The sequence below is a fragment of the Nocardiopsis sp. NPDC055551 genome (genome assembly GCF_053619415.1).
In genome coordinates, this window is record NZ_JBSHJJ010000003.1 from 170737 (window position 1) to 282324 (window position 111588).

111 protein-coding genes and 1 tRNA gene (2 of these 112 cut by a window edge) are annotated in these 111588 nt (G+C 69.0%); 63 read left to right on the forward strand and 49 right to left on the reverse strand.

What is annotated here, in order from left to right; genetic code table 11:
- Both purF and ACWGSK_RS07115 read right to left on the reverse strand, forming a co-directional pair.
- Positions 1-1197, reverse strand: the 5' portion of a protein-coding gene (purF, locus tag ACWGSK_RS07110; RefSeq protein WP_452455429.1) for an amidophosphoribosyltransferase. It extends 300 nt beyond the left edge of the window; the window shows 1197 of its 1497 coding nt (coding positions 1-1197); it begins with the start codon at positions 1195-1197; its stop codon lies off the left edge, out of view.
- Positions 1198-1251: 54 nt separating this feature from the next.
- Positions 1252-1695, reverse strand: a complete 444-nt coding sequence (locus ACWGSK_RS07115) for a sterol carrier family protein (RefSeq protein WP_358503708.1) — start codon at positions 1693-1695, stop codon at positions 1252-1254.
- A gap of 432 nt (positions 1696-2127) precedes the next feature.
- Here ACWGSK_RS07115 and ACWGSK_RS07120 point away from each other — a divergent pair, with 432 nt between their 5' ends.
- On the forward strand, positions 2128-2745 hold the full coding sequence (locus ACWGSK_RS07120) for a DUF47 domain-containing protein (protein WP_067600200.1): 618 nt from the start codon (positions 2128-2130) through the stop codon (positions 2743-2745).
- 83 nt (positions 2746-2828) lie between these two features.
- Here ACWGSK_RS07120 and ACWGSK_RS07125 read toward each other — a convergent pair whose 3' ends face one another.
- Positions 2829-4391 carry a PucR family transcriptional regulator gene (locus ACWGSK_RS07125; RefSeq protein WP_452455430.1) on the reverse strand — a complete coding sequence of 521 codons (1563 nt, stop codon included), beginning with the start codon at positions 4389-4391 and terminating at the stop codon, positions 2829-2831.
- Between the two features lie 143 nt (positions 4392-4534).
- On the opposite strand from ACWGSK_RS07125, the gene ACWGSK_RS07130 reads away from it, so the two are divergent.
- Both ACWGSK_RS07130 and ACWGSK_RS07135 read left to right on the forward strand, forming a co-directional pair.
- On the forward strand, positions 4535-5803 hold the full coding sequence (locus ACWGSK_RS07130; protein WP_358503701.1) for an NAD(P)/FAD-dependent oxidoreductase: 1269 nt from the start codon (positions 4535-4537) through the stop codon (positions 5801-5803).
- A 75-nt stretch (positions 5804-5878) separates the two neighbouring features.
- Positions 5879-6328, forward strand: coding sequence for a GreA/GreB family elongation factor (locus ACWGSK_RS07135; RefSeq protein WP_358503698.1), 450 nt, complete (start codon positions 5879-5881; stop codon positions 6326-6328).
- A 78-nt stretch (positions 6329-6406) separates the two neighbouring features.
- Here the strand turns inward: ACWGSK_RS07135 and ACWGSK_RS07140 are convergent, their stop codons facing one another.
- The 8 genes from ACWGSK_RS07140 to ACWGSK_RS07175 all read right to left on the reverse strand — a co-directional run bounded on the left by ACWGSK_RS07140 (position 6407) and on the right by ACWGSK_RS07175 (position 14764).
- Entirely contained in the window at positions 6407-7405 is a 999-nt protein-coding gene (locus ACWGSK_RS07140; protein ID WP_452455431.1) for a hypothetical protein, read from the reverse strand.
- A 114-nt stretch (positions 7406-7519) separates the two neighbouring features.
- On the reverse strand, positions 7520-8485 hold the full coding sequence (locus ACWGSK_RS07145; RefSeq protein ID WP_358503693.1) for a nucleoside hydrolase: 966 nt from the start codon (positions 8483-8485) through the stop codon (positions 7520-7522).
- Between the two features lie 31 nt (positions 8486-8516).
- On the reverse strand, positions 8517-9296 hold the full coding sequence (gene pstB, locus ACWGSK_RS07150; protein WP_452455432.1) for a phosphate ABC transporter ATP-binding protein PstB: 780 nt from the start codon (positions 9294-9296) through the stop codon (positions 8517-8519).
- A 15-nt stretch (positions 9297-9311) separates the two neighbouring features.
- On the reverse strand, positions 9312-10394 hold the full coding sequence (gene pstA / locus ACWGSK_RS07155) for a phosphate ABC transporter permease PstA (RefSeq protein WP_452455433.1): 1083 nt from the start codon (positions 10392-10394) through the stop codon (positions 9312-9314).
- Entirely contained in the window at positions 10391-11356 is a 966-nt protein-coding gene (gene pstC / locus ACWGSK_RS07160) for a phosphate ABC transporter permease subunit PstC (RefSeq protein ID WP_358503684.1), read from the reverse strand. The genes pstA and pstC overlap by 4 nt, the downstream gene beginning before the upstream one ends.
- A gap of 268 nt (positions 11357-11624) precedes the next feature.
- Positions 11625-12608 (reverse strand): mycothiol synthase, encoded by a 984-nt coding sequence (gene mshD / locus ACWGSK_RS07165; RefSeq protein ID WP_452455434.1) that lies wholly within the window; start codon positions 12606-12608, stop codon positions 11625-11627.
- Positions 12609-12689: 81 nt separating this feature from the next.
- Entirely contained in the window at positions 12690-13724 is a 1035-nt protein-coding gene (locus tag ACWGSK_RS07170) for a hypothetical protein (RefSeq protein ID WP_452455435.1), read from the reverse strand.
- 257 nt (positions 13725-13981) lie between these two features.
- Positions 13982-14764 carry a winged helix-turn-helix transcriptional regulator gene (locus ACWGSK_RS07175; protein ID WP_452455436.1) on the reverse strand — a complete coding sequence of 261 codons (783 nt, stop codon included), beginning with the start codon at positions 14762-14764 and terminating at the stop codon, positions 13982-13984.
- 109 nt (positions 14765-14873) lie between these two features.
- Between ACWGSK_RS07175 and ACWGSK_RS07180 the strand changes: the two genes are divergently transcribed.
- The 8 genes from ACWGSK_RS07180 (at position 14874) to ACWGSK_RS07215 (ending at position 22818) form a co-directional block, all read left to right on the forward strand.
- Entirely contained in the window at positions 14874-15131 is a 258-nt protein-coding gene (locus ACWGSK_RS07180) for a MoaD/ThiS family protein (RefSeq protein WP_358504068.1), read from the forward strand.
- A gap of 46 nt (positions 15132-15177) precedes the next feature.
- Positions 15178-15444, forward strand: coding sequence for a glutaredoxin family protein (locus tag ACWGSK_RS07185; RefSeq protein ID WP_358503673.1), 267 nt, complete (start codon positions 15178-15180; stop codon positions 15442-15444).
- Between the two features lie 390 nt (positions 15445-15834).
- Positions 15835-16530, forward strand: coding sequence for a redox-sensing transcriptional repressor Rex (locus ACWGSK_RS07190; RefSeq protein ID WP_358503670.1), 696 nt, complete (start codon positions 15835-15837; stop codon positions 16528-16530).
- Positions 16531-16672: 142 nt separating this feature from the next.
- Positions 16673-18184 (forward strand): glutamyl-tRNA reductase, encoded by a 1512-nt coding sequence (locus tag ACWGSK_RS07195; protein WP_358503667.1) that lies wholly within the window; start codon positions 16673-16675, stop codon positions 18182-18184.
- Positions 18181-19137, forward strand: a complete 957-nt coding sequence (gene hemC, locus ACWGSK_RS07200; RefSeq protein WP_358503664.1) for a hydroxymethylbilane synthase — start codon at positions 18181-18183, stop codon at positions 19135-19137. The genes ACWGSK_RS07195 and hemC overlap by 4 nt, the downstream gene beginning before the upstream one ends.
- A 193-nt stretch (positions 19138-19330) precedes the next feature.
- Positions 19331-21022: a bifunctional uroporphyrinogen-III C-methyltransferase/uroporphyrinogen-III synthase gene (locus ACWGSK_RS07205; RefSeq protein WP_358503661.1), complete on the forward strand. Its 1692-nt coding sequence runs from the start codon at positions 19331-19333 to the stop codon at positions 21020-21022.
- Between the two features lie 51 nt (positions 21023-21073).
- The gene (gene hemB / locus ACWGSK_RS07210) at positions 21074-22072 is read left to right on the forward strand and encodes a porphobilinogen synthase (RefSeq protein ID WP_358503658.1); all 999 of its coding nucleotides are present in this window, start codon (positions 21074-21076) and stop codon (positions 22070-22072) included.
- Between the two features lie 92 nt (positions 22073-22164).
- Positions 22165-22818, forward strand: a complete 654-nt coding sequence (locus ACWGSK_RS07215; RefSeq protein WP_358503655.1) for a bifunctional DNA primase/polymerase — start codon at positions 22165-22167, stop codon at positions 22816-22818.
- Positions 22819-22824: 6 nt separating this feature from the next.
- Here ACWGSK_RS07215 and ACWGSK_RS07220 read toward each other — a convergent pair whose 3' ends face one another.
- Together ACWGSK_RS07220 and ACWGSK_RS07225 are read right to left on the reverse strand one after the other, a co-directional pair.
- Complete coding sequence (locus ACWGSK_RS07220; protein ID WP_358503652.1) at positions 22825-23472, reverse strand: response regulator transcription factor; 648 nt, start codon at positions 23470-23472, stop codon at positions 22825-22827.
- On the reverse strand, positions 23469-24755 hold the full coding sequence (locus ACWGSK_RS07225) for a sensor histidine kinase (RefSeq protein ID WP_358503649.1): 1287 nt from the start codon (positions 24753-24755) through the stop codon (positions 23469-23471). The genes ACWGSK_RS07220 and ACWGSK_RS07225 overlap by 4 nt, the downstream gene beginning before the upstream one ends.
- A gap of 255 nt (positions 24756-25010) precedes the next feature.
- Between ACWGSK_RS07225 and ACWGSK_RS07230 the strand changes: the two genes are divergently transcribed.
- From ACWGSK_RS07230 to ACWGSK_RS07240, 3 genes are read left to right on the forward strand one after another with little or no spacing between them, the layout of a single operon-like run.
- A complete protein-coding gene (locus ACWGSK_RS07230) occupies positions 25011-25673 on the forward strand; it encodes a hypothetical protein (protein ID WP_358503646.1) in 663 nt (220 codons plus the stop codon).
- Positions 25670-26569, forward strand: coding sequence for an ABC transporter ATP-binding protein (locus ACWGSK_RS07235; RefSeq protein ID WP_358503643.1), 900 nt, complete (start codon positions 25670-25672; stop codon positions 26567-26569). The genes ACWGSK_RS07230 and ACWGSK_RS07235 overlap by 4 nt, the downstream gene beginning before the upstream one ends.
- On the forward strand, positions 26566-27333 hold the full coding sequence (locus ACWGSK_RS07240; RefSeq protein ID WP_358503640.1) for an ABC transporter: 768 nt from the start codon (positions 26566-26568) through the stop codon (positions 27331-27333). The genes ACWGSK_RS07235 and ACWGSK_RS07240 overlap by 4 nt, the downstream gene beginning before the upstream one ends.
- A 63-nt stretch (positions 27334-27396) precedes the next feature.
- Here the strand turns inward: ACWGSK_RS07240 and rraA are convergent, their stop codons facing one another.
- Positions 27397-27879, reverse strand: a complete 483-nt coding sequence (rraA, locus tag ACWGSK_RS07245; protein WP_358503637.1) for a ribonuclease E activity regulator RraA — start codon at positions 27877-27879, stop codon at positions 27397-27399.
- 274 nt (positions 27880-28153) lie between these two features.
- Between rraA and ACWGSK_RS07250 the strand changes: the two genes are divergently transcribed.
- The 5 genes from ACWGSK_RS07250 to ACWGSK_RS07270 all read left to right on the forward strand — a co-directional run bounded on the left by ACWGSK_RS07250 (position 28154) and on the right by ACWGSK_RS07270 (position 32545).
- Positions 28154-28816, forward strand: coding sequence for a phosphatase PAP2 family protein (locus ACWGSK_RS07250; RefSeq protein ID WP_358503634.1), 663 nt, complete (start codon positions 28154-28156; stop codon positions 28814-28816).
- A 198-nt stretch (positions 28817-29014) separates the two neighbouring features.
- Complete coding sequence (gene hemL, locus ACWGSK_RS07255) at positions 29015-30310, forward strand: glutamate-1-semialdehyde 2,1-aminomutase (RefSeq protein WP_452455437.1); 1296 nt, start codon at positions 29015-29017, stop codon at positions 30308-30310.
- Positions 30311-30344: 34 nt separating this feature from the next.
- Positions 30345-30980: a histidine phosphatase family protein gene (locus tag ACWGSK_RS07260; RefSeq protein WP_358503628.1), complete on the forward strand. Its 636-nt coding sequence runs from the start codon at positions 30345-30347 to the stop codon at positions 30978-30980.
- 295 nt (positions 30981-31275) lie between these two features.
- Positions 31276-31374: a 30S ribosomal protein bS22 gene (locus ACWGSK_RS07265; protein WP_013155353.1), complete on the forward strand. Its 99-nt coding sequence runs from the start codon at positions 31276-31278 to the stop codon at positions 31372-31374.
- Positions 31375-31597: 223 nt separating this feature from the next.
- Entirely contained in the window at positions 31598-32545 is a 948-nt protein-coding gene (locus ACWGSK_RS07270) for an NAD-dependent epimerase/dehydratase family protein (RefSeq protein WP_358503625.1), read from the forward strand.
- Between the two features lie 40 nt (positions 32546-32585).
- Here ACWGSK_RS07270 and ACWGSK_RS07275 read toward each other — a convergent pair whose 3' ends face one another.
- Positions 32586-33071 (reverse strand): MarR family winged helix-turn-helix transcriptional regulator, encoded by a 486-nt coding sequence (locus ACWGSK_RS07275; RefSeq protein ID WP_358503622.1) that lies wholly within the window; start codon positions 33069-33071, stop codon positions 32586-32588.
- A 123-nt stretch (positions 33072-33194) separates the two neighbouring features.
- Between ACWGSK_RS07275 and ACWGSK_RS07280 the strand changes: the two genes are divergently transcribed.
- Positions 33195-33875: a hypothetical protein gene (locus ACWGSK_RS07280; RefSeq protein ID WP_358503619.1), complete on the forward strand. Its 681-nt coding sequence runs from the start codon at positions 33195-33197 to the stop codon at positions 33873-33875.
- Between the two features lie 99 nt (positions 33876-33974).
- Here ACWGSK_RS07280 and ACWGSK_RS07285 read toward each other — a convergent pair whose 3' ends face one another.
- Positions 33975-34781, reverse strand: a complete 807-nt coding sequence (locus tag ACWGSK_RS07285; protein ID WP_452455438.1) for an HAD family hydrolase — start codon at positions 34779-34781, stop codon at positions 33975-33977.
- A 247-nt stretch (positions 34782-35028) separates the two neighbouring features.
- Between ACWGSK_RS07285 and ACWGSK_RS07290 the strand changes: the two genes are divergently transcribed.
- The 6 genes from ACWGSK_RS07290 (at position 35029) to ACWGSK_RS07315 (ending at position 39316) form a co-directional block, all read left to right on the forward strand.
- Complete coding sequence (locus ACWGSK_RS07290) at positions 35029-36177, forward strand: putative quinol monooxygenase (protein ID WP_358503616.1); 1149 nt, start codon at positions 35029-35031, stop codon at positions 36175-36177.
- 335 nt (positions 36178-36512) lie between these two features.
- Positions 36513-37211 (forward strand): LmeA family phospholipid-binding protein, encoded by a 699-nt coding sequence (locus ACWGSK_RS07295; RefSeq protein WP_452455439.1) that lies wholly within the window; start codon positions 36513-36515, stop codon positions 37209-37211.
- Entirely contained in the window at positions 37211-37534 is a 324-nt protein-coding gene (locus tag ACWGSK_RS07300) for a TlpA family protein disulfide reductase (protein WP_358503610.1), read from the forward strand. Before ACWGSK_RS07295 ends, ACWGSK_RS07300 begins: the two co-directional genes overlap by 1 nt.
- Before the next feature lie 165 nt (positions 37535-37699).
- Positions 37700-37786, forward strand: a complete 87-nt coding sequence (locus tag ACWGSK_RS07305) for a putative leader peptide (protein ID WP_355267795.1) — start codon at positions 37700-37702, stop codon at positions 37784-37786.
- Between the two features lie 382 nt (positions 37787-38168).
- Positions 38169-39014: a sulfurtransferase gene (locus tag ACWGSK_RS07310; protein ID WP_358503604.1), complete on the forward strand. Its 846-nt coding sequence runs from the start codon at positions 38169-38171 to the stop codon at positions 39012-39014.
- The gene (locus ACWGSK_RS07315; RefSeq protein WP_067600299.1) at positions 39011-39316 is read left to right on the forward strand and encodes a DUF1416 domain-containing protein; all 306 of its coding nucleotides are present in this window, start codon (positions 39011-39013) and stop codon (positions 39314-39316) included. Before ACWGSK_RS07310 ends, ACWGSK_RS07315 begins: the two co-directional genes overlap by 4 nt.
- Positions 39317-39392: 76 nt before the next feature.
- On the opposite strand, the gene ACWGSK_RS07320 is transcribed toward ACWGSK_RS07315, so the two are convergent.
- Positions 39393-39863 carry a hypothetical protein gene (locus ACWGSK_RS07320; protein ID WP_358503600.1) on the reverse strand — a complete coding sequence of 157 codons (471 nt, stop codon included), beginning with the start codon at positions 39861-39863 and terminating at the stop codon, positions 39393-39395.
- 413 nt (positions 39864-40276) lie between these two features.
- Here ACWGSK_RS07320 and ACWGSK_RS07325 point away from each other — a divergent pair, with 413 nt between their 5' ends.
- The 4 genes from ACWGSK_RS07325 to ACWGSK_RS07340 all read left to right on the forward strand — a co-directional run bounded on the left by ACWGSK_RS07325 (position 40277) and on the right by ACWGSK_RS07340 (position 45711).
- A complete protein-coding gene (locus tag ACWGSK_RS07325; RefSeq protein WP_452455440.1) occupies positions 40277-42460 on the forward strand; it encodes a hypothetical protein in 2184 nt (727 codons plus the stop codon).
- A gap of 86 nt (positions 42461-42546) precedes the next feature.
- A complete protein-coding gene (locus ACWGSK_RS07330) occupies positions 42547-43803 on the forward strand; it encodes a MurT ligase domain-containing protein (protein ID WP_358503597.1) in 1257 nt (418 codons plus the stop codon).
- An 11-nt stretch (positions 43804-43814) separates the two neighbouring features.
- Positions 43815-44528: a type 1 glutamine amidotransferase gene (locus ACWGSK_RS07335; protein WP_358503595.1), complete on the forward strand. Its 714-nt coding sequence runs from the start codon at positions 43815-43817 to the stop codon at positions 44526-44528.
- Positions 44529-45006: 478 nt separating this feature from the next.
- On the forward strand, positions 45007-45711 hold the full coding sequence (locus ACWGSK_RS07340; protein ID WP_358503593.1) for a DUF4352 domain-containing protein: 705 nt from the start codon (positions 45007-45009) through the stop codon (positions 45709-45711).
- 4 nt (positions 45712-45715) lie between these two features.
- Here ACWGSK_RS07340 and ygfZ read toward each other — a convergent pair whose 3' ends face one another.
- Together ygfZ and ACWGSK_RS07350 are read right to left on the reverse strand one after the other, a co-directional pair.
- Positions 45716-46732 (reverse strand): CAF17-like 4Fe-4S cluster assembly/insertion protein YgfZ, encoded by a 1017-nt coding sequence (gene ygfZ, locus ACWGSK_RS07345; protein ID WP_358503590.1) that lies wholly within the window; start codon positions 46730-46732, stop codon positions 45716-45718.
- A 320-nt stretch (positions 46733-47052) separates the two neighbouring features.
- Positions 47053-47616: a nitrobindin family protein gene (locus tag ACWGSK_RS07350; protein ID WP_358503586.1), complete on the reverse strand. Its 564-nt coding sequence runs from the start codon at positions 47614-47616 to the stop codon at positions 47053-47055.
- 225 nt (positions 47617-47841) lie between these two features.
- On the opposite strand from ACWGSK_RS07350, the gene ACWGSK_RS07355 reads away from it, so the two are divergent.
- Together ACWGSK_RS07355 and ACWGSK_RS07360 are read left to right on the forward strand one after the other, a co-directional pair.
- A complete protein-coding gene (locus ACWGSK_RS07355) occupies positions 47842-48624 on the forward strand; it encodes a hypothetical protein (RefSeq protein ID WP_358503583.1) in 783 nt (260 codons plus the stop codon).
- Positions 48625-48629: 5 nt separating this feature from the next.
- A complete protein-coding gene (locus ACWGSK_RS07360; protein ID WP_452455441.1) occupies positions 48630-48992 on the forward strand; it encodes a DsrE family protein in 363 nt (120 codons plus the stop codon).
- 69 nt (positions 48993-49061) lie between these two features.
- On the opposite strand, the gene ACWGSK_RS07365 is transcribed toward ACWGSK_RS07360, so the two are convergent.
- From ACWGSK_RS07365 to ACWGSK_RS07385, 5 genes are all read right to left on the reverse strand, one after another.
- On the reverse strand, positions 49062-49808 hold the full coding sequence (locus ACWGSK_RS07365) for a phosphoglyceromutase (protein ID WP_358503577.1): 747 nt from the start codon (positions 49806-49808) through the stop codon (positions 49062-49064).
- Positions 49809-49818: 10 nt separating this feature from the next.
- Positions 49819-50379 (reverse strand): YbjN domain-containing protein, encoded by a 561-nt coding sequence (locus ACWGSK_RS07370; protein WP_452455442.1) that lies wholly within the window; start codon positions 50377-50379, stop codon positions 49819-49821.
- On the reverse strand, positions 50370-51674 hold the full coding sequence (gene mshA / locus ACWGSK_RS07375; RefSeq protein WP_358504060.1) for a D-inositol-3-phosphate glycosyltransferase: 1305 nt from the start codon (positions 51672-51674) through the stop codon (positions 50370-50372). The genes ACWGSK_RS07370 and mshA overlap by 10 nt, the downstream gene beginning before the upstream one ends.
- A gap of 110 nt (positions 51675-51784) precedes the next feature.
- Complete coding sequence (locus tag ACWGSK_RS07380; RefSeq protein ID WP_358503571.1) at positions 51785-52780, reverse strand: alpha/beta hydrolase; 996 nt, start codon at positions 52778-52780, stop codon at positions 51785-51787.
- A 159-nt stretch (positions 52781-52939) separates the two neighbouring features.
- Positions 52940-53899, reverse strand: a complete 960-nt coding sequence (locus ACWGSK_RS07385) for a YbgA family protein (protein WP_358503568.1) — start codon at positions 53897-53899, stop codon at positions 52940-52942.
- Between the two features lie 86 nt (positions 53900-53985).
- Here ACWGSK_RS07385 and ACWGSK_RS07390 point away from each other — a divergent pair, with 86 nt between their 5' ends.
- Positions 53986-55305 (forward strand): cryptochrome/photolyase family protein, encoded by a 1320-nt coding sequence (locus tag ACWGSK_RS07390; RefSeq protein ID WP_358503565.1) that lies wholly within the window; start codon positions 53986-53988, stop codon positions 55303-55305.
- Between the two features lie 24 nt (positions 55306-55329).
- Here the strand turns inward: ACWGSK_RS07390 and ACWGSK_RS07395 are convergent, their stop codons facing one another.
- Both ACWGSK_RS07395 and ACWGSK_RS07400 read right to left on the reverse strand, forming a co-directional pair.
- A complete protein-coding gene (locus tag ACWGSK_RS07395) occupies positions 55330-55437 on the reverse strand; it encodes a zinc-ribbon domain-containing protein (RefSeq protein ID WP_358503562.1) in 108 nt (35 codons plus the stop codon).
- Between the two features lie 33 nt (positions 55438-55470).
- Positions 55471-55902 carry a hypothetical protein gene (locus ACWGSK_RS07400; protein ID WP_452455443.1) on the reverse strand — a complete coding sequence of 144 codons (432 nt, stop codon included), beginning with the start codon at positions 55900-55902 and terminating at the stop codon, positions 55471-55473.
- Between the two features lie 194 nt (positions 55903-56096).
- Here ACWGSK_RS07400 and ACWGSK_RS07405 point away from each other — a divergent pair, with 194 nt between their 5' ends.
- From ACWGSK_RS07405 to ACWGSK_RS07415, 3 genes are all read left to right on the forward strand, one after another.
- Positions 56097-56459, forward strand: coding sequence for a BlaI/MecI/CopY family transcriptional regulator (locus tag ACWGSK_RS07405; RefSeq protein ID WP_084392335.1), 363 nt, complete (start codon positions 56097-56099; stop codon positions 56457-56459).
- 5 nt (positions 56460-56464) lie between these two features.
- A complete protein-coding gene (locus ACWGSK_RS07410; RefSeq protein ID WP_358503555.1) occupies positions 56465-57409 on the forward strand; it encodes a M56 family metallopeptidase in 945 nt (314 codons plus the stop codon).
- An 88-nt stretch (positions 57410-57497) separates the two neighbouring features.
- Positions 57498-57797: a DUF2516 family protein gene (locus ACWGSK_RS07415; protein ID WP_358503552.1), complete on the forward strand. Its 300-nt coding sequence runs from the start codon at positions 57498-57500 to the stop codon at positions 57795-57797.
- On the opposite strand, the gene ACWGSK_RS07420 is transcribed toward ACWGSK_RS07415, so the two are convergent.
- From ACWGSK_RS07420 to ACWGSK_RS07430, 3 genes are all read right to left on the reverse strand, one after another.
- A complete protein-coding gene (locus ACWGSK_RS07420) occupies positions 57782-60187 on the reverse strand; it encodes a hypothetical protein (RefSeq protein WP_452455444.1) in 2406 nt (801 codons plus the stop codon). The genes ACWGSK_RS07415 and ACWGSK_RS07420 overlap by 16 nt on opposite strands.
- A gap of 112 nt (positions 60188-60299) precedes the next feature.
- Entirely contained in the window at positions 60300-61253 is a 954-nt protein-coding gene (locus ACWGSK_RS07425; RefSeq protein WP_358504057.1) for a neutral zinc metallopeptidase, read from the reverse strand.
- 59 nt (positions 61254-61312) lie between these two features.
- Positions 61313-62272: a neutral zinc metallopeptidase gene (locus ACWGSK_RS07430; RefSeq protein WP_358503547.1), complete on the reverse strand. Its 960-nt coding sequence runs from the start codon at positions 62270-62272 to the stop codon at positions 61313-61315.
- Between the two features lie 108 nt (positions 62273-62380).
- Here ACWGSK_RS07430 and ACWGSK_RS07435 point away from each other — a divergent pair, with 108 nt between their 5' ends.
- Both ACWGSK_RS07435 and dtd read left to right on the forward strand, forming a co-directional pair.
- Positions 62381-64228, forward strand: coding sequence for a DUF2207 family protein (locus ACWGSK_RS07435; protein ID WP_358503544.1), 1848 nt, complete (start codon positions 62381-62383; stop codon positions 64226-64228).
- Between the two features lie 52 nt (positions 64229-64280).
- Positions 64281-64706: a D-aminoacyl-tRNA deacylase gene (gene dtd / locus ACWGSK_RS07440; protein WP_358503541.1), complete on the forward strand. Its 426-nt coding sequence runs from the start codon at positions 64281-64283 to the stop codon at positions 64704-64706.
- Here dtd and ACWGSK_RS07445 read toward each other — a convergent pair.
- Positions 64684-65382 carry a pyridoxamine 5'-phosphate oxidase family protein gene (locus ACWGSK_RS07445; RefSeq protein ID WP_358503538.1) on the reverse strand — a complete coding sequence of 233 codons (699 nt, stop codon included), beginning with the start codon at positions 65380-65382 and terminating at the stop codon, positions 64684-64686. The genes dtd and ACWGSK_RS07445 overlap by 23 nt on opposite strands.
- A 68-nt stretch (positions 65383-65450) precedes the next feature.
- Between ACWGSK_RS07445 and pdxR the strand changes: the two genes are divergently transcribed.
- Entirely contained in the window at positions 65451-66863 is a 1413-nt protein-coding gene (pdxR, locus tag ACWGSK_RS07450; RefSeq protein WP_452455445.1) for a MocR-like pyridoxine biosynthesis transcription factor PdxR, read from the forward strand.
- Between the two features lie 86 nt (positions 66864-66949).
- On the opposite strand, the gene ACWGSK_RS07455 is transcribed toward pdxR, so the two are convergent.
- Both ACWGSK_RS07455 and ACWGSK_RS07460 read right to left on the reverse strand, forming a co-directional pair.
- The gene (locus ACWGSK_RS07455) at positions 66950-67648 is read right to left on the reverse strand and encodes a response regulator transcription factor (RefSeq protein WP_067600365.1); all 699 of its coding nucleotides are present in this window, start codon (positions 67646-67648) and stop codon (positions 66950-66952) included.
- Positions 67645-68835: a sensor histidine kinase gene (locus ACWGSK_RS07460; protein WP_358503532.1), complete on the reverse strand. Its 1191-nt coding sequence runs from the start codon at positions 68833-68835 to the stop codon at positions 67645-67647. The genes ACWGSK_RS07455 and ACWGSK_RS07460 overlap by 4 nt, the downstream gene beginning before the upstream one ends.
- Before the next feature lie 124 nt (positions 68836-68959).
- On the opposite strand from ACWGSK_RS07460, the gene phoU reads away from it, so the two are divergent.
- From phoU to ispF, 3 genes are all read left to right on the forward strand, one after another.
- Entirely contained in the window at positions 68960-69622 is a 663-nt protein-coding gene (gene phoU / locus ACWGSK_RS07465; RefSeq protein WP_358503529.1) for a phosphate signaling complex protein PhoU, read from the forward strand.
- A 463-nt stretch (positions 69623-70085) separates the two neighbouring features.
- Positions 70086-70568: a CarD family transcriptional regulator gene (locus ACWGSK_RS07470; RefSeq protein WP_067600369.1), complete on the forward strand. Its 483-nt coding sequence runs from the start codon at positions 70086-70088 to the stop codon at positions 70566-70568.
- A gap of 31 nt (positions 70569-70599) precedes the next feature.
- Positions 70600-71070, forward strand: a complete 471-nt coding sequence (ispF, locus tag ACWGSK_RS07475) for a 2-C-methyl-D-erythritol 2,4-cyclodiphosphate synthase (RefSeq protein ID WP_358504054.1) — start codon at positions 70600-70602, stop codon at positions 71068-71070.
- Between the two features lie 1462 nt (positions 71071-72532).
- Here the strand turns inward: ispF and ACWGSK_RS07480 are convergent.
- Positions 72533-73900 carry a DUF222 domain-containing protein gene (locus ACWGSK_RS07480; RefSeq protein ID WP_452455446.1) on the reverse strand — a complete coding sequence of 456 codons (1368 nt, stop codon included), beginning with the start codon at positions 73898-73900 and terminating at the stop codon, positions 72533-72535.
- A gap of 1158 nt (positions 73901-75058) precedes the next feature.
- Positions 75059-76852, reverse strand: coding sequence for a DUF2637 domain-containing protein (locus ACWGSK_RS07485; protein WP_452455533.1), 1794 nt, complete (start codon positions 76850-76852; stop codon positions 75059-75061).
- A gap of 293 nt (positions 76853-77145) precedes the next feature.
- Here ACWGSK_RS07485 and cysS point away from each other — a divergent pair, with 293 nt between their 5' ends.
- From cysS to fxlM, 4 genes are all read left to right on the forward strand, one after another.
- Positions 77146-78546 (forward strand): cysteine--tRNA ligase, encoded by a 1401-nt coding sequence (gene cysS / locus ACWGSK_RS07490; RefSeq protein WP_452455447.1) that lies wholly within the window; start codon positions 77146-77148, stop codon positions 78544-78546.
- 142 nt (positions 78547-78688) lie between these two features.
- Complete coding sequence (gene rlmB / locus ACWGSK_RS07495; RefSeq protein ID WP_358515540.1) at positions 78689-79657, forward strand: 23S rRNA (guanosine(2251)-2'-O)-methyltransferase RlmB; 969 nt, start codon at positions 78689-78691, stop codon at positions 79655-79657.
- 99 nt (positions 79658-79756) lie between these two features.
- Positions 79757-79829 (forward strand) — tRNA-Thr (locus tag ACWGSK_RS07500).
- 102 nt (positions 79830-79931) lie between these two features.
- Positions 79932-81155 (forward strand): methyltransferase, FxLD system, encoded by a 1224-nt coding sequence (gene fxlM / locus ACWGSK_RS07505; RefSeq protein WP_452455448.1) that lies wholly within the window; start codon positions 79932-79934, stop codon positions 81153-81155.
- A gap of 34 nt (positions 81156-81189) precedes the next feature.
- On the opposite strand, the gene ACWGSK_RS07510 is transcribed toward fxlM, so the two are convergent.
- Genes ACWGSK_RS07510 through ACWGSK_RS07520 form a run of 3 tightly spaced genes read right to left on the reverse strand, consistent with a single transcriptional unit; the run spans position 81190 to position 82460 of the window.
- Positions 81190-81351 (reverse strand): DUF397 domain-containing protein, encoded by a 162-nt coding sequence (locus tag ACWGSK_RS07510; protein WP_452455449.1) that lies wholly within the window; start codon positions 81349-81351, stop codon positions 81190-81192.
- A gap of 55 nt (positions 81352-81406) precedes the next feature.
- Positions 81407-81595 (reverse strand): DUF397 domain-containing protein, encoded by a 189-nt coding sequence (locus tag ACWGSK_RS07515; protein ID WP_452455450.1) that lies wholly within the window; start codon positions 81593-81595, stop codon positions 81407-81409.
- Positions 81596-81620: 25 nt separating this feature from the next.
- Complete coding sequence (locus tag ACWGSK_RS07520) at positions 81621-82460, reverse strand: helix-turn-helix domain-containing protein (protein WP_452455451.1); 840 nt, start codon at positions 82458-82460, stop codon at positions 81621-81623.
- 314 nt (positions 82461-82774) lie between these two features.
- Between ACWGSK_RS07520 and ACWGSK_RS07525 the strand changes: the two genes are divergently transcribed.
- The 3 genes from ACWGSK_RS07525 (at position 82775) to ACWGSK_RS07535 (ending at position 84774) form a co-directional block, all read left to right on the forward strand.
- Positions 82775-83206 carry an ATP-binding protein gene (locus tag ACWGSK_RS07525; protein ID WP_452455452.1) on the forward strand — a complete coding sequence of 144 codons (432 nt, stop codon included), beginning with the start codon at positions 82775-82777 and terminating at the stop codon, positions 83204-83206.
- Positions 83207-83294: 88 nt separating this feature from the next.
- On the forward strand, positions 83295-83693 hold the full coding sequence (locus ACWGSK_RS07530) for a hypothetical protein (protein WP_452455453.1): 399 nt from the start codon (positions 83295-83297) through the stop codon (positions 83691-83693).
- 160 nt (positions 83694-83853) lie between these two features.
- A complete protein-coding gene (locus tag ACWGSK_RS07535; RefSeq protein WP_452455454.1) occupies positions 83854-84774 on the forward strand; it encodes an alpha/beta fold hydrolase in 921 nt (306 codons plus the stop codon).
- 22 nt (positions 84775-84796) lie between these two features.
- Here the strand turns inward: ACWGSK_RS07535 and ACWGSK_RS07540 are convergent, their stop codons facing one another.
- Positions 84797-86023 carry an FAD-dependent oxidoreductase gene (locus ACWGSK_RS07540; protein WP_452455455.1) on the reverse strand — a complete coding sequence of 409 codons (1227 nt, stop codon included), beginning with the start codon at positions 86021-86023 and terminating at the stop codon, positions 84797-84799.
- A gap of 123 nt (positions 86024-86146) precedes the next feature.
- On the opposite strand from ACWGSK_RS07540, the gene ACWGSK_RS07545 reads away from it, so the two are divergent.
- The 8 genes from ACWGSK_RS07545 to ACWGSK_RS07580 all read left to right on the forward strand — a co-directional run bounded on the left by ACWGSK_RS07545 (position 86147) and on the right by ACWGSK_RS07580 (position 93433).
- A complete protein-coding gene (locus ACWGSK_RS07545; RefSeq protein ID WP_358515517.1) occupies positions 86147-86671 on the forward strand; it encodes an NUDIX hydrolase in 525 nt (174 codons plus the stop codon).
- Positions 86672-86721: 50 nt separating this feature from the next.
- Positions 86722-87555 carry a class I SAM-dependent methyltransferase gene (locus ACWGSK_RS07550; protein WP_358515514.1) on the forward strand — a complete coding sequence of 278 codons (834 nt, stop codon included), beginning with the start codon at positions 86722-86724 and terminating at the stop codon, positions 87553-87555.
- Between the two features lie 502 nt (positions 87556-88057).
- Positions 88058-89548 (forward strand): ATP-binding protein, encoded by a 1491-nt coding sequence (locus ACWGSK_RS07555; protein ID WP_452455456.1) that lies wholly within the window; start codon positions 88058-88060, stop codon positions 89546-89548.
- Complete coding sequence (locus ACWGSK_RS07560; protein ID WP_358516045.1) at positions 89548-89958, forward strand: roadblock/LC7 domain-containing protein; 411 nt, start codon at positions 89548-89550, stop codon at positions 89956-89958. Before ACWGSK_RS07555 ends, ACWGSK_RS07560 begins: the two co-directional genes overlap by 1 nt.
- Positions 89958-90323, forward strand: coding sequence for a DUF742 domain-containing protein (locus ACWGSK_RS07565; RefSeq protein WP_358516049.1), 366 nt, complete (start codon positions 89958-89960; stop codon positions 90321-90323). Before ACWGSK_RS07560 ends, ACWGSK_RS07565 begins: the two co-directional genes overlap by 1 nt.
- Entirely contained in the window at positions 90295-90903 is a 609-nt protein-coding gene (locus tag ACWGSK_RS07570; protein WP_358516043.1) for a GTP-binding protein, read from the forward strand. Before ACWGSK_RS07565 ends, ACWGSK_RS07570 begins: the two co-directional genes overlap by 29 nt.
- Positions 90900-92198, forward strand: a complete 1299-nt coding sequence (locus tag ACWGSK_RS07575; RefSeq protein ID WP_358516041.1) for a cytochrome P450 family protein — start codon at positions 90900-90902, stop codon at positions 92196-92198. Before ACWGSK_RS07570 ends, ACWGSK_RS07575 begins: the two co-directional genes overlap by 4 nt.
- A complete protein-coding gene (locus tag ACWGSK_RS07580; RefSeq protein ID WP_358516039.1) occupies positions 92189-93433 on the forward strand; it encodes a cytochrome P450 in 1245 nt (414 codons plus the stop codon). The genes ACWGSK_RS07575 and ACWGSK_RS07580 overlap by 10 nt, the downstream gene beginning before the upstream one ends.
- Positions 93434-93527: 94 nt before the next feature.
- On the opposite strand, the gene ACWGSK_RS07585 is transcribed toward ACWGSK_RS07580, so the two are convergent.
- On the reverse strand, positions 93528-93722 hold the full coding sequence (locus ACWGSK_RS07585; RefSeq protein ID WP_358516037.1) for a DUF1918 domain-containing protein: 195 nt from the start codon (positions 93720-93722) through the stop codon (positions 93528-93530).
- Positions 93723-93767: 45 nt separating this feature from the next.
- Between ACWGSK_RS07585 and ACWGSK_RS07590 the strand changes: the two genes are divergently transcribed.
- The gene (locus ACWGSK_RS07590; protein WP_358516035.1) at positions 93768-93968 is read left to right on the forward strand and encodes a hypothetical protein; all 201 of its coding nucleotides are present in this window, start codon (positions 93768-93770) and stop codon (positions 93966-93968) included.
- A 25-nt stretch (positions 93969-93993) separates the two neighbouring features.
- Here the strand turns inward: ACWGSK_RS07590 and fdhA are convergent, their stop codons facing one another.
- A complete protein-coding gene (fdhA, locus tag ACWGSK_RS07595) occupies positions 93994-95214 on the reverse strand; it encodes a formaldehyde dehydrogenase, glutathione-independent (RefSeq protein ID WP_452455457.1) in 1221 nt (406 codons plus the stop codon).
- A gap of 166 nt (positions 95215-95380) precedes the next feature.
- Between fdhA and ACWGSK_RS07600 the strand changes: the two genes are divergently transcribed.
- From ACWGSK_RS07600 to ACWGSK_RS07615, 4 genes are all read left to right on the forward strand, one after another.
- Positions 95381-95959, forward strand: coding sequence for an acyl-CoA-like ligand-binding transcription factor (locus ACWGSK_RS07600; protein ID WP_358516029.1), 579 nt, complete (start codon positions 95381-95383; stop codon positions 95957-95959).
- A gap of 502 nt (positions 95960-96461) precedes the next feature.
- Complete coding sequence (leuE, locus tag ACWGSK_RS07605) at positions 96462-97124, forward strand: leucine efflux protein LeuE (protein ID WP_452455458.1); 663 nt, start codon at positions 96462-96464, stop codon at positions 97122-97124.
- Positions 97125-97225: 101 nt separating this feature from the next.
- Complete coding sequence (locus ACWGSK_RS07610; protein ID WP_358516024.1) at positions 97226-98146, forward strand: ATP-binding cassette domain-containing protein; 921 nt, start codon at positions 97226-97228, stop codon at positions 98144-98146.
- Positions 98143-98964, forward strand: a complete 822-nt coding sequence (locus tag ACWGSK_RS07615; RefSeq protein ID WP_452455459.1) for an ABC transporter permease — start codon at positions 98143-98145, stop codon at positions 98962-98964. Before ACWGSK_RS07610 ends, ACWGSK_RS07615 begins: the two co-directional genes overlap by 4 nt.
- Positions 98965-99009: 45 nt before the next feature.
- On the opposite strand, the gene ACWGSK_RS07620 is transcribed toward ACWGSK_RS07615, so the two are convergent.
- From ACWGSK_RS07620 to ACWGSK_RS07635, 4 genes are all read right to left on the reverse strand, one after another.
- Positions 99010-100269 carry an alpha/beta hydrolase family protein gene (locus tag ACWGSK_RS07620; RefSeq protein WP_358515258.1) on the reverse strand — a complete coding sequence of 420 codons (1260 nt, stop codon included), beginning with the start codon at positions 100267-100269 and terminating at the stop codon, positions 99010-99012.
- 106 nt (positions 100270-100375) lie between these two features.
- Positions 100376-101062, reverse strand: coding sequence for a response regulator (locus tag ACWGSK_RS07625; RefSeq protein WP_452455460.1), 687 nt, complete (start codon positions 101060-101062; stop codon positions 100376-100378).
- A 19-nt stretch (positions 101063-101081) separates the two neighbouring features.
- Positions 101082-102701, reverse strand: coding sequence for a sensor histidine kinase (locus ACWGSK_RS07630; protein ID WP_452455461.1), 1620 nt, complete (start codon positions 102699-102701; stop codon positions 101082-101084).
- Positions 102702-102757: 56 nt separating this feature from the next.
- Positions 102758-103342: a TetR/AcrR family transcriptional regulator gene (locus ACWGSK_RS07635; protein WP_358515249.1), complete on the reverse strand. Its 585-nt coding sequence runs from the start codon at positions 103340-103342 to the stop codon at positions 102758-102760.
- 81 nt (positions 103343-103423) lie between these two features.
- Between ACWGSK_RS07635 and ACWGSK_RS07640 the strand changes: the two genes are divergently transcribed.
- Positions 103424-104296 (forward strand): oxidoreductase, encoded by an 873-nt coding sequence (locus ACWGSK_RS07640; RefSeq protein WP_358515246.1) that lies wholly within the window; start codon positions 103424-103426, stop codon positions 104294-104296.
- A gap of 54 nt (positions 104297-104350) precedes the next feature.
- Here the strand turns inward: ACWGSK_RS07640 and ACWGSK_RS07645 are convergent, their stop codons facing one another.
- From ACWGSK_RS07645 to ACWGSK_RS07665, 5 genes are all read right to left on the reverse strand, one after another.
- Entirely contained in the window at positions 104351-106873 is a 2523-nt protein-coding gene (locus ACWGSK_RS07645) for a penicillin acylase family protein (protein ID WP_452455462.1), read from the reverse strand.
- A gap of 56 nt (positions 106874-106929) precedes the next feature.
- Positions 106930-108126, reverse strand: coding sequence for an MFS transporter (locus ACWGSK_RS07650; RefSeq protein WP_358515241.1), 1197 nt, complete (start codon positions 108124-108126; stop codon positions 106930-106932).
- 77 nt (positions 108127-108203) lie between these two features.
- Positions 108204-109229: a hypothetical protein gene (locus ACWGSK_RS07655; RefSeq protein ID WP_452455463.1), complete on the reverse strand. Its 1026-nt coding sequence runs from the start codon at positions 109227-109229 to the stop codon at positions 108204-108206.
- 68 nt (positions 109230-109297) lie between these two features.
- Positions 109298-110341, reverse strand: a complete 1044-nt coding sequence (locus ACWGSK_RS07660; RefSeq protein ID WP_358515261.1) for a nitronate monooxygenase — start codon at positions 110339-110341, stop codon at positions 109298-109300.
- Between the two features lie 68 nt (positions 110342-110409).
- Positions 110410-111588, reverse strand: the 3' portion of a protein-coding gene (locus ACWGSK_RS07665) for an MFS transporter (RefSeq protein WP_452455464.1). The gene runs 75 nt beyond the window's last position; the window shows 1179 of its 1254 coding nt (coding positions 76-1254); its start codon lies off the right edge, out of view; the stop codon is at positions 110410-110412.

Consider the following 111588-nt stretch of genomic DNA (forward strand, 5'->3'; position numbering starts at 1 on the left):
GATGCGCACGTGCACCTCGGCGGCCCCCGCGTCGCGCAGCATCCGCACCAGGGCACGCTGGGTGTTGCCGCGCACGATCGAGTCGTCCACGACCACCAGACGACGGCCCTCGATGACCTCGCGCAGCGGGTTGAGCTTGAGCCGGATGCCCAACTGGCGCAGGGTCTGGCTGGGCTGGATGAAGGTGCGCCCCACGTAGGAGTTCTTCACCAGCCCCTGGGCGAAGGGGATACCGCTGGCCTCGGCGTAACCGACGGCCGCCGGGGTTCCGGATTCGGGGACCGGGATCACCAGGTCGGCGTCGACCGGGTGCTCCCTGGCGAGCCGGCGACCGACCTCCACCCGGGTGGAGTTGACGTTGCGCCCGGTGATGCTGGTGTCGGGACGGGCCAGGTAGACGTACTCGAAGAGGCAGCCCTTGCGTTGGACCGGGGCGAACCGGCGGGAACGGACCCCTTCGCCGTTGATGATCAGGAGCTCGCCGGGGTCGATCTCCCGGACGAACTCGGCACCGACGATGTCCAGCGCGGCGGTCTCACTGGCCACGACCCAGCCGCCCGCACCGGAGGTCTCGCCCAGACGACCCAGTACGAACGGACGGATGCCCTGGGGATCGCGCGCGGCGTACAGGTTGTTCTCGTCCATGAACACCAGGGAGTAGGCGCCCTTGACCTGGGGGAGCAGATCCATGGCCGCGTCGTCCGGCGACTGGCCGTCCTTGGCCCGGGCCGCCAACAGGTTGGTGAGGATCTCGGTGTCCGTGGTGGCGCCACGACGCTGGTCGGGCAGCATCGCCGCCAGCTCCGCCGTGTTGATCAGATTGCCGTTGTGACCGAGGGCCAGACCTCCCTCGCGTGCCGTGTAGAACGTCGGCTGCGCGTTCTCCCACACCGGCGACCCGGTGGTGGAGTACCGGCAATGACCGATCGCGAGGTGGCCTCTGAGTGAGTCGAGCGTCGCCTCGTTGAAGACCTGGGAGACCAGTCCCATGTCCTTGTAGACGACGATCCGCTCTCCATCGCTGGTGGCGATGCCCGCGGATTCCTGGCCGCGGTGTTGGAGCGCGTAGAGACCGAAGTAGGTGAGTTTGCTGACTTCTTCGCCGGGTGCCCAGACCCCGAAAACGCCGCAGGCGTCCTGCGGGCCGCGTTCGAGCGGATCGAGGTCCATGGAGAGCCGGCCGTCGGAGTACGACACACGCACAGCTTAACGGCTGGTCGACCGTGGCCGATCAACCGGGGTCGAACGTCCCTATTCGTCCGTCCATAGGGGCAGGTGTCCGGACAGGTCGGAACGTACTCCGCCGGCGCGCACGTCGTGACCGTCGACCGCACCCTCCCAATCGACCCGGCCCAGGGCCAACCGCAGCCAGGTGAGCGGGTCGGTCTCGACCACGCCGGGCGGGGTGCCACGGGTGTGCCTGGGGCCCTGGATCACCTGCACGGCCCCGTAGGGCGGCACCCGCACCTCCAGGCTGTGCCCCGGGATTCGGTCGGCCAACACCGCCAGGCTGCACCGTACGGCGGCTTTGAGCAGCGCCCTCGGCGGATCCTCCAGCCGTAGGGCCAACCGCGCGGACGTGGCCACGGCCTCCTCGTCCGAACCGGGGAAGGCGGGTTCGCCCAGGACGGCGAGTTGTTCGTCCAAGGTGGCGCGCAGGCGCCGCACGGAACTCGGGGTGAGCGCGGAAGGCATGCCCGAAGCCTACGGGGGTAAGGACCGATATTCGGATCGCTCGCTCATCGCCCCGGTGAACCAGGGGGGCACTTGTCATGTCGAGGGGTTGCCTCCAAGGTGGACATCGAAGGCGAAGGGGGAGGGATGTGGTCCCATCTCCACATTTCCAGGTGATTCCTGTCTCAACGCACGGCTGGCCGGCGGGAGCCTGGACGCGGTAGCGTCCCGATGCGTCCCGGTGTCGTTGAGATTGGGAGGATTGCGAAGGAACCCATGTCCCATGGCGTTCCTCGCACCGACACAGGCAGATGAACGAGGGGTGACCCGAGCCGGACCCGCCTCCCCCATATAGGGTCCAGCCCGGACGAGTCCCACGCTGTCGCGCTGAAGTAGCTGATCAGCGCACTTAACATCCACCAAGGAAGACCACCGCACCATCGGGAGAACGACGTGCGCCTGCGCTTGCGCCCGCGTGATGACAGTTACTACGAGATGTTCACCGACTCGGCGAACAACCTGGTCATCGGGGCCCGCCTGCTGGTGGAACTGATGAGCGACGGGGCCGACCGGGAAGCCATCACCGAGAAGATGCGTGCCTGTGAGCACGCCGGCGATGACGCCACCCACGCCATCATGCGACGGCTCAACAAGAGTTCGGCACCTCCGCTCCACCGCGAGGACATCTACCGACTCGCCTCCAACCTCGATGACGTCATGGACTCGATGGAGGCCGCCGTCGACCTCATCGGGCTCTACGGCCTCGAACGCCTCCCCAAGGGCATCATCGACCAGATCGAGGTGCTCGAACGAGCCGCCGAACTCACCGCCGAGGCGATGCCGCGGCTGCGGACGATGAAGGACCTGACCCGTTACTGGATCGAGATCAACCAGCTGGAGAACCAGGCCGATCGGATCTACCGCAAGCTCCTCGCCAAGCTCTTCAGCGGTGAGTACGACGCCCTCACCGTGCTCAAGCTCAAGGACGTGATCGAGGAGTTGGAGACCGCCGCCGACGCTTTCGAGCACGTCGCCAACACAGTGGAGACCATCGTCGTCAAGAACGGCTGATCGTATTCTTCGGCTCCTCCGGAGCGTGTTCGGGCGCCCCGAGAAGCAGGACATGACGGCGCCCGAACGGGAACCCCCGGCGCTCAGGTGGGAGGTTCCGTGTAGGCCTCAAGGGTGATGGCCAGCGCCAACCGGGCGCGGGGGCTGTCCAGGGCCAACGAGGCGACCCCCGCCATCCTGCGCATCCGGTGCCGGACCGTGTTCGGGTGCACCCCGAGTTCCCCGGCGGCCTCGTTCGGGTCGCCCAAGGCGCCCAACCAGGCGCGCAACGTCTCCGTGTACCGGGTGCCGTGCTCGGCGTCGTGCGCGACGAGATCGGCGACCGGACCGTCGGCGGGTCGGCGCCCGGACAACGACGCCATGCGCAGCCGGTGCACCAGGACCTCGTCCCAGGACTCGTCGTAGGCCGGTACCGGGCGATCCACGTCGGCGGGCCGGGAGGCGTGCAGTGCGAGGCTCTCGTCGGCCTCACGACGGCTGGACGGCAACCTCGCCAGATCCGCCGGGCCACCGATGCCGGCGTTCACCGTCACGTGTGAGGGCAAGCCTCTCGTGGTCGAGTTCAGCCACTCACGGGCGGTTGCCGGATCGGGTCCGCACGGCAACACGGTGTACACGGTGCTGCCGAACACCGTGCTCCGACCGGGACGGGACCAGCCGAACCCGGTGGTGGCCCGCTCGAACGTCATCAGGGTGGCGGAGTGGCGCTCTTCGGGGGTGTGCGCCTGTAACGCCACCACCCGATGCGCCGTCGCGGCCAAACCCAGCCTTCCCGCCGCCTCCGTGGGATCCATGGCGCCTTCCAGCAGACGGCTCACCAGATCGGACTCCACCTGCCGTTCCAGATCCGCGCTCACCCTGGTGCGCAGCATGTGCAGGGCCACGGTCCGGGCCCCCTCGGCCAGCAGCGCCGAGCGTTCCTCCCCCAGTGGTCGATCGCACACGACCCACAGGGAGCCGAGGAACTCGCGACCCACACGAACGGCCACCGTGGTCCGTCCACCCAGGCCCAGAGCCGGTTCCGGGGGCAGGTGGAGCGGCTCGGAGGAGGACACCAGGTGCGCGGTCACCCCCGTGCGTTCCATGTGGCGTTGGAGCTCGTCCGGCACCCGCCGCCCCAGGATGGTGTCCAACCGGGCCCGGTCCGCGTCCGTCTGCCGCTGCGAGTAGGCCAGGAGGCGATAACGCGGGTCCTCGATGGTCACCGGCCCGTCCACCCGCTCCGAGATGGTGTCCGCGAGCGCGGGCAGGTCCGCCGGTCCGCGCCCCGCCTCGGTCTCGCCGCCCTCCAACACCAGCCCGTAGACCACGCCGGCCACCTGTCCCCAGGACACCGACGAGTCCACGACCAACAGGGCCACGCCCCGCTCGCGGGCGTTCGCGGCGGCCTCGGCCCTTCCGTGGTCCTCGACGGACTCAGAGGGGCGCACCAGCACCGCCACGGCACCGGCGCGCTCGGCCAGCTCCACCGCGAGCGAGGGGTCGTCCACGCCCACCGCCAAGAGGATGTCCCCCTCCTCTCGGCCGGGTGAACCGGGGTCATGCAGGGCCACCCCGCGTAGAACAGTGCCCGGGGTGGGGCGCGACCCGACCAACCTGGTTCCATAGGTGCCGAGGATGGTGACCAACCGGTCCAAAAGGACCACAGCGCCCCCTCCGTTGTTCCGAACTGACTTCAGCGTAGGTCGAGATTGTGCGTGTCGGACAAAGGGCGGCTCAAGGTTCCAGGGCACACTTTGGTAACAGAGGGCGAACCGCGCCCTCTTGTCGTCGTGCACAGGGAGAGACCATGGCCGGGAAGGGCGCGGATGTTCCGCGTACCGTCATCGTCGTCGGCGCTGGGATCGTGGGCCTGTCGACCGCTTGGTTCCTCCAGCGGTACGGGGTCGGGGTCACGGTGGTCGAGCGAGATACGGTCTCTTCCGGTGCCTCGTGGGGGAACGCCGGCTGGATCGCGCCCGGTCTGACCATTCCGCTGAACGACCCGTCGGTCTTCGGCCACGGGGTGCGCGCGGTCCTGGACCCGAAGTCCCCGCTGTCCATCCCGCCGACCACCGACACCGGGCTGCTCGGCTTCCTGGCCTCCTTCGCGTTCAACAGCCGCCGCTCCACCTGGGAGCGGGCGCTGACCGGCAACGCCCCGCTCAGCTCCGTGAGCCTGGACGCCTTCACCGAACTCGTCGAGGCGGGCGTGGGCATGCAGGACGGGCCCAAGGTCGAGGACGCGCCGGTCACCGCGCTGTTCAGTAGCGAGAGGCAAGCCGTCCACCTCCTCATGGAGCTGGACCAGATGCGGGCCTCGGGGCTCCCCTTGTCCTACACGGCGCTGGACCAGGAGGCCGTCCGGGCACAGAGCCCGTTCGTCTCGAACAGTGTCCGCGCCGGCGTCCGGATCAACGACCAACGGCACGTTCACCCGGGTCTGTTCACCCACGCGCTCGCCGACGCCGTGCGCTCCCGCGGGGGCAGCATCGTCGAGGGGTTCCGGGTCACCGGGGTGGAGACGAGCCGGGACGGTTTCCGTCTCCGCTCCGCCCATGGCGAGACCGAGACGGCGGACGCCGTGGTGGTCGCCACCGGCGCCTGGCTCGGCCGTCAGGGCCGCCCCTGGGGCGTCACCGTCCCACTGCGGGCCGGTCGCGGATACAGCTTCACCGTGCCGACCGACACACCGGTGCCCGGGCCGCTCTACCTGCCGGAGGCCAGAGTCGCCTGTACGCCACTGGCGGAGGGACTCAGGGTCGCCGGAACCATGGAGTTCCGCGACATCGAGGCCCCGATGTCGGAGGGACGCATCTCGGCGATCGCCTCATCGGCGGAACCATACCTGGCCGGGGTCGACCTGGCCGGTCGCACCGACGAATGGGTGGGGTCGCGCCCGGTCACCGCGGACGGTCTCCCGATCATCGGTGAGACGCGTATCCCCGGCCTGTACGTGGCCGGCGGACACGGCATGTGGGGATTCACCCAGGGCCCGGCCACCGGCCGCATGTTGGCCCGAGCGGTCGCCACGGGCAATCCGCCCGAGGCACTACGCCCCTTCGATCCACTCCGGTGAACGACCATCACGTCCACCGGGCGCCCCGCCGAATCGTCGGCCGGGCGCCCTTCCTCTTCCAAAGGGAGAAACACGATGTCCAACGACAGTCGCGTCTGGATCACTCCGGACGCCCACCGTCGGCTCACCGTGGAGCTGGCGGTCCTCCAAGGCACGGCGGAACCCGCCGAGGCCGAGAGCTTGGGGATCCACCTCGTGGAGGGCCCCGACGCCCGTGAGTCGCGCATCCACAAGATCGAGGAGCTCATCCGGGACGCCGTCATCGGTCAGGCCCCGCCGGACGACGGTGTCGCCGAGCCCGGCATGGTCCTGACCATCCGTTACGCGGACGACCCCGACACGGAGACCTTCCTGCTCGGCGCCCGCGAGGGTGTGTCCGGGGAGGCGATGAGCGTCTACTCGCCGAGCTCACCCCTGGGCCAGGCCCTGATGGGCGCCGCCCGCGGGGAGCAGCGCTCCTACAAGGTCCCCAGCGGCAAGACCGTGAGCGTCACCCTCGTCGAGGCCGTTCCCTACAGCGCCTGACCCGATAGGGCCGCCCGCCGAGGGCGGCCCGACGGAGACCGCCTCCATTCCTTCACCCGGGTCGGTCCGTGCGCTTCCTCAATCCACCCGGCCCTCGAAGATCAGGGGAGGGTAGAGACTCCGGCCCTGTTCGTCGATGAACTCCAGGGTCCACTGGAGTGTCGGGTCGTCCTCGTCGGCCCAGCAGTCCTCGTCCCAGCTCCCGGTCTCGTCCGTGGACAGGACCATGGGCGGTTCGAGGGCCGCGCCGAGAAGAGGTGCGGAGGACTCCGTCAGCGGGCTTCCCACCGAACAGCTCGTGAGGACCGAGCCGGTGTGCCGGTCCTCCCCGGTTCCGTTGGTGATCTCCACGCTCCAGGCGTAGTAGTCATCGCCCTCTTCCTCGGATTCCTCCTCCGTGGGCTCTTCGTCCACGGGTTCCTCGCTGATCGGCTCGTCGGTCTCCTCAGCCGTCTCCTCAACCGTCTCCTCGTCCACCGGATCGTCGGTGGGTTCCTCCCCGAGGAGTTCTTCCTCGGACTCTTCGTTCTCCACGGTCGGTTCGTCGGCGGGTGCCTCGGTGGGTTCCTCTTCGGGGGCCTCCTCCAAGGCGTCGTCCTCGGTCGTTTCCTCAACGGGATCCTCGTCGAGAGGTTCATCCTCTGAGGGGACGTCGTCGGCGGAGGTATCGGAGCGATCCGGCGCCGGTTCGGTCAGACGCTCCACCGAACTCATGGTCACCGTGAAACCGTCCTCGAAGCGGTGGCTCGCTCCGAGCGCCAACATGACGGGTCCATCGGTCGACTCGCCCTCGCCTTCGTCCTCCTGCGGGGGGTCGATCTCCTCCTCGGCGGAGGGTTCCCCAGGCTGACCACCTCGGCCTCCGTCGCCTCCGGAACCGCCCGAGCCGCCGTCTCCCCCCGAACCTCCGGAGCCCCCGCCGGCCCCGCTGCCGTCTCCGCCTCCGGGGTCTTCCTCGCCGGGGGACTCCGTGGTCCGTTGCTCGTCACCGGAGGTCGTGGCGGGTTCCGAGCCGCAGGCACCTACGGAGACGGTGAGCAGGACCGCTGCCGCAGGGGCCATCGTGGCGATTCGCATGTGAACCCCTCCCTTCAGTGAAGGGGACACTAGGCTTTAAAGCACCATAAACGGGTCAAATGGCCAGGTCTGGACGAAAGACGTCGGCCGAGCAACCGAATCAGCTCGGCTGGATCACAGGCCCCGGATCGGACGATTCGGTTCGGTGGGGTGGGACAACAACGCGACCAGGTACTCGTAGAAGGCCTCGGGGTCGATGTCCTCGACGACCCGGGCGTTGGGCTCCAGCCCGTGCACGCCCCAGGACATCGCCGAGTAGCCGCGGGTCAGCTCCCCGGCGGTCTCCACGTCGACGTGGTAGGGCGAGACCTTCCGGACCAGTTCGGGATGCAGCAGGAGCGCCGCGGTCAGGGAGTCGGGGTGCGTGGTGCCCTCGATGCCCACCGTGCGGTCGAACTCCAGGGTGGCCGCGCACACCCGGGTGAAGAAGGACGCGAGTGGGGTGCCCAGGGCGGCGATCCGATCCAACCGCTCCTGGTCGAACACCGCCCGACGCAGGGTCAGCGGGTCCCAGGGCACCACGGTGACGTCGAATCCCGCGGAGAACACGGACTTGGCCGCCTCGGGATCCACGTAGAAGTTGAACTCGGCGGCGGCCGTGATGTTACCCCGACCGTTGTTGGAACCACCCATGACGTACAACGACTTCACGTTGTCGACGAAGGAGGGGTCCTTCACCAACGCCATGGCGATGTTGGTGAGCGGACCGATCGCCACGATCGACAGCTCACCGGGGTTCTCCGCCGCCATCCGGACCAGGGTGTCCACGGCGTGCTCGGACTCGGTGACCAGACCGGAGACGTCCATGTCCAGCCCACCGGACCCGTCACCGTGCACGTTCTCCGCGCTCACCCACTCGCGCACCAGCGGCCCACGGCACCCCAGGTACACGGGCACCTCGCCGAGTCGCCCGGCCACGTCCAAGGTCAAGAACGCGTTGCGCACCTGCCGTTCGAACCCGACGTTCCCGGCGACCATGGTGATCGCCCGCAGATCCGCCTCGGGGTCGAGCAGCCCGACCAACAACGCCACACAGTCGTCCTGCGCGGTGTCGGTGTCGATGATCAACGGAGTGGCCATGGGGGTCCTTCCACGGGTCGGGCCGGTCCCGCTAGCCGAAGCGACCGGTGATGTAGTTCTCGGTGTCCTTCTTCTCGGGACGGGTGAAGATCTGGTTGGTCTCGCCCATCTCGATCAGCTTGCCGGGCTTGCCGGGCGCCGTGAGGTTGAAGAAGGCGGTCTGGTCGGACACACGCGCGGCCTGCTGCATGTTATGGGTGACGATCACGATCGTGTAATCCTCCTTCATGTTGTGAATGAGGTCCTCGATCGCCAGCGTCGAGATCGGGTCCAGGGCCGAGCACGGCTCGTCCATCAGCAGCACGGACGGCTTGACGGCCGTGGCGCGCGCGATGCACAGGCGCTGCTGCTGACCGCCGGAGAGACCGGCGCCGGGCTTGTCCAGCCGGTCCTTGACCTCCTTCCAGAGGTTGGCGCCGCGCAGCGACTCCTCCACCAGGTCGTCCGCCTCGGACTTGCTCATCCGCTTGTTGTTCAGGCGGGCCCCGGCGATCACGTTGTCGTAGATCGACATAGTGGGGAAGGGGTTGGCCTTCTGGAACACCATGCCGATCTCGCTGCGGACCAACACCGGGTCCACGTCGGGCCCGTAGATGTCCATGTCGTCCAGGAGCACCTTGCCCTCGGCGCGGGCGCCGGGGGTGACCTCGTGCATCCGGTTGAGTGTACGCAGGAAGGTCGACTTGCCACAGCCGGAGGAGCCGATGAAGGCCGTCACCGATCGCGGCTCGATGGTCATGGACACGTCCTCGACCGCGAGGAAGTCGCCGTAGTAGACGTGTAGTCCGGAGACGTCGATTCGTTTCGCCACAGGATGTTCCTCGTGTTAGCGGGTCTTGGGTGAGAAGAGGCGGCCGATCACGCGGGCCAGGATGAACAGCAGCATGACGATCAGAACGAGTGTCAGCGCCGCGGCCCAGGCCCTCTCGTAGTTGACGGCCCCACCCATGCGGAACTGGGAGTAGATGAACACGGGCAGGTTCATCATCTGTCCGTCGAACAGGTTCCAGTTGATGGAGACCGCCGACGAGCCCGCGGTGAGGACCAAGGGCGCGGTCTCACCGATAACGCGCGCGATGGCCAGCATGATTCCGGTGGTCAGTCCGGCGGCGGAGGTGGGGAGCACGATCTTGGTGATCGTGCGCCACTTGGGCACGCCCAGGGCGTAGGAGGCCTCACGCAGGTCCCGGGAGACCAGCCGCAGCATCTCCTCGCTGGATCGGACCACGACCGGGATCATCAGCACGGTCAGCGATAGCGCGCCCGCCGCGCCGTTGGTGTGACCCGGGCCGAAGAGCATCATCCACAGCGCCACCACGAACAGACCGGCGACGATCGAGGGGATACCGGTCATGACGTCCACGAAGAACGTGATGACCTTCTTGATCCGGCCCTGGGCGTACTCGACCAGGTAGACGGCGGTGAGCACACCGATCGGCACGGACAGCAGGGTGGCCATGCCGGTGATGGCCAGGGTGCCGACGATGGCGTGATAGACACCGCCCGCGTCCATGCTCGGCAGGACGCCGTTCATCGACACGGTCAGGAAGTACGGACTGAAACGGTCCAGGCCGTATCCGACGACGGTGTACAGCAGTGACACCAGCGGCGCCATGGCCAGCAGGAAGCAGCCGTAGACGATGGACGTGACCATGCGGTCCTTGGCCTTGCGACCGCCCTCCACACGGTTGGAGGCGGTCACGATGATGACCGAGTAGGCCACCGCGGTGAGCAACGCCCAGGTGATCAGACCGAAGGACGAGAACGCGGCCAGGACACCGGCGACCACCACGCCACAGCCGACCAGCAGACCGAGCGGGAAGTGGCGGGGCAGGGTGCCCGCGCGAAGGTCGGACTTGGCGCCGGACTCGGGTCCGGGGGCGTGAGGCTGCGTGGTCGTCGTGCTCATGCGGACTCCTTGTTGCCCCGTGCCACGACGTAGCGGGCGCCCATGTTGACTGCGAGAGTGATGGCGAACAGCACCAGACCGGCGGCGATCAGCGCGGAGACCCCGTAACCGGTGGCCTCGGGGTACTGGAGCGCGATGTGCGCGGCGATGGTCTGGTTGCCGCTCTGCAGCAGGTTGAAGGAGATCGCCAGGGCCGGGGAGAGGATCATGGCGACGGCCATGGTCTCGCCCAGCGCCCGGCCCAGGCCGAGCATGGCGCCACCGACGATGCCGGACTTGCCGAAGGGCAGCACGGCCAGGCGGATCATCTCCCACCGGGTGGCGCCCATGGCGAGCGCGGCCTCACGGTGGCCCTGTGGGACCTGGTGGAACACGTCGCGGGACATCGCCGTGATGATCGGCAGGATCATGACCGCGAGGACGACGCTCGCGGTGAGCAGGGTGCGGCCGGAGGTGGAGGAGGGTCCGGCGAACAGCGGGATCCAACCCAGGTAGTGGGTCATGCCCTCGTACACGGGGACCAGCTGTGGGGCGAGCACCATCATGCCCCAGAGTCCGTAGACCACGCTGGGGATCGCGGCGAGCAGATCGACGAGGTAGCCGAGCGTGGCGGCGAGCTTCCGCGGCGCGTAGTAGACGATGAACAACGCGATGCCGATGGCGACCGGGGTGGCCAGCAACAGCGCGATGGAGGCGGCCAGAACGGTACCGAAGGCCAGAGCGGCCACACCGAAGGAGGGATCCTCCCTGGTGTTGGCGTCCCACGACTGGTCGGTCAGGAAGTTCGAGGTGTTGGCCAACAACGACGGCCAGGCCTGGATCACCAGGAAGGCCGCCACACCGGCGAGGATCGCCAGGATCAGCAGACCCGACCCTCGCGCGAGTCCGGCGAAGACGGCATCGCCGATCCGGCGCTTGCCCCGGGGCGGTGGTGCCGCCTTGGGCGCGTCCGTGGTCGTCATGGATTCTCCGGTTCGGGAATGGTGAGTTGGGCCGGTCTCTCGGGTTCCTCGGTCACACCGATACGGGCATGGCCGAGTCGGGGACTCGACACAGGCGCATGCCGCACCGAATGTGAAGGTAAGCCCCAGAGGTGACCAGTTGTCCCAGGGAAGGTGAACGGAACATGAACGCCGCATCGCACACCTGTGGCGGTAAGGGGTTCGACCGGTTAATGTGACGCGTCACACTTGACGGAATCCGTTCCCCGGCGGGGCGTTCGGGCCGTGATCAGCCCTGCTGCGCGGGCGCGTACATGACGTCGGTGTCCCACATGGAGAAACCGAGGCTCTCGTACAGGCGCACGGCGGCCTCGTTGTCGCCGTCCACGTACAGGTGGACCCAGGGCAGCCCGGCGTCACGCAGGTGCCGTAGCCCGGCCAGGGTCAGGGCGCGGCCCAGGCCGGTGCCCTGCCACGCCGGATCCACGCCCACGACGTACACCTCGCCGACGCTCTCGTCGTCGCTGAGCCCCGCCCCGTCGGCGTGGGTCTTGGTCCAGTGGTAGGCGGCGATGTCACCGCTGGTGGTGGCCGCCACGAAGAAGCCCCGCGGGTCGAACCACTCCTCGATCTCACGCTGCAGCAGGTCGTCCAGGGTCAGGGAGCCCTGCTCGGGGTGGTCGGCGAAGGCCCGAGCGTTCGCGTCCAACCAGGCCTGCTCGTCCTGTCCGACCACGAAGGGGCGGATCCGCACCTTCTCGGCGACCTCGGGACGCAGTCCGGGTTCGGGGAGCTCGGGCGCCGTCCACGGGCCGCCCGACACCTCCGGGCCCAGGTCGCGCAGCGGCATCCGCATCTTGTGGAGTTCACGCGCCGGCTCCCAACCGGCCGCCTCCGCCACCGAGACCGCTCCCTTGGTGCGTCCATGGGCCCAGACCCGTACCCCGCGCGGCCCGGCGTCCTCGCGGACCGAGCGCAGCAGGGCCGTCCCGAGCCCCTGACCGCGGTGCTCGGGGTGGACGACGACCTCACCGGAGTCGGGTTCGTCCTCGACACGTTCGATGAAGGCGAAGCCGATGATCGGTCCGGTCGGGTCGGTGCCGCGGAGTACGTGGAAACGGCTGCTGCCGGCGGGCGCCCCGTGTCTGACCCTGAGCACGGTGTGCTCGGACAGGGGAGCGACGCCGTCCACGGCACGGGCCGCTTCGGCCAGGGCCAGTACGGGTTCGGTCAGCTCGGAGGCGAGATCGTCGGTGACTAGCGGGGTGTTCATGAGCGGCAATCCTAGATCCTGTTCGCCGCGTGGGCGCGCGACACCCGTGGTGTGGGCCGGTTCGATCGGTACGCCGGGCCCTCAGCCCTTACGGCGCCTGCCCTGGTAGCCACCGCCGACCGCGAGTCGGACCCGGCGGGTGGGCGCCAGTGGGGCGGCGAGCAGCAGGGCCAGCAGGAAGGCGGCGAGCAGGATCGCCGGGGTGACCGACGGTCCCATGTCGCTGTGGTCCGCGGCGATCTCGGTCTCGGTGTCCTCGTCGTCGGAGGAGGGTGTCACCAACGGGAGTTCGGCCAGGTCCTCGGCCGAACCCGGCGGGAGCTCGGGCAGGTCGGCCTCACCACGCGGCAGGTCTGGAATGTCCGCCCCACTCGTGGGCACGTCGCCCCGAGGCGGCGTGCGGTCGGGGGTGGTCGACGGAGTCGTCCGCGGATTCGACGGGGTGTTCGAGGCCCGGTCCGAGGGGGTGGAGGATGCGGACTCCTCATCGTTCCCTTCCGTGGGGGAGCTGGTCGGGGTCCGGGTCGGGCTGCTCGTGGGCGTGGGTGACGGGGTCTCGGTCGGAGTCTCGGAGGGGGTCTCCGAGGGTTCCTCGGTGGGAGTCTCGGAGGGTTCCTCGGTCGGCGTGGGGCTCGGCTCCGGTTCGGTGACCTCGATCGACCAGGTGGCGGCGGAGGATTCGGTGGGTGCGTCCTGGGCGCACCCGCCTGCCCCGTCGGCGAGCGCGTAGGTCAGGGTCGCGGTGACATCGGTGGTCTCACGCGGGGCTCCGGAGACGACACCGATGCCGTCGAGGCCGGTACCGCCGGACACGTCGCGCCCGACGAAACCGTCCACCCTGAAGACGGACCTCGCGGACTCGTCGATGTCCAACCCGAGCAGGCACACCGTGAGATCACCGTTGTTGGTCACCGCGAGTGCGTTGGGCTCGGGGACCTCACCCAGTTCGACCGAGTCCGAGGGCTTGTCGAAGGTCAGCAGCACATCACCGGGCGCGGCCACGGCGGGGGCCGCGGTGAGGACCAGGGTGGAGCCGACGAAGACGGCACCGAGCATCGCGGGTGTTCTTCGGACGAACGAGGGGCACGAGGGGGTCGTCGCGGCGGGGACGGGCATCGGGGCGATCTCACTCCTTGCGATGGCGCGCCAGTGTGGCTCGATCCGCGCCCAGGGGTTCCGCCGCGCCAGCCGTGGCCCGCCGGGTGCGTCACCGATCCTAAACTCTGCGTCCGCTCAGTTCGAGTCCCCCTTGGCATTCGATTTACCCCGGGACCCGAATGTTCGTCGTTCGCCCAGGTGAGCGGTATCGGACACGATTCCGGGACGTCCACGGTCCAACACGGACGCCCCGGGGTGACGCGGAACGATGGGTCCTACCCGGCCCCGGACTCCGTGGAGCGGGCCGAGGACAGCTCGGCGGCCTCGGCGGGGGTGTCCGGAACCGCCGCCGTCGTGACCGACCGGTTCGCCGTGTCCGGAACGAACCGGTAACCGACGTTTCGGACGGTGCCGATCAGCGACTCGTACTCCGAGCCGAGCTTGGCGCGCAGCCGACGCACGTGGACGTCGATGGTGCGGGTGCCGCCGAAGTAGTCGTAACCCCACACCTCCTGGAGCAGTTGGGCCCTGGTGAACACCCGGCCGGGGTGCTGCGCCAGGAACTTGAGCAGCTCGAACTCCTTGAAGGTGAGGTCGAGGATTCGGCCGCGAAGCCGGGCGATGTAGGTGGCCTCGTCGATGACCAGGTCACCGCGGCGGATCTCGTCCGGGTCCTCGCTCACGGCCTCGGCGGCGCCGACCGCCAGCCGCAGGCGTGCCTCGACCTCGGCGGGGCCCGCGCCGGCCAGGACGAAGTCGTCGACCTGCCAGTCCGGGGTGAGCGCCGCGACGCCCCCTTCGGTGAGCACGACCAGCAGCGGACAGTTCAGTCCGGTGGTGTCGATCAGGCGGCAGAAGTTACGGGCCGACGCGAGGTCGGTGCGGGCGTCGACGAGAATGGCGTCGACAGGGGCACTGGATCCGCCGGTGGCGCCCGAGGCGAGAAGGGCGCCGGCTTCGGCGGGTGCGACCCGTACCGAGTGCAGGAGAAGGCCCAGAGCGGGCAGGACGTGGTCGGACGGTTCGTTCGAGTTCGTCAGTAACAGCAGATGGCTCATGCGTCTCTTCTCGTCGGCCCGCGCGTGGCGGGCGATCGAAGGCGCCATTGCCCCCGGTGGAGATTTGTTGAATACGTCGCCTCCGAGCAACACCAAGGATAATCAACAGATGGCGAAGTGCACTATCAGGTACTGGGCATCGGCGAAGGAAGCGGCCGGAACGGCCGAGGACACGCTCGATGCGGACACGTTGGAAACCGCCCTCGACACGGCGCGTCGGCTGCACCCGGACGACCGTTTCCAGCGCGTGCTCGGGTCTTCGTCGCTGCTGGTGGACGAACGCCCGGTCGGCAAGCGGGCGCATGGTGAGGTGGCGGTCACGGACGGGACTGTGATCGAAGTCCTACCGCCCTTCGCGGGTGGGTGAGCCGAGGGCCGAGGGTCCGAACGCAGGTGTGGAATCGGAGTGGAACATGACGGAAACCCCGGCCTGGACGGGGAAGGCGCGCGTGGTGATGCTGGGTCGGCAGGGATGCCACCTGTGCGAGGACGCGTGGTCGGTGATCACTCGTGTGACGGACGAGCTCGGGGTGGATCGGGCGGAGGAGTCCTTGGACGCGGTCTCGGCGGCCGACCGGGAGGAGTACTGGGACAAGATCCCGGTGACCTTCGTGGACGGTCGTCGGCACGACTTCTGGCGGGTGTCGGAGGGGCGGTTGCGTTCGGCGCTCTCCGGCTGAACCGCGTCCGTTAGCGGTTCGTGGGCACCTCCCCGGTTTCCCGATCTTCTATCGGAGTCGCTTCGCCGCGCGCTTTCGCGCACCGGTGTCGTTCGTCCCCATCGCCCCTTGAACGTCCTTAACGGGGGGTGGCGGGCATTTTCGTCCGTCCGGAATGCGGAGGTTGTGATCCCCGCATTCCGGACGGACACGAGGCGATCATTTGTGTGAACTCCTCTGATGGGCATCACATGCCACCCCACTTTGTGCGTGCTTTCACAAGCGCGTAATCTGGGGTCACCGAACATCACGTAGGTCGGGGGAAGCGCACGGATCCGGTGGCCGACGCGGCCGGGGACGGGCGCGTCCCGCAACCCCGCCCGAACCGACCTCCCCCTGGAGCGCCCGCCTGTGATCAGTCGCCCGCCTCGTCCCCGGGAGAGGGGCATCCCGGAGGCCACCGTCGCCCGACTCCCGGTGTACCTGCGCGCCCTGCAGGCACTCCAGGACCGCGGCACCGCCACCGTCTCCTCTGAGGACCTGGCCGGAGCCGCGGGCGTGAACTCGGCGAAGCTCCGCAAGGATCTATCGCACCTGGGGTCCTATGGAACGCGCGGAGTCGGGTACGAGGTCGAGTACCTCGTGTACCAGATATCGCGTGAACTTGGTCTCACGCAGGACTGGTCGGTGGCCATCGTCGGCATAGGCAACCTGGGACGCGCGTTGGCCAACTACGGGGGGTTCGGCACCCGCGGGTTCCGTATCGCGGCACTGCTCGACGCCGACCCGGAAGTGGTCGGACGGTCGGTCGCGTCCCTGGACGTGAGGCATATTGACAACCTGGAGGAGGTTGTACGTGACAAGGGTGTGTCCATCGGGGTCATCGCCACTCCGGCCGGTTCCGCGCAGGGCGTGGCCGGCCGCTTCGTCGAGGCGGGCGTGACCAGCATCCTCAACTTCGCCCCCGTCGTGCTGAATGTGCCGGACGGGGTCGATGTGCGTAAGGTCGACTTGTCCATCGAACTCCAGATCCTCGCCTTCCACGCGCAACGAAGGGCCGACGTCGACGGCCCGGGCGCGGAACGGGCAGGGCTGGAAGTGACATAGACACAGGGTCCTTCGGACCCGCACAGGCGGTGGCGAAGAGCGAGCGTGCGCCGCGTTTCGGGGGGCTGACGACAGGGGTCCTCGGTCCTACCCGAACATGGAGAGGCATAAAGCCTGCATTAGTGCCTGCATAGGAGTGCGGATGAGTGTCCTGGCCGTGGGGTTGAGCCACCGGAGTTCGCCGGTGGCGCTACTCGAACGTGTCTCGTTGAACGGAGAGACACGGAGCAAGGCGGTCGGGGAGATGGTCGTTTCCGACGCGGTCAACGAGGCCATGGTGGTCTCCACCTGCAATCGCACGGAGATCTACGCCGACGTCGAGGGCTACCACGGTGGGGTCGCGGCCATCACCGAGCTGCTGTCCTGGCACACCGGCGTGAGCCTGGGCGAGCTCTCCGAGCACATGTACGTGCACTACGACGACCGCGCCGTCCAACACCTGTTCTCCGTCACCTGCGGCCTCGACTCCATGGTCGTCGGCGAGGGCCAGATCCTCGGCCAGGTCCGTGACGCCCTCAAGGACGGCCAGGAGACCGGAACCGTCGGCCGGGTCCTCAACGACCTCGGGCAGCGCGCCCTGCGCGTGGGCAAGCGCGCCCACACCGAGACCCACCTCGACCACGCCGGCGCCGACATGGTCGCCTTCGGCCTCAGCGTCGCCACCCGCGGCCTCGCGGTGACCCCCAGTCCCGACATGCCGGTCTCCGCCGTCACCCCGCCCGCGGGCTGCCCCATGTCCGGACAGGGCCCCTCCGAACCGGGCGAGGAGGCTCCGCGCACCCTCAGCGCCGTGCTGCCCTCCGGTCCGCTCACCGGTACCGGCGTCCTGGTCCTGGGCGCCGGCTCCATGAGTGCCCTGTCCGCCAACACCGTCGCCCGCCAGGGCGCCCGCACGGTCACCGTCGCCAACCGCACCCACGAGCGCGCCGCCCGCCTCGCCGAGTGCCTCAACGAGGCCTACGACACCGTCGACGCGCGCACCGTTCCGTTCATGGACGCCATCGACGCCCTCGCCGACGTCGACCTCGTCATCTCCTGCACCGGCGCCCAGGGATACGTCCTCACCGCCGACGAGGTGGCCGCCGCCACCAAGGGCCGCACCAGACCGTTGGTCTTCCTCGACCTGGCGCTGCCCCGGGACATCGACCCCGCCGTTCGCGAGCAGGACGGCGTCCGCGTCGTCGACATCGAGGACCTGCGTCAGGCGGCCTCGGCCGACGCGGCGGACGGGGACCCCGGTCGCTCCAGCGCCCTCGAACTCGTGCGCGGAATCGTCGACGAGGAGGTCGACCAGTTCCGGGCCGTGCGCCGCGCCGACCAGGTCGCGCCCACCGTCGTCGCCCTGCGCTCCCAAGCACGCGAGGTCGTCGAGGCCGAGCTCTCCCGCCTGAACGGCCGGCTGCCCGACGACCTCGACGACCGCACCCGCGAGGAGATCGGCCGCGCGATGCGTCGCGTCGCCGACAAACTGCTGCACCGACCCACCGTGAGGGTCAAGGAACTGGCCGCGTCCCCCGACGGGGAGTCCTACGAGACCGCGCTGCGCCGGCTGTTCGACCTCGACGCACGGACCACAGAGAAGCCTCGGGCTCCGCGAAGGACGGTCGCGCCCGGACGGCCCGACACCGCGCGGACCGCACAGGAGAACGCATGAGCGCCACACCCGCCAGGCTCGGCACCCGCCGCAGCACCATGGCGACCAGCCAGTCCCAGATCGTGGCCGACACGATCACCGAGCGAACCGGCCAGGCCATCGAGCTGGAACTCATCACCAGCTTCGGTGACGTCACCAAGGCCCACCTGACCCAGCTCGGCGGCACCGGAGTGTTCGTCAACGCGCTGCGCGACGAACTGACCGCCGGCAACATCGACTTCGCGGTGCACTCCCTCAAGGACCTGCCCACGACCCCCGCGGACGGACTCGTCCTCGCGGCCATCCCCGAACGCGACGACCCACGCGATGCCCTGTGCGCTCGCGACGGGCTCAAGTTCGACGACCTCCCCGCCGGCTCCAAGATCGGTACCGGTTCACCGCGCCGCGTCGCCCAGCTGGCCGCGCTGCGTCCGGACCTGGTCTACGTGCCCATCCGGGGCAACGCCGAGACGCGCCTGGGCAAGGTCACCTCCGGTGAACTCGACGCCGTCATCCTGGCCTACGCCGGGCTGGGCCGAGTGGGCCGTCGCGACGCCGTCACCGACGTGTTCGATCCCGAGCGGATGCTGCCGGCCCCGGGCCAGGGCGCCCTGGCCGTGGAGTGCTCCACCGAACGCGCCGAAGGCGACCTCTCCTACCTGTCCGCCGTCGACCACGCGCCCACCCGGGCCGAGGTCGTCGCCGAACGCGTCGTGCTGGCCGAGCTCGAAGCCGGTTGCGCGGCCCCGGTGGGCGCCTTCGCCGAATACGGCGAGGGCGGCCTGCGGTTGCGCGCGGCCGTGGTCGCCACCAACGGCTCCACCGCCATCCGCGGTGAGCGCACCGTGGAGATCTCCTCCCCGGACGACCTCGACACCGCGATCGCGCTCGGTCGCGACCTGGCCCGACAGATGATCGCCGAGGGCGCCGACCGCATCGTCGCGGAGGCCTTCGCCGAAAGGGACACCCCCTAGCGTCGCTTCGGTCGGGTTTCGCCCGTTACGACGGGGTGGACCTTGACCGACGCGGCACTGGAGACCATTCGGGACAGCGCCGGCCACCGGCGCGGAAGACTGTCGCGGAAGACCCGCGCGGGTCGCCTCATCCGCAACCGTCCCGGAGACCGCGCCCCGGGAGGCGGGCGACCCACATACGAGGAGCGAGTACGTGAACGCCAACGCCAACCCCCTTCCGGAGGAACCGCGTCGCAGCACGCGCGAACCGGGTCACGTGGCCCTGGTCGGCTCCGGCCCGGGAGGAGCCGAGCTACTGACGCTGCGCGGCGCCGAGCTGTTGCGCCGCGCCGACGTGGTCATCCCCCCTCGCGAGCCCGCGGGGGAGGAGCTGGCCGCCTTCCGGCGGGACCTGCTCTCCCACTGCCGCGAGGACGTGTCCGTGGTGGAGGCCGCCGAGTGCGGCGGCGACATCGACACCCTCGTGCTGACCCGCGCCCGTGAGGGGCAGCGGGTCGTGCGCCTGTACTCGGGGGACCCGTTCTTCGGCTGCCGAGGAGCCGAGCTCGTCGCCGCCTGCAAGGAGGCCGACGTCGAGGTCGAGGTCGCGCCCGGCGTTTCCTCGATCACCTCGGTGCCCACCTTCGCCGGCATCTCGCTGATGGGGGAGGGCGCTCCCGAACTGCGCGTCCTGCACGCCCGCCCGCACGGCGGCAAGGAGGTCGACTGGCAGGAGGCCGCGGCCAGTGACGCGCCACTGGTGATCCTCGGCGCGGACGCCCCCGTGGGCGAGGCGCCCGAGCACCAGGGGCCCGGCTTCGACGTACTCTGCAAGACCCTCATCGCCGGTGGCCGTCCGGCCACCACGCCGGTCGCCGTGGTCCGCGCCGGTGGGACCACCAGACAGACCACCGTGATCTCCACGCTGGCCCGGCTGGTCTCCGAACTCAAGTCCACCGACGCCAAGAACCATCACGTCACCGCGCCCGCGCTGATGATCGTCGGTGCCCCGGTCGCCCGCCACGCCGAACAGTCCTGGTACGAGACCCGACCGCTGTTCGGGTGGCGTGTCCTGGTGCCTCGAACCAAGGAACAGGCCGCGTCCCTGTCCGAACAGCTCCACAACCACGGTGCCGTGCCGGAGGAGGTGCCCACCATCTCGGTGGAGCCGCCCCGCACCCCGCAGCAGATGGAGCGGGCCGTGCGCGGCCTGGTCACCGGCCGCTACCAGTGGGTCGCCTTCACGTCCGTCAACGCGGTCAAGGCCATCCGCGAGCGACTGCAGTCCTACGGCCTGGACGCCCGCGCCTTCGCCGGAGTCAAGGTCGCCGTGGTCGGCGACGCCACCGCGCAGGCCGTTCGCGACTTCGGCATCGAGCCCGACCTGGCGCCGCCGGAGGACGTTCAGTCCAGCCGGGGCCTGGTGTCGGTGTGGCCGCCCTACGACGCCGAGATCGACCCCATCGAGCGGGTCCTGCTGCCGCGTGCCGACATCGCGACCGAGGTCCTCTCCGCCGGTCTCACCGACCTGGGATGGGAGGTCGACGACGTCACGGCCTACCGCACCGTGCGGGCCGCGCCGCCGCCCCAGCCGATCCGGGAGGCCATCAAGGGCGGTGGTTTCGACGCCGTGCTCTTCACGTCCTCCTCCACGGTCCGTAACCTGGTGGGCATCGCCGGCAAGCCGCACAACACCACCGCCATCGCGGTGATCGGCCGGGAGACCGAGCAGACCGCCATCGAATTCGGCCTGCGTGTCGACGTCGTCGCACCGAAGGCTTCGGTTTCGGCCTTGGTGGAGGCACTTTCGGAGTACGGTGCCGCCAAGCGCCAAGAAGCGATCGACGCCGGAAAGCCCGTCCTCAAGCCGAGCCAGAAGCGTCGCGGTCGCCGCCGCAAGCTTTGAGCGCGCCCAGGACCACCTCACCTCTTCCGTCCCACGACCCGGGAGCTCTCCATGACCTTCGGTGACCACGACGCCTCGTTCCCCGTCGCCCGGCCGCGCCGCCTGCGCCGAGGGCAGGCGCTGCGTCGCCTGGTCTCGGAGACCCGGGTGCTGCCGGAGAACCTCGTCCTGCCCATGTTCGTCAAGGAGGGACTCACCGAACCGGTGCCGATCTCCTCGATGCCCGGGCAGGTGCAGCACACCGGGGACAGCCTGCGCAAGGCCGCGCACGAGGCCGTCGAGGCCGGGGTCGGTGGACTGATGCTGTTCGGCATCCCCGAACACAAGGACTCCGTCGGTTCGCAGGCCGACGACCCGGACGGTGTGGTGCAGGTGGCCCTGCGCGACCTGGCCGCCGAGGTCGGTGACGACATCGTCGTCATGGCCGACCTGTGCCTGTGCGAGTACACCGACCACGGTCACTGCGGCCCGCTGGAGCACGATGGGCACGTGAACAACGACCTCACCCTGGAGCGGTACGCGTCGATCGCCGCCGCCCAAGCGGAGGCGGGCGCCGCCGTGGTCGCGCCCAGCGGCATGATGGACGGCCAGGTCGCGGCGATCCGGGAGGGCCTGGACCGGGCCGGTCACGCTCAGGTGCCGATCCTGGCCTACGCCGCCAAGTACGCGTCGGTGTTCTACGGGCCCTTCCGAGAGGCCGCGGAGGGCGCCCCGCAGTTCGGAGATCGCTCCGGCTACCAGCAGGACCCCGGCAACGTCCGTGAGGCGTTGCGGGAAGTGGCCCTGGACGTGGCCGAGGGCGCCGACATGGTGATGGTCAAACCAGGCCTGGCCTACCTCGACGTGGTGGCCAAAGTGGCCGAGTCCGCTCCGGTACCCGTGTCGGCCTACCAGGTCAGTGGCGAGTACGCCATGATCGAGGCGGCGGCGGAGAAGGGCTGGCTCGACCGGGAGCGGGCGATCCTGGAGACCTTGACCTCCTACCGACGCGCGGGGGCCGAACAGATCCTCACGTACTGGGCCACCGAGGCGGCACGGCTACTGCGCTGACACGCACAAGGCTTTCGCCCCGGTCGCGGCCACCGGGCGCCGAGCCACATCGAACCGGCCGCGCCCGCACCGAAGTCGACCGGGGAGCTCAGATGGCCGATGTGTTGTACCGCCGGAAGCGTCGCCGCACCACGGACAGCATGCTGGAGTCGGCGTTGCGCTACGCCGAACTGGGCTGGCCCGTGGTCCGGGGCGCCGCCCCGGGGCAGGACCGGTCCTGTACCTGTGACCGCATGGGATGTCCCGACCCGGCCGCGCATCCGACCACCGCGGCCTGGGGCGTGGAGGCCAGCACCGACTCCGACAAGATCCGTCGTTGGTGGACCATCGACCCGAACGCGAACGTGGTGCTGCCCACCGGTCGGGTCTTCGACGTGTTGGACGTGCCCAGTGAGGCCGGTGTGATGGCCCTGGCGCGGATGGGACGCCGGGGCGTACCCGCCGGCCCGGTCGCGGCCCTGGACTCGCGCTACCTGTTCTTCGTGGCCACCCGTTCCCCGATGGACGAGGACGAATGGTGGTCGTGTCACCTGGACTGTGTCCCCGAGGCCGTGGAGGAGATGCCGGGCCTGCGCTGGCACTGCCGGGACAGCTTCGTGCTCGGCGCCCCGTCCGTGCTCGCCTCGGGAGGTCGCGTCACCTGGATCCGCGCCCCGCGCGACTCCGAGGACCCCGTGATCCTCCCCGACCCCATCGCGGTGCTGGACATCCTGGCCGACGCCAGCGAGGAGTTCTCCGCGACCTGACCCGGTTCAGCCCTCGCCGCGGCCGACCCGCAGGGCCAGGGCCGTGCGGTCGCGCAGCCCCAGTTTGCGCAGAATGCTGGTGACGTGGTTCTTGGCGGTGCCCTCGGTGATGAACAGCGCGCGGGCGATCTCCCGGTTGGTGCGGCCCTCGCCCACCAGCCGTGCCACCTCCCACTCCCGGTCGGACAGCGCCGCGGGAGCGGCCGGTTCCGGTTCGACCGGGACGGGCACGCTCAACGCGGCGACCAGGCGTTCGGCGGCCGGCCCGCCCAGGATGGTCTGGCCGGCGGCCACCCGGTGGATGGCGGCCACCAGCTCTTCGGGTGGTACGTCCTTGAGCAGGTAACCGCGCGCGCCGGCGCGCAGACAGCCCAACACGAGTTCGTCGTCGTCGAAGGTGGTGAGCACGAGCGCGGGTACCCCGGGGTGTTCCTCGCGCATCCTGGTGATCAGCTCCATGCCGTCCATGCGCGGCATCCTGGCGTCCACCAGGGCCACGTTCGGCGGTGGTGAGGCGGACAGGAGTCCCAAGGCCTCGACACCGTCCGCGGCCTCGCCGACGACCTCGATGCCCTCCTCGATCTCCAACAGCTTGCGCAGCCCCTGCCGCAGCAGGATCTGGTCGTCCACGACCAGTACGGACACCGTGTTCACAGGCCACCCCCGGCGGCCACGGTAGCGGGACGGTCGACTGTTCCGGGTTCGCAGGGCACCTCCACCCGCAGCCGGAAACCACCGCCGGTCCGGCCGCCGGCGGTCACCGAGCCCGCCACCGCCGACACCCGCTCGCGCAACCCCCGTAGGCCGAAGCCGGAACACAGGACGTCATCGCCCGCCCCGACGCCGTTGTCGGTCACCGTCACCGACACACCTTCGGGGGCGGCCTCGACCTTCACCTCGATCCGATCCGCGCCCGAGTGGCGCATCGCGTTGGTCAACCCCTCCTGGAGCGTGCGGTAGCAGACCAGTTCGGCCTCCTCAGGCAGACGCGGCCAGGAACCGGCCTCGGTGAAGTCGATGCGCACCCCGCCCCCGGAGAACGACTCCGTCATCGCGCGCATGGCGGCCGTTCCGGCGCGTCCCTCCAACCGGAGCGGGCGCAGGGCGCGCACCCAACGCCGGGTGTCGGTGAGCGCCTCACGGGCCAGTTCACGGGCCTGCTCGACCTCGGTCCATGCGTCCTCGGGGCGGGCGGTGCGGAAGCGCAGGGCGTTGGACAGCGACATGGTCAGGGCGGTGAGGTAGTGCCCGGTGCTGTCGTGCATCTCCCTGGACATACGCGCCCGTTCCTCGGCCACGGTCAGCTCCCGAACACGGTCGGCGTGGCGGCGCAGCTCCTCGTGGGCGCCGGCCAACTCGCGAAGGAGTTCCCGGGTGCGCTCGGCGCGCTGCGCGGCGACCGACAACGCCACGTAGGCCGCCCCGGACAGCATGGCGAGCATGGTCAGTCCGATGGCCAGGGCCACCCCGACCAGCAGGGGCATCCCGGGGAGGAGGACCGTCGTCATCGAGAACACGATGAGGAGCACCGCGTACCCGAGCAGTCCGGCGATGCCGAAGACGGCCACGGCGTTCATCGCGGCCACGCACACCAGGAGGAACGTGGTGTGGTTGCTGATGAACATCGTGCCCAGGCTGAGCAGGAGGAAGAGCACGGTGGCGGCCCGGCCCGCCCATGAGGTCCGCGGGCTCCAGGGCAGGAACGGCCACAGGGCGCAGGACAGGACCAGGCCCACCGCGCCGGCGACCAGGTAGCCGATGAGCAGGGGGTCCGTCGTCCGGAGCTCCTCCGCGCCGCCGGCGAGGAAGGCGACCCCGAACATGAGCATGGTGGTGAGGACCGCCATCCAAAAGAGCAGGTTCAACACTCGCGGGGGGCGGTTTCCACGCAGAGCCACCCAGGCGGAGAGATCGGGCGGAGCGTCGGACTTCTTCATTTCTTGAGAGTAACCGGGAAATGGTCGGTGGGGACCTCGGGAAGGTCATGGCATCGGCATGTTCGTCACCATGACCTCCGGCATGTTCCGAAGCCGGGAAAGACGTGACCCCGCCATGTCCGTGGGTCGATGTGGGCCCACGCCCTTCCCTTCTACCTTTTCACCTGTAGCCGAATTCAGGGACCAGGAAGGGTCGATGGGAAGATGGAAACAGAAGCCGAGGAAAGGGAGGGAAACCTCTTCCCGAGGGCGGGGGTGACGATTTCCGTACTCCTGTCCCTGCTGATGCTCGGGGTCGGCGCCGCCGTCTGGGCGGACCTTCCCGCGATGGTCCCCAGCGGGAAGGTCGACTTCTCCGGCGAACCCACGATGACCCCTCGCCCGCTCTTCGCGATGGCGATGCCGGCGGTCACCCTCCTCGTCGTGCCGACCGTGGCCTTCCTGCCCGCGCTGGGCGAACGGTTCCAACGGGTGTCGGGACAGGGGACACCGTGGTCGGCGCCCTCACTGCGGCGGTTCCTGAACCTTCTGCTCCCGCTGCTGTCCCTGGCCCTGGCGGCCCTGCACACGGTGCTGCTCCTGTGGGAAGCGGGCCACGCGACCTGGCCGTCCAACGACCACCTCATGGCGGCGGTCCTCGCCTTCTTCCTGGTGGGGCTCGGGCTCATCGTCCCGCTGCTGCGCGCGGCTCGGGGAAGCGACGATCCGGCCGCCCGTTGGTGGGAGCGGGCGCGCCGGCCGGTGAGCGCGGGCATCGTCCTGGTCGGTTCGGTGGCGGGGGCGACCGGGTTCCTCCTGGGGGAACCGGTCATGGCGGCCTACGCGACCGGTCTGATCGGTCCGGTGATCCTCGTGGGCTGTGCCGTTCCGTTCATCGGAGAACGGAACCGGAAGAACGATTCGAGGAGTGACTCATGAGTACTGACGAAATGATCGGGGTCGAGAAACTCACCCGGTCCTATGGGACGAACACGGGGATCTTCGACATCGATTTGTCCGTCCGCGAAGGGCGGGTCTTCGGGGTGGTCGGCCCGAACGGGGCCGGAAAGACCACGTTGCTGTCGATCCTCGCCGGAACCCGCGCTCCGGGGAGCGGAAGGGTGCGTTCCCACGCGGAACGGATCCTGTTCTGCCCGGACGTACCCGACTTCGAACCCTGGCTGACCGCCGCCGAGGTGGTCGAACTCAGCGCCCGAATGGTGGGGGCGCCCGCCGGGCCCGCCGAGGTGGCGAGGGCCCTGGAGCGGGTGGGGCTCACGGAGGCCGCCGACCGTCGCAACGGGAGGTTCTCCCGGGGCATGCGGCAGCGACTGGGTCTGGCCGCCGGCCTGGTCTGCCGACCGGACGTGCTCATCCTCGACGAACCGGCTTCCGGGCTCGACCCCCGGGGCCGGGCCGACATCCTCGACCTCATCACCGAACTGCGTCGGGAGTGCACCGTCATCCTCGCCAGTCATCTACTCGGAGACGTCCAGAGAGTGTGCGACGACGTCGTGGTGATCGTCGGGGGCCGTGTGGTCCACCAGGGCCCCGTCGCCGACATCGCCGACCAGGGGCGCCCCAACGCCTGGTATCTGCGGATCCGCGGGCGGGCCGACCACCTCGCCGCGCTCCTGGCCGCCGAGGACTGGGTCACCCGGGCGGACGCGGTCGAGGAGGACTGCGTGCTCCTGGAAGCCGTCGACGCGACCGCGGGCGAGTCGGGGATCCCCCGAGCCCTCGCCGAGCACGGTGTGCCACTGGTCGGCCTCCACGGATACCAGGAGGACCTGGAGTCGGTCTTCCTCTCCCTCACGAACAGGACGGACCGATGAACGGCACCCTCTACCGGCTCGAAGCCCTCCGACTGCTGCGCACGCACACCCTGCTCCTGCTGGTCCTGGCCTTCACCGCCTCCGGTGCCGTCGGACCCTTGACCGCCTACTTCATGGAGGACCTGCTCCGGCTGGCCGATCCCGAGGGCGAACTGGCGGCGTTGGACCTGGAGGTCCCGACGATGACCGCCGGCGACGCCCTGGCCTCCCACGTCGAACTGGTCGCGCCCCTGGGAGTGCTGCTCGTGGTGCTGGTGGCGGCCATGGCCCTGACGGTGGACGCCGCCCCCGGCCGTTCCGTCTTCTACCGGTCCAGGGTGTCGGGGACGGCGCGACTGATCCTGCCCCGGGTCGTCCTGCCCGCACTCGCCGCCGTCCTCGCGCACCTGGTGGGGGCACTCGTGGCCTGGGCGTTCACCGCGATGTTCTTCGACGGGCCGCCGCTGCCGGCGACCATGCTCGGTGCCCTGCTGGGCGGGGTGTACATGGTCTTCGTGGTCGCGGTGGTGGCACTGGCGTCGTCCCTGGTCCGCAACGCGCTCGCCGTGGTCGGTATCGCCGTCCTGGTGTTGGTGGTCTGCGCCGGGGCGGGGAGCCTGCCGTTCCTGGCCGAGTGGGCGCCCGGCGCCCTGCTCCAGGGGATGGTGCTTCCGGCGGTGGGCGCGCCGCTCGGCGACCTCCTCCCGGCGATCGCGACCACCGTCGTGCTCACCGTCGGGGCCCTCGCCCTCGCGCTGAACCGGAGCGGTGCCCGAGAGATCTGATTCGTGTCGGTAAGTGAACGATGGGGGCCTTCTCCGGCCCCCATCGTTCATGTCTGATTCGTCTCAGATCCGTGTCTCGTTGACGACGATGCCGTCGTGGTCGCTGTAGAGCCACTCGCCGGGGACGAACGTGACGTCGCCGAAGGTCACCGGGACGTCCTGCCGACCGGCCGCGTCCTTCACGGACTTGCGCGGGTTGGAGCCCAAGGCCTTCACGCCCAGCTCCAGACCCCCGAGGGCGACGGTGTCGCGGACCGCGCCGTTGATGACCACCCCGGCCCAGCCGTTGCGCACGGCGGACTCCGCGATCATGTCGCCCATCAGGGCGGTGCGCAGCGAGCCGTTCCCATCCACGACCAGGACGGCGCCCTCGCCGGGGGAGGCGAGGATCTGCTTGACCAGGCCGTTGTCCTCGTGGCAGCGCACGGTGCGGATCGGCCCGGAGAACACGTCGTGGCCGCCGTAGCGGCGGAACTGTGTGGAGCAGCTGCGCAGGGTGTCGCCGTGGTCGTCGATCAGGTCCGCGGTGGTGAAGTTCGTGGCCATGACAGCTCCGGTCGCTGGGAGAGACGGATGGGCCCGTCCAAATTACTCAGCGGTAGTGCCGAGGGCGTTCGTCGGGGTCGCGTGTCTCCTACATCGGACCGGACGTGCGCCTTCGTCGGATTTCGGCGTAGTACGGCCCTGCGGGGTTCCGGTTGATGACAGGATGAAGGCTTCCCGTCATTCGACCGTGGGAGTTCCGTCACCGGAACGTCGCCCAGCCTTTTCCCTGCCGCTTGAGCGACTCTTCTCCCCCGTACGACCCCAATGGAGAGAGATGGTCTCCGAGATCTTCGCCATCAGCGCCGCCTGGTCGCGAGCCGTGATCGATTTCGCCGCCGGACTCGACCCCTGGATGCAGTCCGCGGCAGAGCTGGGCACCGACCTGTTCCTCGGTGTCTTCGCGCTCTTGTTCCTCATGGCCTGGTGGAAGGCCCGATCGGTCGACTCGCGCCGAGTCGGCCTGGCGCTCTTCGCCCCGGTCGCGACCGTCATCGCCTACTTCGTCAGCGTGACGATCAAGTCGTTCTTCCAACAGATGCGGCCCTGTCAGGCCATGACGGACCTCAGCGTCATCGCCACCTGTGATCCCATCGGCGACTGGTCGTTCCCCAGCAACCACTCCGCGATCGCCGGTGCCGCCGCGGCCGCGATCATCATCGCCTGGCGCCGCTTCGCCGTCGTCGCGGCCGTCTTCGCCTTCCTGGAGGCCTTCTCCCGGGTCTTCGTCGGCGCCCACTACCCGCACGACGTCACGGTCGGCCTGCTGGTCGGCGCCATCGTCGCCACCCTGGTCTCCCTCCTGGCCGCCCGCCCGATGACCTTCCTCGTCGACCGGCTCGCGGAGATCGACGCGCTGCGCCCCCTCCTGCGCGCCAAGCCCCCGGTCCCCGGCCCCGGCCACGAGGCCATTCGGCAGGACACGCACGCCAAGGCGTAGACCCCGAACCCGTGTGCCCTGCTCCATTCCCGGAGCAGGGCACATGTTCGTCTCCCCGCGGGTCCGGAGCCCGGCACCGACGTCTACCGGCTCGTACGCGTCATCCTGCGTGATCGAGCGGGTACCCGGAGCCCAGGTGGCACGAAGTGCGGGGTGGGTCACGGTCGCGGTGGAGGGGACAGCTGAGACACTGGTGAGGTGGGTACTCAACAGACTTCCGCAGAGCTCTTCCGGCGGGCGGCCGCCGTCGTCCCCGGCGGCGTGAACTCGCCCGTCCGCGCCTTCGGCGCCGTCGGCGGCACCCCGCCCTTCTTCGTCAAGGGCGAGGGCCCCTACCTCACGGACACCGACGGTCGTCGCTACGTCGACCTCGTCTGCTCCTGGGGGCCGCTCGTCCTCGGCCACGCCGACCCCTCCGTGGTGGAGGCCCTCCACGGTCAGGTGGCGGCCGGTACCTCCTACGGCGCCCCGACGCCCGGTGAGGTCGAACTCGCCGAGCTGATCGTGGAACGCACCTCCGTCGAGAAGGTCCGCCTGGTCAACTCCGGGACCGAGGCCACCATGTCCGCGATCCGCCTCGCCCGCGGATTCACCGGGCGCGGCAAGGTCATCAAGTTCGCCGGCAACTACCACGGCCACGTCGACGCCCTTCTCGCCGCCGCCGGTTCAGGTCTCGCCACCTTCGCGCTGCCCGACTCCCCGGGTGTCACCGGTGCCAGCGCCGCGGACACCATCGTGCTGCCCTACAACGACGTCGAGGCCGTCGAACGGGCCTTCGCCGAGCACGGCGACGAGATCGCCTGCGTGATCGCCGAGGCCTGCCCGGCGAACATGGGCGTGGTCCCGCCCCGCGCCGGATTCAACGCCCGGCTCAAGGAGATCGCGCACGCCAACGGCGCCCTGCTGATCCTCGACGAGGTCCTCACCGGCTTCCGCGTCAGTACCTCCGGTTGGTACGGCCTGGAGGAGGTCGCCGGTGACCTGGTGACGTTCGGCAAGGTCATGGGCGGCGGACTGCCCGCCGCGGCCTTCGGCGGACGCGCCGACATCATGGACCGGCTCGCCCCGAACGGCCCCGTCTACCAGGCGGGCACGCTGTCCGGGAACCCGCTGGCCACGGCGGCGGGCCTCGCCACCCTGCGTGGTGCGACCTTGGCGGTCTACGAACACATCGACCGGGTGTCCACACAGGTTCAGGCCGAGGTCTCCAAGGCGCTCGGCGCCGCCGGGGTCGCCCACCGGATCCAGAACGGCGGCAACCTGTTCACGGTCTTCTTCACCGACCAGGACGTCGTCGACTTCGACACCGCTCGGGCCACCGACACCAAGGTGTTCGCGGCGTTCTTCCACGCCATGCTCGAACAGGGCGTGTACCTGCCGCCCGCCGCGTTCGAGGCCTGGTTCTTCTCGGCCGCGCACGACGAGAACGCCATCGACCAGGTGGTCGCCGCCCTGCCGAAGGCGGCCCGGGCCGCCGCCGAGGCCCAGGGCTGATCACGCCCGAACCCCGCACAGAAGGACTCCTACGATGACCACGACCACCGTCGTCCACCTGCTTCGCCACGGTGAGGTGTACAACCCCGACAAGGTCCTCTACGGACGCTTGCCCGACTACCACCTGAGCGATCGTGGGCAGCGGATGGCGGAGCTGGCCGCCGACTGGTTCGAGGGCCACGACATCGCGGCCCTGTACTCCTCGCCGCTGGATCGCACCCAGGAGACCGCGATCCCGCTGCAGAAGGCGTTCGACCTGCCGGTGACCCTGGACGATCGGCTCATCGAGGCGGCCAACAAGTTCGAGGGAATGACGTTGTCCGCGGCCTCGGCCCGCGACCCACAGGTGCTGAGGAGGCTCTACAACCCGTTCCAGCCCTCGTGGGGCGAGCCCTACCAACAGGTCGTGCAACGGATGGTCGACGTGATCAAGGTGGTCCGTCGGGCGGCCTGGGGGCGCGAGGCCGTGTGCGTCAGCCACCAGTTGCCGATCTGGATGGCACGACGGGCCTCGGAGGGCAAGCGACTGTGGCACCGGCCGGATCGGCGCGAGTGCAACCTGGCCAGCGTCACGTCGTTGACCTTCGCCGACCAGCGTCTGGCCAGCGTCAGCTACGCGGAGCCGGCGGCCGGGCTGTACGTCGATGGGCAGTCCGTTCCGGGTGCCTGACCGATTGTTCGAAGTGTGAGACCGCCTGCGGGGCGGCCGGAACGGGCCGCCCCGAGGCCGTACTTCGCGTGGTTCGTGTCCGTTGAACACGACCTACCGGATAAGCTGGGGCCACGGGTGCGGTAGATATGCGTGCTCAGTGCCGCCCTCCCCGGGGTCCGCCCCGGTCGCACCGGCCGCGCACGCGAAACGCGTGTGAGCCACCGCGAGCCCGGTTACCGCATCCGAGCCGCCAGGTGTTCCGCATCAGCGGTTCGGCATGTCCGTACTCACTCGTCAGCGAGAAGGTGATCCCATGGGTTCCGTCATCAAGAAGCGTCGTAAGCGGATGGCGAAGAAGAAGCACCGCAAGCTGCTCAAGCGCACGCGTGTCGCGCGTCGCAACAAGAAGTAGGACCTCTCAGCGGCGAACGTATCTCCGCGGGCTTGGGCGTGCCCCAGGGCTCGCCTCGGACGCGGAGACACTTCCCCCTTTGCGTGGCATTGCCCACGGCAATGGAATTTTCTGGGTGAAGCGCTGTTGTGCTTCACGGGTCGCGGTCGCCGCTTCACCCCCTGGCGGGTGAACGGTCCGCGGGCCTTTCGCACCACCGTCTCCTTCCAAGGAACGTGTCGCCATGGCTCGTGTCGTACTGGTCACCGGGGTCTCCAGCCCCCTCGCTGCCAGGGTCGCCCAGGCCCTGAGTGAGAGGCCCGGCGTGCGCCGGGTGATCGGAGCGGACTCCTCACCTCCCCCGGGTGAACTGCCGGGGATCGAGTACCGGCACGTCGACCTGCACGACGGAAGCCTGGACCGGATCGTCACCGACTCGGGCGCCGACCTGGTCCTGCACCTGGGTCTGGACACGGTGAAGGGCGCGGACCGGGAGGACGACCTCCTCGGCACCATGCGTGTCCTGGGCGCGGCCCAGCGTTCCGATTCCGTCCGCCGTCTCGTGGTACGCTCCAGCGCCACGTGGGAGGCCGACGACGCGGCCGTGGTGGAGCGGGACACCCGCGCACTCCAACGCCGGCGCCCGGACCTGTCCGTGGCCGTGCTGAAGTTCGCGAACCTCATCGGTCCCTCCGTGGACACCCCCCTCACCCGTTACATGGACTACCGGGTCGTGCCCACCGTCATGGGCCGAGACCCGCGCGTGCAGTTCCTGCACGAGGACGATGGCGCCGAAGCGCTCACGCTCATGGCGCTGAGCGAACAGACCGGTTTCTTCGACGTCTCGGGGGCGGACACGGTCCCCCTCTCACACTGCCTGCGCCGCATCGGCGGCCAGCGCGTCCCAGTGCCGGCCCGCGGCCTGAAGGCGTTGCGCGGCGTGGCCAAGCGCGGCCGGATCGGTTACGCGAGCGCCAGCGCCGCCCGCACCGTCAACACCGGGCTGCACGCCGCCCGGCTGGACCCGACCTCGCTGTGCACAGCCCTGGACTGGTCGCCCGCCTACAGTTCCATCGAGGCCTTCGAGTCGTACGCGCACAGCCGTGGCGGCGTCGCTCGAAGCGGTGGACGCGGCGCCGGACTGCGCCCGGGGCACGTCATCGCTCTGGCCCGAGCCACCCTGGGCCGCTGACCCCACCCGTTACCCCACCCCCGCACCGACCGGGGAGCGCTCACCGGTCCCGCAGTTCCTCCGCCCATGCCCGCAGGCCCGCCGCGAAACCCGCGCGGTCGCGCTCGGGCAGGCGTTCCATCGCGCGTCGCAAGGGCGCCGCACGCGCCGCGACCAGTGCTTCCACCGACGGCCGGTAACCCGTGGCCAGACTCAGCAGGGTGCGCCGGCGATTGTCCGGATCCTCCTCGGCGACGACCAGTCCCGCCCTCCTGAGGTCACCGGCCAGTTCGCTGGCGGTCGGCATGGAGACGGCCATGCGTTCGGCCAGTTCACCGACGCCGATGGAGCGGACCACCGCCAGCTGTCCGAGGACCCCGCCATGGCGCGCGGTCAGTCCGTGTTCGGCGAAGACCGCGGCGACGTCATCGGGCATGTCCGTGCGGATCCGTCGGAAGTAGACCTCCAACTGCGGTATCACCCCGAGTTCCGCCACCAGTTTCGGATCGGGGCGTTGGAAGGGTTCTGAAGCGCGCTCCTGTGCCATGCCCATGATCATAAAGATTCGGGTGAGCAAACTGTTTGTATATCCGAAGTGTTGCCTCTAGGCTGAGATGCCAGACCACGGTGTCCGCCGGAGCCCCGTGCGGCGCCGAGTGAGGAGCGAGTCATGGCAGCCGCCACGCCCGGGCACTCCGGCCCGATGTTCGACCCACCGCACCCGTACGGCTACGTGTACATCGGCGTGAGCGTGTCACCGCCCGAACGCGGGCCCATCGTGCGAGGTGACCGGAGACGGGAGGAGGCCCTGGCGGAGTTCGGCGGGCTTCTCCCCGAGGTGGAGGCCCGGCCCGAGGTCGTCGCCGTCGCTCTCTACGAAGCCGTGTTCATGCCGCCGCTGTCCGGAGCCCCCCGGTACGACGTCCTCCTTCTCATCACGACCGTCTCGCCCGAGGCCGCCGACGACCTCTTGGGCTCGGAGGCCTATCGGGCATTGGACGGAGAGCTCGTGATGGTCGCCCGCAACGTCCGCCGGATCGGCGAGACCGAGGACGGTTCCAGGTCGACCTTCCTGTTCAACCACTTCACCGCGCCCGATCCCGAACGCGCCGTCGTGGCCTGGGAGGACCTGGCCCACTGGTACGTCACCTCGATCGGGGTGGACAACAGCACCCTCCTGCGACCACAGGGAGAAGCCGCCTTCGCCATGGTCAACCAGGTTCGGTTGCCGGGAGGGCCGCTGCGCTTCCTGCTCGCGCAATTCGTTCGGCCGAGTTTCTTCCGAAGGGTGCGCGGCGGGCTGCGCTCGGAGGGGATGAGGGCGCTGCCGGTGTTCTATCGGCGCGTCTGAACGTGCTGCGGCGGCCCGGACTCATGGCAGGGGGAAAAGGGGACGGGTTCGAGGGCGAGCGTCGCTCTGCGTTCCGCTCAGCGCTTCTCGGGGAGTTCCTCAGGGGGTGGGGAAGGACTTGCGGTGCCGTACCGCACGCACCGCGACCGCGCCGGCCACCGCACCCGCCACGGCCGCGGGGACGGCCACCTTCAGGGCTCGTCGGTGTCTGCGGAAGTCGTGGACCGGCCACTGGTGGGTCCGGGCGTACCGGCGCAGGTCCCCGTCCGGGTTGACCGCGTGCGGATCGCCCACCAACGACAGCAGCGGCAGGTCGTTCGAGGAGTCGCTGTAGGCCGAGCAGCCCGCCAGGTCCCACCCCTCCTTGCGGGCGAGCTCCCGCACCGCCACGGCCTTGGCCGGACCATGCAGCAGGTCGCCGTTGAGTCGTCCGGTGTAGACCCCGTCGACGCTCTCGGCCTCGGTGCCCAATGCGCCGGTCAGTCCCAGCCGGTGTCGGATGATCTCCGCCAGTTCCACCGGGGTCGCGGTGACCAGCCAGACCGGCCGCCCGGCGTCCAGGTGGCCTTGAACGAGCCGTCGGGCGCCCTCCCAGATGCGATCGGCCATGGTGTCGTCGTAGATCTCCTCGCAGAGGGCGACCAGGTCCCGCACGTCGTGTCCGGCGACGAACGCCAGGGCGGCCTCACGTGCGGCGTTGATGTGCTCGGGTTGTTCGCTGCCGGTCACCCTGAACACCGTCTGCCCCCACGCGAACCGCATGAGGTCGCGAGTGGTGAACAGGTCACGGGAGGCGAGCCCGCGGGCGAAGTGGTAGATCGAAGCGCCGCGCATCAGGGTGTTGTCCACGTCGAAGAAGGCGGCGCCGGGACCGATCGGGTTCGGGAACGTCGCGTCCAATGGCACGGTTCTCTCCTGGATCAGGTGGGGGAGGTCGCCCTCCGGCGGCCGGGGTGAGGCCCCCGCGTACTGTGAGCCTAGGGGCACGAGGCGCCCCGGTGGGGCCGCTGCACCGCCACGAGAATCCTGGTGATGAAGCTCACAGTGTAAAAGGCGGTTCCGGCCCGCACTCTGCGAGATCTCCTCAGGGGCCGACCCCTCAAAAGTGCACGTTGTGCACATCCACTCATCAGCGTGCATCATCATTGTCGAGATGGTCACGGTAGGTCTGACATTCATTAGCGCGTTGGTCGGCTGGAGCGCCACCGCCGCGCTGACCGCTTATGCCCAACGTCGGCCCGGTATCGCCGCGATCGCATGGTTGATCGCCGCGCTGGCCGTCACGGTGGGACTCAGCGCCGCGGTGATCGGGGTGCTGTTCGATTTCGGTGAGCCCACCTTCCGACTCCTGCAACTGGGTGTCAGCCTCCTCGGGCCCGTCTACATGGCGTGGGGGGCCTTCGAATACGCGGTCCGCGCGCCGAACGCCCGGTTCACCTCACGCCTGTTCCTCAGCGTCTTCACCATCGTTCCCCTGGTGGTGCTGGCCGTCGACCGCGCCAGCGGTCGCTTCGACTCCTCCTTCCCCCCGCTGGCCGAACACTACGATCTGATCCCGCGCGCGCTCGTGAACGGTGCGCAGGTCTTCGCCGTCGTCCTCCTCGTCACCGCGCTGGTCTCCGTCGCGCGGCGCGGCCTCCGCGGCCCCGGGAGGACCGATCTGATCGTTCTCGGGCTGCTCGCCCTGGCCACGCTCCTCTCCGCGGTCGTCGGCCGCTTCGGGCTGGACGCCGTGGGCCCGCTGCTGATGCTCGGCGCGGTCTCCGCGCTCTGGGGCGCCGGAGCACTGGCGGCCAAGCCCCGTCGCGACGTCTACGACGATGACGACGACTACTACGACGACGAGTACGACGACGCGGACGACGAACTCGACGAACCGCAGGAGGAGCCCGTGCGCCGTAAGCGCCGCAACGCCGACCACTACGACGACCACTTCGCAGGGGCCCCGGCGCCCACGCCGCCCAGCAGCAAGCTGCGCGGCGTCATCACGATCTACACGCTCGCCGACGGGCAGGGTGACGGCTTCGACCGGCTCGCCAACGCCGTCGTCGGCGAGGTGTCCGCGCGTGAGCCCGACACCCTTTTGTTCGCCTCGCACACGGTGCCCAGCGCGCCGTTGCAGCGCATCGTCTACGCGATCTACCGGGACGAGCTCGCGCAGGAGGAACACGAGCAGCAGTCGCACATGCTGGAGTTCGCCCGCCGACTGCCGGCGCACGTGGTCGCCACCAACGTGATCGAACTCTCGCTCTCCGACGCGTCCGCCAACGACGGCCTCGCCGCCATGCTGATGCCTCGTTGACGCGATCCGCGTGATCCCCGCTGGAACAGCGGTTTCGTCGCCGGCGCCCCTCTCCGTAACGGATGGGGGCGCCTCGCTCGTTCACCCTCCGCCCACGCCTCGAAGGCGCCCCACGCCGCCCCCGGTTCCTCTCGTTCGCGTCTCGATGGCTCGGGACCGCAACCAACCCGGACATCTCCGCGTCATATGCGAAGTGACGTACCCTTCCCTACAGGTTTTTCATGACCGGTGCCCTCCGGGTGCCGGTGGCGTGTGACCACGACCGGCCGGACGACCCAGCCGAGAGGCGCGCCGGATCGAAAGCCGGATCGAAAGAAAGTGTGCTGGGATCTCCGATGCGTAAGTTCCTTCTCGTCTTCCTGATCCTCCTCGCGGCTCTCGTGGTGGTGGCGGACATCGGGGCGCGTTCATTCGCGCAGAACACCCTCGCCGAACGTCTGGCCGATCAGATGGAGATGTCCGAGGATCCGGACGTGTCCATCGAGGGTTGGGCCTTCCTGCCGCAGGTACTGAGCGGTACCTACACCGAGGTCGACATCAACGCCGACAGCGCCACGATGAGCGATGTGACGGTCGAGCAGGTCGAGGCCACCGCCTCGAACGTCGAGGCGCCGCTGAGCGACCTCATGGACCAGCCCACCGTGATCGCGGGCCAGGTCGAGGGCTCCTTCGTGGTGCCCTACTCCTACTTCAACCCCTACCTGCCCGAGGGCATGACCATCAGCACGGAGGGCGACGAGCCCCGCATCAGCGGTGAGCTCGCCTTGCCCGAACTGGGTCTGAGCACCTCGGTGTCCAGCGCCGGCGAGTTCACGGTCGACGGGGACGTCCTCTCCGTCACCCCTCGGGACATCGAGGTCGGTGACCTGCCGATCGACGTCGACGACCAGGTGGCCGGAATGCTCACCTTCAGCGCGCAGGTCCCCGAGTTGCCGCTCGGCCTGACCGTCACCGACGTGGAGGCCACTTCCAGTGGCCTGCTGATCACCGGTGCCGGCTTGGACCTTCCGCTGATGGGTTCCGAGGTCGCCTGATGGCCCCCGCGGTGGAGTCGCTCGGCGCCGAGGAGATCGGCGCCGAGCTGGGGGCGAGGGCCACCCTCGTGCAGATCTCCAGTGCCTTCTGCCAGCCCTGCCGAGCCACCCGCCGCGTCCTGACGGAAGTGGCGTCGATGGTGGAGGGTGTGGCCAACGTCGAGGTCGACGCCGAGTCGCACCTGGACCTGGTGCGTCGGCTGGAGGTGCGGGGGACCCCCACCGTCTTCGTCCTGGACGCTTCCGGCCGGATCGTGCGGCGGGCACAAGGCCAGCCCCGCAAACCCGACGTGATCGCCGCGCTCGGACAGGCCGTCTCCTAGACCCGAGCCCGGGCGGTTCTCTTCCATGAATGCTCTCCGAGACGCCGTTCTCATATTCCGGAACACCCTGAAAGCCAGTCCGGCCCGGCGGAGCGGGCAATACGGCTTCCCCTGTGATCCAGGCCACCAGTGACAATCAGTGGTGCTGCCTGTAGCGTCTAAGACGTGACTTCCTTGACGAGCGCGTATCTGACGAAGCGACGGGCGGTTGATTTCTGCCGCGTCGCCGCCGCGCTCTGTCCATGTCCCTAGGGCGGACGGGCCCTCGGCCCCGCCTATTTCGTGCGATCGGCTTCCTCGGATCTCCACGCACACAGGGATGAAGTTTCATGCGAGTCGAGTTCGACGGGCGTTCGTACGCCCCCGGCACAGAGCGACACATCGACGCCCGCACCCTCGTGAGCTCGGAGCGGCAGGCCGCGACCACGTTCGCCCCTACTCCGCGTAGTGCCCTTCCCGCCTTCCACCCGGCCCCTCGCCGGGTGTAGCGGGGTACCCCGAACACGTCCCCCCGACAGGGGACATCCCCATCAGGGGAAGGCCACGACGACACCCCGACTTCCGGCAGCAGGGCCCGGAAGCACCACGCATCCGACTCACACGCGACATCGCACAGAAACACAGGAGGTTCCCCATGAGCCGCTCCGACGTCCTCGTGGACGCCGACTGGGTGGAGGCTCACCTGGACGACGCCGACGTCGTTCTCGTCGAGGTGGACGAGGACACGTCCGCCTACGACAAGGGCCACATCCGAGGCGCTGTCAAGATCGACTGGAAGACGGACCTTCAGGACCCGGTCCGCCACGACTTCGTGGACAAGACCGGCTTCGAGAACCTGCTGTCGGCCAAGGGCATCGGCAACGACGACCAGGTCATCCTGTACGGCGGTAACAACAACTGGTTCGCCGCCTACGCGTACTGGTACTTCAAGCTCTACGGCCACGAGAACATCCGCCTGTTGGACGGTGGCCGCAAGAAGTGGGAGCTCGACTCCCGCGAGCTGGTCAAGGACGTCCCCGAGCGGGCCGCGACCGAGTACGAGGCCAAGGAACAGGACACCTCGATCCGCGCCTTCCGCGACGAGGTCGTCGAGGCCATCGGCACCAAGGCCCTGGTCGACGTCCGCTCGCCCGACGAGTTCACCGGCAAGCTGCTCGCCCCGGCACACCTCCCGCAGGAGGCGGCCCAGATCGGTGGGCACATCCCCACCGCGCGCAACATCCCGTGGGCCAAGACGGCCAACGAGGACGGCACCTTCAAGACCGCCGAGGAACTGCGCGAGCTCTACACCGAGGCCGGTGTGGACCTGGACAAGGACATCATCGCCTACTGCCGTATCGGCGAGCGCTCCTCGCACAGCTGGTTCGCGCTCCGCGAGATCGTCGGCATCCCGAACGTCAAGAACTACGACGGCTCCTGGAGCGAGTACGGCTCCCTGGTCGGCGTTCCGGTCGAGGTGGGGGAGGCCGAGCCCAAGTGAGCGACAGTTGCGGAGCCCCCGAGGGCGGTGTCGCCCTGGCCGACGTCGACGCGGGAAGCCAGGCGGTCATCCAGGGCACGGTGACACGTGACGGGCAGCCGCTGCGCGGTGCCTACGCCCGTCTGCTGAACTCCTCCGACGACTTCGTCGGAGAGGTCGCCACCGGTGACGAGGGGACCTTCCGGTTCTTCGCCACCGATGGTGCCTGGAAGGTGCGGGTGCTGGCCTCGAAGGGCTTCACCGGCGAATACCCCGTCCAGGCGGAGGTCGGCAAGGTCGTGGACGTACAGGTCCAGGCCTGACCGACGGTCGAACCACCGCAGCGCCGGTGCCGACGGAGAGATCCGTCCGGCACCGGCGCCGCGTCGTTTTCCAGGCTCAGCGCTCCCGGGGCGGTGGCGGCTCCTCATCCGGAACTTCGTACAGCTCGGCGAGCTCCCGGTTGATCGCCAGAGCCAGCCTCGCCTGGTCGAGCATCGCCTGGCGGTAGAAGGGGGAAGTGGCGGCGAAGGAGAAGGCGGCGATCCCGAACCACAGGAAGACGGAGGACCCATCCTGAACCATCGACCTGGCGATCAGGATCACAGAGTTGCCGAGAAGGAACAGGATCATGCCTGAGAAGTACCAAGGGTTCTGCCACCGGCGATTCAGGTCGGCGGCCGCACTGACGGTCAGCTGAGCCGTTTCGGGGTCGGGCGCGGGCGCACCACGGCGCAGGTACGGACGGATCCTGCGCCGTTCCGCGCCGATCGGTGCCTTGTGGGCGAGGGCGCGTTCCCTCCAGTGGGTGCGCCCCCTTCGGTGATTCCAGACATGGCCCCGTGCCACGCAGACCAGGGCGGCGACCATGAGCAGGAGTGAGAACAGAGGCAGGACGAGGGTGGGACCGGAGATGGGGGACTCCCGGGTATCCGAGGGGCGTGACCTTCGCCGGCATTATGTCGCTTCACCGGTCGCGCGGATCGTCCGGGTTCCGGCCGACGAGGGAGTCGGGTGAGCGGCCGCTCGACGCGTGGGTTTTCCACAGGTGGGGGATCGGTACTGGAAAGCGGGGGGCGGCCCTGCTTCACTGATGATCACGGCCACGCCGCTCGAAGGTCCGTGCGCGTTCCGTGTTCGAACGTCGGGCATGGCCGGCCGTGGCAAGCACGAGGGCGCCGGTACGCCGGTGCCCGAGCTTCGACCGCCCAGTGGCCGAAGCCCCCCACATGAACGATTCCCCGGCGGTCCCTCTCTGCCGCCGGCGAGGAGGTGTTCGGACGGTGCCCAAAGCACGGTCGTCGGCGAACGCGGCCCGAGGCGAGACGGGACGCACCTACCTCGGATGGCGGCACAGGATCCTCCTGCCACCACCCGGTCCCGCCCCGCGCCGTCCCGCGCCCTCGGACGCGCAGACGGTCTCCGAGGAGTGGATCGCGGGTCAGCGTGACAGCGAGGCGCAGACCAACCGTCCCCTCTACTTCGCGCTGGTCGGACTCGCCCTACCGGCGCTCCTGTTCCCGGCGCTGTGGCTGATGCGCGTCCTTCCCGGCAGTCTGGCGCTGGGCGGCGTGTTCGCCTGCGTGGCCATCGCGGCGCCCGTCGCCTTCGCGCTCGTCCAGAGCCGCCAGGTCATCTCCGAACGCCTGGAACGGGCGAAGGAACGACTGGCCGCCGAACGTACCGAGCGGGAACGGATCCTGCGCGAACGGCAACGCGAACACGCCACCCGGTACACCGAATGGCAGGCGGCCTCCCGTGCCTACGAGGCGCAACCACGCTGGTACGGCATGACCGTGCCGGCCGGCACCTCCGCGGTGGTCGTGGTGGGCGGGGGCGACACCGGGTGGTCGGCGCTGCTCACCACCGTCGGTGTCTCCCGGTTGAGGGAGGGCGGTGACCTGACGGTCGTCGACCTCACCGGGCACGGGGTCGCCCGCGAACTCGTCCGTCTCGCCCGTCGTTGCGCCGTGGAGCCGCGCAGATGGGTGCTCCCCGCCGACTTACCGCGGATGACCCTGGGAACCGACCTGGACGCCGGTCAGCGTGCCCGCGTCCTCTCCGCCGTCGCCGCGGCCACGGGGAGGGTCCAGGACGTCGACGCCGACGAGACGCTGTTGCTGCGTCTGTTGGAGGTGCTCGGCCGGAACGTGGACATCGCCCGCCTCATCGGTGGTCTGCGCGCCCTGCTGACCCCCGCCGACGACGACGCCGAGGACGACCCCGCCCTGGCCCTGCTCACCGTGGACGAACGCACCAGGGTGCGGGAACGCTGCGCGGACGACCCCGAGGTCCGTGAACGGGCCTGGGCCCTGGAAGAGCGACTCAGCCCGTTCGAAGCGGTCGGTACCCGCGCCGACGACGCCGCCTACGCCCAGGTCAAGATCATCTCCACCGACCGGGCCTCCGGGGCGGCGGCCGCGCGGGTGTACGGAACCTACGCGGTGGCGGCGCTCAGCGAGCTCCTGGAGACACGTGAACCGGGCCCGGCGGTCCCCGGGGGTAGAGCCCCACGGGTACGACCGGATCGAACCCGTACCGTGGTCGTCTGCGGCGCGGAGACACTTCCGGAGGAGGAGGTGGAGCAGGTCCTGAACGCGGCCGAGGACGGCGGTGTCGAGGTGGTCCTGATGTTCCGCGAGGCGGTGCCCGCCGCGGTCCGCCACCTGTCCGATCCGTCCTGCCTGCCCGTGGTGATGCGGCGGCCCGATCGGGACGGGAGGGTCGCGCGAGTGGTCGCCGAGGTGGTCGACGGATCCGGGAGCGACCGGGAGGACCTGGAGATCCACCGGCTCACCGAGGTGATCGGCGAGGCCGTCGGCGCTTCGGTCACCGAACTCGACGGTGACGACGAGAACGCTTCCGACGAGGAACCCCTCTTCCCCTCTCCGCACACCGAGTCCGGTGCGCTCATCCGCAACGCGGCCGCCGCGATCTCCCCGCTGGATCTGGTCAGGCATGTGAGATCCGCCACGGCCTGGGGGCGGGCCACCGCGCAGGCGGCGGAGATCGACACCCCCATCGCGTCGACGGGGGAAGAGGAGACCACGGTGCGGATCAGCGCTCTGGACGCGGAGTCGCTCCGGGAGCTGCCACCCACCGCGGCCCTCGTCCTGACCTCGGCCGGCCCGGTCCTGACCGACACCAATCCGGGTATTCTCACCCTGTCCACAGCCACCCTCGCCACCGCCGAGGACCACCGGAACCCCGGTATCGGTAGGGGCGTCGGCCGGGTCGAGGGCCCAGATGGTCCGGGTCCGAAGGCCGAGGAACCACGGCGTTCCCCGGCCGGCGGCACGAGGATCGAACCACCGGGTGACAGCGCGCGGGGCCCCGGACCCGGAAACGCATCCATGGTCGGGAACGTCCCGGAAACGCCCGAATCGGTGACCGGCGACGGTTCCGATCCGACACGGGTCCCGCCCAACCTCGGGCCGCCACCCGAGCGGTTGGACTGGCGGGTCTGAACAGCGGTGGACAATAGGCTTGGCCCGACACATCGCCCGCCGCCACAGCGCGTTCGCGCGGGTGATCTAGCGATCGTGGAGATTTGATGAGCGAGCTTTCCTTGCGCGCCCAACTGGCTTCGGTACTGGGCAGGAGCGCGGCAGGCCTGTCCAGGGCCACCGGACGCGGAGACGGCTCCGTTATCGGCGGCCGCGTCGCCCTGAAGGTCGAACCCGACCTGCTCGCCAAGCTCGCCCAGGGTCGCCGTCTCGCCCTGGTCAGCGCCACCAACGGCAAGACCACCACGACCCGTCTCATCTCGCAGGCCCTGCGTGAGTTCGGTGACGTGGCCACCAACGAACACGGCGCGAACATGCCCACCGGGCACATCACCGCGCTGGCCGCCAACAAGGCCGCCGTCAACGGCGTGCTGGAGGTCGACGAGAAGTACCTCCCGCAGGTCATCAAGGCGACCAACCCCGCCTTCGTCGTACTGATGAACCTCAGCCGTGACCAGATGGACCGCGCCTCGGAGATCAACCTCCTCGCGAAGAAGTGGCGCACCACCCTGGCGCAGAGCAACACCCACGTGATCGCCAACGCCGACGACCCCCTCGTGGCGTGGGCCGGTCTGGGCGCTCCCAACGCCACCTGGGTCTCCGCCGGCCAGCGCTGGAAGGAGGACTCCTGGTGTTGCCCCGAGTGCGGCGCCCACCTCAAGCGCGAGGTCGATCCACACTGGGAGTGCCCCGAGTGCGGCCTGGCCCGGCCTCGGACCACCTGGGCGGTGGACAACGACTCCGACACCCTCATCACCCCCGAGGGGCAGCAGATCAAGCTTCGCCTCAACCTGCCGGGTGACGCCAACCGCTCCAACGCGGCGATCGCCGCGGCCACCGCCGCCGCCTATGGCATCCACCCCGAGCGCACCGTCGAACGCCTCCGCGACATCACCTCGGTGGCGGGCCGCTACACCTCCGTGGTGACCATGGGCGTGGAGGTTCGCCTCCTGCTCGCCAAGAACCCGGCCGGATGGCTCGAATCCTTCGCCGTCCTCGACCCGCCGCGGGTTCCGGTCATCCTGGCGGTCAACGCCCAGGTCTCCGACGGTAAGGACACCTCCTGGCTGTGGGACGTGGACTACAGGGTCCTGCGCGACCGTCGGGTCTTCATCATGGGTGAGCGTCGTACCGACCTCGCCCTGCGGCTGGAGACCGACGAGGTTCCCTTCGAGGTCGCCGAGCGGGTGGACGAGGTTCTGGCCAAGCTCAAGGCAGACCGTCCCGACATCACCAAGGTCGACGTCATCGCCAACTACACCGCCTTCCAGCAGATCCGCACCGCGTACGGCCGCATCCAGTAGGAGACCCAGCCATGTCGAACAACAGCAGCGCCCTGCGGATCGTGTGGATCTACCCCGACCTGCTCAGCACCTACGGGGACCAGGGCAACGTCCTCATCCTCAAGCGTCGCGCCGAACTGCGCGGCATCCCGACCGAGGTCGTACAGGTCAACTCCAGCGACTCCGTGCCCGAGCAGGGTGACGTCTACCTGCTCGGCGGTGGCGAGGACCGGCCGCAGATCCTGGCCGCCGAGCGTCTTCGCGCCGACGGTGGTCTGGCCCGGGCCGCCGCGCGCGGCGCCTGCGTCTTCGCGGTCTGCGCCGGTTACCAGATCATCGGTGAGAGCTACGGCGACAACGACGACAATCCGCTCCCCGGCGTGGGCATCCTCGACATCCGCAGCGGCCGTGGTCAGAGCCGCGCCGTGGGCGAGATCGTCGCCGACGTCGACCCCGCCTTGGGCGTGGGTCGGATCACCGGGTTCGAGAACCACCAGGGCCGGACCGCCATCGGTCCGCAGGCCCGACCGCTGTCCACCACGGTGAAGGGCATCGGCAACGACGACCGCACCGAGGGCGCCTACCAGGGCCAGGTGCTCGGTACCTACCTGCACGGGCCGGCCTTGCCGCGCAACCCGCAACTGGCCGACCTGCTGTTGCGTTGGCGTGTGGGGCAGTTGAACCCGCTGCCCCCGGCCTGGGGCGAGCGTCTGCACGACGAACGCCTGACGGCGGCTCTTCGCTAGAGACTCGATCGGCCCGGTGGGAGTCCTTCCCATCGGGCCTTCGTGTGTCCGGAGCCGGTGGGCACCCTCGCCGGTCACCAGCGGTGGCGTTGGAACAGGGGGGAGACACGGCCCATCCCCAGCACATGGGCGAATTCGTGGTGGGTGAGACCGTTCTCCCGGTGGGAGACGGGGGCGCGCCAGTGGGGTTCCGGCCGTGTGGGCGCGCGGTCGTCGGGGCTCTCTCGGTCAGGGCCGACGAATCGTCTCAGTCTGACCCAAAGGTCCACCGGTCGGTCGATTCCGCTCATCCACGTCCCCCGATTCGTTCGTGCCGCGCAGGCCTTCAGGGGAAGATAACGAGTGGGTCGGGCTCCGCGGGTGGTAACCGATGAAGAACCACCGATAACCCTCCGTGGCGAGGGTCGGATTTCGGTCGAGGGTGGGCAAACGGGGCACAATTTCGGAATGTCCGTGCTGTGGTATGTGTCACACGGGTATGAGTGCCACCGATCCGCCCCCAGGTTCCGTCGGCCGCTTCGGACGGTCCGCACGTGTCCTCGCGATCCCCGTCGCCGTGCTCGTGGCGGCCGGTGGGTGCACGGCGGCGTTGGCCGCCATGGGCGGGCTGCCGACCCCCGATGTGCGGATCGTGGTGGGAGAGGAGGATCGCGACCCGGCGGGAAGCGGGTCGGAACAGGGCGCGCGGTCCGATCCGGAGACCTCGCCCGCGCCCTCCGCGGAACCGACCGAGGAACCGAGACAGCCGGAGGCGTCCGGTCCCGGGCAGCAGGCGGACCCTTCCGAATCCGTGCCGCTGTCCTCCTTCAACGGATCCTCGACGTCGGTCGGTCCGTTCCGGGTGGAGGTCGAGGTGGCCTACACCGACAGCACCATCACCGACGGGATGGGCACGAACGCCACCGCCCCCTCGGGCATGACGTACTACATCTACCGGCTCAACGTCACCAACGAGGGTTCCTCACCGGCGATCTTCGACAGCAACGGCACCCGGGGCCACACCACGGACGGGGAGACCTTCGCCAACGATCCCGATGCCGAGTGGACCGTGGCCCATGACTACTTCTGGGACGAGATCAACCCCGGCACCACGGTCACCACGCACCTGATGTTCCTGGCGCCCGAGGGCACCGATTTCGACCACGTTCTGGTCTCCGGGCAGAGCGACCTACGACCTTCCTGAAGCCCTACCGAGGTCGGCGACGCAGATCGATCTGGGCGTTGGCCCCGGTGTCCGGGTCCACGATGACCTCCTGGCCGGCGGCGATACCGTCCACCGCCAGAACGGCGTCGATCGGCGCCGTCCGCTTGACCAGCCCCAGCGCGATCGGCCCCAACTCGTGGTGGCGGGCGGAACTGCCCACGCGGCCGATCCGACGCCCCTCCAACTCGATGTCGGCGCCCACCACGGGGAGCCGCTCCCTGGTGCCGTCCAGGTGCAGCAGCACCAGGCGGCGCGGGGGACGACCCAGGTTGTGCACCCGGGCCACCGTCTCCTGCCCGGGGTAGCAGCCCTTCTCCAGATGCACGGCGGAACCGATCCAGTCCATCTCGTGCGGAATGGCGCGCTCGTCGGAGTCCAGACCGGCCCGAGCCCGGTGCGAGGCGATCCTGTGCGCCTCATAAGCCCACATGCCGGCCGGTCGGGTTCCCGCCTCCGTCAGCTTCCTCGCGGTGGTCACGAGCTCCTCGGAGGGCACGAACAGGTCGATCTCGTGCTCGGTGGCCCGGGTGACCGGACCCTCCACCACGGCCAGTGCCTTGTCCCGGTCCGGGCCGAGCAACGTCAACACCGAGAGCGAGTCCGAGAGGTCCTCGACCTCCACCCGCAGCATGAACACCATCGAGTCCAGGAACCGGGCCGTCTCGGCGGCGTCACCCGGCTCGGTGTGCATCCAGGTGGACTCACCGTCGTCCACCATCGACAGGTGGTGCTTCAGCCGGCCACGCGCGTCCATGATCAGCGCCTCGGTGCCGACGCCCGGGGCCAGGTCCCGGGTCAGCTGGCTGGTGAGGTCGTTGAGCCAGCCAAGACGGTCGGGTCCGCTCACCCGCACCACACCCCGGTTGCTCCGGTCGACCCAGGCGCTGGAACGTTCGATCGCGCGGCCCTCGTGCGAGGGGTCGCCGTAGTGCGCGGCGACGTCGGTGTCGGGGGTCTCGGCGCTCACGGCACCGGGTGTGGTCAGCAACGGCGAAGTCATACCGCCGAGGGTATCCGCCCCGTCCAAGAGGACACAGGGGCGCGATCGACCTGGGGATACAGATCACAGAAAATCACTTGCCCGCCACCGTCCACGAGACGTAGTTTGGCGGCACGCAGGAAAGGAGGTGGTCCAGAACATGATTGACCCTAGGACCGGCGAGGTGGCCGTCCGCTAGGACGACGCCGAGCATTCGCTCGACGTACGTCGTAGGCGAATCCCAGACGGACACCCGAACCCCGGGCTGTCGGACCTAGTCCGATCCGACCCTCTCGTAGGAGCCGGCCCGGGGTTCGTCCATGTCCAGACCCCGAACGGGCCTACTTGCCGTCGTTCGGCTCGATCTCGGCCACGCGCTTGAGTTGGGCGGACATGTACGACTGAAGCCCCAGGTCGCGGGCGGCCAGATCCCACGCGTAACCCAGGGTCTGGCTTCCGTCGTTGAACAGCCCGTACAGGCGGTGCGACCCCTGTACCTCCAGACCGGTGATGGTGCGCACGATCCCGGCGCTTCGCATCTCCACCCGGTTGGCGAACACGTTGCCCTCGTAGGACTCCAGGTAGCCCTCGTTGTGGGCGATCATCACCTCGAGGTGGACGATGTTGTTCTCGTCCTGCGCCGCGTACTGGGCCGTGTCCCCCTTGGAGAGCGCACGCCAGTACCCGGATTCCTCGGTGACCAGCTCGCCGGTGGTCCCGTCCGAGTTCATCCGCCAGACCTTGGCGCTGTAGGCCATGTAGGGCAGCCCCGCGCGCGGGGTGAACTCGACCTCCTGGCCGAACTGGAACTTCTCCTCTTCCACATATCCGGCGACGCCGACGCCCTCCCAACGTCCGAACAGGAAGGACAGTTTCGCCAGATCAGGGTGTACCGCAGCGTCCATAACCCCCGAGAGTAGCGCGCGGCGGAGGTGCCGGTGACCGCTCGCGCGAAGGCATCCGTCACCGCCACCCTCGGGTCCCGGACCGGACATGCCCAATTGGCCCGGCTTTCTCGGAGAACTGGTAAAGATGGTTGACGGACGCGGTGGGTCCTCGGGGCTCGGATCCGCACCGCGGTCCCCCGACCTCCGACACGATTTCCGAACACGATTCCAAAGGGGCTGCCTGTGTTGCTGGTGATCGGTTCGGCGTTGCTCGTCGTCGCGGTGGTCCTCCTGCCACTCGCCTTCGTCGCCCTGCGTCGCTGGCGGCGTCAGCGTGGTCTCGCGCTGCTCCTTCCCGCCGCGGTCGCCGAGCACGAAGGCAAGCGCGTGACCCTCACCGGCGTGGCCGCGCCGGGCCCCGCCGGTGCCATCGAATCCGGGCTGGCGGGTGTCGAGTGCGTCTGGCACGGTCACGAGGTCCTGCGGCACTACCGGCCGTTGGCCCGCGGTCAAGTCGACGGGCAGGTCGGCGAGCGCGCCTGCGACTCCATCGCCGACTACGGCTCCGACGACCTCTTCGGTCTGGTGGGGGAGGGGCGCCCGGGGGACGCGCAGCGCATCTTCGTCGACCCGGCGGACACCGAACCGCAGGAGGCCGAACTCTGCCTCAAACGCCAGGTCGGCCGCCCCCAGCCCGGTGTGGCCGCCACCGCGGACGACCTCCTGCCCAGGGTTCGAGGTCGCATCTCCGGTGTCTTCCGGGGCGAGACCATCGAGTTCGAGTACCGCGAGTGGATCATCCGTACGGGTGCTTCGGTACGCGTCACCGGACGCGTCCACACGCGTGATGGCCGCGTCGTATTGGCCGGCTCGGACGAGGACCCGCTCACCATCGAACACGGTGTGGTCGAACGGGCAACGCGGGTCTCTCCGCGTCGGACCGAGGCCCTGGGCCTGTCCGTCGGGTTCCTGTTCTCCGCCATCGTGGGAACCGTGCTCCTCCTGATCGGCCTCTCGGTAGGCTGACGGACATGTCTCGTTCTTTGGTGATCAAGGTCACGGCCGGCGCGGATGCTCCGGAACGGTGCAATCAGGCGTTCACGGTCGCGACCGCGGCGGTGACCGCCGGCGTCGAGGTCTCCCTCTGGCTGACCGGGGAGTCCGCGTGGTTCGCGGTCCCCGGACGCGCCGAGACCTTCGAACTCGAACACGCCGCTCCGTTGCAGGACCTGCTGGCCGCGGTGCTGGCGGCCGGCCGGGTGACTGTGTGCACCCAGTGCGCGGCCCGACGCGACCTCACCCAGGACGACCTGATCGACGGCGTGCGCATCGCGGGCGCGCAGAGCTTCGTCGAGGAGACCCTCCAGGACGGGGTCCAGGCGCTGGTCTACTGATCCGCCCCGGAAAAACGAAGGTGCCCGTACCACCGTTGGAGGTACGGGCACCGATGTCGTCGTGGGGCGTTACTTCTTGCCCTGGTTGGCGACGGCCTCGATGGCGGCCTTGGCGGCCTCCGGGTCGAGGTAGGTGCCGCCCGGGTTCGTGGGCTTGAAGTTCTCGTCCAGCTCGTAGACGAGCGGGATGCCGGTGGGGATGTTCAGCCCCGCGATGTCGGCGTCGCCGACCCCGTCCAGGTGCTTGACCAGCGCGCGCAGCGAGTTGCCGTGCGCGGCGACCAGGACGGTCTTGCCCGCGGCCAGCTCCGGGACGATGTTGTCGTACCAGTACGGCAGGGCGCGGTCGAGTACGTCCTTGAGGCACTCGGTACGCGGCAGCAGCTCCGGCGGCAGGAGTTCGTAGCGGACGTCGTCGGACTGCGAGTAGGGGTCGTCGTCGGCGATGGGCGGTGGGGGAGTGTCGTAGGAACGACGCCAGATCATGAACTGCTCTTCGCCGTACTCCTCACGGGTCTGAGCCTTGTCCTTGCCCTGAAGCGCGCCGTAGTGACGCTCGTTGAGGCGCCAGGAGCGCTCGACCGGCAGCCAGTGCAGGTCGGCGGTCTCCAGCGCGAGGTCGGCGGTGCGGATGGCGCGCTTGAGCAGCGAGGTGTGCAGCACGTCCGGGGTCACCCCGGCGGACTTGAGCAGCTCGCCGCCACGGCGGGCCTCGTCCTCGCCCTTTGCGGACAGGTCCACGTCCACCCAGCCGGTGAACAGGCCCTTCGCGTTCCAGACACTTTCACCGTGTCGCAGCAGTACCAGAGTTCCCATGGGGGCAAGCCTAGTCACTCGAAGTCCCGGCCGGTTCGGCCAGGTGGGCGAAGGCGCGCAGATTCCGGGTGTCGTGGCCGCGTTCGAGGCGCCACTTCCACTCCTTGCGGATCGCCGAGGCGAATCCCAGCTCCAGCGCCGTGTTGAAGTTCTCGTCCGAGTAGGTGAGCACGCACCCCAACAGCCGGTCGACCTCGTCGACGGTGACGCCGCCCAGGGGGAGCCGGCCACGGATGTACACGTCGCCGACCTCGTCCGAGGTGAACGCCATCCCGTACATGTCGGAGCCGCGCCGGGTCAGCCACTGGTAGAACCCGGCGTGGTTCTCGTCCGGTCGCCGACAGAAGAACGAGGTCAGGGTGAGGCTGTGCGGGCCGGCCTCCAACCACACCAGGGTCTTGAGCTTGGCCGTGCCCGGGATGGTGACCAGGAACGAACCCTCACGTGGGCGTTCGACCTCCAGCTCGGCCTCGCGCACCGCCTGTTCGATCGCCTTGATCGCGTTCTCGCGCGCCGTCGTCTCCGCCACGTGCCTTCCCTTCTCCTCCACGGCCGTCCTCGTCATCGGCATGCCGCCTCGGCCAGCGGGAGCGCGCGCGGGGTCAGGGCCGACCGGTACGCGTCCAACAGGTCGTCCACGGTCCGCGACCAGCTCAGGGTGGCCGCGTGTTCCGGTGCGGCCTCCGCCAGCTTGGCATGCCAGGCCGGTTCGCGAATCAACCGGTGCAGCTCGGTGGCGTAGTGGCGCGGGTCGTGCCCGTCCACCAGGACGCCCGACACCCGGTCGGAGACGGCCGTGGTCAGGCCACCGACGCGGGCCGCCACGACCGGGGTGCCACAGGCCTGTGACTCCACGGCCACCAACCCGAAGGACTCCGAGTAGGAGGGCACCACCGTCACGGTCGCGGCCCGGTAGAAGTCGGCCAGGCGTCGACGGTCCTGGGGCGGTTCCAATCGCACCACGTCGGCCACTCCGAGTGACCGGGCCAGGTCGGTGAGCATGCGGGGCTCGTGCATCCCCCCGCCGGACAGGCCGCCGACCACGCCCACCACGAGGCGATCGCGCAGGGAGGGGTCCTGTTCCAGGAGTTCGGCGGCGGCGCGGATGAGTACGTCCGGGGCCTTCAGCCGTTGCACCCGGCCGACGAAGAGCAGCAGGTGGGCGTCCCGGGGCAGGCCGATCCGTTCCAGGGCCTCGGCGCGAGGTCCGGGCGAGAAGGTGTCCAGATCCACACCGGGCGGGATCGTATGGAGCTGTTCGGGTCGGGCGCCGTAGAAGTCCGAGAGCTGGAGGGCCTCGTCTGCGGTGTTGGCGATGAGCCGGTCGGCCTGGCGGACCAACTGGTCCTCGCCGCGTACCCGGTCCTCCGGTTCGGGGGAGTCGCCTTCGGCGAGGGCGGCGTTCTTCACCCGGGCCATGGTGTGCATCGACTGCACCATCGGCACGCCCCAACGGCGCGCGGCCACGACCCCGGCCTTGCCGGACAGCCAGTAGTGGCCGTGCACGAGGTCGTAGTGGCCCGGTTCGGCCTGTGCCTCGGCCCGCATCATTCCGAAGATGAACGGACACAGGTGTTCGGCGAGGGTGTTCTTGTCCAGGCGCCCGTAGGGGCCAGCGTGCACGTGCCGCACGTTCACCCCGGGAGCGAGTTCGACCACGGGCGGCAGCGACGGCCTGGTGGCCCTGGTGAACACGTCCACCTCCACGCCGCGCTCCGCCATCCGGCGTGCCACCTCGACCACGTAGACGTTGAGCCCTCCGGCGTCACCGGTACCGGGCTGGTCGAGCGGGGAGGTGTGCAGGCTCACCGTCGCGATCCTCAAGGGGACCGCCGCCTGATCACCCAACGGAACGAGTCCGGACACCGGTGGTCCCTCCAGGTCGCGTGTGCGGGCAGTAGTCGTCAACAGCGACGAAGGTACACACTGTTCCCGACCGGCCTGTCCCAGGGGGCGGGGGTTGACCCGGGTGGGGGTCAGGGGGTAGAGGCCCAGCCGGCGACGAGGAAGTCCGCGACATCGGGGAACGTGCGTTTCCAGGTGCGCAGATCGTGGCCGCCGCGGGGACGCAGGGTGGTGACCGTCATACCGTGCTCGGTGAGCAGATCGGAGAAGCGTTCGGCCTCTCCCTGGATCCGCCCCTCCTGGAGAGGAGTGTGGTCCTCACGCCCCTCGACCAGCATGAAGCGCAGGTCGCGCACCTCCTCGGGTTCGAGGAGACGATCAGGGGAGTGCGGATCGGTGTCCGTACCGAGGACGCCGTGCGGGTCGTCGACCCGGAAGTACCCGGCCCAGCTCACCACCTGTGAGTACAGGGCGGGGTTGCGCAGGGCGAGGGCGGCCGCGCCGTAACCGCCCATGGAGAAGCCGCCGATAGCCCTCAAGGAGCGTGGACGAGGATGCTCCCCCTCCACCGCGGTCACGGTCGGGCCGGTGACGAAGCTCTCCAAGGCGAAGCTCCCGTCGTGGGCGTCGGCCCATTCGGTGGTGGACCCGTCCTCGACCTGACCGTGCGGGGCGGCGATCACGAACTCGACCCCGCTGCGGCACATCTGGCGGTCCATCAGTTCGCCAACGCCCGCGTCCATCAGGGTCCGGTGACCGGATGAGGATCCGTGGAGAAGGTAGAGCACGGGAAGGTCGGCGCTGTCCGGTCCGGGGGGTCTGCGGATCCACACGGAACGGCCTTCGTCACCGGTGGCGGCTGTGTCGGGGAGGGTGACCACCTCGTCGCGCCCGGGCTCGTCGCAGACCGCGACGTCGCCCGGACGGGGCAGCGCCGCCGGGGTGGAGTCGGCGTCGGGCGGGACACGCATCTGACCGGTGGCGAGTTCGGGTTCGGTCTCGGACAGGTGGTGTCCGATCCGCTCGACCAGCCGTTCCGGCGGGGCGGTGGCCAGGGACGCGGCGACCACGGCCACGGCACAGGAGGCGAGGAGCACGGTGGCGCGTCGGGAGAAGGAGACGAACACGTCGCAACCTCAAGGGTCGGGGGCAACCGGTGACCGCACGCGAAGCGGTCAGGGAATGTCACCCATTGTAGTCTTCTTGAAGCTCTCCGTGTGCGCGGGTCTTCGGGTGTCGCCGTGGAGGTCTGCGGCCCCGGACGCCGATCGGCTTTCGTCGACGCCTCAGACGGACACGGGGTGCCGCAGCCGAAGCGACTCCGGGTACGGGCGAAGGTAGGTCTGTTCGCTCGCCCACGTGACGTCCTCCGCCGTGCAGTGGTGTCGCAGCAGGGCCACGGGCAGGCTCAGTGGAGCGTTGCCCCGCCGATAGTCCTCGATCCCGGCCAACAGATCGTGCCTGCGCGTGTCGTCCAGCAACGGACTGATCATCCCGAAGACGTGCTGGAGGGCGTTGGCGTGCTTGCCACGACTCGTCCTGACGGCCAACGCCCGATGGAACGCCTCGGCGTAGGTCGCCGCCGTCTGCTCGCGGTCGTGCGCGCCGGCCTTCGCCACGACCCGCCCGGTCTCGCGGTACCCGTCCGGGGAGTGCGCCATCAACTGGAGTTTGTGCCGCGTATGGAACGCCACCAGGTCGCGTACGGCCCACTCGCCCTCGATGAGGGCGCGCAGCCGCGCGTGCGCGAACACCCGTTCCACGAAGTGCTCACGAAGGACGGCGTCGGACAGGCGCCCCTGCTCCTCCACCGGCAGTGCCGGCAGCAGCGTGGTGAGCCGCTCGGCGAAGGCGCCGCGGCCGGTGCCGCGCAGCCGGTTCCCGGCACCGTCGAAGACCGGTAGGGAGAACAGGCCGCAACTCGGCGACTTGTTCTTGAGGACGTAGCCGTCGAGTCGGGCCAGTCGATCGAGGTGTCGATTCGCGACGTTCGAGAGATCGTCGGAATGGTCGGTTCCGGTCGCACTGGAGATCACTCGCGCCGATCCCTCTGAGTCCTGTAGGCGCAGGGTCGGGCGAGGGACCCCCAACCCGATCTCCGCTTCCGGGCAGACCGGGAGCCAATCCACGTGCCGGCTCAGTTCGTCGGTGAGGAAACGGTTTCGCGAGTGGCCGCCGTTATAACGCACAGAGGCGCCGAGCAGGCAGCTGGACACTCCGACGACGGGGCGAACGAACGTATCCATTCCGGGGCCCTACCCGGTGGAGCCTGCCGTAACCACCGACGATCTCTTTGAGTAGTGTGTCGAACACCTTAAGTGAAGGAGGTCTCTTGGTCGCTCCCGTGCTCGTGCTCTTCACCCAGGATCTTCGCCTGAACGACCACCCCGCGCTGACCACGGCCCTGGGAACCGGCGGAGCGGTGGTCCCGCTCTTCGTTCTCGACCACGCCCTACTGCGACGCGCGGCCCGCAACCGGCTCGCCCACCTCGCCGAGGCCCTCGCCGACCTGCGTTCGGGACTGCGCGCCGTGGGCGCGGACCTCGTGGTCCGCCGAGGCGACACGGTCACGGAGACACTCGCCCTCGCCCGGGAGACCGGCGCCGGGACCGTCCATCTGAGCGCGGGCGTGAGCCGCGTGGCGGACCGGCGGCTCACCCGGCTCCGCGAGTCCGGGTTGGTCGCGCGTACCCACGCCGGGCTCACAGTGGTGCCACCGGGAGACATCACCCCGACCGCGGGTGACCACTACAAGGTGTTCACCCCCTACTGGAGGGTCTGGGAGGGCACCCGATGGCGGGAGACCCTGCCCGCCCCCGAACGGGTCCCCCCGCTCGAAGGACTCGACCCCGGACGCCTGCTCGCGCCCGACGACCTCTCACGCGAAGGTGTGGGAGCCCTCTCCCCTGAACGGCAGGCGGGCGGATGGACCCGGGCGCGTGAACGACTCCGTGCCTGGCTCGACTCGGGTCTCGCCGACTACGGTGACCGGAACGACGACCTTGCCGGTGCGGCGACCTCTCATCTGTCCGCCGACCTGCGCTTCGGTTGCCTGTCCCCGCTGGAGGTCGCCCGCGCCGCACGCGATCTTCCAGGGGGTTCCGAGTACGTTCGCCAACTCGCCTGGCGCGACTTCCACCACCAGGTCACCGCGGCCTTCCCCGACATCACGATTCGGGACTACCGGCCTCGTGGTCGCGAGTGGCGAGAGGACCCCGACGCCCTCGCCGCCTGGAAGGAGGGGCTTACCGGGGTGCCGATCGTGGACGCCGGGATGCGCCAACTGCTTCGCGAGGGTTTCATGCACAATCGCACCCGAATGATCACCGCGTCCTTCCTCACCAGGACCCTGCGCGTTCACTGGCGGGAGGGGGCCGCGCACTTCGACGCCCACCTGACCGATGGTGACGTGGCCGACGACTACGGCAACTGGCAGTGGGTGGCCGGAACCGGCAACGACACCCGACCCGGTCGGGCCTTCAACCCCTCCCGGCAGGCCAAGAGGTTCGACCCCGAGGGTGTCTACGTGCGTAGGTACGTGCCCGAACTCGCCGACCTGTCCGGTGCCCGCGCCCACAGCCCGTGGTCGGAGGGATCCGGCGAAGGTGTCGAGGGGTATCCGCCTCCGATCGCCGACCCCGGCCGACTGTGAGGCGAGACCGGGGTCGGCGCGCGACTAGGAGTTGTAGTGGCCGCAATTGGGGCAGGTGCGCACCCCGGGGTTGAGGTACTCACCGCATCTTTCGCACAGGCCCACGATGGGCTTGTCGTGTTTGGGGGACATGTGCGGTGCCCCCTGGTGAACGGGCCTCAAGGGTCATCCTTCCGTTTCGGCCAGCCCGTCGATGATGTCGTCCAAGACCAGTGACCGGTCAGAACCCGACATCAAACGCAGTTCCCGGAGCGCGGGAACGGTGTCGACACCTTCGGGCCCCGTCACCGTGCACACGCGCATGCAGTGCTGGGTGGGGGCCCACCAGAAGTCCCGTTCATCGATGGGGGCGATGCGGTACACCGTCGCGGGGTACTGGGACGGTCTGCTGGGTGAGTGCCATTGCTGGACACGGGCGAGTACGAATCCGGTGATCAGGGAATCGAAGACGCCGTCCGACGCCAGGTCGGTCAACGCGTTCTTGTCGCCCTCGGCGCGGCAGGCGTCACACCCGGCGAGTTCCGCGCGCAGGAGCCAACGGGCACGCGCGTGACCCACCTCTGGGTTCTTGAGCTTGCTCGGATGCCGGTGTCCCATACACGGGAGCGTACGACGCCCGGGGAAGCCGCGATAGCCGGGCCCCGTGGGGATCTCGGTGCCCGCGCGGAGCACCGGCCGCAAGCACCCTTCGGACCCTGTCATCGAGGACTCAATACCCTTGCTCACAAGCCATCTTGAATTAACGTGGGGGTGCCACAGGCAGTACTACCACCCGTCGTAGACTCATGACTATGAATCGGCTTGGCGAACTTGAACGCGCGGTGATGGATGTACTGTGGGCACGCAACGAACCAATGACGGTTCGTGAGGTCGGCAAAGCGCTCGCAGAGCGGGACCTGGCGCACACGACCGTCATGACCGTGCTCGACAGACTCGCCAAGAAGAAGGTCGTCACCCGGGCACGTGAGGGCCGTGCGTGGCGGTACCGTCCGGCTGCCAGCCGTGAGAACTACGTGTCCGAGTTGATGTTCGACGCACTCGGTCAGACGGTCGACCGTGACGCGGCCCTGGCCGCCTTCGTCCAATCCATGGACGGTCAGGAGGCTGAAGCGCTCAGGCGCGCACTCGCGGAAACCGAGCAGCCAAGGAACTAGTCCGAATGGTCAGTGCCGCACTCCTCACTCTCGTCGCGGTCAGCTGCCTCATCGCCATGGAAGCTCTCCACCGGGCGAAGTGGCCCTCCCGCGGCCCCTACACGGCGGTCATCGCCTGGCAGGCCCTCGGCCTGGCATGGGGTGTGTCCACCATCGGCGCGCTGTTGGCCTACGGGCTTTCCTCGTACCGACTCGGTGCCGCCGGCGGCAGCATGGCCATGCTCGCCGACCTGGTCAGCGGAGAGTTCCTGCTCGCCGAGTTCTCCCAGGGGCTGGAAGGCATCAGCCACCTGGCCGCCGTCACACTGGCCGTGATCCTCACCCTGGTCCTGTTCTGCGGACTGGTGGCCTCCTTCGTCCAGGTTCTGCGCGTTCGTAGACGCCACCACGACCTCCTCGAACTCGTCGCCAGCGATCACCCCGACGTTCCCGGCGCCCGAGTGGTCGACCACCCCGCCGCCGCCGCGTACTGTCTGCCGGGCGTCCTGCGATCCCAGGTGGTCATCAGCGCGGGCGCCCTGGAAGTACTCGACAACCGCGAGCTCGCCGCGGTCCTCGCCCACGAGCACGCCCACCTGCGTCAGCGTCACGACCTCGTGCTGCTGCCCTTCTCCTCCCTCAAGCGGGCCTTCCCCCGTGTCCACCTCGTACGCACCTACTACGAGAGCGTCGCGCTGCTCATCGAGATGTGCGCCGACGACCAGGCCGTGCGCAAGAGCTCCTCGCGGGAACTGGCCATGGCGCTGCTGCGTTTCGGTGCCGCCGGGGCCGCGCCCGTCCCGGCCGGCGCGATGGCGGCCGTACGTCCCGCCGAACCCTCGGTGATGCGCCGGGTCAACCGCCTCCTGCGTCCCGACGACGAACTCCCGTACCACGCGGGCGCGGTCATCATGGGCTCCTCCGCCTTCCTCCTGGCGACGGTCACCTGCCTCTGGAACATTCCGGTCTGACCCTCCGGGCACGATTATCGACGCCGATCCGTTTACCGTGGAGAGCGGGCGGACCCCCGTTCGATCACGCGTAGCTCTGGAGTGAGTCTTGTTTTACTGGATCTGGCAGCTCGTCTACCTGGTGACCTTCGTGGCCAGCCTCTACGCGTTGATCGAGGCGCTGCGGACACCGGCGCAGGCCTTCGAGATCATGGACAAACAGACCAAGAAGCTCTGGGTCATCCTGACCGGTGTGGCGTCGGGACTGTCCCTTCTCGCGGTCCTGAGCGGCACGGGCATGTTCGTCATCCTGGGTCTGGTGGCCACGCTCATCTTCCTGCTGGACGTGCGTCCCGCGGTCAAGGGCATGGGCGGAAACCAGAACAACGGTCCCTACGGGCCCTGGTAGGGGTCCGAACCCCCGCTCTGCGATGGTCGTTCCGCGGGCATGACCTGCCACATGGCCTCCGCGTAGGCGGGATCACCGGTGTAGTCGGAGTGGCCGAGGATCTCCGGACGGCGGGCCTCCCCGGGGAGGGCGTCGTAGGAGCGTGGGTCCGGCAGTGGTTCGACCGTCGGCACGACCAGCTCCTCCCCGGCGGGGCCGGAGCGACGTACAGGTCCCGCGATGGCGTCGGTGACCCGCCACAGGTTGCGCCAGGACGACACCCTCCCCTTCAGGTCGGTGAAGGCCACCGGCCCGAAGTAGGCGGGGAAGTAGCGGGAGTACAAGCGGTCCAACGGGGACCCGTGGGTGATCAGCGAGACCCGGTCGGCGCACTCCTGCGGCAACTGCCACACCGTGGCCGCCGCCAACACCGAACCCTGCGAGTGCCCGGACAACACCACCCCGGTGTCCTCGTCGGCCATCCTGCGCACCCTCGCCACGAGCTGGGGGACGGCGCGTTCGGCGTAGGACGGGGGCGCCAGCGGGTGGGCCGCCCGTGGCCAAAAGGTGCCCACGTCCCACACCGCTCCCACGGCCTGACGGGTCGGCCGGTCCCGGTAGGCGCTGCGGCCGATCCACACCAACGCCACGAGGGCGGCCCCGCCCAGCAGTGAACCCACGGCCACCAGCGCGTCCAGGGCGTCTTGGGCCACGCCCTGCAATCCGCCGGTGACCGCCATGGGGGCGTCCAACGGTCCGGCCTCCAGGTTTCCGGTGGCGATCGAGTACAGGGCCAGCCCCACCAACGGCACGACCGGCAGCAGCAGGGCGCCCAGGATCTTCGGTAGCGCTTCGGTCATCCGGCCCACGGCGCGGGCACGCGCGATGTCCCACGTCCGCCGGTCCCGGACACTGCGCGAGTACAGCGCGGTGACCTTCGGCAACTGGGCTCGTACCGCCCCGCGCAGCCACAGGGCCAGGACCACCACCACGATCAGCACGATGATCGCCTGGAAGGCGAAGGCCAACTGCAGCCAGGAGTAGGCGGTGGGCGGGGACAGCGCCAGACAATCGGCCTCGGGGGCGTCCATCGAGCCGCAGCCGCTCAACCACCGTGACCCCTGGTAGACCAGGGCCGCGGAGAAGGCGCCGCCGAGCAGGGTGCCCAGCGCCGCGGTGGACGGACCGGCCAACCCCCGCATCGCGGTGTGCCGATGTGGTCGGTCCACGGAGAACAGCACCAGCGCCGCCACCAGCAGGATCACCACCAAGGTGCCCTGCACGGCGAAGAGGGTGTTGAGCATGGTCCCGCTGCCCGGGAGCCGCCCCTCGGTCACCCAACCCGGCCGTGGCCAGACGGTGTACACCGCGACGGCCGCGGTCAGCCCCAGGGTGGTGTCGCGCAGCACGCGACACAGTCGATCGGCGCGCGCGTTCCACCGAGCGTCCTTGCCCGGGACCAACACGCTCAACGTGCTCAGCAGCGCCACGAGCGCCAACAGGCCGGCCAGACCCGCACCGACCGTCCACAGACCCGGCACGTCCGGAATCGGTGCTCCGCGCCCGCCCAGGTCGTGCAGTAGCGGCGGCAGGAGCAGCAGCGCCGCCACGGTGCCCACCGCGATCGCGATGTGCGCCGACCGCAGCCGCGCCATGATCTCGCTGTTGCGCCAGAAGTCGGGGTGGCTGAGAGGGGCGTCCTCGGAGTACCGGGGCGGAACCGGTCCGGTCACCACCTCGTAGTCGGCCGCGGTACGTCGGGACAACCGCCACAACACCACCACGACCACCGCCGGCAGTACCGCGCCCACCAGCAAAGACCTGCCCGGCGCGGACAGCGGGGAGGACGCGGAGGCGAGGAAGGCCAACCACGGCCGCGCGCGCACGCACTCCTCGCCCTGGCCGACGCACTGCCAGGCGACCAGGTCCATCCCCACCCCGGCGGCGGCCAGGACGATGAGCATGGTCAGCGAGAGCGCCAGCAGTCGTACCCCGGCCCCGTAGGCGATGTTGGCCACTCGACGGGTTCCGGTCTGACCGTCGTCCATCCGCCCCGGCCGCATCCAGTAGGCCACGTTGAGCATCATGAACGGCGTCAACAGGAGCCAGAAGGCGCGCGAGGAGGCGCCCGAGGTGAGGTTGCCCCAGGCGAAGATCTCCCGACGCACCCCGGGCAGGGTCTCGGTGTCCGGCTTTCGTCGCCACCGGAAGAACCCGGCCAGCCGGTCGCCGCCCACACGCATGGCGGGCTCCACGTCCAAGAGCTCCTCCGCGTGCCCGCCACTCACCCCATGGACACGCAACTCCACGCGGTCTCGGGCGCCCGAGGGCGCACCATCGGAGCGGGCGGGGGTGCGAGGGGCGGATGCGCGGGTGGGGTTCTCGTGGAGGGGTTCGGCTGTGTCCGGCATGTCAGCATCCTGCCACGCAGAGTCGCCGTGAAACAGCGTGTTCCGCCGGCCTGTGGACAACTCGCGGGGCCGGAACCGGCCCGCCGGGATTCGTGGCGGCCCGCGGGACGGTTCACTGCACCCGCGACTCGTCCTCCACGTCCCAGGTGTTGCACGCCCCCGGTGACTGCTCCTCCCACCCGGAGCGGGTCCACCCGACACTGTTCTCCGGGGAGCCGTGCGTACGCTTCTCGTCCGGCTCGCCCTCCCGGTCCGCGGTCGCGGAAGCGTCGTCCAGCAGCACGTCGAGGTCGTCGTCGGCCAACGGGTAACTCACCCGCACCGAACCCAGGAACGCCCCCGCCAGACAGTTGGCCTGAAGCTCGCTACGGCGCGTCCAGGTGTTGCGGCCGGCGTCGTCCTCCTCCAACTGGCGCTGTTCGTGGTAGTACTCCAGCAGCCCGGACTCGCCCTGCACGTGGTGGGCGTACTCGTGGGCCAACAGCGACGCGTACACCACGCTCTCCTCGGCCCCGTTCCACTTCTCGACCACGTCCTCGGTACCGATGTAGATGGCACCTCCGGCACGGCAGTAGAAGGCGCCGGCCGCCGAGGGATAGGCGCGGCACGGGCTCACCCCGGGCTCGGTCCAGAACACCCGGTCCGGTGGGCTGAAGGCGATCCCGGCCCGTTCGAACTGGGTCTGCCAGACATCGTCCAGACAGTCGGCGACCTGGTTCAGGAACACCTCCATCGAGGCCGGTTCGTCCACGTCCACGTCCGGTACCGGGCACGGCAGGGGGCTCAGCCTCCCCGTCTCGTACAGCGGATTGGCGAGCAACGCCACCTCCCCGCTGGGCCGGTCCGGCACCGATCGGCCCGGCAACCCCAATTGCCCGGTGGGGGAGTCCGAGAGCGAACCACCCTGCCCGGGCTTGTCCTCACCGCTCTCGGCGCGCTCCAGCACGGTGTCGACCCCGGTCCCCGTGTCCTTTTGAACGGTGGACCACGACAGCAGCGACAACGCCAGTACGGCCACCAGAAGGCCACAGACCACGCTGAACACCCGACGGTTGTTCCGGTGCATACGGCGCGCACGCGCCAGCCGGGAGGACTCGTCCGGTCCGCCGTGGTCCCAGGCCGCGCTCACCGCACCAACTCCTCGCGGGCCTCCCACGTGTTGCAGGCGGCCGGATCCATGCGATCCCACCCGTGCGCGGTCCACAGTCTGCCGTTCTCCGCGGAACCGTGCGTACCGGTGCCCTCGTGGTCGGAACGGCGGACGACGTCGTCGAGGATGTTCTCCCGCTCACTCTCCTGGTAACCCAGCGACCCCTCGGCGGAGCCGACGAACACCCCGCCCAGACAGTTGGCCTGGAGCTCGTTGCGCCGGGTCAGCTCGTCGGCGGTCTCGTCGTCGGAGTTGGCCCGCAGGGCGTGGAACTCGGCGAGCATCCGCGACTGCCCCTGCACGTGGTGGCCGTACTCGTGGCTGAGCAGGAACGTGTACGCCTCGGGTTCCTCACTGCCGCCCGAAGCCGCCACGATGTCCTTGACCCCCAGGTACAGGCCCTGGTTGGCCTGGCAGTAGAACGCCGCGGTGCCCTCGCTCGGGAAGGGGCCGCAGGGACTGTGTCCCTCGTCGTACCAGTAGATCCGGTTGGGTGAGTCGAACGGCAGCCCGGCCTCGTCGAAGTAGTCCGCCCAGGCCGTGTCCAGACAGTCGGCGATCGCGTGCACGAACACCTCGACCGAACGAGGGTCCCGCTGGTCCAACGACGGAGGGGAGCACGTCACCTCGCCCAGCTCACCCGCCGCGTACAGCGGGTTCTGCCCGAGTGGGTCGTCGATCGGCGCGTCCGAGTGGTCGGCCGGCCATCCCTCCGAGTCCGCGGACATCAACTCCGTGGGATCGGTACCGACCGGGTCACCCCAAGCCGGTTCGGCGCCGGGAAGCATCGCGGAGATCGCGAGGAATCCGGTGAATCCGACCGCGGCCAGTCCCGTACCGAGGGACAGGGACACACCCAGCCCCATCCGCTGTAGGAACCCACGACGCTCCGCCCAGGGATCGAGGTCCGGGTCCGGTCGCGGTCGCCTCACCACACGCCCACGTCCATCCGTCTCAGGGCCGTTCGGAAACACCGGACCACGACGTCGCGGAGGGTGCCCCGTGGGCACGGCCTGCGGGAAGACCGGATAGGCTCTCGCGTCATGTGGTGGGTCGGCTCCCTGCGCGGGGCCGTCGCTTGGGCGACGGCCCTGCTCGTGTTCTCCTCGCTGGTCACAGCGGTCACCGTGGCGTGGCCGAGAGAGGAGGCGCACGCGGCGGCGGCCGCACCGATCACCACAGTACCGGGGCACGCTTCGGCGAAAACCTTGCCCCATGCCGCCAACGAGGGTTCCATCACCAACCAGATCACCCTCGAACTGGACCGACACGGCGTACTCGGCGGCGAGGAGGACATTCGTTTCGAGGGGGAACCCCCCGAGACCTTCACCCGCGCGCTGACCTCCACGATGATCTACGACACCGATCACGACCGTCGGTTCGAGGTCGACGACGTCACCGCGGTCGACGCCGACGGCGCCACCCTCGACATCGAGACCGAGGAGACCGGTGGCGCCCTGCTGGTGCGGATCCCCACCGCGGACACACGAGGCGTGCGCCTGTCCTATCGGGTGGGCGGCACCATCAGCGAGGTCGCCCAGGGCGTCCAGTTGGAGTGGAGGGCGGTGGGCGCCTACAGCCACCCGGTTCGCACCACCGACGTCACCGTCAACGCCCCCCTGCCGCCGGAGGCCCTGTCCTGCCTGGCGGGCGAACCCCGCAGCTCCATGTACTGCACCGCCTCCGACATGGGCGGCGAAGCGGTCGTCGCGCACTTCCTCCAGGCCGACATGGGCCCGGACGACCGGCTCGACATCGTCGTGAACTACCCGCCCGGCACCGCGGAGGGCGAACCCATCCTCACCCGACGCTGGTCCCTGGCATCGGCCTTCGCGGTCACCCCGGCGACCGGAAGCGTCTTCGGTCTGTTGTTGCTGGTCCTGGTGGGCGGCCTGATCGCCCTGATCCGCATCCGAGGCCGTGACGAGCGCGCGTTGCGCCAAGAGGCCTCCCAGGGCGACCACGCCCCGATCGAGCCCGGCGAGCACGGTCGTCTGCGCTTCCACGCCCCCGACGGTGTCCACCCCGGCCAGATCGGCACGCTGGTGGACGAACGCGTGGACATCGCCGACCTCACCGCCGGTGTCCTGGACCTGGCCGTGCGCGGATACATCCGGGTCGAGGAACTTCCGCACGAGCACTTCACCTCGGTGGACTGGCGGCTGGTCCGCCTGGACGGCCCCACCGGGGAGAACCTGCTGGCCTCCGAGTGGCTGCTACTGGACGCCCTCTTCGGGGAGAAGCGCACCGTGCGCATGTCCCAACTCGCCTCGCCTCGGCACTCCCCGGACTTCCCCACCAGGATCGACCGGGTCCGGGACGAGCTGTACCAGGACATGGTGCGACTGAAGTGGTTCTCCCGCTCACCCAGCCGGGTCCGCGGCGTCTGGACGACGGTCGGGATGCTCACCACCGCGGTCGGCGTCCTGTCGACGATCCTTCTCGCGGTGTTCACCCACGCCGCCTTCACCGGGCTGGCCGTCGTCATCGCCGGCGCGGCCATCACCGCCGGCGCCCAGTACATGCCCGCGAAGACCAGACTGGGCAGCTCCGTGTACGCGCACACCATGGGTTTTCGCGACTACCTGCTGAGCTCGCGCGCCCAGACCGTGCCGTCAGGGCAACGAGTGGAGCTGTACTCGCGCTACCTGCCCTACGCGGTGATCTTCGACGACGTGGAACGTTGGGCCAACATCCTGGCCGGCGCCGCCATCGCCGACCTCGAACCGGAGGAACTCGACGGCGACGGCCTGCACTGGTACACGGGCCCGCGGGAGTGGCGGATCGAGGACTTCACGGACTCCATCACCACGTTCGTGTTCACCCTCACCGGTGTCATCACCAACACCCGTCGCACCGGGCTGCTCAACCAGCTGCAACGATCGAGGTAGGAACGTCCCGGCCAGGGGCCACGAGAGTCGACGAGAACAAGAGGGGGAGCCCATGCGCGCGGTCGTGCAGCGGGTGTCGCACGCTTCGGTGACGGTGGACGACGAGGTCGTCGGGGAGATCACGCGGCCCGGGCTCATGGCGCTCGTGGGCGTCACCCACACCGACACCGAGGCCGAGGCCGCCAAGATCGCCCGCAAGCTCTGGACCCTGCGGATCCTGGCGGACGAGCAGTCCTGCTCGGACATCCAGGCCCCGTTGCTGGTGGTCAGCCAGTTCACCCTCTACGGAGACGCCCGCAAGGGCCGCCGGCCCACGTGGCAGGCGGCGGCCCCGGGGCCGGTCGCCGAACCCCTCGTGGACGCCGTCGTCAAGGAACTGCGCGAACAGGGAGCCGAGGTCGCCACCGGGGTGTTCGGTGCGCGGATGTCCGTGGACCTGACCAACGAGGGGCCGTTCACCGTCGTCCTGGAGGTGTGACCCGGGCGATGACGTGAGCCGGGGCGGGCAGGTCGTGGCGCAGGTCCGGGGTGGTGACCGGCGGGTCGAACACCGTGCGCATCGGCAGCACACCCGCCCAGACCGGGGTGTCATGGTCCTCCGGATCGTCGGACGGCGGCCCCGTACGCACCTTCACCGACGCCTCCTCCAGCGACAACGCCAGCACCCGGGTCGCCGCCGACTCCTTGACACTCGGCCGACGCACCACGTCCCACCGGCCCGGTGCCGCCTGCTCGGTGGTGGCCCGTAGCGCCGCCTCGTGTTCGTTCGGGTCGGTGACCACCCGAGGCGTCCCGAAGACCATCGCCGACCGGTGGTTCATCGAGTGGTGGAAGGCCGACCGCGCCATCACGATCCCGTCCAACAAGGTGACCGTCACGCACACCTCACCGATTTCGCGGAGGAAGCGGGCGCCGGTGGATCCGTGAAGGTAAAGGGTGTCGCCGATCCGTGCGTAGCCGGTCGGCAGTACACGGGGAGCGCCGTCCACCACCACGCCCACGTGGCAGACCAGCCCCTCGTCGAGGAGGTCGTAGAGCTCGGAACGGTCGCTACGGGCCTTGTGTTTCCCCCGCTTGATCCGGGTGCGTTCGGTGGGGGAGAGCGTGCGTTCGGATTCGGGAGCGGATTCGGATTCGGATTCGGTGGAGAGCATGCGTTCACCGTAGAAAGAAAGTGGATACCCCGACCATGGCCACTTTCCGCCTATAACGAAGGACCACTTTGCCTCGTCGCCTCGCCGACCCCCCGATCCACCTGGACCGTTCCCACTCCACCCCGCTCACCACTCAGCTGGCGTCGGAACTGCGTACGGCCATGACCACCGGGGTGCTCCGTCCCTCCGAACGGCTCCCCTCCAGTCGCTCCCTGGCCGCTCAACTCGGGGTGAGCCGCACCGTCGTCACCGACGCCTACCAACAGCTCTACGCCGAGGGATGGTTGGAGGGCAGGCACGGCTCGGGCACGTTCGTCGCCGAGCACGAACCCCTCGCTCCGCGCACGACGCCGGCCCCCCGCGGCGGCCTGCCGTCGCCCGAGGGCCGCCCCGCTCGAGAACAGGTACGCGGGGAGGGCCGTGTCGACCTGCGACCCGGAACGCCTTGGGTGCACGACCACGACCGGGCCGCCCTGCGCCGCGCGTGGCGGCACGCCGCCGGGCACGCACCCGACAGCGTCCCCGACCCGCGTGGACGGCCCCGGCTCCGCGCGCTCCTCGCCGAACACCTGCGCCGCGCCCGCGGCATCCGTGTCGGCTCGGAGAACCTCATCGTCACTCGCGGGACCGGCAACGGGCTCGACCTGGTCGCGGCCCTGCTCGGACCCGGCACCCGCGCCGGCGTGGAGGACCCCGGCTACGGGAGGGCCCGGTCCATCCTGGCCGCCCGCGGCGCCCACATCGTGCCCTGCCCCGTCGACCGCGACGGACTCCGCACCGACGACCTGCCCGACGACCTCGGCCTCGTCTACACCACCCCCGCCCACCAGTACCCGCTCGGCGGACGACTCCCCATACCCCGCCGCGAACGGCTCCTGACCTGGGCGGCGCGTACCGGCGCCCTGGTGGTGGAGGACGACTACGACGCCGAGTTCCGCTACGACGTGGCGCCCCTGCCCGCCCTGTACGGACTGGACCCGGCACGGGTGGTCCTGCTCGGCACGCTCTCCAAGACCCTCGACCCCGACCTGGGCATCGGCTGGATCGTCGCCGACCCCGACCTCGCCGACCGCCTGGCCGCTGTGCGAGCCGACCTGTCCGACCGCACCAGCGGACCCGTCCAGGCGGTGACCGAGTTGCTACTGGAACGCGGCGACCTCGACCGACACCTGCGTCGGATGCGCCGCGAGTACGCCCGCCGCCGCGCACTGCTCGTGGAACATCTGGGGGCCCACCTGACCGGGGACACCGCCGGACTGCACGTCCTGCTCCCCCTACCGGAGAAGGCGGTGGCACCGGTGATCGAGGCCGCCGCGGCCGAAGGGATCCTGGTCGAGGACACCAGCCGGACCAGCCACGCGGAACCTCGTGTCCACGGACTCGTCATCGGCTACGGAGCCGCCACGAGGCCGGACCTGCGGCACGCCTGCGAGGTCCTCGCCCGCGCAGTGCGAAGGCACACCGAAAGTCCCGGGCGGTGACGAAGCAGCCGCCCGGGACACGGGAGGTCGAAGCTCGGTGGAGTACCGGCGCGGGGAATCCGAAGGGGGACCACCCGTGCCCGGAGCTACTCCACCTCGACGGTCACCGGCTCGAACTTGTAGCCGAGCCCGCGCACGGTGACGATGTACCGGGGGCTGCTCGGGTCCTCCTCGATCTTGGCCCGCAGCCGCTTCACGTGCACGTCCAAGGTCTTGGTGTCACCGACGTAGTCGGCGCCCCACACCCGGTCGATGAGCTGCATCCGCGTGAGCACGCGCCCGGCGTTGAGCAGGAGCACCTCCAGCAGCTCGAATTCCTTCAGGGGCAGCTGCACGTTGTCGCCGAGAACCGTCACCACGTGCCGCTCCACGTCCATACGGACGGGGCCGGCCTCCAGGATGACGCTGGTCGGTGCCTTGACCTCGCCCCGGCGGCGCAGCACCGCGCGGATCCGCGCCACGAGCTCGCGGGAGGAGAACGGCTTGGTCACGTAGTCGTCGGCGCCCAGCTCCAGACCGACGACCTTGTCGATCTCGGAGTCCTTGGCGGTGAGCATGATGACGGGGACGTTGGACTTCTGGCGAAGGGTGCGGCAGACCTCGGTGCCGGACAGTCCCGGCAGCATGAGGTCGAGCAGTACCAGGTCGGCCCCGGTCCGGTCGAAGGTCTCCAACGCCACGGTGCCGGTGGGGGCCACCGCGACCTCGAAACCCTCCTTACGCAGCATGTACGACAGGGCGTCGCTGTAGGACTCCTCGTCCTCTACTACGAGTACACGCGTCACTGTGCCGTCTCCTGGTGATTGTCGTTCCGGGACGTGTCGAACTCCCGGCTCTCCGGTCTGGGCAGACGCAGAGTGAACGTCGACCCCGACCCCTCCTTGCTCCACACGGTCACTTCTCCACGGTGGTGGGTCATGATGTGCTTGACGATCGCCAGGCCGAGACCGGTACCACCGGTGGCCCGGCTTCGAGCGGCGTCCACACGGTAGAACCGCTCGAAGATTCTCTCCAGATCCTGTTGTGGGATCCCGATCCCCTGGTCGGCGACGCTGATGTCCACGCTCGACCGGGCGACCCCCACTGAGACCGCCACCCGGGTGTTCTTCGGGCTGTAGGCGACGGCGTTCGTTATCAGGTTACGCAGGGCGGTGCCGAGCATGGCCTCGTCACCCAGCACGGTCAGCCCCTCGGCACCGCTGCCGACCAGCTCGATCCCCTTGGCGTCGGCGGGCATGCGCGCCGCGTCGATCGACTCCTCCACGATGGACTCCACGTTCACCGGAACCGGTTCGGCGATCGGTTCGGCGCCCTGGATACGGGAAAGGGTGATGAGGTCCTGGATGACGGCGGTCAGACGGGAGGCCTCGATCTGCATGCGCTCGGTGAACCGACGGACGGCCTCCGGGTCGTCACTCGCGTCCTGTACGGTCTCCGCCAATAGGGACAGGGCACCCACCGGGGTCTTCAACTCATGCGAGATGTTGGCCACGAAGTCACGACGGACCGCCTCCAAACGACGGTGTTCGGTCTGGTCCTCGGCCAGGACGAGCACCAGACCGGTGCCGCCCAGCGGTGCCACCCGCACGGCGAAGGACGTGGCGTCGGGGCCGAACTTGCGGACGGCGACCTCGATCGAGGTCTCACGGATGACCCCGTCCCGACGAACCTTGCGGGCCAGCGAGAGGAGTTCGCCTATGACCAGTTCCTCGCCACGGACGATCCCGAAGGCCCGGGCGGCGGAGGAAGCACGCAGGACTCTGTCCGCGGAGTCCAGGACCACGGCGGAAGAGGGGAGGGCGGAGAGTACCTCCGCGATCCCCGGGGGGAGGCCGTTGCCCTCCTGGCGCGGACGCGGTTCCAGTTGTTCCGCGCGCGACCGGAAAAAGCGACCGGCGACGATGACGCCCATGACGACGCCCAGCACGAGTCCGATGATGCCGGTTACGGCGGCGAGAAGTTCACCTTGCACGATTCGATCGTAAACGTGCCGACCAGGGCTTTACTCGGCAAGGGCACGCGACACAACCGAGGTTCTTCAATCGTTCACCGACTCTTGGCCGATCCTTCAAACTCACACTGGGAGCATTGACCTTATGCGCGATACGTACCACGAGGACCTTGACAGCCTGAGCGAACGCCTCGTCGAGATGACCAGGCTCGCCAGGCACGCCGTCGCGCGTGCCACCACCGCGTTGTTGGACAGTGACCTCACCGCCGCCCAGGAGGTGATCTCCGGGGACGAGGCGATCAACCGACTGGACCAGGAGATCGAGGACACCGCCTTCAGTCTGATGGCGCGGCAACAGCCGGTGGCCTCCGACCTGCGGACCATCATCACCGCCCTGTACATGCGTGGTGACCTGGAGCGGATGGGCGACCACGCCGTCCACCTGGCCAAGATCGCCCGCCGTCGACACCCGGACTCGGCCATCCCCAAGCCGGTTCGCTCGATCGTCCTGGAGATGGGTCACGAAGCCGAGCTGCTGGTCACCAAGGCCGGAGAGGTGATCCTGGAGAGGGACCCCGACACCGCTCTGGAACTGGACAAGGACGACGACAAGATGGACCGGCTGCGGCGCAAGCTGCTGCAGCGCATCCTCGCCCCGGGCTGGGAGTACGGGGTCGAGGCGACCATGGACGTGACCCTGGTCGGGCGGTTCTACGAACGTTACGGTGACCACGCGGTGCACGTCGCCGACAACCTGATCTACATGGTGACCGGAGAGAAGCGCGAGGATTACGAACCCGAGGAGTAACACCCTCGTAGGTCGTCATCCGACGTCATCGGGCCCTGGGGCTTTCGTGTTCCGGGGCCCTACGCGTGCGCGGGGGAGAACGGGGAGAACCAGGGGATGGCACGGGGGGATGTGGGGGGAGGGCTTGACGCGGGCTTGACTCCGGGGGCGGTCTGGATCCGGACGAGTCAACGTTGGATCAGCCCCGTCCGAAATCGTGATCTAAATCGCTACGAGCGCTCGCGGGGCGTGTTCGTGCGAGGGCGAACCCTACCCCAAGAAGGTAGCCCTGATGTCACGCTTCGGCTGGCCAGCGGGGGTTCCAGCCCTCTTTGAGATGTTCCGATCAGGCATCCGAGGCTGCTCGGGTACACTTTGTCAAGCCCTAAAAAGTGTGGCTTGACCTGCGTGTTCGCAAAGCTAATAGGTACGTTAAGTCACAGATTCATGGTATCCTTGGTGTAGCGGAAGGGGTACCTGTCACATGGCTTTCAAGGTCGGCGACACTGTTGTCTACCCCCATCATGGGGCTGCTCGTATTGAAGCGATCGAGACTCGCACTATTAAGGGCGAGGACAGAACCTACCTCGTTCTGAGGGTTGACAAGGGCGATCTGACGGTGCGAGTGCCGGCTGCGAACGCCGAGGATGTCGGCGTTCGTGACGTGGTGGGGCAGGAAGGCCTGGACAAGGTCTTCGAGGTGCTGCGGGCACCGCACACCGAAGAGCCCACCAACTGGTCGAGGCGCTACAAGGCGAACCTGGAGAAGCTGGCGTCCGGCGACGTCAACAAGGTCGCCGAGGTCGTGCGTGACCTGTGGCGCCGGGACAAGGAACGTGGTCTGTCCGCCGGTGAGAAGCGGATGCTCGCCAAGGCGCGGCAGATTCTCGTCAGTGAACTCGCGCTCGCGGAAAAGACCAACGAGGACAAGGCCGAGGCCATCCTCGACGACGTTCTTACAGGCTGATAGTCGCGGAATCACATAATTCATGACGAAAATGCCTCGGGTGGGCGTCGGAACCGACGTCCACCCGTTTTCTCCTGGAAGAACACTTTATCTCGCCGGTTTGGAATGGCCCGGTGAAGATGGTGTGAGTGGCCATTCCGATGGTGATGTCGCCGCTCATGCCGCATGCGACGCGTTGTTGTCCGCCTGCGGACTCGGTGATCTCGGATCCAACTTCGGAACCTCCGATCCTCGGTGGAAGGGCGCCTCGGGCGTGGCTCTGCTCACAGAGACCGTCACACGCGTGCACGCCGCCGGTTTCGAGATCGGCAACGTGGCCGTCCAGATCATCAGCAACCGCCCCAAGTTCGCGCCCCGGCGTGACGAGGCGGAGAAGACGTTCTCCGAGGTCGTGGGCGCGCCCGTGAGCATCTCGGCGACCACCACCGACGGCTTGGGCCTCACCGGCCGTGGTGAGGGCATCGCGGCCGTCGCGACCGCCCTCTGCGCACCCAGGGACTGAACCGAACGCACACCACCTGTGGCCTCCGCACCCGATCGGGTGCGGAGGCCACACGTGTTCGCCCAGGGAGGGGCCGGTGGAGGCGAGGGAGTGGTCCGAGCGGTGAGCGAGGCGGCGGGTGGAGTTCCGGTGGGGTCGGGGGTGGGGCGGCAGGGGAGCAGGAACAGGGGCAGGGCAGGGCAGGGACAGGGGCCAGTGGGCCTGTATCCGGCCCATGACTCCAGCCGCGTCCCTAGGCCCGAAACCCTCCTGAACTGGTGCGAGTGCGGACTACTTCTCCCGGCGGGAAGCCGCGCGCCAGGATTCATCAGGACTCGCGGGGCCCATGGGGATTCGCCGGGACTCGTAGGGACTTGCAGGGGGCACACAAGGCCCACGGAGACTTGCGGGGGCTTACAAGGGCTTACAGGGGCTTGCAGAGGCATACAGGGAGTTGTCCACAGGCTCGTTCCCTCGGCCTGGTGGTGGGGCATAGGGGCGTGATCCTATTGATCTTGGGGGAGCCTCTGGTTTCGCCGGTTTCGTGCTGCCCGGGGGTTGTTTTGGTAGGGCGCCTCAGGCCGTGATCCCGCGGGTGGTTGGGCGTTGCTCGGGAATGTGGGTGGGACGCCTGAGGTAGAGAATCTGCCGGTTTACGGGGCGGGTGTGGGGTGGTTGGTGGGGCGCCTCAGGTTTCTGGCTCTGGGGGTTGTTGGGCGTTGCTCGGGTGGGTTCTCCCTCCTTCCCCGCCGCGTGATTGTTGCCGCCCGCACCGCACGCGTCAAGGCAATGTTGAGTCCTGTGGCAGCGGTGTTGGTGGCCTTGACCCGTACGGCACGGGCGGCGGTTTGGCGGCTATCGGGGAAGGGGGAGAGTGGTTGAGGTCCCAACGGCCCCGGGCTTCGCCCGGTCCGGCCGCAGGCGGCCGGATCCCTTCCCCTCCCTCTGGTGTCCTCGTGGGCCGCGTCGCCACTACGTGACGGGTCCGGTCACGAAGGCCCCGCTACAGGTGGGACGGGTGGCGGGGCGCGTCCCCGCGGTAGCCGGCACCGGCGCCCCTTTGGCGATGATCTTGCTCCTAGCGCCCATTTGGGCGCCCAACATGGCGCTACGGACAAGATCGTTTCTCTTCAGAGCCCCTCCATCGAAGTCGTGAGGAGGCGCTTTTCTGTGAGAGGTGGCGCCGGCCATAAGGGGGAAGGGGTTGTGGGTCACCCGCAATGGCCACACTGCCCGTGGTGGGGGTGACACCGGTAGGGCGAGCGGTCGTAGTAGGGGCCGGTGTCGGCACCTGTGCTGCCCACACCCCCAACGGGAGCCACTCCGTGCCCGGAATGTGGCTCTGGGCGGGGGGTTCGGGGTGGGGGCATGCTGATATCCCCACAGGGCACGGGCCCTTGGGGTCTGACACCCAACCGGGGGTGTTCTCGCGGGGGTGGTGTTCCACCTGGCGGAAACGGGTGGCGGAAGCGGATGGTGGTGGTTAGAGGACAGTGGCTGGGGTTGGCTCCCCCTCCCCATCCCCGGACCCGGCTTCCTTTCCCGCTTCTTGGCGGTTCTGGGCGTGGTGGTGTTCCCAGATCTGCCGGTTCACCTTCGCCTGCAACCGGTGCTTGAGCCGGTTATGGGTCGAGCACAAGATCTGCATGTTGTCCGCGCTCGTGGCCCCGCCGTGGGAGAACGGGACGATGTGGTCGTACTGTGACCAGCTACGCGGCACGTCACAACCCTGGTGCCACTCGCAGTAGGGCTTCTTGAACCCCGCCGCCTGGCGCACCGGATCCGGAGCACACCGCTGCTTACGCCCCACATCCAACAGAGTCCGACCCTGGGCGTCGGTCACGAACCGACGCAACCAACTCTCGGGGGCCAGGCGGGCCACCATCTGATCAGGGAGGACCACACCATCCTCGGTGGTGGCGGGTTCAGCCGACCCATCACCCAGGAAGCGCTTGAGGGGGACGGTGATGTTCAACGTGGCCAACGGTTGGCGGCTCAGGCTGGAGCAACCCCGGTGGCCCAGAGCGGTCTCGAAGATCCGCATCATCGCGTCATAGGTGCGCTGATGCTTCGGGACGGCGGCGTTATCGGGCCCGTACGGTTCGGTGTAAGCCTGCAGGGCGGCCTGGATCAGCTCGTTATCGGCCCCCGGCCCCCACATCCGCAACAGAAACCCGGACTCGAACGTGGGCGAGAATTGCGCGCCCCGGTTCTCGAACGTTTCGTCATAGTCCCGGTCGGCCTTATCCGGGTCCAGGCGGGCCACGAACCATTTCGCCGCGTCCCGCAGCTGGCGCACCGAAGCCTGCGGGCACTCGGCCTTGAAACCGATCAGCCCGAATTCCAACCGGGCCCGAAACCCCTCCGCAGAAGGACGCTGGGCACGGAATTCCTCATCCGCCGTTTCCAGGACCTTCGCCCACTCGGTGGTGGCCTTTTCGGTGGAGGTCGCGATCGCGCACGCCTCACCCAGCGACAGGGCCTCGTTCTGGAAGGCTTCTTCCACCAGGGGCAACTGCTGCTGGTACAACGCTCGGGCGAGGGTGGCAAGGCTCTTGGCCTCGGCCGGAGAGGTGCCCCACTGGTGGGTGATCCACGCCTGGATACTGCGCTGGCCGCCCTCTTCCAACAGGGCGCCGGTGGCCTCCATGCGGGCCAGGGCGGGCAGCATCCCATAGCGGATCCGGTCGACTTCCCCATTGAGCCGGCCGAACTGGGCGAGCACATCGGCTTCACACCCGAACGGGATATCCCGGCCGGAGAATTCCACCGCCATCTCCCGCGCACCCGCCATCGCCTTATCGACCGGGGTGTTCCCGGTCGGGCGCGGTGCGTGGGGAGGAAAGCTCATACTCTGATTATAAGCGAACACCCCCAAGAATGGCAGACTTACCGGCGAGTATATTCAACCTATTTCCGGGACGGCAAATGCACCTACCATAGGCGGGGTGGCCATTCTGGGTTATCCACAACCCCTTTTCCCTATGGTCGGCGCCACCTCTCACAGAAGTGCCTCCTCAGGGTTTCGGTGGAGGGGCTCTGAAGAGAAACGATCTTGTCCGTAGCGCCATGTTGGGCGCCCAAATGGGCGCTACGAGCAAGATCATCGCTGTGAAGACCAGGGCCGGCTACCGCGGGGACGCGCCCCGCCATCCGCCCTACCTGTAGCGGGGCCTTCGTGACCGGACCCGTCACGTAGTGGCGACGCGGCCCACGAGGACACCAGAGGGAGGGGAAGGGATCCGGCCGCCTGCGGCCGGAGTGGGCCGCAGGCCCGCAGGGCTGTTGGGACCTCAACCACTCTCCCCCCTTCCCCGATAGCCGCCAAACCGCCGCCCGCACCGCACGGGTCAAGGCCACCCACCCCGCTGCCAGAGCACTCGACATTGCCTTGACGCGTGCGGTGCGGGCGGCAACAATCACGCGGCGGGGAAGGAGGGAGAACCCACCCCCACCCCGCACAACAACCGGAAGGTTCTCTACCTGAGGCGCCCCACCAACCACCCGACAGCCGCCAAACCAGCGTGGAGGTTATCGCCAGGGGCGTCCTGAAGTGTTGCAGCGTTCACCTCCCACCCACCTCCCACCCCTGGTCCAAAGCGAGTTCGGGCAGCACGAAGTCGGGAGAAAACAGGCTCCCCCAAATCGACGTTACGGGGGTAAGTGCTCGGTCGCCAGGGCGTATCCACAGCCTGTGGATAACCGCCTTCGAGGGATCTCGGGACAGGGCGAGGGGTCTGAGCCTGGGCTTGGGGCAACTTGAGGTCGGGTGCCGACCACGGCACCGGGTGGAGGCACTGATGGAGTCGGCGAGGACAGGGCGGGGACGCATCTGGGATGCACCGGGGCCCAGTGGTCTTACACCGGCTGAGGTCGGCGGTGATCCTCCGCTCGGCCTTTCTATAACCCGTCCACCTGCCCCCACAGTCCGACACGCGCCACGACTCCCTCAGAGGTGTTCGGACACACGTCGGCCCCGGAAGCCTTCGGGGCTCCGGGGCCGGTCGGGTCAGTGATCCTCGGGCGGTAGCGGCTCGCTGCGCACCCTTCGGGAGGGTGGGCCCGAAGCGAAATCGGGCATGGGCGGCCTCGGGGGCTTGAGCACCATGGGGCGCTTGCTCACCGGCTCGCCGGGGCGTGGCCGCGGAGCGGGCTCCGGGGCCCGATCGATCTCCTCGGCGGTGGGTTCCTCCACTACCTCGGGTTCCGGTTCGAGGAGGGGTTCGGGTTCGGGGTCCGGCTCGGGGCGTGCGGCACCCGGTGGCATGGAACCCAACCGGAAGGCGGCGCGCACCTCGGGTCCGGTGTCATGGTCCAGGGCGAGGTCGGCGGTCGATCCGGTGCGCTGGGCGACGGAGTCGAGTGACGGCAGGGGCTCAGGTTCCGGGGAGTCCTCCTCGGGTGGCGTCCACACCGGCGGTACGTAGTCGTCCAGCGCGGAGGACTCGGTTCGGTCGGTCGGGGGTTCCCACAGGGGAGCGTCCTCGTCCGAAGGCTCGTCTGCGGTGGTCGTCCCGGGCTCTTCCGGCTCTTCGGGTTCCGTGGGCTCAGGGACTTCGTCGGTGTGTTCGGGGAAGAACAGGCGAACGCCGGGCAGCTTCTGCGCAGGCTCGGCGGGGTCGGGTTCCTCGTCCCAAGGCTCCGTGTCGGGTTCGTCCTGCTCGCCTGAATCGGGGGTCACCGGCGGGAGTGGTGGGGCCTCGGACTCGTCCGAACTGGGGTCGCCGGCCTCGGGTTCGTGCACGAACCCCTCGTCTCGTTCATCGGTCGACACCTCCCACGTCACCGGGTGGAAGTCCTCGGTGCCGTCGGTGTCACCGATGTCGGCCGGTTCCGGCTCGGGGGCTTCGGCCCCCGGCACCACCGGTGCTTCGGCGGCGGCCCGCTTGATCGGATTGTCGCCGGTGCGGGCGCGTCGCGGTAGCCGGATCGTGGGGACGGAGGGCTCGGGTTCCGACAGCTCGGCTTCGGGCAGTCCGGCTTCCGGCGGCTCGGTCTCTTCCCGGGTCTCTTCCTCCGTCTCCCCTTCCTCGACCTCGGCTTCCTCGGCCTTCACTTCCGCGACGTGTGGGATCGGCTCGGTGGGCGCCTCGTGACCACTCGCCCGAGCCTCGATCTCCGGCTCGGTCTTCGCCGGTTCCTCAAGCTTCTCGGGCCTCTCGGGCCCTTCAAGGTCCTCCGGCTCGCCGCCCAGACGCAGCAGTCGCGTCTTGAGGGCCTCGGGCGCGTCCTCCCGGGTGTCGGTCCGGGGCTTGGGCGAACCTCGCAGGACGGTGGTGCGGTCGTCGCTGGGCTTGGGGCGGGGGCGTGCCCGTGCGTTCCGTCGTCGCACGTGCGCCCGCACGGCGATCCACAGCAGGAAGGCGACCATCAGCGCGGCCAACGGCGCCACCGCCACCACCACGGTGAGACCGCGGGGGAGGGTGTCGCCCAGTTCGGCGAACCAGGTGGTCCTGGTCAGCACCATGGGTACCGCTGCGCTGAGGATCAGCAGTGGGATCAGACCGATGTCGATCCACAGGCGTTCGCGTGGCGGGGCCGCGCGCAACGCATAGCTGACCCAGAAGGCCATGAGGACCAGCAGGGTGAAGGTCACCGGGAACACGTGGGCCAGCGGGAGGGCGCTGTCGGCGTGCACGATCGCGGCGAGGCGGTAGATGCCCTCATAAGCGATGAAGAGTGTGCACACGGCGATGACGCCGACGAACAGCGCGCCGAAGACGAGAGCACCGGCTCCCGCGCCGCGATCCGCGCTACGACCGTTACGTGTCCCTGTCTCGGGGGCGTTGTTGTAAGGGGCCATCGTCAACGCAGCGTAGTCCAGCGGATGGCGCTAACACGAGATTCCGGCCGATTCCGGTTGCTTCCCGACGCCTAGAGAAGGGGAGGCTATGTCCGTTCTTGGGGGAATTGACGGAGGGTGTTCGGTCGTGGCCAGGGTGAGTCGTCCCTTGTGAAGGGGGCAAGTCACATCCGAACCGGGCGAATACGGTTCACCACTTATAAGTGCTCGGGGCTGTCCGGAGAGCGAAGGGGGTGGTGGATCTTAGAGGTTTGTGACGCATGCGCGAGGGGAAAGCGGATACGCTTGACCGTGTGAGTCTGCGCTTCTATGACACCAGTGCCCGACAGGTTCGAGAGTTCACCCCGATTCGCGAAGGGTGTGCCTCCCTGTACCTGTGTGGTGCCACGGTGCAGGCGCCTCCCCACATCGGCCACATCAGGTCGGGAGTCAACTTCGACATCCTGCGCCGGTGGCTGACCCACCTCGGGTACGAGGTCACCTTCTGCCGCAACGTCACCGACATCGACGACAAGATCATCAAGGTCGCCGCGGAAGAGGGCGTTCCGTGGTGGCAGGTGAGCGAGCGCAACCAGCGTGCCTTCACCTGGGCCTACGACAGCCTGGGCTGCCTGCCGCCCACGGTCGAGCCGCGCGCCACCGGCCACGTGCCGGAGATGATCGAGCTCATGCGGCGCCTCATCGACGCCGGTCACGCCTACCCGTCCGAGGACGGCTGCGGCGACGTCTACTTCAACGTGGGTTCCTACCCGGCCTACGGGGAGCTGTCCAACCAGCGCCCGGACCAGCTGGTCGAGGCCGCGGACACCGACCCGGACCGGGACAAGCGCGACCCCCGCGACTTCGCCCTGTGGAAGGGCGCCAAACCGGGTGAGCCCACGTGGGACACCCCTTGGGGTCGGGGTCGCCCGGGTTGGCACCTGGAGTGCTCGGCCATGGCGACCAAGTACCTGGGCCCCAGCTTCGACATCCATGGCGGCGGTCTGGACCTGGTCTTCCCTCACCACGAGAACGAGCAGGCCCAGTCCCGGGCCGCGGGTGACGGGTTCGCCCGGTACTGGCTGCACAACGGTCTGTTGGCCGTGGGCGGCGAGAAGATGAGCAAGTCGCTCGGCAACTCGCTGCGCATCCCACAGATGCTGGAGAAGGTGCGGGCCGTCGAGCTGCGCTACTACCTGGGACAGGCGCACTACCGGTCCACCATCGACTACTCCGACGCCGCGTTGCAGGAGGCCGCCGTGGCCTACCAGCGCATCGAGGGTTTCCTCACCCGCGCCGTCGAGGTGCTGGGCTCCGTCGAGCACGCTCTGGACGTCCCCAAGGAGTTCGCCGAGGCGCTCAACGACGACCTCGGGGTCTCGCAAGCCTTGGCGGTGGTTCACGGGCACGTGCGCGAGGGCAACACCGCGCTGGCCTCCGGTGCCAAGGAACGGGCCGCGGAGCTGGCCAACGAGCTGCGCACCATGCTCGACGTGCTCGGGCTGGACCCGTTGAGCCCGCAGTGGGCCTCCGGCGACCAGGGGCTGAGCGAGGTCGTGGACGCGCTCGTGGCGGTCGCACTCGAACAGCGCAAGGCCGCCCGGGGGCGTAAGGACTACGCCGCCGCCGACGCCATCCGTGACCAGCTGGCCGATGCCGGTGTGGTGGTCGAGGACACCCCGCAGGGGCCGCGCTGGGACCTGCGCCGGGGCTGACCCGACCGATCCCGAATCGACGCGTGTGGTCACGCGTCCCCACTAGGCTGGGAGTTTGCCGCCGCCCATCGGCGAGACGGCGACCCATCGGCCGGAAGTGCTCTTCCGGCATGCTCGCGACACGTATTTGGAGGCGGCGATCATGCCGGCGAAGAAGAACAAGAAGGGCCCGACCAAGGGCAGCGGCGGCAAGGGACGTCGGTCCCTCGAAGCCAAGAGCGGGACTCTGCCCGCCGAGCAACGGCACTGGTACGAGGGCAAGCAGCGGCACAAGGCGAACAAGAACGCCACGCGTTCCGGTGGTTCCGCCGGTCAGGGTGGCGGCCCCGAGCGTTCGCCCAACCGTCCGGACAACTCCGACCTGCTGATCGGTCGCAACCCGGTCGTCGAGGCACTGCGTGCCGGCATGCCCGCCACCCGCCTGTTCCTGTCCAACAGCCTGGACCCGGACGAGCGCGTCAACGAGGCCGCCAAGTCGGCCGGTGCGCAGGGCGTGGACGTGGTCGAGGTGACCCGCTCGGAGCTGGACCGTCGTTGTGAGAGCAACGGCCTGCCCGGCGCGGCCCACCAGGGCATGGTGCTGCAGGTGCGGCCCTACCAGTACTGGGCGTCCGAGGGGCTGCTGGACAAGGCGCTGGACTCGGAGACTCCGGCGCTGATCGTGGCCCTGGACGGGGTGACCGACCCGCACAACCTGGGCGCCATCGCCCGTTCCGCCACCGCCTTCGGCGCTCACGGCCTGCTCATCCCCGAGCGTCGCGCCGCCGGGGTGACCATGGCTTCCTGGAAGACCTCCGCGGGCACGTTGGCCAAGCTGCCCGTCGCTCAGGCCACCAACCTGACCCGGGCCCTGGAGGCCTACAAGAAGGCGGGGCTGTTCGTCGTCGGTCTCGACGCGGGTGGGGACACGCAGCTGCCCGACCTGGAGCTGGCCACCGGCCCGCTCGTCATCGTCGTGGGTGCCGAGGGCAAGGGCTTGTCCCGTCTGGTCCGTGAGACCTGCGACGTGGTCGCGAGCATCCCGATCAGTGGCGCCGAGTCCCTGAACGCCTCGGTCGCCGCGGGTGTGTCCCTCTACGAGGTGGCACGTCGCCGGGGCGCTCAGGCATAATCGCAGGTCGGGGGCGATGGGATGGCGCCGAGTAGGCCACCTGTCGCCGGACCCGGTACCATGCGGGTGGACACCAGAGGCCGTGAGCCTCGGTGGCCGGCCGACGTAGCTCAATTGGCAGAGCAATCGCCTTGTAAGCGATAGGTTAGGGGTTCAAGTCCCCTCGTCGGCTCTGATCTTTCTCTGGCCCGGTCCTTCCCGACCGGGCCAGAGTCGTTTCCGGGCTCGGTGGGCAGACCGAGGGGACGGAGCACCCGGCCGGAAGAGCGGAGCAGTGACAGCGAACCCGAGCCCTGAGCAGTGGCGGGACCGGATGGTGGAGGCCCTACTCCGACCCGGAGTGGTGGGAGGGGAGTTCCTTTCCCCACGGATCGAACGGGCGTTGCGTAAGGTGCCGCGTCATCTCTTCATCCCCAAGGCGGATCTGGAACAGGCCTACGACCCCTTCAGTCCGGTGATGACCAAGCGCGACGAAGAACAGGGCTTTGTCAGCTCGGTCTCCGCGCCGCAGATCCAGGCGATGATGCTCGGCCAGGCCGAACTGCGGCCCGGGCAGCGTGTTCTGGAGGTCGGCTCTGGTGGCTACAACGCGGCTCTGATCGCCGAGATGGTCGGGCCGGAGGGTGAGGTCACCACCGTCGACATCGACCCGGACATCACCGCTCGTGCCCGAGACCTGTTGGAGGCCAACGGTTACGCGCGGGTTCGGGTGGTCACCGCCGACGCCGCTCGGGGGGTCGAGGAGGGTGCGCCCTACGACGCCATCATCGTCACCGCCGGGGCCTGGGACATCCCGCTCGCCTGGATCGGGCAGTTGACCGAGGGCGGTCGGTTGGTGGTTCCGTTCCGGGTCCATGGCCTGACCCGATCGATCGGGTTCGTCGAACACGATGGGATTCTGCACTCGACTTCGGCGCTGATCTGCGGGTTCGTGTCCATGCGGGGCGAGGACGAGCATCGGGGGATCCTGCTTCGGCTCAGGGGGACCGAGGGGATCGTCCTGCGCTTCGATGAGAGGGTTCCCGAGGATCCGCACCTGTTGGACGACGTCGCGCGTACCCCCAGGGTGGAACGGTGGACGGGGGTGACGGTGACTCTCCGGGAGTCGATCGACACCTTGCAGTCGTACCTGGCCACCACCCTGCCGGGTTTCTGCGTCATGACGGTCGACCCCGCACTGGATACGGGGACGGTGGCGCCGAACAGCACTCGCTTCTCCATGGCCGCGGTCGAGGGCGGTGACTTCGCCTACCTGGTCACGCGAGGGGTCCCGGGGCAGGGGGCGGTCGAATACGGGGTGCACGCCTTCGGACCGACGGCGGCGGAGTTCGCGGAACGGGTGGGGTCACGGGTCCGCGAGTGGGATCGGGGTCGGCGTTATGGGCCGGGGCCCGAGATCCGGGTGTATCCGATCTCCGTTCCGGTCGATCGGTTGTCGCAGGACCTGGTGGTCACCAAGCGGCACACCCACGTCACGTTCTCCTGGCCGACTTCCTGAACGTCGCGTCGGCCATGTGGTCTCGGGGTCTGCGTCAGCGTCGAAGAGCGTTCAACAGGCCGGACCATTCGTGGCGGTCGAAGGTGAGGTGGCCGTGTTCGCGGTTCTTGGTGTCGCGAACCAGGACGCTCGGTCCCTCGGCTACTTCGATGCACTCTCCGCCGTTGGTGCTGTAGCTGCTCTTGTGCCATTGCATGGGCCACCTCAAGGAGGGTCGGGTATCTCGGTCATTGCCGAGATACCCGTTGGTTTCAGCGCTGAAGAGTGTGCAGGAGGCCGGACCATTCCTGGGGGGCGAAGGTGAGGTGGCCGTGTTCACGGTTCTTGGTGTCGCGGATCAGGACGCGCTGTCCTTCGGCGACCTCGACACAGTTGCCCTGGCCACCGGTGTAGGTGGAGACGTGCCATGTCATCACTGCGGGGGTTTCAAAGGACTTCATGTCACCATCCATTTTATTGCTGGATCTACCGGTCGATTCGCTGAAGAGCGCTCGTGATCAGGTCTTCAGTGTGGGAATCGGATGCTGCGTCCTGCCAGACACTGTTGAACATACGGCTGTGCAGTGAGACCTCTTCCTCGGATTCGAGGTAGATGGCACCACCCGAGTATTCGACATAGGCCAAGGCGTAATCCTTGCCGACCACCGTGTAGTCGAGTAGCACGAAGGATCCATAGCCGGCCGCGTGTGCACCGTTCGCGAAGGGGAGAACCTTGAGATCGATGTTGTCTCTGCGCGCCATGGTGAGTAGGAAGTCCAGCTGTTGACGGAGAGCTTCGGGGCCGGCGACCTGTCGGTAAAGGGCGGACTCATTGATCACCGCTTGGATCGCAGTGGGTTCATCACCGGTCAGTTTCTCTTGCCTCCGCTGGCGAAGGTTGACCGCCTCTTGGATCTCGTTTTCTTCGTCGGGAACCCTGATGTCCTTTTCTATAAGGGATCGTGAGTACTCGGGGGTCTGGAGGATGCCGGGGATCCACTCGGGTTCGTAGGTGCGGATCCGGTGCGCCGCAGTCTCGACCCCGACGAACAGGCTGAACCAGTCGGGCAGCGCTGACTTGTAGCGCTGCCACCAGCCCGGCTGTTTGGCCGCGTAGGCCAGGTCCGCCAACGACTCGATCATGTCTGCTGCCACGCCGTAGTGCGACATGAGGAGACGTGCGTCCCCTGGGGAGATGGTGCTCTCCCCTCGTTCCACTCGCGACAAGGTGGCTTTGCTGAACCCGGCGACCGCAGCGGCTTCGGCGGAGGAACGCTTGCCACGTGCCTCTTTCAGGAAGTTGGCCAGGCCGAGCCTGGCGACCATCGGGCTGCCTACCGACACCGGGTTCCGCCTCTCCGTAAGGGCTTGGGGCCTTGGCTTTCAGTGTCTCGCATGGGCGGAAGCAGCTACAACTTTCTGCAACTCTCTCCATGAGATTTTCATAAAGAGTGTTGCATCGAGTTAAATCTCGGTGCATCATCGAAGTTAGCAGGGTGTGACGAGATGGCTACCAAGGTCACCGTGCCTGCTGTGTCCGGCTGCGGGCGAGGGGTGCACGCAGAGGTCTGCTTCGACTGTGGGAGGTAGTGATGGGTGCTGTTCGGATACCGGGACCGCGGCGGCCTGATGGTGGTGGGGTGGGTTGGCCGTCCGCACGCTGGTCCTACTTCGGAGGGACGCTCTCCGACGTGCGCCGTCTGCGTGACTGGTGTGGGAGTGAGCCGGGCCTACAAAACCACCGTGGGGACTGGGTGCGGCTGGTGGCCAGCGAACTCGCCACCAACGCCGTCCTGCACACCGCGACCGGTGAGAAGTACGGCCGCATGGGCGCTTCCATCGAGGTCCTCGACGACCGGGCCATCCTCTGCGTGCTCGACCAGGGAGCCAAGGCAGGCAAGCCCGCGTCGGTGCCGCGAGTGCGTCAGCAGGGACCGAACGTCCTCTGCGCCGGCGGCCGGGGGTTGTGGCTGGTGGATCGGATCGCCGAGCACTGGTGGTGGGAGGGACAACACGGCTTCCCCCTGGAACTCTGGGCGACCATCCCGCTGGACCGGGATCCGAGCGCGTAAAACCCCCAGAAAAACGAACACCCCGGGCGGTGGCTGCAACCACCGCGCCGGGGCTGATCAACCACCTGAAACCAGCAGGAGGATGACTGTGCAGCACCCTATCGGCCGGCACCACCGGCGATGCCGAAGTCTCACCGAACACCTCTGGGCCTTGTTCGCCCTCGCCCTGGCGGCGGCGCTGGCCTACGTGTTCATCCCGAAGGCGCGAGAACGCGCGGCGATCGCTCCCGCCCCGAAAAGGGTCGAGATTGCGACCCCGGAATCGAGCCCGCCGTCCCCGGAGGACGACTACCGCCACCCGGACGATTACGCGGGCGCGCTGGTCCGCCCGTACCTGGCCTCTCCAGCCCCGCCGACCCCGCTGATCCCGCGCCCCCGAGTACCGGTAGGGGACCTACTGGCCGAACCCGAACCCGAACCGGCACCCGCCGACGACCTCACGGACCTTGCGGAAGCCATACGTACCTACCTGCGGGTATGCGGCTGACCCCCGACCAACGACGGGGCGTGCGGGGGTTTGTCCCCCGGGAGAGCCACAACCAGGTGTCCACCACATGGTGACGACCGGAAACCGCCGAATCCGTAGCGTTTCCCTCAGTCGCGAAGTTCCGCGCTCTCGACCCCCGCACCCCTTCCTGGAGATCGACATGTTCCGCACCGCCCGGACCGCCACCGTCACCGCCCTGATCGCCACCCTGGGCGCGGGTCTGACCGGATGCGGAGCGCTCTCCGACGTGGAGGACGGCCTGCGGGAAGCCGAAGGCGACCTGGAGACCGCCGCCGAGGAGATCGCGAACGACGGCGAACTCTTCACCGGCACGAAGACGCTCGACGTGAACGGCGCGTCGGTGAACCTCTCCTGCTCCGGTGATCCGGCCGTCGACAGCCCGGTCATCCTCCTCATGGCCGGGATGGGCGACGGCCTCGACACCATGGCCGATCTCCAGGAGACCCTGAGCGAACAGGACCGGGTCTGCTCCTACGACCGTCTCGGCGAGGGCGAGAGCGACCAGCCGGAGGGACCGCAGAGCATCGCCGACAGCGGCGAGATCCTGTCGGCGGTCCTCGACGACGTCTCCGACGGCCCGGTCGTCCTGGCCGGCCACTCGCTGGGCGGGCTGATCGCCGCCCGCTACGCCCCCGATGACACCGAACGCGTCAAGGGTCTGGTCCTGATGGACGCCACCTCCCCGACGATGCTCGACGACATCACCGAGGTGATCCCCGAATCCGCCACCGGTGACGGCGCCGAGGTGCGGGCACAGAACATCGCCATGTTCGAGGGTGAGAACCCGGAGATGATCACCATCGAGAGCGACCCGGAGGTCCGCTCCGCCGGTGACATCCCGACGGAGGTCATCCAGCACGGCGTCCCTTACCTGGGTGAGATCCCCGAGTACGGCGACGAGCTGGAGCGCGTGTGGAGCGAGGGCCAGGAGAAGTGGCTGGCGGTCTCCGGAGCCAGTGAGCTGAGCACCGCCGAGGACGCCGGCCACTACATCCACGTCGACCAGCCCGAGATCGCCGTCGAGGCCATCCGACGAGTGGTGGGTCAGGTCACCGAGTAGGGGCCGGGACCGATCGCGGGGCTCAGCGCAGGGCGGCCTTCGGTGGCTTCTCGCGCAGGGCCCCGTAAGCCAACAGGTACGGCGGAATCCGCCTGGCCCACGGCACCTGCTCGACAACCCGCAACGGCAACGGCGGGGTCTCACGCCCCAGATCGATACGCCCCTCCAACGCGGGCAGGATCGCGCGGCGGTGGGCCAGGCGCTGGAGGTTCTGGGTCAGCACCGTGACGGGCATCCGGCGCCGCTGCACGGCGGCCACGTCGGCCAGGGTCACCCGTCCACGGCGGAGCGGCCCCTCCAGATAACGGGCGGCGGCCACCGCGTCCTGCACGGCGAGGTTGATACCGATCCCTCCGACGGGCGACATCGCGTGCGCCGCGTCGCCGATGCACAACAGGCCCGGGGTGTGCCACCGCCGCATCCGGTCGACCCGCACGTCCAGCAGCTTCACGTCGTCCCACTCGGCCACCAGCCGGCGCCCCTCGAACCAGGGGAACTGCCGCACCAACGCCTCGTTGAACTCCTCCAGCGACCGTGCCCGGTTCCGCGCGTCGGCGCCCTTGGGGATGATCGCCGCGGCCTGGTAGTAGTCCCCTCGATCGATCAGGATGCTGAACCTGCCGTCACCGATCCGCCCGATTCCGCCCGCGGGGTCGTCGGAAGCACGGGGCAGCCGGAACCACTGCACGTCCATCGGCGCGGAGAAGTCCCGCAGTTCCAGCCGGGACAGCTCACGGGCCAGGGAATCGCGGCCGTCGCAGGCCACCGTGACCATGGCCCGAACCTCGCCGGTCTCCCCGTCACGGGTCCGATATCGCACCCCGTTGATCCGCCCGCCCTCCTCGATGAAGGAGGTCGCCTTGGTGTTCATCCGCAGCGTGAAGCCGGGCTCCTCGGAGGCGGAGGCGACGAGCAGGTCCAACAGGTCCCACTGAGGGACCATCGCGATGTAGTTGTAGTCGCTGTGCATCGGGGTGAAGTCCGCCAGGGTCACCATCCGCCCATCCGGCCCGGTGGGCAACCGGACTTGATCCACGCGGCGTTGGGGCAGTCGCGCGAACCGTTCGGCCAGGCCGAGGTCGTCCAGCAACTCCATGGTGGAGGGGTGGACGGTGTCGCCGCGAAAGTCCCGTAGGAAGTCGCCGTGTTTCTCCAACACGGTGACCTCGACACCGCAGCGGGCGAGGAGCAGACCGAGGACGATGCCGGCCGGGCCGCCCCCGACCACACAACACGTCGTTCTGGACATGTGACCACCTCTGTGACGGGTCGGGTGCCCTCAACCTACAGAGCGAGTGAACCCCTGTACAGGAAGGGTCCGGGGGTCGTGTTGCATGGAGCCGTGTCCCCGCCTGTCTGAGGAGGAGTGCGCATGCGCTGGACCGTCCACTCGGAGAAACCGCTCTACACCGACCGCTGGCTCGACATTCGGGTCGCCGATGTGGAGGTGGGCGAGGGCCGGAGGTTGGAGCATCGGCTGATCCGCTCCGCTCCGGGAGCGGGTGCCGTCCTGTTGGACGGTCGAGGGAACGTGCTGTTGATCTGGCGCCACCGCTTCATCACCGACACCTGGGGTTATGAGATCCCCATGGGAGGGGTGGAGGAGGGGGAGACACCGATCGAGGCCGCGGCGCGGGAGGCGGAGGAGGAGACGGGGTGGCGTCCGGGCCCGTTGCGGCCGCTGCTGTACACCCAACCGTCGGCGGGCATCTCTGACAGCGCGCACCACGTGTTCGTCGCCGAGGGGGCCGAACACGTCGGTGAGCCCGTGGACGGCTGGGAGTCCGAACGGGTGGAGTGGGTTCCGGTGGAGCGGGTTCCCGAGCTCGTACGGGACCGGAGGGTGGTCAGCGGCAGCACCATGAACGCGCTCCTGTACGTGTACGCGACGGGGTGAGCCGAAACCCATTGGTGTCCGGCCCCAGGCCTTCGTTAGGTTGCTGTCCCATGGACACCTCCACTCCGCGGGACTGGCTCACGACCAATCGTGCCAACTGGGACGAACGCGTCCCCCTGCACGTCGCCAGTGACTTCTACGACCTGGACGGTTTTCGCGCCGGGGACGAGGCACTGCGCGACTTCGAGTTGGCCGAGGTCGGCGACGTCACCGGCAGGTCCCTGCTGCACCTGCAGTGCCACATCGGGCTGGACACGCTCTCCTGGGCGCGGCACGGGGCACGGCGGGTGGTGGGGCTGGACTTCTCCGGACCGGCGGTCGAGGCGGCCCGGGGGATCGCCGCGCAGATCGGGATGTCGCGGGAACGGGCGAGCTTCGTCGAGTCCGACGTGTACGCCGCCGCCGACGTGGTGCCGGAGGAGTCGTACGACATCGTCTACACGGGTGTGGGCGCCCTCTGCTGGCTCCCCGACATCCGGCGGTGGGCCGAGGTCGCCGCCTCGCTGGTGGCACCCGGCGGATTCCTGTACCTGGCCGAGTTCCACCCGATCACGGACGTGCTCGACGACGAGACCGGAACGAAGGTCGTCCACGACTACTTCGCGCGCGAGGCCAAGGTGTACGAGGCCACAGGGACGTACGCGGACCTGGAGGCCCGTACCGAGAACAACCGTGCCGTCGAGTGGCAGCACCCGATCGGGGACGTGGTGTCGGCACTGGCGGCCGAGGGACTGCGACTGGAGTTCCTGCACGAACACGACGTGTCGCTCTTCCCACGGTTCGGCTCCTTCCAGCGCGACGACAAGGGTTACCACCGCTTCCCTGAGAGTTCACCGAGAATTCCCCTGATGTACTCCCTGCGTGCGAGCAAACCCGCGCGTTAGGGGACCGGTGTCGCAAGGGCCCGGAGTGGGTGCAAGATCGACAAAAGGGCCTATTGGTACCGGGTTCGGGGGTTCGGGAGAAGAATTTTCAGGAACTTCCCGCACACGCGGGAACGGGTTGGAAACGCTGTGAACTGTGCGAACGCCGGGGGTCTCTAGGTAAGTGGGGGACCGAACCCTCTCCTATTGGGTTGTTTCGCTTCCCGAGTGCTCCGGTTGATGGCAAAATGACCAGCTGAGGGAGCCTCCCGGCCGGATTCGTCCATGGACCGCCGTGCCCGCAGTCTTCCTCTCGAACCCCGCTGACACCAACCTGGGTCGGCCCTCGCGGCGAGTCCGCACACCCACGGCGGATCTCCCATCGCGAAGACCTCCTGGAATCCCCCGCAGTCCGTGCACGACGGCTGAACCACGAACCTTCTTCACCCGCATCCCCGGACCAACTCTCTGTGTCCTTCGACGTCCCTTCCCCGGCCCGTTCTCGAAGTGAATCGACCAAGGCATGCTGCTGACAGACACAGCGGTTCCAGTGGAGTCCGCCCCCACACAGATCTGGCTGTGGGTACTGGCGGCGAGCACGATCGTGCTCCTGGCCGCGATGGTTTACACGACCCTGCGACTGCGGGAGGCCCGGCGAAGCGCGACCGAATCGGCGCGCCGTGACGCCGGGTTGATCGAAGAGGCCCGGGCCGCGGCGGCCCGCGCCGAGGCCCGGGCCGACCGACTTCAGTCGGCACTGGCCCAACGCGACCGCACCGCCCGCACCGTGACCGAGGACCTGTTCCCACAGGTGACGCGGCGAATCCGAGAAGGAGCCTCGACCGACACCGTCCTCGCCGAGGTCGACTCCGCGGACGGCCCCGACCCCGCCACCAGACCACTGGTGGAGGCGGTCACCCGTTCGCTCTGGCGTGGGCACCAACAGCGCCGAAGACTCCTCAGCGTGGTCAAGGGCTGTGCCGACCGCGCCCGCGCCGGTGTCGCACAGCTGCGCGCCGACGTGCAACAACGCAGCGCACCCTATTGGAAGTCCCTCGACTCCACCGGGGCCAGTGAGCGGATGCGTGAGGACTTCATGGTCGTGGAGGCCGGTCTCTCCCGCCTGGAGATGCTCATCCAGCGCCTGCTCACCGTGGCCGAGGCCGACCGGATCGGCCGCAACTGGACCCAACCCCTGCGCGTCGAACGACTGGTCCGCGCGGCGGTCGGCAGTGTCCCCGACTACGCCCGCGTGCAGATGAACATGCCCACCACCCCGGTGGTGGTCGAGGGCCGCGCCGTCAACTCGATCATCCAGATCATGGCCGAACTGATCGACAACGCCACCGCCTTCTCCGCACCCTCCGAGGCCGTCGTGGTGCACTTCGAGAACACCGCCATGCGGCTCGGCGTGCACATCGACGACAGCGGTCTGGCCATGACCGAGGAACAGTTGGCCGAGGTGCGTCGTCGCCTCGACCCGAAACGGCCCCCGGACATCTCCGAGCTCTCCGCCAACCAGTTGGGTCTGCTGGTGGTCCGTCGGGCCGCCGACCCCCTGGGCATTCGGGTCGACATCTCCCCGTCGCCCCGCGGCGGCACCCGTGCGACCGTGTGGATCCCGCGCAATGGGCTCCTGCGCACCGACGACGCCGCCGTGTCCGTGGTCCCTCCGGCTCCCGCGGTGTCCTCCTCCGCTCCGACGGTGCCGGTCCAGGCCCCCGCGGAGCCGGTCGCCGACCCCGCCGCCACCGAACCGCTCTCCACCCTCCCGACCCGTGGTCCCCAGGCCCCGGTCGAGCCTTCCGCCGAGCCCTCTTCGGAACCTTCCGCCGAGCGTCCCCGGCAACTGCCCCGGCGGCGTCGCGGAGCCACCCTCCCCGACGAGGCGGCCGCCCCCAAGACCGTCGAGCCACCCCGGGACCGGGTGGCGACCAGCCTTCGGATCGCCCAGTGGCACGCCCACACACGGCCGACACCGAACCCTGCCGCCGAGAATCGTGAGGACTCCTGATGCTGACCAACCTGACCTGGCTCATGGACAAGCTGCGCGAGCTTCCCGGAGTGCGTCACGTGCTCCTGCTGTCCACCGACGGTCTGGTCCGTTCGGCCGACAGCACTTTGGGCAGAGACGAGGCCGATGGCCTGGCCGCCTCCGCCTGTGGGCTTTTGGCCACGGGTGGTCAGGTCAACTCCGTGTTCGGCATCACCGACCCGGTCCGCACCGTCGCGGTGGATCTGGATCCCCACCACCTGCTGGTGATGGGGGCCGGCTCGGGGTCGGCGCTGGCCGTGCTCACCGACCTGACGAGCCCCTCCTCCGACCTGGGCGTGGTCGCCACGGAGATGGGCCGACTGGTCGAGCGCCTGCCGGAGCAGCTCGCCACGCCGAGCAGGCACGGTGGCGAGGCGGGTCTGTCGTGATGGATCCCGACGTTCCCGATGGCCTGTTCATGGTGGTCGGTGGGCGCAGCGGTACCACTCTGAGGCTGGATCCCTTCGCACTGGTGGTCACCGAACGCTCCGACACGGCAGGCCTGTCCCTCGAACAGGCCGACATCGTGCGGATATGCGACCGGCCGATCGCCCCCGCCGAGCTCGGTGCGCGGCTGGGGATCCCGTTGGGCGCGGTCACCATCCTGCTGGCCGACCTCGTCGATCGCGGGCACATCGTGATCCGTTCCGCCGGTGGAGCCGCAGACCGGTCCACTTCGGCGTTCGCCTCCCCGGCCGACGACCGTCAACTCTTGGAGAAACTGCGTGTTGGGCTCATCAACCTCCCCCTATGAACCCCTGGCGCCGTCCGCCGCGATCTCGATGAAGATCCTCGTCACCGGCGGTTTCGGGGTGGGAAAGACCACGATGGTGGGTGCGATCAGCGAGATCAAGCCGCTGACCACCGAAGCCGAGATGACCCAGGCCGGGGCAGGTGTGGACGAGGGCCTGGAACTGCGCCCGGACAAGACGACCACCACGGTCGCCTTCGACTTCGGTCGGATCAGCATCGACGACCAGATCGTGCTGTACCTGTTCGGCGCCCCCGGACAGAAGCGGTTCCACGCGCTCTGGGAACGGCTCTGCCAGGGCGCGGTGGGCGCGATCGTGCTCGTCGACACCCGTGACGTGGAGGGTTCGTTCGCCGCGCTCGACCGGGTCGAACGAGCGGGCCTGCCCTACCTGGTGGTCCACAATCCCTTCGCGGACGAGGCCGAGGAGTGGAGTCTGGAGGAGATCCGGACCAGCCTGGACATCGACCCGGGTACGCCGCTCGTGCGCTGCGACGCCCGCGACCCCCAACAGGTTCGCACGGCCCTCGCCGAACTGGTCGTGCACCGTCAGCAGATCCTGGAACAGGAGCCGGCCCGATGACCGAAGCGAACACCGAGATCGAACACCCGCGCCTGCCGCCGCTTCCGGAGACGCACCGGAACGCGTTGAGCCTGCTCGATGAGCGGTACCAGCGGGACTCGCCCGGACTGTTCGCCGAGATGCGTCGGCGTCACGGACCCGTGGTCCCCGTCCTGATGGCCTGGGACGTGCCGGCCTGGCTGGTGGTCGGTTACTCGGAGCTGCTCCAGGTGACCTCCGACTCCGACCTGTTCGCCCGGTCCTACACCCGGTGGAACATGGGGGAGTACCTGCCACCCGAATGGCCGATGTGGCCGCTGGTCGGTGGCGGTTTCGCCACGAAGTCGATGCTCTACACCGAGGGTGCGGAGCATCGGCGTCGTTCGGCGGTGCTGAGCGACGGGTTCGCCCGCATCGACCAGTGGGAGTTCGAGGAGTTCTGCCGCAGGTCCTCGCAACGACTGATCGAGGAGTTCGCCCAGGAGGGCGAGGCCGAGTTGATCCTCGCCTACGCGCAACGGTTGCCGGTCATGGCCCTGGGGTGGGCGGTCGGCGCCCCGGAGGAGTTCCACGATGACCTGGTCACCGGTTTCCTCCAGCTCATGGGGGCGGTCGGCGGAGACCCCAACGAGGGGATGCGCAAGGTTCAGGCCGTCACCGACGAACTGGCCGACCGCGCCATGCGCGAACCCGGTCCCCATATCGCCGCACACCTGGCGCACAGCGGGCTGGGGCTGACCCGGGAACAGCTCAGCGCGGACATCTTCGTGTCCATCATCGCCGGTCACCAGACCAGTGCGAACTGGATCGGCAACACCATCAGGCTGATGTTGACCGACCAGACGCACACCAACGCGCTCACGCGTGGTCGTCGTTCGGTGACCGACGCGGCCCGTGACGTCCTCAAGGACGACAGCCCCACGCAGATCTTCGCCGGCCGTTGGGCGGTTCGTACGACCCAGTTGGCGGGTACGACGATCCAGAGCGGTGATCTGGTGCTGCTCGGCTTGGCGGCCACCCACCAGGATCCGCTGTTCCGTCCGCCCGGCCAGGAACGCCACCACAGCCGGGCCTACCTGTCCTTTTCACACGGCCCCCACGGCTGCCCCCACGCGGCCCGAACCCTGTCCGAGATCATCACGGTCACCGGCATCGAAACCCTTCTCACCCACCTCCCCGATCTGCATCTGGCCGTCCCCGCCGACCAGTTGCGCTGGCAGCCCCAGGTCCTGATCCGGGCCCTGGAATCGCTGCCGGTCCGTTTCACCCCGCCTGTCACCTCAGCTGATCCCCTAGGAGACTCTCTGTGGCTCTGAGCCTGTCCAGACCGGTCCACCAGCTCGATCCCCTCAGCCCCGACCTGCACGAAGACGCCGTGAAGATGCGCGAGCACGGCCCCATCGTGCCGATCGCACTTCCCGGCGGCGTCCCTATGTGGGGCGTCGCCGGCGACGCAGCGGGGCGCAACCTCCTCAAGGACAACGTCCGCTTCACCAAGGACCCCGGGTACTGGAGGGCCCTCAACGAGGGGGAGATCCCCGATGACTGGCCGCTGATCAGCATCGCGGCGCCCTCCGGGCACTCGGTCGTGAACACCGACGGCGCCGATCACCGGAAGCTGCGCCGTCCCCTGGCGCAGGCGTTGACGGCCCGCCGGGTCGAGGCGTTGACCCCCCTGGTCACCTCCCTGGTGGAGCGCCTCGTGGGCGAGATGGAGAAGGCGGCGGACGAGGCCGAGGACGGGGTGATCGACTTCCGGGGGCGGTTCGCCTGGCCGCTGCCGATGGGCGTGATCGGTTACCTGCTCGGAGTGGACGAGGCCGACCACGACGAACTGGGCCGGCTGTACAACGCCCTGTTCGACGACACGGTGAGTGAGGGGCGAAGCGCCGAACTGAGCCTGCACGCCTGGTTGGACGCCCACGTGGCCAAGCTCGAACGCGAGCCCGGCGACGACCTGGTCAGCGCCATGTTGGCACTGCCGGAGGAGGACCGCCTTCCCCGCGAGGACCTGGTCGTGACCCTGTACGTGGTGCTGGCTGCCGGTCACGAGACCACCACCCACCTGCTGCTCAACGCCGTGCACGCGCTCAGCGCCCGCCCCGAGCAGCTCCGTCTCCTGCTCTCGGGCGAGGTGCCCTGGGAGAACGCGGTGGAGGAGACCATGCGCTGGGACTCGCCCACCGCGAACTTCTTCACCCGCTTCGCCACCGAGGACGTGGACGGGGCGGACATCCACCCGGCCGCGGCGGGGGTGAAGATCGCCAAGGGCGACCCGGTGTTCGTCTCCTACATCTCGATGGGGCGTGACCCCGAGCGCTTCGGTCCCACCGCCGGTGAGTTCGACATCCAGCGTGAGGGCGCGGCCCACAGCAACTTCGGGTACGGCGCGCACTTCTGCATCGGCGCGCCCCTGGCCCGTATGGAGGCGGGTATCGCCCTGAAGACGATCTTCGCCCGCTGGCCCGAGCTGTCGGTGGTCGGTGACGTGCCGCGCTCACCCACGATCGTGGTCAACTCGCGAACCCACCTGAACGTGCGCCTGAAATGACGCGCGCCTGAAGTAGGGCCGGTTCGGTCGGACCGCCGGTCCGTCGTGGTCGATGACCATCGACGAGCCCGGCGGCCCACCCCGGGCGGGACGGTCAGTCCTCCGGCTCCCGTGGACGGACCACGGTCTCCGGGCCCGGGTAGATGACCCGTTCCTCGCCGTCGGCGAACCGCACCAGGTAGGGCGGGCCGTTGCCGGCCCCGCGCACCTCGATGATCTCCGCCTCCCGCTCGCCTCGGGAACTGGCGACACCGTGCGTGTGCAGATGGTCCCCGACCGTCGCTCGCATGGTTCCTCCCGTAACGATGATTCGGTTGAGCCCTAGGATGTCCGGGTGAACAAGGTCCTCCCCGTCATCGCCTTCGTCGTCTTCGTGCTCGTCTTCGTCGTCACGAGGACCCCCGTCCGGAACTTCCTGGAATCGTGGGTGGCCCTCGAAGGTGTCGTCCTCGGTCTGGCCTCGATGGTCGCCTCGGCGGCGTTGGCCGCTCTGGTCGCGGGTGCCATCCTGTACGTGAGTCGGCTCCTCGAATGATGGCCGAACGGTCCGCGACGAGCGTTCACCCGGTGCCGAGGTAGCCGTTCGGGTCGAGCACGTACTTGCTCGCGGCCCCCTGGTCGAAGGACCGGTAGCCCTCCGGGGCCTCCTCCAACGAGATCGCCACCGCGTTGACCGCCTTCGCGATCTGCACGCGGTCGTTGAGGATCGCCATCATCAGTTGCCGGTGGTACTTCATCACCGGGCATTGGCCCGTGAAGAAGGCGTGCGACTTCGACCAGCCCAGCCCGAAGCGGATCGACAGCGAACCCACCTTGGCGGCCTCGTCCGACGCGCCCGGGTCACCGGTCACGTACAGACCCGGGATGCCGATGGAACCGCCGGCCTTGGTGACGTCCATGGCGTCGTTCAGGACGCTCGCGGGCGCCTCCTCACCGGCCTTGTCCCCGCTTCCATGGGCCTCGAAGCCGACCGCGTCCACCGCGCAGTCCACCTGCGGTGCGCCCAGGACCTGTTCGATGAGGTCGCCGGGATCGCCCTCGGAGATGTCGATGGTCTCGCAGCCGAACCCGCGCGCCTGGGCCAGACGCTCCTTCTTGGAGTCGCCGACGATCACCACCGCCGCGCCCAAGAGCTGTGCGGAGGCCGCCGCGGCGAGACCGACCGGTCCGGCGCCCGCGATGTACACGGTCGACCCCACGGTGACCCCGGCGGTCACACAACCGTGGAAGCCGGTGGGGAAGATGTCGGAGAGCATCGTCAGGTCGAGCATCTTCTCCATGGCCTGGTCCCTGTCGGGGAACCTCAGCAGGTTCCAGTCCGCGTAGGGAACCAGCGCGTACTGCGCCTGGCCACCGACCCATCCGCCCATGTCGACGTAGCCGTAGGCCGACCCCGGGCGGTCGGGGTTGACGTTCAGGCAGATCTCGGTGCGCCTGGCCTTGCAGTTCACACATCGTCCACAGGAGATGTTGAACGGTACCGAGACCAGGTCGCCGACCTTGACGAACTCGACGTCGGGTCCGGTCTCGACCACCTCTCCGGTGATCTCGTGTCCCAGCACCATCCCTTCCGGGGCGGTGGTGCGGCCCCGGACCATGTGCTGGTCGCTGCCGCAGATGTTGGTCGCCACGACCTTCAGGATCGCCCCGTGGGGGATCTTGCGCCCCACGTTCGCGGGGTTCACGCCCGGGCCGTCCTTGAGCTCGAACTCCGGGTAGGCGATGTCCTGCACCTCGACCCGCCCGGAGCCTTGGTAGACCACTCCTCTGTTGCCGGTCATCTTCCCTTCCACCTCTCTGCCGCCACGCGGCGAGGACCAACGTTCGTGGAACGCCCTCGTGCTCGGAGGGCGTGCCTGAGACGTTTCCTGTGGCGGGGGTGACTAACCGGGCCGGAAGGTTCATTACCCGATGAGGATTGCGGCCCGGTCGCGTCATGATGTGGTCATGGGGTTGCGAGAACAGAAGAAGGCCGCCACACGCGCGGAGATCGGCCGCCAGGCGTCGCGGCTCATCCGGGAACACGGGTACGAGGCCACCACGACCGAACAGATCGCCGCTGCCGCGAACGTCTCGCCGAGCACGTTCTTCCGGTACTTCCCCGGAAAGGCGGAGACGGTCCTGGGCGAGGACGTCTTGCCGTGGGTGTTCGCCCGTTTCAGGGACCAACCCGAGGGACACTCGCCGACGGAGGCCTTCAGGGCAGGGATCCGTGAGGTCTACGGCGGGATGGACGAGACCGAACGGGAACAGGACCGCGAGCGGCGACGTCTCCTGTTCTCCGTTCCCGAACTGCGCGCGACGCTGATGGACCGGTACGCGACCGGAATCGAGGAACTGTGCGACGCCGCCGCGGACCGTACCGGCCGCGACCGGAACGAACCACGGGTCCGGGTCTGGGCCGGGGCGATCATCGGAACCCTGGCCTCGGTGTCCGCCGGCCTGGAGGAGGAAACCGAGGGGGCCGACCTCGCGGCCCGACTGGACGAGGCCATCGGTCTGCTGCGGGAGGGCCTCCCGCTTTGAGCGCCGGAGACGCGCCCCGGGCGGGTACCGGACCACGGCGTCGAGACCCCGGTCGTCGCGGGGCCCATGTGAGCCCAGAGCTTTCCGATCCGGGTGATCCACGGGGTTTTCGGGGCCTTTGTGCCCGATGTGGCGAAAGTGGTAAAAGGCTTCGGGAGAAGGAAACGACGGTGGCCGAATTCGGTGGCCGAATTCGGCCAATAGTCGTCCGAAACGAGGAATTCCGTATTCCTGTGCGTAGCATCTCTTCCCCACGGGAAACCGGACCTCAAGGCAAGGCCCCTTCCCGTGGTGGGCCGATCGGGCCACGCGCGGACCGGTCGGTGCGCACGGGCAGGGAAGACTGCCCGCGTGGGTGTGTACGGGCGCACCCGTGGCGAAGGGTGTCCGGCGGGGTGTGGGCCCGGCCGGACACCATTCCCACGGCGAAGGCTCGGTGAGTGGGGCTCGCCACCTGGAACAGCCCTGGTGGTGTCCGACGGCCGGATGAAACACTTTCACCATGCTCGGTATCACCGACCTGCCCACCTACCTGGCAGGGCTCATCCTCATCGTGCTCCTTCCCGGGCCCAATTCGATCTACGTGCTCTCCGTCGCCGCGCGCAGTGGGACAAGGGCCGGGTACACGGCCGCCGCCGGGGTCTTCACCGGAGACGCCGTGCTGATGATCCTCGCCGCCGCGGGCGCCGCCACGTTGTTGCAGACCAACCCGGTGGTCTTCGCGGTCATCAAGTTCGCGGGCGCCGCCTACCTGGTGTGGATGGCGATCGGGATGTTGCGCACCGCGCACGCCATGTGGGCCTCAAGGCACCAACGCGCCGAGGAACAGCGCGCCGCCGACGCCGCGCCCACCCCGGTCAAGGGGGAGCACCCTTACCGCCGAGCCCTGGTGGTCTCGCTGTTCAACCCGAAGGTGATCCTGTTCCTGATCTCCTTCTTCGTGCAGTTCGTCGACCCGACCTACGCCTATCCGGCGCTGTCCTTCCTGGTCCTGGGCCTGCTGATGCAGCTGGTCAGCTTCGTGTACCTGTCCGCCCTGATCTTCAGCGGCACCCGCATCTCCGCGGCCTTCGGACGGCGCAGGCGCCTCTCCGCGGGCGCGACCTCCGCGGCGGGCGCGCTGTTCCTCGGGTTCGCCGTGAAGCTCTCCCTGAGCACCGCCTGAGCACAAGTGGGTAGACGGGGGCCGACGAAATGGCGATGTGGCGGTACCCCTCGCGTTCCTAGCGTGGTTCTCCCAACGGACGACCACGAAGGGATCCCACCGTGCTCACAGCACGCGATCTCAGCAAACGCTACGGGCCGCGAACCGCCGTTGACGCCCTGAGCGTCACCGTCGAGCCCGGACGGGTGACCGGGTTCCTCGGCCCCAACGGTGCCGGGAAGTCCACCACCATGCGCATGTTCCTGGGACTGACCCGACCCACGTCCGGGTGCGCCCTGGTGGACGGCCATCGTTACGAGGACCTGAGGTGGCCCGCCCGTGAGGTGGGCGCGCTCCTGGACGTGAGCGCCGCCCACCCCGGTCGCACCGCCCGCGCCCACCTGAGGGCCAAGGCCCACGTGTGCGGACTTCCCCGCCGGCGGGTGGATGAGGTCCTGGACGAGGTCGGGTTGACCGGGGCCGCCGACCGCAGGGTCGCCGACTACTCGCTCGGGATGCGGCAGCGGTTGGGGATCGCCGACGCGCTGCTCGCCGACCCCGGTGTGCTGCTCTTCGACGAACCCGTCAACGGCCTGGACCTGGACGGGGTGCGCTGGATGCGCGAACTCACCCGCCGGCTCGCGGACGAGGGACGGACCGTGCTGGTCTCCAGCCACCTGATGAGCGAGATGGAACAGGTCGCCGACCGGCTGCTGGTGGTGGGTCGCGGCCGGTTGGTGGCCGACGCCTCCCTCGACGAGGCGATCGCCACCTGGTCGCGTACCCATGTGGTGGTCCACTCCTTCGGGGACACCCGCCTGCCGGCGCGGTTGGCGCGGGAGGGCAGGGTCGAGGACCTCGGCGACGGGGCCCTGCGCGTGTTCGGGGTGCCGGTGGAACGGGTCGGCGACCTCGCGCATGAGGTCGGGGCGCGAGTGCATGGTCTGTGGACGGAACGCGCGTCGCTCGAACAGGCCTATCTGGAACTGACCGGCGCCGACGTCGAGTACACGGCCGGTGCCGGAGAGGAGGTGCGCTCATGAGGCCGGTGAGAGGGGAGACCTCGACGCCACGGTCGTCCCGGTGGCGGTCGCTGCGCCGGGAGGTCGCGGCCGAGTGGGTCCGCCGCTCCTCCCTACGCTCCACGTGGTGGTGCCTGGTGGCGGCGGTGGTCGGGATGACCGTGTTCGCGGGACTGATGGGCTGGTCCCAACTCTCCAGGGCCCTGGAGAACCCCATTTCCGGTGACGGGGTGGAGTTCGCCCAACTCACCTCACAGGGCTACTTCTACCTGGTGCAGTTCACCGTGTTGGTCCTGGCGGCGCTGGCCGCCACCGACGAGTTCGGCAACCGGAGCATCGTGGGGACCTTGACGTGGAACCCCGACCGGGCCGTGGTGCTCACCGCCCGCGTCCTGGTCACCGCGGCGTTGGCGTTCGGCACGGCGATCGTCGCCGGGCTGGCCGGGATGGGGATCCTCGCGGTGCTGCTGGCCTCGCGCGTGACCTTCCCACTCGGGGACGTGCTCGCCACCGTTTTCGGCGCCGGGGTGTGCATGGCGCTGTTCGCCGCCCTGTTCGTCGGGATCGGGACCGTCCTGCGGGGGACCGCGAGCACCGTCCTGGTCGGGTTCCTGCTGTTGTTGGGGTTGCCGATGGTGATGCAGCTGTCGGGGATCGACCTGGTCGACGACCTGGCCGCGCTCACCCCGGGCCTGGCCGGGGTCGAGTTCTACGCCGCCGGTGACGTCGGTTTCTACACCGCGCCCTTCGACGGGCCGATCAACGTGACCGTGGTGGTGGGCTGGACCGTGGCCGCGCTCTTGGCCGCCTGGTCCGAACTGCGGGCACGCGATGTGTGAGTCACCGGGCGCGGTCGGCACGGGGGCGGGCCGCGCCCGGTGAGCTCAGTCGATGACCTCCATCTCCGGGAACTCCGGAGACGGCCCGGACAGGAGCGGTTCCTCCGTTCCGCGCAGGTGGGCGTCGAAGAAGGCGAGCAGATAGGCCCGCTGGGCGGCGATCGAGGTCTCGGGATCGATCGGTCCGATGCTTTCGAGCCGGTCCTCCCAGGACCGCCCGGACAGTCCGTGCTCGGCTTCCAAAGCCGGCAACGCCCACTGGTCGTCGCTGTAGGAGTTGTGCTCGCCGTCGGCCATGTGGACCTCGAAGTAGGGGCCGGTCGAGGCGGAGCGGAACAGTTCGAGGTCGCGGTGGTGCCGGCTGTGGTGCGGTAGGTCCGCCCCGGACAGCCCGGCGCCGAAGTACGCGAACGGGCGCTCCACCCCGCGGGTGGTCACGTCCGCCCACGCCTCGTCGCTCACGTGGTAGGCCATGCTCCCGTCCAGGTTCGCGCCGGCGGCGACCCGATCGTCCACCAGCATGACCTCCCCGGTGGTCAGCCCGCCCGCGGAGTGCCCGAACATGCCCACCGTGTCGGTGTCCGCGGCCTCGGCCAGGTACGGGGGCAGGAGGGCGCCCTCCTCCAGGGCGTCGAGCACGAAGCGCGTGTCCAGGGTCCGCGTGTCGATCGCCTCCCGGTAGGTGGGGGTCTCCCGGTCCGGGTAGCTGTTCCGCAGCACCCGGCCGTCTGGCAGGTCGACCGCGATGGACTCGTAGGGGTGGTCCATGGCCACCACCAGATACCCGTGCGAGGCGAGTTCCTCCAGGTTGGCGGCGTTCGTGTACCGCGACCCACCGAACCCGTGCGAGTACAGCACGACGGGCATGTCCTCCGTCTCCTCGGCGACCGGAGCGTCCTGGAGGGCGTTGGCGGTGGAGGAGGCGGCGTCGACGGCACCGCGCGGTACCCCGGCGCCGTACAGGGAGCCGGACAGCGCGTCGGCCACGGAGGGGGATACGTAGGGCGCCGGCTCGGCGGAAGGGGTGGCCCGGGCCGGGTACCAGAGCCCGATCATGAGGTCGCGTTCGGTCTCACCCTCCACCCATGGGTGCCCCCGAGAGGTGTCGACCAGGTGGGCCTCGGTGCGCCCTACGGCGTGTGGGCCGGTCGGTTCTGGAGGAGAGAGCACCAGTGGATCCCCGGTCGTGACGGCCGAGTGGGCGGCGGGCACGCAGAAGGACGTCACCAGGACCAGGGCGGCGGCGGAGTGGACGAACGCGCGTCGGGACGCGGATGGGTGCGGAGATGGATTCGTGTCGACCATGTCCGCATCCTGCGACGCGCGCACCCTCGGGCACATCGCCTGAGCGACACCGTCCGACTAGTCACTAAGGGGTAGACACGGGCTCCGCCGGGGCGTCGAGGACCCGTCAGGCCGGGTCGACCAGTCCGGCCTCGTGCGCCAGCACCGCGGCCTGCACTCGGTTGCGCAGGTCCAGGCGAGCGAGGATCGACCGCACGTGCACCTTGGCGGTACCCGGCGCGATCGTCAACCGGCGAGCCACCTCGTCGTTGGAACAACCCTCGCCCAGCAACGCCAGCACATCGCGCTCTCGGTCGGTCAACGCGGCGACGCGCTCCCGGGCGGACACGGCACGCGACAGCCGGCCGCCGCCCGCCCCCAGTTCGTCGATGACCCGCCGGGCGACCTCGGGCGACAGGTAGGCGCCACCGTCCACCACCGCGCGCACCCCGGACACCAGCTCTTGCGGGTCGCCCGACTTGAGCACGAACCCGGTGGCGCCCCCGGACAGCGCCCGTGCGATATAGGCGTCCTCGGAGAAGGTGGTGAGGATGACCACGGACGTCCCCGGGTGCTCGGCGGTGATCGTCTCGGTGGCGGCGAGCCCGTCGGTGCCGGGCATCTGCACGTCCAACAGGGCCACGTCCGGGGCCAGCTCGGCGACCAGGGACACCGCCTCGGCGCCGTCGGCGGCCTCGCCCACCACCTCGAATCCGGGAACGGTCGCCAGGATCGCCCGGATCCCCGCGCGCATCATGGCTTCGTCGTCGGCCAGTACCACCCGGATCGTCGCGTCACCGTTCGTCTCGCTCACCGGGCCAGGGTAGCGGTGGCTAATCGTGCCGTTCGATGTGTTCCTTGGCGACGAGCACCCCGTCGTCGAAGCACAGCCGGTACACGGGCGGCAGCCCGCTCTCGTGTTCCACCAGGTAGAAGCGGCAGTCGTCCGCCTCGGGTGGCGGCGGGGGAGGATGGTCGACCGAGCGTGCCGGGTACTCGAACCGGGGCGACACCTCCTGGACGCTCTCCACGGTGTCTCCCACGGACAGACGTTCGTAGCTCGACGGTGGTAGCACCGAGTTCTCGCCCAGCCACCACAGTGTCAGGAAACCGAACCCGATCAGGCCGGTGGTCAGAGCCACCGGCACGATCAGGGCGGTGCGAAGGCTTCGTCGGGCCCGTTCGTCGGCCTCCGAACGCAACCGGCCCGTCTGCGAGGCGGGTTCGTCCGAAACGATGTCCTCGGGCCGCTCCGGGACGAGCGCCCGCACCTCGAAGCCGCCCTGTTCCCCGGGACCCGCGGTGATCTCGCCACCGTGCTCCTCCACCAGGGCACGCAGCCCCGCCAACCCGCCGGCGTCCTCGCCGGTGCGCGCGGGAAGAATCGGGGTCTCCACCGGTCCGGTGTCGGTGACCGTCACCCGGACGGCGTCCTCTCCCCGGACCACGCGCACCGACACCTCGCCGCCGGGCGCGTACTTGGCGGCGTTGGTCAGGCCCTCCCGCACCACCCGGTGAACCGTGCGGCCCATCACGGAACCGGCCTCCGGATCGGGCCCCTCCCGCAGCAGGCGCACCGAGAGCCCGGCGTCCGAGGCGTGTTCCACCAACGCCGAGATCCCCTCCTCGGGTTCCGCGGAATCCCGGTCGGAGTCCTCACGCAGCACTCCGATGACCTCGCGCAGCCGAAGGTTGGCCTCGTGCGCCGCCTCTCGTAGCTCCGAGGCGGCCTCCCGCCGCTCCGGGTCGTCCTGGGCGGACATCTCCAGGGCCGCCGCGCGCACCGCGATCAGCGCCAGGTCATGGCCCAGGGAGTCGTGCATGCGGGAGGCGATGCGGGTACGTTCGCGCAGGCGGGCGCGGTCGGCCTCAGCCGCGCGGGTGCGCTCCATCCGTTCGGCCAGTGCCCAGGCGCCCCGGGTCGCGCTCAGGCGTCGCCGCTGGTATCGGGCGAACAGCCAGGGGGCCACCAACGCCAGCACCAGGGCCAGCGCGCCGCCGGTCCAGTCCACCAGCGACGACAGGTAGGCCCGGGTGTCGAGTCCGAACACCGCCGCGGCGGCAGCGTTCACCGTGAACGTGACCGCCGCGGCCAGGATCGCGGGTGCCACCACCGGACCGGGGCGATCCGAGCGCAGGCCGTACCGATAGGACAGGACGGCCACCACCAGCACGGGCACGAACAGGTAGAGCGTGGTGAACAACCCCAGCCCCGTCGAAACCGTCTGCGCGGTGGCGTAGGCGGTCGCGACCGCGAGGGAGACCGAGGGCGACCGGCGGAACGATCCGACCGCGATCGCCACCACGGCCAGCGCGACCGTGCTCTCGGCGAACCCGGACCGACCCTCGTCCCCCGAGAGCTCGGCCACGGCGAGTCCACCGAGGACCGCCCAGAGCAGGAGGTCGACGGCGGGCGCGAACCCGCGCCGGTGTGAGACCGCCGATGCGTTCATGGTGACCAGGCTACGAGGGATCCGCCTGTTGGAAGGTGGGGGTTCCGATCGGTGGGTCAGCGCGGGGCGAGGCCTTGGAGGAGGTGGTGGACGACCTGCGGGAGGACCCCGTCGAACTTCTCCTCGGAGTGGTCGGCGGTCAGGGACGCGAAACCGTGCAGGGTGGAGACGACGGTGTAGGCGATCGACTGCGGGTCGCCCTGGACGATCTCGCCGGCGTGCTGACCCTGGACGATCGGGGCGAGCACGACGTCGAGCAGCTCTTCGATGGCGGTGATGAGCCGATCGGCGACGTCGCTGTCGTGCTTGCGGGAGTACATCAGGTCCAGCAGGGCGCCGTTGGCCCGGGTGAAGTCCACGTAGGCCAGGGCCAGGGCGAGGACACGGGTCTCGGCGTCGGCGTCCCCGACGTCCGCGCGTCGCAGGGCGGCCTTGAGCCGCTGGAAACCGCTGAGCGCGAGGGCGTCCAACAGCGCCCCCTTGTCCTTGAAGTGCCGGCCGGGGGCGGCATGGCTCACGCCCGCCTCACGGGCGAGTTCGCGAAGGGAGATCGCGGCGGGTCCGCGGTCGGCCAGGGTGCGTTCCGCACCGGCCAGGAGTACGGCGCGCAGGTCTCCGTGGTGGTAGGGACGTTCGGCCATGTTCACCAGCATAGAGGGATGTTGACGGCGTCATCATGGCGGCCGTGGACAGCCTTCCGGCGGTGGATCTACGGTGTGGGGATGAGCGAGAAGAACGTCCACCTGCCCGATCTCGGTGGCAGGACCGCTGTCGTCACGGGGGCCAACAGCGGCCTCGGTCTGGAGACCGCGAAGGTCCTGGCCGGGCGCGGGGCCCGTGTGATCCTGGCCGTCCGCGACACCGCCAAGGGGGACGAGGCCGCTCGGGCGATCCCCGGTGAGACCGAGGTTCGTCGGCTCGACCTCGCCGACCTCTCCTCGGTGCGCGCCTTCGCCGAGGACTGGAAGGGCGACCTCCACCTGCTGGTCAACAACGCCGGGGTCATGGCCATCCCCAGGTCCAGCACCGTGGACGGTTTCGAGACCCAGTTCGGCGTCAACCACCTGGGCCACTTCGCCCTCACCAACCTGCTCCTGGAACACGTCACCGGGCGCGTGGTCACCGTGTCCTCCGGGTTGCACGCCACCGCGCGCGGGATCCACTTCGAGGACGTGAACTTCGAGAAGGGATACACCCCCTATCGGGCGTACGGTCAGTCGAAGCTGGCCAACCTGCTCTTCACCCTGGAGCTGCAGCGCAGACTGGAGGAGGTGGGGTCCTCGGTACTGGCGACCGCGGCCCACCCCGGCTACGCGGCCACCAACCTTCAGGGGCGCACCGAGAAGGCGCTGGAGGACCGGTTCATGCGGGTGCTGAACAAGGTCATCGCGCAGAGTGCCTCGGCCGGTGCCCTGCCGACGATCTACGCCGCCACCCAGGACGTGCCAGGGGCGGCCTACGCCGGCCCCACCGGGATGTTCGGCGCCGGCGCGCCCGGCCTGGTCCGTCGTAGCGGACCCGCCCAGGACACCGACGCCGCCCGCCGGTTGTGGAAGCTGTCCGAGGAGTGGACCGGCACCTCGTTCCCGCTGTGAGCCCACGCGTCGGGGCGGGGACCTCGTGGTCCCCGCCCCGATCCCGGATGGTTCCTATGGGGTGAGGGTGAGCTCGTCCGTGCTCGCCTCGCGCACGGCCTCCTCCGTCACCGCCCACGGCAGTGACGTTCCCTCGGACCATGGTTCCAACTGATCGTCGTAGTTGGGGTGGAAGGCGTGCCCCGAGTTGCCGGTCAGGTGGATCCAGGTGGAGGAGTCCCGGTCGGACAGGTCGACGACCATCCGCATGGACGGGACCGTGGTGATGCCGTACCCCTCGGCCGGGTTCCACCCGGTCGCGTTGACGATGCTCGAACCCCCCGGGCTCTCCACCGGGCCGCGGTTGAACAGCCACTCCACCGGGCCGATCCCCGAGCTGCCGAACGACTCGTGCGTGGCCGTGAGGGTGTGCAGATCGCCCCAGCGCCAGGCGGCGGGATCGTCGCCGAGCAGTTCGGTGAGTTCCTCGGCGGCCTCGTCCATGGCGGCGGCCAGTACCTCGTCACGGCCGCTGACCTCCCGGCCCTCCCACCATGGGGAGTCGGGGTCCTCCAACAGCCCGGTCACCACGTACATGCCGCGCGAGTTGCTGTTCATGTCCATCTCGCCCAACTCGTCGAAGAGCAGGGGGAGCAGGTGACGCCAGGTCGCGTTGTAGAAGGCCGCGCCCGCGGAGTCGGGTTCGTTGAAGTGGTCCCAGTCCGCCAGTTCGTCCTGTGCCTGGGCGGTGGTTCCGTCCACGTCCACGTCCAAGAGGTGGGGCGTGATGTCGACGGCGGCGCCGTGGTGGGAGTCCATCAGGACGCGTTCCATGTCCTCGATGGTCACCGGGCCGTCGGCGACCGCCTCCGCCAGCAGGTCGTTGATCCGCTGACTGCGGTAGCCGTAGTCCCAGTCGGTGGTGAGGAAGTGTTCGTAGTCCTCGTCGACCACCGACTGGTTGGCGGTGACGATGATCCCCGACTCGGGGTTGAGCACGCTGGGCAGCTCGTCGAAGGGAAGGTACTCCTCCTCCCAGTCGTAGCCGGAGTCCCAGCCGGGGGCGGGCCAACGGCCGTCGCCCTTGCCGCGCACCGGCACCAGACCGGGGGACTGGTAGCCGATGTTGCCCTCGTCGTCCGCGTAGACGAGGTTCTGCGCCGGTACCTCGAACTGTGCTGCGGCGCTTCGGAAGTCGTCCCAGTCACGTGCGCGGTTCAGGGCGAAGATGGAGTCGGCGGTGGTTCCCGGCTGGAGGGCGGTCCACCGCATGGAGACAGCGTAGGGGGAGTCGTCGCCCTCGGAGGGGGTCGCACCGATCTCGCGCAGGTTCCCGCCGGCGGCGGTCGTGGACAGGATGGGGCCATGGTGTGTGGAGCGGATGGTGATGTCCATGTCCTCACCGCCGGAGACCTCGATGGTGTCCTCGATGATCTCCAGGGGACGTTCCTCGCCGTCCACGACGTAGTTGTCGCCCTCTACCTGTTCCAGGTAGAGGTCCATCACGTCCGGGTTGAGGTTGGTGAAGCCCCACGCGATCGACTCGTTCTGGCCGATGACCACACCGGGCAGCCCGGAGAAGCTGAACCCGCTGACGTCGAAGGGGCACTCCTCGGACAGTTCCGTGCAGTGCAGGCCCATCTGGTACCAGGTGGACGGCATGGAGGCGCCCAGGTGGGGGTCGTTGGTCAGCAGGGGAGCGCCGGTGTCGGTGTGCTCCCCGGAGACCACCCAGGAGTTGGAACCCATGTCGGGGCTGTCCGAGGGGCCGAGGAGGTCGGGCACGGCGTCATGGACGGCGGGCAGGCCGCCGAGGGCGTCCAAGGCCTCTTCGGGGAGTTCTGGACCCCGGGACAGGTCGGCCTCCGGCTCGGTGCCGTTGTGCTCTTCGGTGTCGGTGATGGGTGCGTGTCGCTCGGTCGGGTACTCCGGGTAGAGCTCCTCGATCCGTTCCCGGTCGAGGCCGTTGGAGAGCAGCAGGGCGCGGTCGGTCTCCTCCTGGAGGTTGCCGCCCAGGTCCCAGGCCATGGCCTTGAGCCAGGCGAGGCTGTCGGTGGGGGTCCAGGGCTCGACGGTGTAGTCGTCGGCGGTGATGCCCAGGAGTCCGTACTCCAGGCTCGCGGAAAGCCCTTCGTTGTCCTCGATCCAGGCGTTCACCCCGGCGGCGTAGGCGTCCAGGTACCCCTGCGTCTCCTCGGAGAGCAGGTCGTACTCCTGCTCGGCGACGCGGCGCCAGCCCATGGTGCGCAGGTAGACGTCGGTCTCGACCTGGTCCGGGCCGAACAGTTCGGCGGTGCGGCCCGCGGTGACGTGACGGCGGAAGTCCATCTCCCAGAAGCGGTCCTGGGCGTGGGTGAACCCCTGGGCGACGAAGAGGTCATCGGAGTTGTCGGCGTATACGTGCGCGACCCCGTGTTCGTCCCGCAGGACGTTCACCGGCGCGTTCAGTTCCGGCAGGGAGAGTTCCCCATCGGTGGTGGGGAAGGAGCTGCGCACCGCCCACACGCCGAGGAGAGCGGTGATCAGGGCGAGCGACGCGACGACCGCGACAAACCCCAAAACGACACGAAGAAGGACACGCTTACGCAATACACCCATGGCGGAACCCTAGAGTGTCCCGGCTCACGTGCTCTAGGTCTCATGGGCTGCCGTTTTCAATTGTTACCAAGTGGTAGGTCCGCCTTCGCGGTGCGTGACAGGAGCGGTACGCAGAGGAAGATCGCCAGGGCCATGCCGGTGAAGTAGACCGGGGCGGACAGGTCCAGAAGCACCCCGCCCAGGACGGGGCCGACGAAGAACCCCAGGTAACGCAGCTCGGACAGGCCGAAGTAGGTGCCCTTGCGGTCGTCGGTGGCGATGGCGTGGACCGCGATGTCCGGCAACGGCAGCAGGATCGCCTCGCCCAGGGTCCAGAACACGATGGCCACGTACAGCGCCACCACAGCGCTCGTCCCCAGCCATACGAAGGCGAACGCCACCGCGAAGCACGCACAGCCCGCCGTCACCAGCGGGCCCTGGGGCAGACGTTCGGACAGCCGGATCACCAGAGGCTGCACCAACAACGCCAGCACGGCGTTGACCACCAGCAACGACGCGAACAGGTACTCCGTTCGGTCCCCGTAGGTCCCCTTCATGTACAGCGGGATCGCCGTGTCCATCTGGGAGAACACCAGGAAGACCACCGCGCCGGCGCCGATCGCGGCCAGGAGCAGCGGATCGCGCAGGGCCGCGGTCCAGGCGGAGCCGGCACCACCGGAGGACGGGGAGTCCAGGCGTGCCAACTCGTCGCCACGAACGACCATCACCGCCAGGTACAGGGCGAAGAAGGCGGCGGGCACCAGGAAGAACGCCGTCGGGCTCGCGTGGTAGAGCAAACCGCCCACGGCGGGGCCGACGATCGCGCCCAGGCACAGGGTGATGTAGCGGACCCGGAAGATCCGCCCGTCGCCGGTGTCGGCCAGCGACAGCAGCTTCTTCATGCTCGGTTCGACCATCGTGCGTCCCACGCCCAGGCACAGGAACAGGGCGATGATGGCGACCGGCGCGGTGACGAAGGCCAGCGCGACGTAGACCAGGACGTTCGAGAGCAGTCCCAGCCGCATCAGCCGGACCGTGCCGAAGCGGTCGGCGAGCATCCCGCCGGCCAGGCCGCCCAGCGCCGCGATCATGGCGATACCACCGACCACCGCCCCGATACCCGCGGTCGGCAGGTCCGTGCGGTCGGCGAGGTAGAGCGCCGCGAACGGCAGGGCGGCGAAGAACGCCATCGAGTTGAGCAGGGCGCCCAACACGAGGGTGCGTTCGTCGCGACTGAATCGCCAGGGGGACTCGCGGGTGTTCGTCGGGGGCACCGCGCCGCCTTCCGGAAGTGGGGGAGGCGGCGACCGTACCCCGCACCACCGACAATCCGACCGGAAACCGGGGGAGGTCAGGGCAGTGACACCCTCGCGAGATCCCCCATGCCGGTGAGTCGCAGAGAGGGCACCTCGGCCAGACACGCGAGCAGGTGCGAGCGTTGTTCCACCCATCGTTCGCGCAGGTCCGGGACGAAGTGATGCCAGACGGGGCCGTCGAACCCCGACTCGGCGTGGCCCGCCAGGTCGCTCGGGGCGGGACGGAAGGGGGTGAGTTCGGTGGGACCCGGACCGACGGAGGGGTAGAGGACCGCACGCACGGGGACGGTCGTGCCGGGCGCCGCATTGGCGAAACGCTCCCGGAAGGGGCCGGGGTCCACCGCGTATTTGCCGAGGGGAGAGAATGCGTGTCCCTCGGGTTCGTTCACGGCGCCAGCGATCTCCGCCAGCCCCGGATACTTGACGATGGTCCCGTAGCCCAGGTGTGGGTAGTCCGGCCATCCCGACACCAGCGGCGCCCCGTCCGGACCGGGACGCACCACCGTCTTGTCGCCGCTCAGGACCTCGAAACCGTGATGCTCCACCAGCTCCAGCAAGATCGTGCTCTTTCCAGCGCCCTTGGCCCCCACGACCAGCACTGCCTCACCATCGCGGTGGGCGGCGGTGGCGTGCAGGACCGACGCGCCCCGGTTCTCCTGGTCGCGCAGCACCAGTTCACGGAGCAATTCCACCGGTTCCAGGCCTGTACCGGGGGTGACGGTGACGTCGACGCGCCGTTCTTCGCGGTCGAACACGAAGCGCGTGCCGCTGCGGACGCACTCCACGTACTCGCGTCCCTTCGAAGACGCCAACTTGGCGGGGATGGTGAAGAAATCGCTCGCGCTGCGCCGGACGAACCCCTCCGACCAGGTGACGTCGGCCGGAGGCGTACGTGTCGGGGACGCGTGCACGTACAGCGTGGCCAAGGGCTCGGGGCCCTGGTCCGGGGTCGGAGCGATGGTGAGGTGGGTGCCGAGGAATCGCAGTGTCGGCTCCAGGTCCGTGCCGGGGGCGAACCGTAGATCCACGTGGGAGTCGAGGTAGGTCAGTCGCAGGTTCACACGGCGAACCTACCGGGGTCACCCGGTGCCGTGAGGAGGTGGTGAGGACGTCGGGGGTCCCGTGCGGGTCAGAGGGAGGCGCCCGCCTGGATCGCCTCATCACGCAGCACCGTCACCAGTTCGCCCGCCGGCGACTCCCGTGCCCGCCGGAACCCGGTCCCCGCCCACAACGCCATCCCCTCGGGGTCGGCGGCCCGGGTCGCGGCGGCGCGCAGTGGCTTGGTCATGTGGTGCACCTGTGGGTAGGCGCAGGGGGCATCGCGGTGGTCGAGGATGAAGCGGTTGGTCAGCCCCCGCGCCGGTCGGCCGGTGAACGCACACGTCAGTGAGGTCTCGGTGAAGTCGGGGTCGGCGAGCGCGGCCTTGTGGACCGGCTGCGTGCCGCTCTCCGGGCAACGTAGGAACGCCGTGCCCGACTGGGCGGCGGCCGCTCCGGAGGTCAGGACCGCGGCGACATCGGCACCGTCCATGATCCCGCCGGCGGCGATCACCGGGACGTCCACCGCACGCACCACGTCTGGCAACAGCTCGGCCAACGGGCGGTCCCCACCATGGGCGGGGTCGAAGACGGCGCGGTGGCCGCCCGCCTCCACGCCCTGGGCGCACACACCGTCGGCGCCCCGGGCCACGGCGGTGAGGGCCTCCGCCACGGTGGTGACGGTGACGACGGTCGCCGACCCCACCGCGCGCAGCCGGGTCAGGACCTCCTCGGAAGGGCAACCGAACGTGAAGCTCACGACGGGTACCCGGGCCTCGACCAGCAGGTCGACCTTGGCGTCCCAGTCATCGTCGTCGTAGCGGGCCGGTCCCACCTCCACACCCAGACGCCCGGACTCCTCCGCCAGCTCGGAGCGGTAGGCGGCCAGTTCGTCGTCGCACTCCGGAGACCGAGAGGGGGAGGGGACGAACAGATTGGCCGCGAACACCTGGGTCCCCAGCCCGCGCACCTCGGCGATCCGAGCGCCGAACGCGTCGGCGGTCAGATATCCGGCCGGCAGCGACCCCAGGCCGCCGGCGGCGCTCACCGCGGCCACCAGGTCCGGGGTGGTGGCGCCCCCGGCCATCGGCGCCTGGACGATCGGACGTTCCCCGCACAACCGCGACAGATCCATCATCACTCACTTCCTCCACGTCGATCGCCCGCAGATTATCAAGGTGGCGAATGGGTGATTCGTGCGGGTCATGAACTCTCGGGTTCACTATTTCTGTCGGAATCTTCCATTTTCGTCTCGGTGAATTCCGTGGACTCCGGGAAAAGGCGGACCAGGGTGAGTGAGACGACCCCACCGACGACGGATCCCAAAGCCATGATGGTGACCGCTGTGGGAATCCCCCAAAGATCCCACAGCCAGCCGAAACTGAAACTGGTCGCGACACCGGCCAACATGGCCAGGGTCGATATCGTGGAGAACATGGTGTTGCGGTCGGCGTCGGTGAACATCAGTTGGCACCAGACCCCCACCACCACGCCCGCGAGGCCGATGAGGAACTCGGCCGCGACCAGGCCGACGATCAACGGGACCACGTCGTGCGCGGCCAACACCACGGGAAGTCCGATCGCCATGACCGACAGCGGGCCCCACACGTGAGGTCGGCGCGGGTGCACCCAACGCGCGGCGGCCGCCCCCGCCGCCAGGGACAACGTCATCACCAGCAGGAACAGACCGTTGAGGCGGACGTCCTGCCCGAAACGCTCCAGCAGCATCGGCTGCCAGGAAGCCACCAACAGCACCGTCGCCGACATGGCGCCCATGGCCAACGCCACCATCGGGGCGAAGCGCCGGCTGAGCACCTGGGAGACCGACTCCAGCACGAGCACACCGATCCGCCGGTCCGGTCGTCCAGGAGTGTCGGGGAAACTCAACGGTGTCAGGGCCGCGAGGGACAACATCAGCAGACCACCGCAGGCCACCAGTGGACCCGCGGGCAGCCACGCACCCGCCACCATCACCAGGGCGGCGCCGAGTGCCGAACCGACCCGGCCGGACAGGGCTCCCACACGAACGATCCGCGCGATCCGGGCGGTCCGGTCCCGGGCATCGACCCGGTTGATCAGGATCGCGCTCATGGTGCCCGAGTGCAGCGCGTAACCGACGGTGCCCAAACACATGCCCACCAGGGTCAGGGGCAGGGTCGGTGCGGCGCCGACGAGCATGAATCCGGCGCTCCAACCGAGCAGGCCGATGAACAACAACCTCCGGTGTCCGTAGCGGTCGCCCAGTGCCCCGCTCGGCGCCTCCATGAGGAGACCGACCAGGTTGGCGCCGGCCATGATCGACCCCACCATCCATGGTTCCGCGCCGCGCCCCAGGAAAATCGTGACGAAGACCGCACCGTAAACGAAGTCGGCGAGGGATGT

Bases quoted from the DNA above. Each gene is read 5' to 3' on its own strand.
- ACWGSK_RS07115 (WP_358503708.1), bottom strand. From the start codon at position 1,695: ATGCCTTCCGCGCTCACCCCGAGTTCCGTGCGGCGCCTGCGCGCCACC.
- ACWGSK_RS07130 (WP_358503701.1), top strand. From the start codon at position 4,535: ATGGCCGGGAAGGGCGCGGATGTTCCGCGTACCGTCATCGTCGTCGGC.
- ACWGSK_RS07135 (WP_358503698.1), top strand. From the start codon at position 5,879: ATGTCCAACGACAGTCGCGTCTGGATCACTCCGGACGCCCACCGTCGG.
- ACWGSK_RS07140 (WP_452455431.1), bottom strand. From the start codon at position 7,405: ATGCGAATCGCCACGATGGCCCCTGCGGCAGCGGTCCTGCTCACCGTC.
- ACWGSK_RS07145 (WP_358503693.1), bottom strand. From the start codon at position 8,485: ATGGCCACTCCGTTGATCATCGACACCGACACCGCGCAGGACGACTGT.
- pstA (WP_452455433.1), bottom strand. From the start codon at position 10,394: ATGAGCACGACGACCACGCAGCCTCACGCCCCCGGACCCGAGTCCGGC.
- pstC (WP_358503684.1), bottom strand. From the start codon at position 11,356: ATGACGACCACGGACGCGCCCAAGGCGGCACCACCGCCCCGGGGCAAG.
- mshD (WP_452455434.1), bottom strand. From the start codon at position 12,608: ATGAACACCCCGCTAGTCACCGACGATCTCGCCTCCGAGCTGACCGAA.
- ACWGSK_RS07170 (WP_452455435.1), bottom strand. From the start codon at position 13,724: ATGCCCGTCCCCGCCGCGACGACCCCCTCGTGCCCCTCGTTCGTCCGA.
- ACWGSK_RS07175 (WP_452455436.1), bottom strand. From the start codon at position 14,764: ATGAGCCATCTGCTGTTACTGACGAACTCGAACGAACCGTCCGACCAC.
- ACWGSK_RS07180 (WP_358504068.1), top strand. From the start codon at position 14,874: ATGGCGAAGTGCACTATCAGGTACTGGGCATCGGCGAAGGAAGCGGCC.
- ACWGSK_RS07185 (WP_358503673.1), top strand. From the start codon at position 15,178: ATGACGGAAACCCCGGCCTGGACGGGGAAGGCGCGCGTGGTGATGCTG.
- ACWGSK_RS07195 (WP_358503667.1), top strand. From the start codon at position 16,673: ATGAGTGTCCTGGCCGTGGGGTTGAGCCACCGGAGTTCGCCGGTGGCG.
- hemC (WP_358503664.1), top strand. From the start codon at position 18,181: ATGAGCGCCACACCCGCCAGGCTCGGCACCCGCCGCAGCACCATGGCG.
- hemB (WP_358503658.1), top strand. From the start codon at position 21,074: ATGACCTTCGGTGACCACGACGCCTCGTTCCCCGTCGCCCGGCCGCGC.
- ACWGSK_RS07215 (WP_358503655.1), top strand. From the start codon at position 22,165: ATGGCCGATGTGTTGTACCGCCGGAAGCGTCGCCGCACCACGGACAGC.
- ACWGSK_RS07225 (WP_358503649.1), bottom strand. From the start codon at position 24,755: ATGAAGAAGTCCGACGCTCCGCCCGATCTCTCCGCCTGGGTGGCTCTG.
- ACWGSK_RS07235 (WP_358503643.1), top strand. From the start codon at position 25,670: ATGAGTACTGACGAAATGATCGGGGTCGAGAAACTCACCCGGTCCTAT.
- ACWGSK_RS07240 (WP_358503640.1), top strand. From the start codon at position 26,566: ATGAACGGCACCCTCTACCGGCTCGAAGCCCTCCGACTGCTGCGCACG.
- rraA (WP_358503637.1), bottom strand. From the start codon at position 27,879: ATGGCCACGAACTTCACCACCGCGGACCTGATCGACGACCACGGCGAC.
- ACWGSK_RS07250 (WP_358503634.1), top strand. From the start codon at position 28,154: ATGGTCTCCGAGATCTTCGCCATCAGCGCCGCCTGGTCGCGAGCCGTG.
- ACWGSK_RS07260 (WP_358503628.1), top strand. From the start codon at position 30,345: ATGACCACGACCACCGTCGTCCACCTGCTTCGCCACGGTGAGGTGTAC.
- ACWGSK_RS07265 (WP_013155353.1), top strand. From the start codon at position 31,276: ATGGGTTCCGTCATCAAGAAGCGTCGTAAGCGGATGGCGAAGAAGAAG.
- ACWGSK_RS07270 (WP_358503625.1), top strand. From the start codon at position 31,598: ATGGCTCGTGTCGTACTGGTCACCGGGGTCTCCAGCCCCCTCGCTGCC.
- ACWGSK_RS07275 (WP_358503622.1), bottom strand. From the start codon at position 33,071: ATGGCACAGGAGCGCGCTTCAGAACCCTTCCAACGCCCCGATCCGAAA.
- ACWGSK_RS07280 (WP_358503619.1), top strand. From the start codon at position 33,195: ATGGCAGCCGCCACGCCCGGGCACTCCGGCCCGATGTTCGACCCACCG.
- ACWGSK_RS07290 (WP_358503616.1), top strand. From the start codon at position 35,029: ATGGTCACGGTAGGTCTGACATTCATTAGCGCGTTGGTCGGCTGGAGC.
- ACWGSK_RS07295 (WP_452455439.1), top strand. From the start codon at position 36,513: ATGCGTAAGTTCCTTCTCGTCTTCCTGATCCTCCTCGCGGCTCTCGTG.
- ACWGSK_RS07300 (WP_358503610.1), top strand. From the start codon at position 37,211: ATGGCCCCCGCGGTGGAGTCGCTCGGCGCCGAGGAGATCGGCGCCGAG.
- ACWGSK_RS07310 (WP_358503604.1), top strand. From the start codon at position 38,169: ATGAGCCGCTCCGACGTCCTCGTGGACGCCGACTGGGTGGAGGCTCAC.
- ACWGSK_RS07320 (WP_358503600.1), bottom strand. From the start codon at position 39,863: ATGGTCGCCGCCCTGGTCTGCGTGGCACGGGGCCATGTCTGGAATCAC.
- ACWGSK_RS07330 (WP_358503597.1), top strand. From the start codon at position 42,547: ATGAGCGAGCTTTCCTTGCGCGCCCAACTGGCTTCGGTACTGGGCAGG.
- ACWGSK_RS07335 (WP_358503595.1), top strand. From the start codon at position 43,815: ATGTCGAACAACAGCAGCGCCCTGCGGATCGTGTGGATCTACCCCGAC.
- ACWGSK_RS07340 (WP_358503593.1), top strand. From the start codon at position 45,007: ATGAGTGCCACCGATCCGCCCCCAGGTTCCGTCGGCCGCTTCGGACGG.
- ygfZ (WP_358503590.1), bottom strand. From the start codon at position 46,732: ATGACTTCGCCGTTGCTGACCACACCCGGTGCCGTGAGCGCCGAGACC.
- ACWGSK_RS07350 (WP_358503586.1), bottom strand. From the start codon at position 47,616: ATGGACGCTGCGGTACACCCTGATCTGGCGAAACTGTCCTTCCTGTTC.
- ACWGSK_RS07360 (WP_452455441.1), top strand. From the start codon at position 48,630: ATGTCTCGTTCTTTGGTGATCAAGGTCACGGCCGGCGCGGATGCTCCG.
- ACWGSK_RS07365 (WP_358503577.1), bottom strand. From the start codon at position 49,808: ATGGGAACTCTGGTACTGCTGCGACACGGTGAAAGTGTCTGGAACGCG.
- ACWGSK_RS07370 (WP_452455442.1), bottom strand. From the start codon at position 50,379: ATGCCGATGACGAGGACGGCCGTGGAGGAGAAGGGAAGGCACGTGGCG.
- ACWGSK_RS07385 (WP_358503568.1), bottom strand. From the start codon at position 53,899: ATGGATACGTTCGTTCGCCCCGTCGTCGGAGTGTCCAGCTGCCTGCTC.
- ACWGSK_RS07395 (WP_358503562.1), bottom strand. From the start codon at position 55,437: ATGTCCCCCAAACACGACAAGCCCATCGTGGGCCTGTGCGAAAGATGC.
- ACWGSK_RS07400 (WP_452455443.1), bottom strand. From the start codon at position 55,902: ATGGGACACCGGCATCCGAGCAAGCTCAAGAACCCAGAGGTGGGTCAC.
- ACWGSK_RS07405 (WP_084392335.1), top strand. From the start codon at position 56,097: ATGAATCGGCTTGGCGAACTTGAACGCGCGGTGATGGATGTACTGTGG.
- ACWGSK_RS07410 (WP_358503555.1), top strand. From the start codon at position 56,465: ATGGTCAGTGCCGCACTCCTCACTCTCGTCGCGGTCAGCTGCCTCATC.
- ACWGSK_RS07420 (WP_452455444.1), bottom strand. From the start codon at position 60,187: ATGCCGGACACAGCCGAACCCCTCCACGAGAACCCCACCCGCGCATCC.
- ACWGSK_RS07425 (WP_358504057.1), bottom strand. From the start codon at position 61,253: ATGCACCGGAACAACCGTCGGGTGTTCAGCGTGGTCTGTGGCCTTCTG.
- ACWGSK_RS07435 (WP_358503544.1), top strand. From the start codon at position 62,381: ATGTGGTGGGTCGGCTCCCTGCGCGGGGCCGTCGCTTGGGCGACGGCC.
- dtd (WP_358503541.1), top strand. From the start codon at position 64,281: ATGCGCGCGGTCGTGCAGCGGGTGTCGCACGCTTCGGTGACGGTGGAC.
- ACWGSK_RS07445 (WP_358503538.1), bottom strand. From the start codon at position 65,382: ATGCTCTCCACCGAATCCGAATCCGAATCCGCTCCCGAATCCGAACGC.
- phoU (WP_358503529.1), top strand. From the start codon at position 68,960: ATGCGCGATACGTACCACGAGGACCTTGACAGCCTGAGCGAACGCCTC.
- ACWGSK_RS07470 (WP_067600369.1), top strand. From the start codon at position 70,086: ATGGCTTTCAAGGTCGGCGACACTGTTGTCTACCCCCATCATGGGGCT.
- ispF (WP_358504054.1), top strand. From the start codon at position 70,600: ATGCCTCGGGTGGGCGTCGGAACCGACGTCCACCCGTTTTCTCCTGGA.
- ACWGSK_RS07480 (WP_452455446.1), bottom strand. From the start codon at position 73,900: ATGAGCTTTCCTCCCCACGCACCGCGCCCGACCGGGAACACCCCGGTC.
- ACWGSK_RS07485 (WP_452455533.1), bottom strand. From the start codon at position 76,852: ATGGCCCCTTACAACAACGCCCCCGAGACAGGGACACGTAACGGTCGT.
- rlmB (WP_358515540.1), top strand. From the start codon at position 78,689: ATGCCGGCGAAGAAGAACAAGAAGGGCCCGACCAAGGGCAGCGGCGGC.
- ACWGSK_RS07510 (WP_452455449.1), bottom strand. From the start codon at position 81,351: ATGCAATGGCACAAGAGCAGCTACAGCACCAACGGCGGAGAGTGCATC.
- ACWGSK_RS07515 (WP_452455450.1), bottom strand. From the start codon at position 81,595: ATGAAGTCCTTTGAAACCCCCGCAGTGATGACATGGCACGTCTCCACC.
- ACWGSK_RS07520 (WP_452455451.1), bottom strand. From the start codon at position 82,460: ATGGTCGCCAGGCTCGGCCTGGCCAACTTCCTGAAAGAGGCACGTGGC.
- ACWGSK_RS07535 (WP_452455454.1), top strand. From the start codon at position 83,854: ATGTTCCGCACCGCCCGGACCGCCACCGTCACCGCCCTGATCGCCACC.
- ACWGSK_RS07540 (WP_452455455.1), bottom strand. From the start codon at position 86,023: ATGTCCAGAACGACGTGTTGTGTGGTCGGGGGCGGCCCGGCCGGCATC.
- ACWGSK_RS07545 (WP_358515517.1), top strand. From the start codon at position 86,147: ATGCGCTGGACCGTCCACTCGGAGAAACCGCTCTACACCGACCGCTGG.
- ACWGSK_RS07550 (WP_358515514.1), top strand. From the start codon at position 86,722: ATGGACACCTCCACTCCGCGGGACTGGCTCACGACCAATCGTGCCAAC.
- ACWGSK_RS07555 (WP_452455456.1), top strand. From the start codon at position 88,058: ATGCTGCTGACAGACACAGCGGTTCCAGTGGAGTCCGCCCCCACACAG.
- ACWGSK_RS07560 (WP_358516045.1), top strand. From the start codon at position 89,548: ATGCTGACCAACCTGACCTGGCTCATGGACAAGCTGCGCGAGCTTCCC.
- ACWGSK_RS07565 (WP_358516049.1), top strand. From the start codon at position 89,958: ATGGATCCCGACGTTCCCGATGGCCTGTTCATGGTGGTCGGTGGGCGC.
- ACWGSK_RS07575 (WP_358516041.1), top strand. From the start codon at position 90,900: ATGACCGAAGCGAACACCGAGATCGAACACCCGCGCCTGCCGCCGCTT.
- ACWGSK_RS07585 (WP_358516037.1), bottom strand. From the start codon at position 93,722: ATGCGAGCGACGGTCGGGGACCATCTGCACACGCACGGTGTCGCCAGT.
- fdhA (WP_452455457.1), bottom strand. From the start codon at position 95,214: ATGACCGGCAACAGAGGAGTGGTCTACCAAGGCTCCGGGCGGGTCGAG.
- ACWGSK_RS07600 (WP_358516029.1), top strand. From the start codon at position 95,381: ATGGGGTTGCGAGAACAGAAGAAGGCCGCCACACGCGCGGAGATCGGC.
- leuE (WP_452455458.1), top strand. From the start codon at position 96,462: ATGCTCGGTATCACCGACCTGCCCACCTACCTGGCAGGGCTCATCCTC.
- ACWGSK_RS07615 (WP_452455459.1), top strand. From the start codon at position 98,143: ATGAGGCCGGTGAGAGGGGAGACCTCGACGCCACGGTCGTCCCGGTGG.
- ACWGSK_RS07620 (WP_358515258.1), bottom strand. From the start codon at position 100,269: ATGGTCGACACGAATCCATCTCCGCACCCATCCGCGTCCCGACGCGCG.
- ACWGSK_RS07630 (WP_452455461.1), bottom strand. From the start codon at position 102,701: ATGAACGCATCGGCGGTCTCACACCGGCGCGGGTTCGCGCCCGCCGTC.
- ACWGSK_RS07635 (WP_358515249.1), bottom strand. From the start codon at position 103,342: ATGGCCGAACGTCCCTACCACCACGGAGACCTGCGCGCCGTACTCCTG.
- ACWGSK_RS07640 (WP_358515246.1), top strand. From the start codon at position 103,424: ATGAGCGAGAAGAACGTCCACCTGCCCGATCTCGGTGGCAGGACCGCT.
- ACWGSK_RS07645 (WP_452455462.1), bottom strand. From the start codon at position 106,873: ATGGGTGTATTGCGTAAGCGTGTCCTTCTTCGTGTCGTTTTGGGGTTT.
- ACWGSK_RS07660 (WP_358515261.1), bottom strand. From the start codon at position 110,341: ATGGATCTGTCGCGGTTGTGCGGGGAACGTCCGATCGTCCAGGCGCCG.